Annotated in this window: 106 protein-coding genes, 2 tRNA genes, 3 pseudogenes and 1 other annotated feature (2 of these 112 cut by a window edge); of the genes and pseudogenes, 52 read left to right on the top strand and 59 right to left on the bottom strand. The window is 69.6% G+C overall.

What is annotated here, in order from left to right:
* Positions 1–162, top strand: the 3' portion of a protein-coding gene (locus BEN78_14140) for a hypothetical protein (protein ASR44335.1). 336 nt of this gene lie to the left of the window's left edge; the window shows 162 of its 498 coding nt (coding positions 337–498); its start codon lies off the left edge, out of view; the stop codon is at positions 160–162.
* A 10-nt stretch (positions 163–172) separates the two neighbouring features.
* On the opposite strand, the gene BEN78_14135 is transcribed toward BEN78_14140, so the two are convergent.
* The 3 genes from BEN78_14135 to BEN78_14125 form a co-directional block, all read right to left on the bottom strand.
* Positions 173–262 (bottom strand) — tRNA-Ser (locus tag BEN78_14135).
* A gap of 369 nt (positions 263–631) precedes the next feature.
* A complete protein-coding gene (locus tag BEN78_14130) occupies positions 632–1636 on the bottom strand; it encodes a LysR family transcriptional regulator (GenBank protein ASR44334.1) in 1005 nt (334 codons plus the stop codon).
* A 133-nt stretch (positions 1637–1769) separates the two neighbouring features.
* Positions 1770–3050 carry a serine--tRNA ligase gene (locus BEN78_14125; GenBank protein ASR44333.1) on the bottom strand — a complete coding sequence of 427 codons (1281 nt, stop codon included), beginning with the start codon at positions 3048–3050 and terminating at the stop codon, positions 1770–1772.
* A gap of 74 nt (positions 3051–3124) precedes the next feature.
* Here BEN78_14125 and BEN78_14120 point away from each other — a divergent pair.
* Together BEN78_14120 and BEN78_14115 are read left to right on the top strand one after the other, a co-directional pair.
* Positions 3125–3819, top strand: a pseudogene (locus BEN78_14120) (hypothetical protein).
* 76 nt (positions 3820–3895) lie between these two features.
* Positions 3896–4468 (top strand): hypothetical protein, encoded by a 573-nt coding sequence (locus BEN78_14115; protein ASR44332.1) that lies wholly within the window; start codon positions 3896–3898, stop codon positions 4466–4468.
* 153 nt (positions 4469–4621) lie between these two features.
* Here BEN78_14115 and BEN78_14110 read toward each other — a convergent pair whose 3' ends face one another.
* The 3 genes from BEN78_14110 to BEN78_14100 form a co-directional block, all read right to left on the bottom strand.
* Positions 4622–5944 carry a 3-phosphoshikimate 1-carboxyvinyltransferase gene (locus BEN78_14110; protein ASR44331.1) on the bottom strand — a complete coding sequence of 441 codons (1323 nt, stop codon included), beginning with the start codon at positions 5942–5944 and terminating at the stop codon, positions 4622–4624.
* A complete protein-coding gene (locus BEN78_14105) occupies positions 5941–7062 on the bottom strand; it encodes a chorismate mutase (protein ID ASR44330.1) in 1122 nt (373 codons plus the stop codon). The genes BEN78_14110 and BEN78_14105 overlap by 4 nt, the downstream gene beginning before the upstream one ends.
* Before the next feature lie 166 nt (positions 7063–7228).
* Positions 7229–8329, bottom strand: a complete 1101-nt coding sequence (locus BEN78_14100) for a phosphoserine transaminase (GenBank protein ID ASR44329.1) — start codon at positions 8327–8329, stop codon at positions 7229–7231.
* 131 nt (positions 8330–8460) lie between these two features.
* Here BEN78_14100 and BEN78_14095 point away from each other — a divergent pair, with 131 nt between their 5' ends.
* Positions 8461–9426: a mononuclear molybdenum enzyme YedY gene (locus BEN78_14095; protein ID ASR44328.1), complete on the top strand. Its 966-nt coding sequence runs from the start codon at positions 8461–8463 to the stop codon at positions 9424–9426.
* 44 nt (positions 9427–9470) lie between these two features.
* Positions 9471–10076 carry a sulfoxide reductase heme-binding subunit YedZ gene (locus BEN78_14090; GenBank protein ID ASR44327.1) on the top strand — a complete coding sequence of 202 codons (606 nt, stop codon included), beginning with the start codon at positions 9471–9473 and terminating at the stop codon, positions 10074–10076.
* 22 nt (positions 10077–10098) lie between these two features.
* Here BEN78_14090 and BEN78_14085 read toward each other — a convergent pair whose 3' ends face one another.
* Positions 10099–10332, bottom strand: a complete 234-nt coding sequence (locus BEN78_14085) for a hypothetical protein (GenBank protein ID ASR44326.1) — start codon at positions 10330–10332, stop codon at positions 10099–10101.
* A gap of 32 nt (positions 10333–10364) precedes the next feature.
* Positions 10365–11060, bottom strand: a complete 696-nt coding sequence (locus BEN78_14080; protein ASR44325.1) for a hypothetical protein — start codon at positions 11058–11060, stop codon at positions 10365–10367.
* A gap of 211 nt (positions 11061–11271) precedes the next feature.
* Here BEN78_14080 and BEN78_14075 point away from each other — a divergent pair, with 211 nt between their 5' ends.
* The 3 genes from BEN78_14075 to BEN78_14065 all read left to right on the top strand — a co-directional run bounded on the left by BEN78_14075 (position 11272) and on the right by BEN78_14065 (position 12589).
* Positions 11272–11544: a polyhydroxyalkanoic acid synthase gene (locus tag BEN78_14075; GenBank protein ASR44324.1), complete on the top strand. Its 273-nt coding sequence runs from the start codon at positions 11272–11274 to the stop codon at positions 11542–11544.
* A 155-nt stretch (positions 11545–11699) separates the two neighbouring features.
* Positions 11700–11774 (top strand) — tRNA-Val (locus BEN78_14070).
* Positions 11775–11983: 209 nt separating this feature from the next.
* Positions 11984–12589 carry a mechanosensitive ion channel protein MscS gene (locus BEN78_14065; GenBank protein ID ASR45154.1) on the top strand — a complete coding sequence of 202 codons (606 nt, stop codon included), beginning with the start codon at positions 11984–11986 and terminating at the stop codon, positions 12587–12589.
* A gap of 98 nt (positions 12590–12687) precedes the next feature.
* Here the strand turns inward: BEN78_14065 and BEN78_14060 are convergent, their stop codons facing one another.
* Both BEN78_14060 and BEN78_14055 read right to left on the bottom strand, forming a co-directional pair.
* A complete protein-coding gene (locus BEN78_14060; protein ID ASR44323.1) occupies positions 12688–13035 on the bottom strand; it encodes a hypothetical protein in 348 nt (115 codons plus the stop codon).
* Between the two features lie 80 nt (positions 13036–13115).
* Positions 13116–13379 (bottom strand): hypothetical protein, encoded by a 264-nt coding sequence (locus tag BEN78_14055; protein ID ASR44322.1) that lies wholly within the window; start codon positions 13377–13379, stop codon positions 13116–13118.
* 92 nt (positions 13380–13471) lie between these two features.
* Between BEN78_14055 and BEN78_14050 the strand changes: the two genes are divergently transcribed.
* Positions 13472–14725, top strand: a complete 1254-nt coding sequence (locus tag BEN78_14050; GenBank protein ID ASR45153.1) for an NAD(FAD)-utilizing dehydrogenase — start codon at positions 13472–13474, stop codon at positions 14723–14725.
* 18 nt (positions 14726–14743) lie between these two features.
* Here the strand turns inward: BEN78_14050 and BEN78_14045 are convergent, their stop codons facing one another.
* Complete coding sequence (locus tag BEN78_14045; protein ID ASR44321.1) at positions 14744–17623, bottom strand: hypothetical protein; 2880 nt, start codon at positions 17621–17623, stop codon at positions 14744–14746.
* A 193-nt stretch (positions 17624–17816) separates the two neighbouring features.
* Here BEN78_14045 and BEN78_14040 point away from each other — a divergent pair, with 193 nt between their 5' ends.
* From BEN78_14040 to BEN78_14025, 4 genes are read left to right on the top strand one after another with little or no spacing between them, the layout of a single operon-like run.
* Positions 17817–18383 carry an RNA polymerase subunit sigma gene (locus tag BEN78_14040; protein ID ASR44320.1) on the top strand — a complete coding sequence of 189 codons (567 nt, stop codon included), beginning with the start codon at positions 17817–17819 and terminating at the stop codon, positions 18381–18383.
* Positions 18380–19264 carry a hypothetical protein gene (locus BEN78_14035; protein ID ASR44319.1) on the top strand — a complete coding sequence of 295 codons (885 nt, stop codon included), beginning with the start codon at positions 18380–18382 and terminating at the stop codon, positions 19262–19264. Before BEN78_14040 ends, BEN78_14035 begins: the two co-directional genes overlap by 4 nt.
* 7 nt (positions 19265–19271) lie before the next feature.
* Positions 19272–19862 carry an IMPACT family protein gene (locus BEN78_14030; protein ID ASR44318.1) on the top strand — a complete coding sequence of 197 codons (591 nt, stop codon included), beginning with the start codon at positions 19272–19274 and terminating at the stop codon, positions 19860–19862.
* The gene (locus BEN78_14025) at positions 19862–21640 is read left to right on the top strand and encodes an ABC transporter ATP-binding protein (protein ID ASR44317.1); all 1779 of its coding nucleotides are present in this window, start codon (positions 19862–19864) and stop codon (positions 21638–21640) included. Before BEN78_14030 ends, BEN78_14025 begins: the two co-directional genes overlap by 1 nt.
* On the opposite strand, the gene BEN78_14020 is transcribed toward BEN78_14025, so the two are convergent.
* The 6 genes and pseudogenes from BEN78_14020 to BEN78_13995 all read right to left on the bottom strand — a co-directional run bounded on the left by BEN78_14020 (position 21604) and on the right by BEN78_13995 (position 31740).
* Positions 21604–23079, bottom strand: a complete 1476-nt coding sequence (locus tag BEN78_14020; GenBank protein ASR44316.1) for a hypothetical protein — start codon at positions 23077–23079, stop codon at positions 21604–21606. The two genes, BEN78_14025 and BEN78_14020, sit on opposite strands and share 37 nt — an antisense overlap.
* A gap of 26 nt (positions 23080–23105) precedes the next feature.
* Entirely contained in the window at positions 23106–23405 is a 300-nt protein-coding gene (locus BEN78_14015) for a transcriptional regulator (GenBank protein ID ASR44315.1), read from the bottom strand.
* 186 nt (positions 23406–23591) lie between these two features.
* On the bottom strand, positions 23592–25232 hold the full coding sequence (locus tag BEN78_14010) for a DNA alkylation response protein (GenBank protein ID ASR45152.1): 1641 nt from the start codon (positions 25230–25232) through the stop codon (positions 23592–23594).
* A 57-nt stretch (positions 25233–25289) separates the two neighbouring features.
* Complete coding sequence (locus BEN78_14005) at positions 25290–26558, bottom strand: oxidoreductase (protein ASR45151.1); 1269 nt, start codon at positions 26556–26558, stop codon at positions 25290–25292.
* Positions 26559–27309: 751 nt separating this feature from the next.
* Positions 27310–30528: a multidrug efflux RND transporter permease gene (locus BEN78_14000; GenBank protein ID ASR44314.1), complete on the bottom strand. Its 3219-nt coding sequence runs from the start codon at positions 30526–30528 to the stop codon at positions 27310–27312.
* A gap of 4 nt (positions 30529–30532) precedes the next feature.
* Positions 30533–31740 (bottom strand): annotated as a pseudogene (locus BEN78_13995) (efflux transporter periplasmic adaptor subunit).
* A 179-nt stretch (positions 31741–31919) separates the two neighbouring features.
* Between BEN78_13995 and BEN78_13990 the strand changes: the two are divergent.
* The 3 genes from BEN78_13990 (at position 31920) to BEN78_13980 (ending at position 37136) form a co-directional block, all read left to right on the top strand.
* Positions 31920–32693 carry a hypothetical protein gene (locus BEN78_13990; protein ID ASR44313.1) on the top strand — a complete coding sequence of 258 codons (774 nt, stop codon included), beginning with the start codon at positions 31920–31922 and terminating at the stop codon, positions 32691–32693.
* Positions 32694–32704: 11 nt separating this feature from the next.
* Positions 32705–33892 carry a hypothetical protein gene (locus BEN78_13985; protein ASR44312.1) on the top strand — a complete coding sequence of 396 codons (1188 nt, stop codon included), beginning with the start codon at positions 32705–32707 and terminating at the stop codon, positions 33890–33892.
* Positions 33893–33956: 64 nt separating this feature from the next.
* On the top strand, positions 33957–37136 hold the full coding sequence (locus BEN78_13980) for a multidrug efflux protein (protein ID ASR44311.1): 3180 nt from the start codon (positions 33957–33959) through the stop codon (positions 37134–37136).
* 46 nt (positions 37137–37182) lie between these two features.
* On the opposite strand, the gene BEN78_13975 is transcribed toward BEN78_13980, so the two are convergent.
* A complete protein-coding gene (locus BEN78_13975; protein ASR44310.1) occupies positions 37183–37884 on the bottom strand; it encodes a dethiobiotin synthase in 702 nt (233 codons plus the stop codon).
* Positions 37885–37956: 72 nt separating this feature from the next.
* Between BEN78_13975 and BEN78_13970 the strand changes: the two genes are divergently transcribed.
* The 4 genes and pseudogenes from BEN78_13970 (at position 37957) to BEN78_13955 (ending at position 41773) form a co-directional block, all read left to right on the top strand.
* Positions 37957–38439, top strand: a complete 483-nt coding sequence (locus tag BEN78_13970; GenBank protein ID ASR44309.1) for a diguanylate cyclase — start codon at positions 37957–37959, stop codon at positions 38437–38439.
* A complete protein-coding gene (locus BEN78_13965) occupies positions 38436–38792 on the top strand; it encodes a transcriptional regulator (GenBank protein ASR44308.1) in 357 nt (118 codons plus the stop codon). The genes BEN78_13970 and BEN78_13965 overlap by 4 nt, the downstream gene beginning before the upstream one ends.
* 20 nt (positions 38793–38812) lie before the next feature.
* Positions 38813–39032: a binding site (cobalamin riboswitch), on the top strand.
* A gap of 131 nt (positions 39033–39163) precedes the next feature.
* A complete protein-coding gene (locus BEN78_13960) occupies positions 39164–41035 on the top strand; it encodes a TonB-dependent vitamin B12 receptor (GenBank protein ID ASR45150.1) in 1872 nt (623 codons plus the stop codon).
* Between the two features lie 106 nt (positions 41036–41141).
* Positions 41142–41773, top strand: a pseudogene (locus BEN78_13955) (epimerase).
* 54 nt (positions 41774–41827) lie between these two features.
* Here BEN78_13955 and BEN78_13950 read toward each other — a convergent pair.
* On the bottom strand, positions 41828–42616 hold the full coding sequence (locus BEN78_13950; GenBank protein ASR44307.1) for an NAD(P)H dehydrogenase: 789 nt from the start codon (positions 42614–42616) through the stop codon (positions 41828–41830).
* Between the two features lie 85 nt (positions 42617–42701).
* Here BEN78_13950 and BEN78_13945 point away from each other — a divergent pair, with 85 nt between their 5' ends.
* From BEN78_13945 to BEN78_13930, 4 genes are all read left to right on the top strand, one after another.
* Complete coding sequence (locus BEN78_13945; GenBank protein ID ASR44306.1) at positions 42702–43598, top strand: LysR family transcriptional regulator; 897 nt, start codon at positions 42702–42704, stop codon at positions 43596–43598.
* Positions 43599–43962: 364 nt separating this feature from the next.
* Positions 43963–44766, top strand: a complete 804-nt coding sequence (locus BEN78_13940; GenBank protein ID ASR45149.1) for a transcriptional regulator LldR — start codon at positions 43963–43965, stop codon at positions 44764–44766.
* A gap of 11 nt (positions 44767–44777) precedes the next feature.
* On the top strand, positions 44778–45920 hold the full coding sequence (gene lldD, locus BEN78_13935) for an alpha-hydroxy-acid oxidizing enzyme (protein ID ASR44305.1): 1143 nt from the start codon (positions 44778–44780) through the stop codon (positions 45918–45920).
* A complete protein-coding gene (locus BEN78_13930; GenBank protein ID ASR44304.1) occupies positions 45917–47632 on the top strand; it encodes a D-lactate dehydrogenase in 1716 nt (571 codons plus the stop codon). The genes lldD and BEN78_13930 overlap by 4 nt, the downstream gene beginning before the upstream one ends.
* 84 nt (positions 47633–47716) lie before the next feature.
* Here the strand turns inward: BEN78_13930 and BEN78_13925 are convergent, their stop codons facing one another.
* A complete protein-coding gene (locus BEN78_13925; GenBank protein ID ASR44303.1) occupies positions 47717–48460 on the bottom strand; it encodes an oxidoreductase in 744 nt (247 codons plus the stop codon).
* 84 nt (positions 48461–48544) lie between these two features.
* Here BEN78_13925 and BEN78_13920 point away from each other — a divergent pair, with 84 nt between their 5' ends.
* A complete protein-coding gene (locus tag BEN78_13920) occupies positions 48545–49102 on the top strand; it encodes a TetR family transcriptional regulator (protein ID ASR44302.1) in 558 nt (185 codons plus the stop codon).
* 92 nt (positions 49103–49194) lie between these two features.
* Here BEN78_13920 and BEN78_13915 read toward each other — a convergent pair whose 3' ends face one another.
* The 9 genes from BEN78_13915 to BEN78_13875 form a co-directional block, all read right to left on the bottom strand.
* Complete coding sequence (locus tag BEN78_13915; protein ASR44301.1) at positions 49195–49401, bottom strand: cold-shock protein; 207 nt, start codon at positions 49399–49401, stop codon at positions 49195–49197.
* A 93-nt stretch (positions 49402–49494) separates the two neighbouring features.
* Positions 49495–50250, bottom strand: coding sequence for a 5'-methylthioadenosine phosphorylase (locus BEN78_13910; protein ID ASR44300.1), 756 nt, complete (start codon positions 50248–50250; stop codon positions 49495–49497).
* A gap of 111 nt (positions 50251–50361) precedes the next feature.
* Positions 50362–50922 (bottom strand): hypoxanthine-guanine phosphoribosyltransferase, encoded by a 561-nt coding sequence (locus tag BEN78_13905; GenBank protein ASR44299.1) that lies wholly within the window; start codon positions 50920–50922, stop codon positions 50362–50364.
* Positions 50919–51896 (bottom strand): beta-N-acetylhexosaminidase, encoded by a 978-nt coding sequence (locus tag BEN78_13900; GenBank protein ID ASR44298.1) that lies wholly within the window; start codon positions 51894–51896, stop codon positions 50919–50921. The genes BEN78_13905 and BEN78_13900 overlap by 4 nt, the downstream gene beginning before the upstream one ends.
* 88 nt (positions 51897–51984) lie before the next feature.
* Positions 51985–52668 (bottom strand): polyketide synthase, encoded by a 684-nt coding sequence (locus BEN78_13895; GenBank protein ASR44297.1) that lies wholly within the window; start codon positions 52666–52668, stop codon positions 51985–51987.
* 38 nt (positions 52669–52706) lie between these two features.
* A complete protein-coding gene (locus tag BEN78_13890) occupies positions 52707–53210 on the bottom strand; it encodes a CYTH domain protein (protein ASR44296.1) in 504 nt (167 codons plus the stop codon).
* Between the two features lie 4 nt (positions 53211–53214).
* A complete protein-coding gene (locus BEN78_13885; GenBank protein ASR44295.1) occupies positions 53215–54552 on the bottom strand; it encodes a 23S rRNA (uracil(1939)-C(5))-methyltransferase in 1338 nt (445 codons plus the stop codon).
* 521 nt (positions 54553–55073) lie between these two features.
* Positions 55074–55673, bottom strand: a complete 600-nt coding sequence (locus tag BEN78_13880; protein ID ASR44294.1) for a hypothetical protein — start codon at positions 55671–55673, stop codon at positions 55074–55076.
* A 35-nt stretch (positions 55674–55708) separates the two neighbouring features.
* The gene (locus BEN78_13875; GenBank protein ID ASR44293.1) at positions 55709–57745 is read right to left on the bottom strand and encodes a hypothetical protein; all 2037 of its coding nucleotides are present in this window, start codon (positions 57743–57745) and stop codon (positions 55709–55711) included.
* 22 nt (positions 57746–57767) lie between these two features.
* Between BEN78_13875 and BEN78_13870 the strand changes: the two genes are divergently transcribed.
* Positions 57768–58514, top strand: a complete 747-nt coding sequence (locus BEN78_13870) for a hypothetical protein (GenBank protein ASR44292.1) — start codon at positions 57768–57770, stop codon at positions 58512–58514.
* Between the two features lie 12 nt (positions 58515–58526).
* Here the strand turns inward: BEN78_13870 and BEN78_13865 are convergent, their stop codons facing one another.
* The 10 genes from BEN78_13865 to BEN78_13820 all read right to left on the bottom strand — a co-directional run bounded on the left by BEN78_13865 (position 58527) and on the right by BEN78_13820 (position 67837).
* On the bottom strand, positions 58527–59267 hold the full coding sequence (locus BEN78_13865) for a DNA repair protein RecO (GenBank protein ID ASR44291.1): 741 nt from the start codon (positions 59265–59267) through the stop codon (positions 58527–58529).
* Between the two features lie 17 nt (positions 59268–59284).
* Positions 59285–59692 carry a hypothetical protein gene (locus BEN78_13860; protein ID ASR45148.1) on the bottom strand — a complete coding sequence of 136 codons (408 nt, stop codon included), beginning with the start codon at positions 59690–59692 and terminating at the stop codon, positions 59285–59287.
* 41 nt (positions 59693–59733) lie between these two features.
* The gene (locus tag BEN78_13855; GenBank protein ID ASR44290.1) at positions 59734–60639 is read right to left on the bottom strand and encodes a GTPase Era; all 906 of its coding nucleotides are present in this window, start codon (positions 60637–60639) and stop codon (positions 59734–59736) included.
* A gap of 54 nt (positions 60640–60693) precedes the next feature.
* Complete coding sequence (locus tag BEN78_13850; protein ID ASR44289.1) at positions 60694–61377, bottom strand: ribonuclease III; 684 nt, start codon at positions 61375–61377, stop codon at positions 60694–60696.
* Positions 61361–61741 (bottom strand): DUF4845 domain-containing protein, encoded by a 381-nt coding sequence (locus BEN78_13845; protein ID ASR44288.1) that lies wholly within the window; start codon positions 61739–61741, stop codon positions 61361–61363. Before BEN78_13845 ends, BEN78_13850 begins: the two co-directional genes overlap by 17 nt.
* A gap of 29 nt (positions 61742–61770) precedes the next feature.
* Positions 61771–62565, bottom strand: coding sequence for a signal peptidase I (locus BEN78_13840; GenBank protein ID ASR44287.1), 795 nt, complete (start codon positions 62563–62565; stop codon positions 61771–61773).
* Between the two features lie 92 nt (positions 62566–62657).
* Positions 62658–64454 carry an elongation factor 4 gene (locus BEN78_13835; GenBank protein ID ASR45147.1) on the bottom strand — a complete coding sequence of 599 codons (1797 nt, stop codon included), beginning with the start codon at positions 64452–64454 and terminating at the stop codon, positions 62658–62660.
* A gap of 184 nt (positions 64455–64638) precedes the next feature.
* Complete coding sequence (locus BEN78_13830) at positions 64639–66168, bottom strand: peptidase S1 (GenBank protein ID ASR45146.1); 1530 nt, start codon at positions 66166–66168, stop codon at positions 64639–64641.
* Positions 66169–66254: 86 nt separating this feature from the next.
* Positions 66255–67214 (bottom strand): hypothetical protein, encoded by a 960-nt coding sequence (locus BEN78_13825; protein ID ASR44286.1) that lies wholly within the window; start codon positions 67212–67214, stop codon positions 66255–66257.
* A complete protein-coding gene (locus BEN78_13820) occupies positions 67211–67837 on the bottom strand; it encodes an RNA polymerase sigma factor RpoE (GenBank protein ASR44285.1) in 627 nt (208 codons plus the stop codon). Before BEN78_13820 ends, BEN78_13825 begins: the two co-directional genes overlap by 4 nt.
* A 222-nt stretch (positions 67838–68059) precedes the next feature.
* Between BEN78_13820 and BEN78_13815 the strand changes: the two genes are divergently transcribed.
* Positions 68060–70129: a 3-hydroxyacyl-CoA dehydrogenase gene (locus BEN78_13815; protein ID ASR44284.1), complete on the top strand. Its 2070-nt coding sequence runs from the start codon at positions 68060–68062 to the stop codon at positions 70127–70129.
* A 30-nt stretch (positions 70130–70159) separates the two neighbouring features.
* On the opposite strand, the gene BEN78_13810 is transcribed toward BEN78_13815, so the two are convergent.
* On the bottom strand, positions 70160–70738 hold the full coding sequence (locus BEN78_13810) for a hypothetical protein (protein ASR44283.1): 579 nt from the start codon (positions 70736–70738) through the stop codon (positions 70160–70162).
* A 74-nt stretch (positions 70739–70812) separates the two neighbouring features.
* Here BEN78_13810 and BEN78_13805 point away from each other — a divergent pair, with 74 nt between their 5' ends.
* Positions 70813–71073, top strand: coding sequence for a hypothetical protein (locus tag BEN78_13805; protein ID ASR44282.1), 261 nt, complete (start codon positions 70813–70815; stop codon positions 71071–71073).
* Between the two features lie 33 nt (positions 71074–71106).
* On the opposite strand, the gene BEN78_13800 is transcribed toward BEN78_13805, so the two are convergent.
* Genes BEN78_13800 through BEN78_13785 form a run of 4 tightly spaced genes read right to left on the bottom strand, consistent with a single transcriptional unit; the run spans position 71107 to position 74219 of the window.
* Positions 71107–71466: a pilus assembly protein PilZ gene (locus BEN78_13800; GenBank protein ID ASR44281.1), complete on the bottom strand. Its 360-nt coding sequence runs from the start codon at positions 71464–71466 to the stop codon at positions 71107–71109.
* A 22-nt stretch (positions 71467–71488) separates the two neighbouring features.
* Complete coding sequence (locus tag BEN78_13795; GenBank protein ASR44280.1) at positions 71489–72424, bottom strand: DNA polymerase III subunit delta'; 936 nt, start codon at positions 72422–72424, stop codon at positions 71489–71491.
* The gene (locus BEN78_13790) at positions 72421–73062 is read right to left on the bottom strand and encodes a dTMP kinase (GenBank protein ASR44279.1); all 642 of its coding nucleotides are present in this window, start codon (positions 73060–73062) and stop codon (positions 72421–72423) included. The genes BEN78_13795 and BEN78_13790 overlap by 4 nt, the downstream gene beginning before the upstream one ends.
* Complete coding sequence (locus tag BEN78_13785; protein ASR44278.1) at positions 73059–74219, bottom strand: aminodeoxychorismate lyase; 1161 nt, start codon at positions 74217–74219, stop codon at positions 73059–73061. The genes BEN78_13790 and BEN78_13785 overlap by 4 nt, the downstream gene beginning before the upstream one ends.
* A gap of 161 nt (positions 74220–74380) precedes the next feature.
* On the opposite strand from BEN78_13785, the gene BEN78_13780 reads away from it, so the two are divergent.
* A complete protein-coding gene (locus tag BEN78_13780) occupies positions 74381–75943 on the top strand; it encodes a cardiolipin synthase (protein ASR44277.1) in 1563 nt (520 codons plus the stop codon).
* A 286-nt stretch (positions 75944–76229) separates the two neighbouring features.
* Positions 76230–77330: a leucine dehydrogenase gene (locus tag BEN78_13775; protein ID ASR44276.1), complete on the top strand. Its 1101-nt coding sequence runs from the start codon at positions 76230–76232 to the stop codon at positions 77328–77330.
* Between the two features lie 104 nt (positions 77331–77434).
* Here the strand turns inward: BEN78_13775 and BEN78_13770 are convergent, their stop codons facing one another.
* Positions 77435–80245 carry a hypothetical protein gene (locus BEN78_13770; GenBank protein ID ASR45145.1) on the bottom strand — a complete coding sequence of 937 codons (2811 nt, stop codon included), beginning with the start codon at positions 80243–80245 and terminating at the stop codon, positions 77435–77437.
* Between the two features lie 200 nt (positions 80246–80445).
* Between BEN78_13770 and BEN78_13765 the strand changes: the two genes are divergently transcribed.
* The 6 genes from BEN78_13765 to BEN78_13740 all read left to right on the top strand — a co-directional run bounded on the left by BEN78_13765 (position 80446) and on the right by BEN78_13740 (position 84472).
* The gene (locus BEN78_13765; GenBank protein ID ASR44275.1) at positions 80446–81621 is read left to right on the top strand and encodes an acetyl-CoA acetyltransferase; all 1176 of its coding nucleotides are present in this window, start codon (positions 80446–80448) and stop codon (positions 81619–81621) included.
* Between the two features lie 125 nt (positions 81622–81746).
* Positions 81747–82082, top strand: a complete 336-nt coding sequence (locus BEN78_13760; GenBank protein ASR44274.1) for a hypothetical protein — start codon at positions 81747–81749, stop codon at positions 82080–82082.
* Between the two features lie 161 nt (positions 82083–82243).
* The gene (locus tag BEN78_13755) at positions 82244–82603 is read left to right on the top strand and encodes a hypothetical protein (GenBank protein ASR44273.1); all 360 of its coding nucleotides are present in this window, start codon (positions 82244–82246) and stop codon (positions 82601–82603) included.
* A gap of 379 nt (positions 82604–82982) precedes the next feature.
* Positions 82983–83531: a hypothetical protein gene (locus tag BEN78_13750; GenBank protein ASR44272.1), complete on the top strand. Its 549-nt coding sequence runs from the start codon at positions 82983–82985 to the stop codon at positions 83529–83531.
* Position 83532: 1 nt separating this feature from the next.
* Positions 83533–83910 (top strand): hypothetical protein, encoded by a 378-nt coding sequence (locus tag BEN78_13745; protein ID ASR44271.1) that lies wholly within the window; start codon positions 83533–83535, stop codon positions 83908–83910.
* A gap of 25 nt (positions 83911–83935) precedes the next feature.
* Entirely contained in the window at positions 83936–84472 is a 537-nt protein-coding gene (locus BEN78_13740; GenBank protein ID ASR44270.1) for a hypothetical protein, read from the top strand.
* A gap of 33 nt (positions 84473–84505) precedes the next feature.
* Here the strand turns inward: BEN78_13740 and BEN78_13735 are convergent, their stop codons facing one another.
* Genes BEN78_13735 through BEN78_13725 form a run of 3 tightly spaced genes read right to left on the bottom strand, consistent with a single transcriptional unit; the run spans position 84506 to position 86834 of the window.
* The gene (locus BEN78_13735; protein ASR45144.1) at positions 84506–84730 is read right to left on the bottom strand and encodes a hypothetical protein; all 225 of its coding nucleotides are present in this window, start codon (positions 84728–84730) and stop codon (positions 84506–84508) included.
* A gap of 8 nt (positions 84731–84738) precedes the next feature.
* Positions 84739–86592, bottom strand: a complete 1854-nt coding sequence (locus tag BEN78_13730) for a ferrous iron transporter B (protein ID ASR44269.1) — start codon at positions 86590–86592, stop codon at positions 84739–84741.
* Complete coding sequence (locus BEN78_13725) at positions 86589–86834, bottom strand: iron transporter (protein ID ASR44268.1); 246 nt, start codon at positions 86832–86834, stop codon at positions 86589–86591. The genes BEN78_13730 and BEN78_13725 overlap by 4 nt, the downstream gene beginning before the upstream one ends.
* 250 nt (positions 86835–87084) lie before the next feature.
* On the opposite strand from BEN78_13725, the gene BEN78_13720 reads away from it, so the two are divergent.
* The 3 genes from BEN78_13720 to BEN78_13710 are packed head-to-tail and all read left to right on the top strand — an operon-like array spanning position 87085 to position 89014.
* The gene (locus BEN78_13720; protein ASR44267.1) at positions 87085–87855 is read left to right on the top strand and encodes a 3-hydroxy-2-methylbutyryl-CoA dehydrogenase; all 771 of its coding nucleotides are present in this window, start codon (positions 87085–87087) and stop codon (positions 87853–87855) included.
* A 3-nt stretch (positions 87856–87858) separates the two neighbouring features.
* Positions 87859–88431, top strand: coding sequence for a hypothetical protein (locus tag BEN78_13715; protein ID ASR44266.1), 573 nt, complete (start codon positions 87859–87861; stop codon positions 88429–88431).
* 16 nt (positions 88432–88447) lie between these two features.
* The gene (locus BEN78_13710; GenBank protein ASR44265.1) at positions 88448–89014 is read left to right on the top strand and encodes an elongation factor P-like protein YeiP; all 567 of its coding nucleotides are present in this window, start codon (positions 88448–88450) and stop codon (positions 89012–89014) included.
* A gap of 170 nt (positions 89015–89184) precedes the next feature.
* On the opposite strand, the gene BEN78_13705 is transcribed toward BEN78_13710, so the two are convergent.
* From BEN78_13705 to BEN78_13695, 3 genes are all read right to left on the bottom strand, one after another.
* Positions 89185–91035, bottom strand: coding sequence for a hypothetical protein (locus tag BEN78_13705; protein ASR44264.1), 1851 nt, complete (start codon positions 91033–91035; stop codon positions 89185–89187).
* Positions 91036–91040: 5 nt separating this feature from the next.
* Positions 91041–91340, bottom strand: a complete 300-nt coding sequence (locus BEN78_13700) for a hypothetical protein (GenBank protein ASR44263.1) — start codon at positions 91338–91340, stop codon at positions 91041–91043.
* Between the two features lie 75 nt (positions 91341–91415).
* Positions 91416–92804, bottom strand: coding sequence for an FAD-linked oxidase (locus BEN78_13695; GenBank protein ASR44262.1), 1389 nt, complete (start codon positions 92802–92804; stop codon positions 91416–91418).
* 191 nt (positions 92805–92995) lie between these two features.
* Here BEN78_13695 and BEN78_13690 point away from each other — a divergent pair, with 191 nt between their 5' ends.
* Positions 92996–94228: a D-3-phosphoglycerate dehydrogenase gene (locus BEN78_13690; protein ASR44261.1), complete on the top strand. Its 1233-nt coding sequence runs from the start codon at positions 92996–92998 to the stop codon at positions 94226–94228.
* 43 nt (positions 94229–94271) lie between these two features.
* Here the strand turns inward: BEN78_13690 and BEN78_13685 are convergent, their stop codons facing one another.
* Positions 94272–94847, bottom strand: coding sequence for an NUDIX hydrolase (locus BEN78_13685; protein ID ASR44260.1), 576 nt, complete (start codon positions 94845–94847; stop codon positions 94272–94274).
* A 155-nt stretch (positions 94848–95002) separates the two neighbouring features.
* Here BEN78_13685 and BEN78_13680 point away from each other — a divergent pair, with 155 nt between their 5' ends.
* From BEN78_13680 to BEN78_13665, 4 genes are all read left to right on the top strand, one after another.
* A complete protein-coding gene (locus BEN78_13680) occupies positions 95003–95932 on the top strand; it encodes an ArsR family transcriptional regulator (protein ASR44259.1) in 930 nt (309 codons plus the stop codon).
* Positions 95929–97023 (top strand): 5-methyltetrahydrofolate--homocysteine methyltransferase, encoded by a 1095-nt coding sequence (locus BEN78_13675; GenBank protein ASR44258.1) that lies wholly within the window; start codon positions 95929–95931, stop codon positions 97021–97023. The genes BEN78_13680 and BEN78_13675 overlap by 4 nt, the downstream gene beginning before the upstream one ends.
* Entirely contained in the window at positions 97020–99728 is a 2709-nt protein-coding gene (locus BEN78_13670; protein ASR44257.1) for a methionine synthase, read from the top strand. The genes BEN78_13675 and BEN78_13670 overlap by 4 nt, the downstream gene beginning before the upstream one ends.
* 85 nt (positions 99729–99813) lie before the next feature.
* Positions 99814–101223: an amidohydrolase gene (locus BEN78_13665; GenBank protein ID ASR44256.1), complete on the top strand. Its 1410-nt coding sequence runs from the start codon at positions 99814–99816 to the stop codon at positions 101221–101223.
* 109 nt (positions 101224–101332) lie between these two features.
* Here BEN78_13665 and BEN78_13660 read toward each other — a convergent pair whose 3' ends face one another.
* From BEN78_13660 to BEN78_13635, 6 genes are all read right to left on the bottom strand, one after another.
* Positions 101333–101851, bottom strand: a complete 519-nt coding sequence (locus tag BEN78_13660; GenBank protein ASR44255.1) for a hypothetical protein — start codon at positions 101849–101851, stop codon at positions 101333–101335.
* A gap of 226 nt (positions 101852–102077) precedes the next feature.
* Positions 102078–102716 carry a nucleoprotein/polynucleotide-associated enzyme gene (locus tag BEN78_13655; protein ID ASR44254.1) on the bottom strand — a complete coding sequence of 213 codons (639 nt, stop codon included), beginning with the start codon at positions 102714–102716 and terminating at the stop codon, positions 102078–102080.
* Positions 102717–102844: 128 nt separating this feature from the next.
* Entirely contained in the window at positions 102845–103087 is a 243-nt protein-coding gene (locus BEN78_13650; protein ID ASR44253.1) for a hypothetical protein, read from the bottom strand.
* 55 nt (positions 103088–103142) lie between these two features.
* On the bottom strand, positions 103143–103913 hold the full coding sequence (locus BEN78_13645; protein ID ASR44252.1) for a hypothetical protein: 771 nt from the start codon (positions 103911–103913) through the stop codon (positions 103143–103145).
* A 79-nt stretch (positions 103914–103992) separates the two neighbouring features.
* Positions 103993–104907 carry a hypothetical protein gene (locus BEN78_13640; protein ASR44251.1) on the bottom strand — a complete coding sequence of 305 codons (915 nt, stop codon included), beginning with the start codon at positions 104905–104907 and terminating at the stop codon, positions 103993–103995.
* 97 nt (positions 104908–105004) lie between these two features.
* A complete protein-coding gene (locus tag BEN78_13635; GenBank protein ASR44250.1) occupies positions 105005–105595 on the bottom strand; it encodes a glutathione peroxidase in 591 nt (196 codons plus the stop codon).
* Between the two features lie 133 nt (positions 105596–105728).
* Here BEN78_13635 and BEN78_13630 point away from each other — a divergent pair, with 133 nt between their 5' ends.
* The 8 genes from BEN78_13630 to BEN78_13595 all read left to right on the top strand — a co-directional run bounded on the left by BEN78_13630 (position 105729) and on the right by BEN78_13595 (position 111454).
* Positions 105729–106007 carry a hypothetical protein gene (locus tag BEN78_13630; GenBank protein ASR44249.1) on the top strand — a complete coding sequence of 93 codons (279 nt, stop codon included), beginning with the start codon at positions 105729–105731 and terminating at the stop codon, positions 106005–106007.
* 1 nt (position 106008) lies between these two features.
* Entirely contained in the window at positions 106009–106380 is a 372-nt protein-coding gene (locus BEN78_13625; GenBank protein ASR44248.1) for a GntR family transcriptional regulator, read from the top strand.
* Entirely contained in the window at positions 106377–107252 is an 876-nt protein-coding gene (locus BEN78_13620) for a multidrug ABC transporter ATP-binding protein (protein ASR44247.1), read from the top strand. The genes BEN78_13625 and BEN78_13620 overlap by 4 nt, the downstream gene beginning before the upstream one ends.
* A 71-nt stretch (positions 107253–107323) precedes the next feature.
* Positions 107324–108298, top strand: coding sequence for a hypothetical protein (locus tag BEN78_13615; protein ID ASR45143.1), 975 nt, complete (start codon positions 107324–107326; stop codon positions 108296–108298).
* 46 nt (positions 108299–108344) lie between these two features.
* Positions 108345–109007 (top strand): hypothetical protein, encoded by a 663-nt coding sequence (locus BEN78_13610; protein ID ASR44246.1) that lies wholly within the window; start codon positions 108345–108347, stop codon positions 109005–109007.
* Positions 109008–109112: 105 nt separating this feature from the next.
* Positions 109113–109964 (top strand): hypothetical protein, encoded by an 852-nt coding sequence (locus tag BEN78_13605; GenBank protein ID ASR44245.1) that lies wholly within the window; start codon positions 109113–109115, stop codon positions 109962–109964.
* Between the two features lie 34 nt (positions 109965–109998).
* Positions 109999–110733, top strand: coding sequence for a hypothetical protein (locus tag BEN78_13600; protein ID ASR44244.1), 735 nt, complete (start codon positions 109999–110001; stop codon positions 110731–110733).
* A gap of 46 nt (positions 110734–110779) precedes the next feature.
* A complete protein-coding gene (locus tag BEN78_13595; GenBank protein ID ASR44243.1) occupies positions 110780–111454 on the top strand; it encodes a hypothetical protein in 675 nt (224 codons plus the stop codon).
* A gap of 135 nt (positions 111455–111589) precedes the next feature.
* Here the strand turns inward: BEN78_13595 and aspA are convergent, their stop codons facing one another.
* Positions 111590–112873, bottom strand: the 3' portion of a protein-coding gene (gene aspA, locus BEN78_13590; protein ASR44242.1) for an aspartate ammonia-lyase. Its footprint extends 132 nt past the window's final position; 1284 of the gene's 1416 nt are visible here — the last part of the coding sequence; its start codon lies beyond the right edge, outside the window — the gene reads right to left on this strand; the stop codon is at positions 111590–111592.

Raw genomic sequence — 112873 nt, 5'->3', positions numbered from 1 at the left:
CTGCCCGATCCGGTGCGGCGCACGTTCGAGGATGAGATCGAGGCAGGCCGCATCCTGATCGTCATCGACGGCGAAGGCGATGCGTTGGCGCGTGCCGAGGCCGCGCTTCAGGCCGCAGGTGCGCGGCATCTGCCGTATGAGGAGGCGTCAGCGTTGAGTTGAGGCAGGAGATTGGCGGAGAGAGTGGGATTCGAACCCACGGAAGGTTTGACCCTTCGGCGGTTTTCAAGACCGCTGCCTTAAACCACTCGGCCATCTCTCCGTTGTTACTGCGCTCCCACACTACACCGCGCTTCGCGCGGTGCCGGCGGTTTGACCATCGACCTGCGGTCGATGTTTCCTCCGGCCTGCGGCCTCCGGATCAAGACCGCTGCCTTAAACCACTCGGCCATCTCTCCGTTGTTACTGCGCTCCCACACTACACCACGCTTCGCGCGGTGCCGGCGGTTTGACCATCGACTTGCGGTCGATGTTTCCTACGGCCTGCGGCCCCCGGATCAAGACCGCTGCCTTAAACCACCGGTCATCTCTCCGTTGCTACTTCGGCGCGCACATTACACCGTATGTCACCCGATACCGCACGTTGCGCGGTGCGGGTGGATCAGTGCTTGACCTGCGGTCCAGCCCCGCCTCAGGACATTGTCGCACGCGCCGCGCCTTGCGCGATGCGCGGTGCGGGCGCCGGGGCGCAATCGCGGGCTTTGCGGTCGCAATTGCGGCAATCCAGGCTTGAGGCTTCGATCAGTGGGGGCAGCTTCTCGGCCAGGAAGTCGATGAACACGCGGACCGCCGGCAGTAGGCCACGGCGCGAGGCGAATACGGCGTGGGCGATGCCCTGGGGCAGATGCCAGTCGGGCAGCACGACTTCCAGTTCGCCATTGCGCACGGCTTCGGCGCACAGGGTCTCGGGCAGCATCGTGATGCCCAAGCCCTGCTTGGCCAGCGCCATCAGCATCGGGAAGTCGAAGCCGGCGACGCGGGGCTTGAGCTCCACGCGGCGGGTGGTGCCGTCGGCAGCCTGCAGGTCCCAGCGCTGCTTCACCTCGTCCTCGCCCATGCTCATCGTGGTGTGCTGGCTGAGTTCGTCTGGGTCCTTCGGGCGGCCCATGCGGTCGAGATAGCCGGGGCTCGCAACCAGCAATTCCTGGATCTGGCCGAAGCTGCGCATCACGAGGCTGCCGTCGTCATCGAGCTTGGCGCGCACGCGCACGGCAACGTCGAAGCCCTCGTTGATGACGTCCACGCGGCGATTGCTCACGTGCAACTGCACGCGCACCTGCGGGTAGCGGGCCAGGAACTCGGGCAGCATCTGCGGGATCGACTGCTGGGCGATGCTCACCGGCACGCTCACGCGCACCAGACCGCGCGGTTCGGCGCTGAGCCGGTCGACGACCTCGCGCGCGGCGGTGGCCTCGGCCAGCATCGATTGCGCGTGACGGAACACGCTCTGGCCGACGTCGGTGACGGCGAACCGGCGGGTCGAGCGCTGCAGCAGACGCACGCCCAGTTCGGTTTCCAACTGGCTGATGCGCCGGCTCAGCCGGGACTTCGGGATCCCGAGCGCCCGTTCGGCCGCGGCAAAGCCGCCATGCTCGACCACCATGGCGAAGTAATAGAGATCGTTGAGATCCTGCATGGGGAGCCGCCTTGCTATCAGGACAATAGGCGATATTGGACCACTTCTATCCTATTTCCACAACGAATTCCGCCGGGCGGCTTCCCGGCGGTTCATCGCGCCCTGTAGCGGCGGCGCCCTACCCTGATGCCCGTCAGCCCAGGCGGGTCACGCCGCCCATGTACGGGTGCAGCACCTCGGGAACCTCGATCGTGCCGTCGGCGTTCTGGAAGTTCTCCATGACCGCGATCAGCGTGCGGCCCACCGCCAGGCCCGAACCATTGAGCGTGTGCACGAGTTCGGGCTTGCCGGTCTCGGGATTGCGCCAGCGCGCCTGCATGCGGCGGGCCTGGAAGTCGCCGCAGTTCGAGCAGGAAGAGATCTCGCGGTAGGTCTGCTGCGAGGGCAGCCAGACCTCGAGGTCATAGGTGCGACGCGCGGCGAAGCCCATGTCGCCACTGCACAGCAGCATGCGGCGGTACGGCAGCCCGAGGCGCTCGAGCACGGTCTCGGCGCACCGGGTCATGCGTTCGAGTTCGGCGTCGCTGTCGGCCGGGCGCACCACCGAGACCATTTCCACCTTCTCGAACTGGTGCTGGCGGATCATGCCGCGGGTGTCGCGGCCATGGCTGCCGGCCTCAGAGCGGAAGCACAGCGAATGCGCGCTCATGCGCAATGGCAGCCGCTCGGCCTCGACGATCTCGTCGCGGACCAGGTTGGTCAGCGAGATCTCGGAGGTGGAGATCAGATAGCGCTTCTGTTCGCCCAACTCGGTGGCGAACATGTCTTCCTCGAACTTGGGCAGTTGGCCGGTGCCATAGAGGCTGTCGGCGTTGACGATCACCGGCACGCTGGTCTCCTCGTAGCCGTGTTCGCCGGTATGCAGGTCGAGCATGAACTGGGCGAGCGCGCGGTGCAGGCGCGCGAGTTGGCCGCGCAGCACGGTGAAGCGGGCGCCGCTGAGCCTGGCGGCGGCTTCGGCATCGAGCCAGCCATCGCGGGCGCCGAGCTCGACGTGGTCGCGGACCGGGAACTCGAAGCTGCGCGGCGTACCCCAGCGCGCCTGCTCGACGTTATCGGCCTCGTCGCGTCCCACCGGCACGCTGGCGTCGGGCAGGTTCGGCACGCTCAAGGTCAGCGCCTCGAGTTCGGCCTTGATACCGTCCAGGCGCGACTCGCTGGCCTTGAGTTCGTCGCCGAAGCCGGCAACCTCGGCCAGCAGCGGGGCGACGTCCTCGCCGCGCGCCTTGGCCTGGCCGATCGCCTTGCTGCGCGTGTTACGCAGGTTCTGCAGCTCCTGGGTGCGGACCTGGATCTGCTTGCGCTCGGCCTCCAGCGACTCGATGCGCGACACCGGCAGGTCGTACCCGCGGCTGTCGCGCAGGCGCGCGGCGGTGTCGGCGAGGTGTTGGCGCAGCAGGCTGGGATCGAGCATCGGGGCGTCGTCATCGAAAGCGGGAGCGGCATTATCGCCCGGATCGGCGATACGCCGAAGCGACGGCCGCGCGGCGGACGTATGACAGAATCGGGCGCCCTGCCCGCTGGAGCCCGCCGTGTCCGCACCCTCGCCCGCCTCGCGCCCCCGCCACGCGCTTCGGCAGTGGCTGCCGACCCGTCGCGCGTGGCTGATGATCGCGGCAGCCTGCGCGCTGGGCGGCCTGCTGTTCGCCGGGCTGTGGTGGCAGCAGCGCGACACGCGCACGTCGGCCGGCGACATCGCGATCGGTGGTCCGCCGGATGCATCCGATCGAACGGCCACACCGTTGCCGGCCCCGCTGCCGGCCAGTATGGACGGGGCCAGCGGACGCTTCGGCCCCTCTGACAGCGCGCCCCAGGGGCCGCCTGCCACGATCTCGCCGCCGGTTGCGAGCGGACCGGCGCCAGCCCCGGCAGCGCCGCCGCCGGAGGCAACCACGCAGGCTGCCGACAGCACGCCCCGGCCACTGTCCACGCCGCAGCCGCGTTACCCCCGCGCATCGCTGCGGCGGGGCGAGACCGGCGATGTCATGTTGCGGGTGCAGGTCGGGGCCGATGGCCGGGTCGAGGGCATCGATGTGATCGCCAGCAGCGGACACGCGCGCCTGGACCGCGCCGCCGTCAGCGCGGTCCGGCGCTGGCGCTTCGAGCCGGCGATGCGCGCCGGTCAGCCGGTCCCTGGCGAGGTGCGCGTGCCGATCGCATTCTCCCCGGCAGACGATTCCTGAGCCCCGCCCGGCGCTGACAAGGTCTCCACATCGGCGGTGGGAGGCTCGGCGCATCTTCCGGCGTGGAGCTACGACGATGAGCGATCCGATGCGGCGTCCCGACGACGTGCCCCCTCCGGCCGCCCCGCCTCCGGAGCCGCCGCGCAAGGGCTCCAGCCCGCTGATCTGGATCCTGCTGCTGGTGGCGCTGGTGGCGCTGGGCTGGTACTTCCTGAGCAAGCGCGACATGCCGCAGACCGAGCCGCTGCCGCCACCACCGACGATCGGCGACGGGGTCACGCCGCCAGCCGAGCGCGAGCCGGCGCGGACGCCGGAACGGACCACGCGCCCATCGGCGTCCACTGCACCTGCGGACCGTCCGGCCCGCGTCGTGGATCAGCCGCGCCCCGCGTATCCGGCCGCGGCCCTGCGCAATCGCGAAGAGGGCTCGGTCACGCTGCTCGTGCAAGTGGACGCTGCCGGCAAGCCGACCGATATCAGCGTCGAGCAGCGCAGCCGCTCGCGCGATCTCGATCGCGCCGCGATGGATGCGGCGCGGAACTGGACCTTCGAACCGGCGATCCGCAACGGCAAGCCGGAGGCGAGTTCGGTCCGTGTCCCCGTCGACTTCACCCTCGAAGACCAGCCGGGCGCGACCGCGCGCAACTGAGCGCATCGATACGTCGACGTCGTCGCCTGCTCCCCGTCATGGGGAGCAGGCTTCAACATCAGCACTGCGAACGCGTCTGGGGATCGTGGCGCTGCCGCGGGCCTGAAACAGCGGGCGTGGCCTTGCACGACAGCGGAACGCCGCTGAGCCCCCTCAGTCGCCCTGCAGGCCGAACCCAGCCCCGCGTGCCAGCGGCACGAACCCGGGGAACGAGGTCGCGACGTTGGCGGTATCGCAGATCACGACTTCACCGGCCGCGCGCTGGGCAGCCACCGCGAACGCCATCGCGATGCGATGGTCGCCATGACTCTCAACCTCACCATCGCCAAAGACCGCCCCTGCCCCAGGGCAGCCGGGAATCGTCGCGCCATCGGGCGCCTCGTCGATCGCGACACCCAGCGTGCGTAGTCCCGTGGCCATCACTGCGATGCGGTCCGACTCCTTGACCCGCAGTTCGGCGGCGCCGGTCACGCGGGTCGGCCCGTCGGCGCAGGCGGCGGCGACGAACAGCGCCGGGAATTCGTCGATCATGTCCGGCACGTGGATTTCCGGCACCTCGATACCGCGCAGCGGTGCGTGGCGCACGCGCAGGTCGGCCACCGGCTCGCCGCCCTGCTCGCCGGCATTCGAGGCCTCGATGTCCGCGCCCATCAGCCGCAGCACGTGCAGCAGGCCGGTGCGGCGCGGGTTCATGCCGACCCGGCGCAGCAGCAGATCGGAGCCGGGCACGATCGACGCGGCGACCAGGAAGAACGCCGCCGACGAGAAGTCGGCCGGCACGTGCACGTCGGTCGCGCGCAGGCGATGGCCGCCCGACAGCCGTGCGAGCCCCGGTGAGAAGTCGATCGGCCAACCGAACGCGGCGAGCATGCGCTCGGTGTAGTCGCGGGTGGGCCGCGGCTCATGGATCACGGTCTCGCCATCGGCATACAGGCCGGCGAGCAACAGCGCCGATTTGACCTGGGCGCTGGCCAGCGCGTTCTCGTACTCGATGCCGGCCAGGCGCTGCCGGCCATGCACGCGCAGCGGCGGCACGCCCCCCTCACCGGTGTCGATGCGGGCGCCCATGCGCGCCAAGGGCTCGGTGACGCGCCGCATCGGCCGCTTGGACAGCGACGTATCGCCGACCAGTTCGCTGTCGAACGCCTGGCCGGCGAGCAAGCCCGCCAGCAGGCGCATGCCGGTGCCGGCGTTGCCACAGTCGAGCGGGCCGTCGGCGGCGCGCAGACCATCGATGCCGACGCCGCGGACGACGCGCTCGCCGGTTGCGGGTGTCTCGATGGACACGCCCATACGGCGGAAGATCGCCTCGGTGGCGCGGGCATCCTCGCCCTCGAGAAAGCCGGCGATGCGCGAGGTACCGTCGGCCAGCGAGGCGAGCATGATCGCCCGGTGCGAGACCGACTTGTCGCCCGGCACGTCGAGTTCGCCGCGCAGCGGCGCGCCGGCAGTGGCGATCCAGCGTGCGGCGCTCATGGCACGGCCACCGGGTAGGAGCCCAGCACACGGACATCGCCGGCGAAGGCGTCGATCTCGTCGAGCGCGTCCTTGAGCGGGGACTCGTCGACATGACCGGCGACGTCGATGAAGAAGGCGTACTGCCACAGCGCGCCATGCGCGGGCCGCGATTCGATCCGGTTCATGCTGATGCCACGCCGCGCAAGCGGCTCGAGGATGCGGTAGAGCGCGCCGGGCTGGTCGCGGATGAACACCATCAACGAGGTGCGGTCGTTGCCCGAGGGCGGGAAGGCGCCGCGACCGATGACCAGAAAGCGCGTGGTGTTGTCGCTCCGGTCCTCGATCGGCCCGGCAATGACCTTCATGCCGTAGACGTGTGCGGCATTCTCGCCGGCAATCGCCGCGGCGTCGTCGGATTTCTGCGCCCGGCGCACGCCTTCGGCGTTGCTGACTACCGCGTGCTTCTCGGCCTGGGGCAGGTTCTGGCGCAGCCAGCCCTTGCACTGCGCAAGCGACAATCCATGCGAATACACCCGCTCGATCTCGTCGAGCCGGCCGGTGCGCGAGAGCAGGTACTGGTGCACGCGCAGCTCGACCTCGCCGCAGATGCGCAGGGGCGAGGTCAGAAACAGGTCGAGCGTGGACTGGATCGTGCCCTGCCCGGAGTTTTCGACCGGCACCACGCCGAAATCGGCATGGCCGGCAGCGACTTCGTCGAACACCTCCTCGATGCTCGCCAGCGGCAGACCCATCGCCGAGTGACCGAACTGCTTGTGCACCGCCTGCTGGGAAAACGTGCCTTCCGGCCCCAGGTAGCCGATCTTCAGCGGCTCCTGCTGGGCCAGACACGCCGACATGATCTCGCGGAACAGCCGCACCAGCTCGGTGTCCGACAGCGGGCCGTCATTGCGGTCGACCACACGCCGCAGCACCTGGGCCTCGCGCTCGGGCCGGTAATAGTCGACGGCGGCGGCGAGCTTGCCCTTGGCCTTGCCGACCTGGCGCGCGAACTGCGCACGTTCGGCGATCAGGGTCTGGATCTGGTGGTCGATGCCGTCGATCTGTGCGCGCACCGCGGCCAGGTCGGGCGGCGGTGCGGCTTTGTCGGCGGTTTTCTTCTTCGGCTTGGCGGCCATCAATGGTCTCTCAGAATCGATGCTGGGTTACGGTCGCACAACGCTGGCGCTGACACACCGACGCCATCCCAGACGCCGCAATGTCGGAGGCTCGGGCCCCTGCCCGGCCCTCCATCGCCGGCCTCGCGGTCACTGCCGATGCTCGACGGCATCTGGGGCGGGCCGCTCATCCCCGCCGTTGCTGGAAATCCTGCATGTAGGCGACGAGCGCGCGGACGCCCTCGACCGGCATCGCGTTGTAGATCGACGCGCGCATGCCGCCGAGTACCCGGTGGCCCTTGAGGCCGATCAGCCCCGCCTCGCGCGCGCCGGCCAGGAAGTCGGCGTCGAGCGCAGGGTCGGTGAGGAAGAACGGCACGTTCATGCGCGAGCGCACCTCGCGTGCGACATCGTTGCGGTAGAAGCCGCCCGAGCCATCGATGGCGGCATACAGCAGCCCAGCCTTCTCGTCGCTGCGGCGGTCGAACTCGGCGGTGCCGCCCTGGTCGAGCATCCAGCGGAACACCAGGCCGGCCAGATACCAGTTCCAGGTCGGCGGGGTGTTGAGCATCGAGTCGTTGGCCAGATGCGAGGCGTAGTTGAAGATGTCGGCGCGCGGCTGGCCCGCGCGCTCCAGCAGGTCGCGGCGCACCACGACGACCGAAAGGCCGACCGGTCCCAGGTTCTTCTGAGCGCCGGCGTAGATCAGGCCGTAACGGCTGATGTCGATCGGCTCGGACGCGATGCTGGAGCTGAAATCAGCGAACAACGGGACATCGCCGGTGTCGGGCGCGGGCGCGCCCCAGGCCGGCCGGTACTCGACGCCGTGGATGGTCTCGTTGGCGGTGATGTGCACGTAAGCCGCGCCCGGGGTCAGGCGCCAGGTTTCGCGCGCCGGGATCGTGCGGAAGCCATCGGCCTCGCCGCTGGCAGCAACGTTGACCGCGACCGCCGGGGTGAGCTGACGCAGCGCCGTGCGTCCCCAATGGCCGCTGACGACATAGTCGACGGTGTCGCCGGGCGCCGCGAAGTTCAGCGCAATCAGCGCCTGCTGGGTGGTCGCCCCGCCCTGCAGGAACAGCACCGCGTAATCGTCGGGCACCGCGAGCAGCGTGCGCAGATCGGCTTCAGCGCGCGTGGCCACGGCCATGAACTCCGGTCCGCGGTGGCTCATCTCGACGATCGAGGCACCGGCGTCGCCCCACTCCAGCATGTCGGCCTGGGCCTGTTTCAGCACGCTTTCAGGCAATGCCGCAGGTCCAGGGGCAAAGTTGTAGGCTCGCGCCATCGCTCGACTCCGCTCGTTCGCAGGCCGGCAAGTATGCCGCAGTGCAGCAGCCTTGACGCGCGGCCAATGGTTGCGATGGCAACGTATTCCGCGTTGCCCCATCTACGGCGCGCACGCGCCAGGAGCCAGCGATGTCCTTGCGCGACGCCTTGCGGATCCCCGAGTCCGACATCACCGATGAGGCGGTCTATCGTGACCGCCGTCGCCTGCTCGCCCTGCTGGCCGCGACCCCGGCGCTCAGCCTGGCCGGCTGCGCGGATGCCGAGCCCCCGCCGCCCAGCACGGCCCCGGTCACCCCGGCACAAGCGCGCAGCGGCTTTCGCACCGACGAGCCGCTGACCCGCTACGAGGACATCACCTCGTACAACAACTTCTACGAGTTCGGCACCGGCAAGGCCGACCCCTCGCGCGCGGCCAAGACCCTGCGCACCACGCCCTGGAGCGTGGAGGTGGCCGGCGAATGCGCCAAGCCCGGGCGCATTGCACTCGAAGACCTGCTGCGCGGCATCGCCAGCGAGGAGCGCATCTATCGCCTGCGCTGCGTGGAAGGCTGGTCGATGGTGATCCCGTGGACCGGCGTGCCGCTGGCGGCGGTGCTGCGCCGATTCGAGCCTACGGCCAAGGCCAAGTACGTGGCCTTCACCACGCTGGCCGACCGCGAGCAGATGCCGGGCCTGCGCTTCCGCTCGATCCGCTGGCCATATCGCGAGGGCCTGCGCATCGACGAGGCCATGCACCCGCTCGCGTTCCTGGCCACCGGTCTATACGGCAAGGCCTTGCCGCAGCAGAACGGGGCGCCGCTGCGGCTGGTGGTGCCGTGGAAGTACGGCTTCAAGAGCATCAAGTCGATCGTGCAGATCCGCTTCGTCGAACGCATGCCCAGCACGGCGTGGAACGACCTGCAGCCCTCGGAATATGGGTTCTTCAGCAACGTCAATCCGGCGGTCGACCACCCGCGCTGGAGCCAGAAGACCGAGCGCCGGATCGCCGGCAGCAACCGGCTGCTCGCCAACCGGATCGACACCCGTCCGTTCAACGGCTATGCCGACCAGGTCGCCTCGCTCTACGCCGGCATGGATCTGCGCAAGTGGTATTGAGCCAGGCACGTGCGCCCAGGCGCCGCGCAACGCCGACCGGCACTGTGGTCAGCAAGGCATTGGTGCACGCATTGGCCCTCGCGCCGCTGGCCTGGCTCGGCTGGCGCGTGTGGGGCGTGCTTGGCGGTGGCAACATCGATGCGCTCGGCGCTGAGCCGGTGGTGGCGATCGAGCACGAACTGGGCATCGGCGCCCTGCGCCTGTTGTTGATCACGCTGGCGATCACGCCATTGCGTCAGCTCAGTGGATGGACCGCGCCGCTGCGTTTTCGGCGGATGCTCGGGCTGTACGCCTTTGCCTACGCCAGCCTGCATTTCGCGGCCTGGCTGGCGCTGGACCTGGTGGGCGACGTGTCGCAGGTCGCCACGGAGATCGCGCGCCGGCCCTACATCACCGTGGGCTTTCTGGCCTGGCTGCTGCTGGTGCCGTTGGCCGTGACCTCAACGCTCGGCTGGATGCGCCGGCTGGGTCGCAACTGGGGCCGCCTGCACCGCCTGGTCTACGCGATCGCCGCGCTGGCGGTGCTGCACTTCTGGTGGATCGTGAAATCCGACTGGCGCGAGCCCGCGCTCTATGCCGGGCTGCTGGCGCTGCTGCTGGGCTGGCGGGTGTGGAAGGCGCTGGCGCGACGACGCGCTGCGGTGCGCTGACGGTCATCCGCAGCCGAAGGCGTCAGCGGCCCGATAGCAAGGCGGCACGGCGGCGCGCATGCTCGTCCGCATCGATCGCGCCCTCGCGGTGCAGGCGGTCGAGCGCGGCCACCTGCGCCACCAGCCCCTCATCCAGGCGGGGTGGCGGTTCGCGCTGGCTGCGCACGATCGCCCAGACGACGAGTCCGACCACGCCGGCAAAGATCGCAACCAGGACCAACAGGATGATCAGGTGCCAGATGCTGAGGGTGCCCATCGGATCGCGCCTCCAAAAAACTGCGTATCGGCTCAGCTGGCGCCGAACAGGAACAACGCGCCCAGCGCCGCGGCCAGCAGCACCGCCGCGAGCAACAGCCAGGGCAACCGCAGCCGCCCGGTCGCCGGAACATCGAATGGATCGGGCCCATCGTCGAATTCGTCCGCAGGGCCATGGCCGAACGTGATCATGCCGCCGCGAGACGGCGCTTCGACGACGAAGCGATGGTGGGCGTCGAACACGATCTGGTCGCCGGGCTGCAACAGCGCGTCGCGCACCGTCTGGCCATTGACCACGCTGCCTTCCGCCGAGCCCAGGTCGATCAGCCGCACCCGATCGCCCACCCGCTCCAGGCGCGCATGGCGATCGGCGAAGCCGGGGTCGTCGATGCGGATGTCGGCATCGGACTGACGACCGATCAGTCGCGCGCGGTCGAGCGTGAAGCAGCGCCCGTGGTAGCGACCGCCCAGGCCGCGCAGCACCATGCGCGGATCGGGATCGGCCGCATCGCCCTGCGGCACGTCCTCCGCGGACGGGGGCGCGGGCGGCTGCTGGGGAAGCAGGCGCAGCTCGTGCCCAGCGACGAAGATCGCATCGCCGGTGCGCAGCATCGCCACACGCTGGATGCGTCGCCCGTTGACGTGGACGCCGCCGGCGGCCTCGCCGACCGTCAGCCAGACGCCGCGGCGGTCGACACACACGCGCACGCAGGCGGCCTCGGTCGCCACGGGCGCAAGCCCGGCGCCGTCGGCGCGCAGGCCCAGCCCGAGCTCGCCCGCTTCGAGGGCAGATCATCGGTCGAGGACCCGGGAAAACGCAGCTTGAGCGCAGTCATGCGGCGGAAATCTAGCACGAGCCGCGCCGCGCGCCGCATCCGTCACTTGGTCGATGCGCCGCGGCGCCGCAGAATGAGCGCCCAATCCAGACAAAGCGACCGACATGTCCGGTATCGACATCACCCACCCCCACTCCCTGCCGCAGGCCGAGGCACGCAGCGCCGTCGAAGACGTCGCGCGCCTGCTGGCCGAGCGTTTCGACATGAAGTCCACGTGGAACGGCGACACGCTCAACTTCAACCGCTCCGGCGTCGACGGCGCGATCGCCCTGCTGCCCGACAGCCTGCACGTGACCGCCAAGCTGGGCTTTCTGCTCTCGGCGATGCGCGGCCCGATCGAAGCCGAGATCCGCCGCGTGCTCTCGGAGCGATTCTGAGCGCATTGGCGGTGCCTTCGACACACCTGCACGCATGGCTTGTCGGCGCGTCGATTCGACCGTAGAATGCGCGTCCCGATCGCACCGGCAGCCTTGGGCCCCGGCGATACGGACAGCGGAACGGCCACGTTCCCCAGTCCTGGCGACAGCGTTTCGGGCGGTTAGCTCAGCGGTAGAGCATTGCCTTCACACGGCAAGGGTCGCAGGTTCGAACCCTGCACCGCCCACCAACAGCATCGGACAAGCCGGCCCAGTGCCGGCTTTTTCGTATCCGGCGCACGCGTTGCATCGCCTGTCGATGCCCAGTGCGTCGAGCACGTCGAATTGATGATCGGCAACCGCGACCAGTGCCGTGCCTCGCGTGCGCCGCGGCTTAGCGATGCCGCGCGTAGAATTCCCCAGACGGCGCTGTGGCGCCTTGTGCGAAGTGGGTGTGCGCTTGATCGATCGTCTTCCTCCCTGGCTGCATGAGTGGCTCGACATCGTCGTGCCGGGCGGCCAGATCCTGCTGATCCTGCTCGCGGCCTGGCTGTTGCGTCTGCTCGGGCGGCGCCTGCTCGACCGCGTCGGCCGCCGCTACACGCTGCCGCCCGAGGCGGTGGTCGGCGCTCGCCGGGTCATGACCTTCCTGATTTATGCGGCCGCGCTGCTACTGGCGCTCGAACGCATGGGCGTGTCGGGCACCGTGCTATGGACCGCATTCACGGGCTTTGCAGCGGTGGGCGCAGTGGCGTTCTTCGCGGCCTGGAGCGTGCTGTCGAACATTTTCTGCACGATGTTGATCCTGACCACGCGGCCGTTCCGGCTCTACGACCATGTCGAGCTGCTGGAGAACGGCGAGAAGCCGGGCCTGCGCGGCCAGGTCGTGGACATCAATCTGGTCTACACGACCTTGCGCGAGACCGACGACGGCGACGGCGCGGGCACGGTGCTGCAAGTGCCCAACAGCCTATTCTTCCAGCGTGCGCTGCGGCGCTGGCGCGGCGGTGCGCTGCCCGAGCCCAAGGGCGTGGGCGCCAAGCGGGGCGATCCGCTCGACGTGTGACCGGCGCCCAGACGCAAACCGCGGAAACCGGGGTCAGAGTGCAATTCCGCGAGGTGAAATTGCACTCTGCCCCCGGTTTCCGCCCCGCGTGCCGGGTGTCAGCCGACGACGGCCGAGACGACGATCTCGATCCGCCAGCCCGGGTCGGCCAGCCGTGCCTCGACCGTCGCGCGGGACGGCGCTTGCCCGGCGACCACCCAGCGGTCCCACTCGGCGTTCATGCCGGCAAAATCCGCGATGTCGGCCAGATAGATCTGCGCCTGCAGAATGCGGGTCTTGTCACTGCCGGCCTGCGCCAGCAGCGTGTCGATCGCGGCCAGTACCTCGCGGGTCTGGACGCCGATATCGGCGCCGGCGGTCTCGGGCACCTGCCCCGCACAGTAGACGATGCCGTTGTGGATGCTGGCCTCGGACATGCGCGGGCCGGCGTCGATGCGCTGGATCATGGAGCGTTCCTGACGTGAAGGCCGCCCACGGTAGCGATCGCGGGCGGCTCGCCGCAAGCGCGGCGCATGAGGTATCGCGCTCAGCGCAACTGGCTGTCCTTGCTGCCGCGGCGGTTGTAGCCGGCTGAGGCACGGTCCTCGTCATGCTGCGCCTGGCAATCGACGCACAGCCGCACGCCGGGCACGGCAATGCGACGCGCTTCGGGGATCGGAGCGTCGCATTCCTCGCAATGACGCAGGCCAGGACCGCGGCGCAGCTGGCTGCGCGCGCGCTCGATCGCGTCCTTGACGGTCGCATCGATCTGGTCCTGCACCGCACCGTCGCCTGCCCATCCGGTCGCCATGGCCGACTCCTGCTGTTCGCAACGTCTGCCCAGGAGCCTAGCAGTGCGCCTGTGGCTGGGGGATGAGTGCCGGCGGCCGGCATAATGGCGCGATGTCCGATGCGCCCCGCTCCCCTGCCCCTTCCCGCCTGGCGATCGTCGGCGGCGGTCCTGCGGGACTGTTCGCGGCAGAGGTCGCCCGCGCCGCCGGCGTGGAGGTCGACCTGTTCGATGCCAAGGGCTCGGTCGGGCGCAAGTTCCTGATCGCCGGCAAGGGCGGACTGAACCTGACCCATGCCGAGCCGCGGCCAGCATTCGATGCGCGCTACGGCGCGCGAGCGGACGCGGTCGGACGCTGGCTCGACACCTTCGATGCGCAGGCGCTACGGGATTGGGCGAAGGCACGCGGCGTGCCGACCTTCGTCGGCAGTTCGGGCCGGGTGTTCCCGGAGGACCTGAAAGCCGCGCCGTTGCTACGCGGCTGGGTGCGGCAACTGCGCGAGGACGGCGTGCGCTTCCATGTCCAGCATCGCTGGACCGGCTGGGATGCCGACGATCGCCTGACTTTCGAGACACCGCAGGGGCCGCATACGCACGCGGCCGACGCCGTGCTGCTGGCGCTGGGCGGCGGTAGTTGGCCCGAACTCGGCTCCGATGGTGCCTGGCAGGCTCTGCTCGCCGCGCGCGGCATCGAGGTCGCGCCGCTGGTGCCGGCCAATTGCGGGTTCGACATCGGCTGGAGCGCCCACCTGGCGCAGCGCCATGCCGGCGCACCGCTCAAGCCGGTGATCCTGCACTGGCGCGCAGTCGACGGCACGCCGCAAGCGTTGCAGGGCGAGTGCGTGCTCACGGCGACCGGCATCGAAGGCAGCGCGATCTACGCGATCTCGAGTGCGCTGCGCGACACGATCGCACGCGACGGCCACGCCCTGCTCGAGATCGACCTCGCGCCGGGACGCGATGCCGCGCGTCTGCAGCGCGATCTCGAACGCCCGCGCGGGCGCCGCAGCGTCGGCGAGCACCTGCGCCGCGCGACCGGCCTGGATGCCGCCAAGACCGCGCTGCTGTTCGAACGGCTCGATCGCGATGCGTTCGACGATGCCGCGCGTGTCGCCGCGACGATCAAGCGGCTGCCGCTTATTCTGTGTGCCCCGCGCCCACTGGCCGAGGCCATCTCCAGCGCCGGTGGGATCCGCTTCGAGGCACTCGACGACGCGCTGATGCTGCGCGCATTGCCGGGCACGTTCGTCGCCGGCGAGATGATCGACTGGGAAGCGCCGACCGGTGGCTATCTGCTGACCGCCTGCTTTGCCAGCGGCCGGCGCGCCGCGCTGGGCGCGCTGGACTGGCTGCAGCGCAGGCGCTGAGCGCCTCGCCGGACGGGCTCAGCCGATGCCGGTCGCGCGTTCCGCGGCCGGACGTCCGTAGAGGAACCCCTGGCCGTACTGGCATCCAAGCCCGGCGAGCAGATCGCGCTGCTGCGCGGTCTCGATGCCTTCGGCAATGGTATCGATGCCCAAGGTTGCCGCCAGTGCCAGGATCGCGCGCACCAGCGCCAGGCTCTCGGCATGCATTTCCCCACCCAGCCCGAGCACGAAGCTCTGATCGATCTTCAGTGCCTGGATCGGGAAGCGGTGCAGATACGACAACGCCGAGAACCCGGTCCCGAAGTCGTCGAGCAGCGCCAGCACACCATGATTGCGCAGCACATTGAGCATGCGCAGCGCACGCGGCGCATCGTCGAGCAGCGCGACCTCGGTGATCTCGATCCGCAGCCGGCGCGGGTCGGCGCCGGCCTCGTCGATCAACCGCAACAAACGCTCGACGAAATCCTCGGAGCGGAAGTGCCGCGGCGAGACGTTGATCGAGATGTAGCCGGTGCCGGCATCGGCCGCCATGCGCCGGAACACCTGGCGGTACATCAGCCAGTCGACCTGCTCGATCAGTCCGCTGTCCTCGCCGACGCCGATGAACTCGGCCGGCGACAGCAGCCCGTGCACTTCGTGCCGCCAGCGCAGCAAGGCCTCGTGTCCGACGACCGCGCCATCAGCCAGGCGCACGATCGGCTGAAAGTGCGGCTCGAACGCATCCTGCAGAATCGCCCGGCGCAGGTCGGCCTCCAGGTCCAGCAGGCGCATGGCCTCGGCCCGCATCGCCTCGTCGAAGCGCTCGCTGCGGTCGCGGCCACAGGCCTTGGCCCGGTACATCGCCGCATCCGCGTCGCGCAGCACGCCGTCGCCGTCCACGTACTCGGGATGGGACATCGCGATGCCGATGCTCGCCGACGGGAACAGCTCGCGCCCGGCCACCCAGACCGGCTTGGCCAGAGCCGCCAGCAGCGCGCTCGCCCGGCGGTCGGCGATCGCCGGATCGTCGACACCGCCGAGCAGGATTGCGAACTCGTCGCCGCCCAGCCGCGCGGCGATGTCGTCAGGCCCCAGCCAGGCGGTGATGCGCTGGGCGATCTCGACCAGCATCGCGTCGCCGGCCGCATGGCCGACACTGTCGTTGACCAGCTTGAAGCGGTCCAGATCGAGGAACAGCACCGCGAATGCCGCGCGCCCGCCCTCGCGCAGCGGCGACAGCGCGGCATCCAGGCGTTCGAGCAGTTGCACGCGATTGGGTAAGCCGGTCAACGGGTCGTGGCGCGCCTGGTGGACCAGGCGTTGCTGGGCGCGGATGCGCTCGCCGATCTGCGCGCGCAATTCGCGGTTGGCGCGTTCCAGCTCGCGGGTGCGCGCCTCGACGCGGAACTCCAGTTCCGTGTGCGCGGCCTTGAGCTGTTCCTGCGCGCGCTTGCGGTCCATCGCGCTGTCGATATGGTGGGCGACGAAGGTCAGCAGCGCCTGGTCGTTGGGCGAGAACGCGATCTGCGGATCGTAGCTCTGCACTGCAATCACTCCAACCGGCCGACCATCGCGACCGAGCGGCACACCCAGCCAGCATTGCGCGTGGCTGCCGTGACTGCGCAGCGCCCCGGCCGCTTCCAGCCGCCGGATGTCCTCGTGCATGGCCAACAACGGCGCGCCGGTTGCGATCACATACTCGGTCAGGCCGTCGCCGCGCGGCCGCGCCCGGCGGACCGCATCGCGCTCGTCGATCGAGTACGGAAACTCCAGCCGGGTGCCGTCGGGGCTGAGCATGGCGATGTAGAAATTGCGCGCGTACAGCAGTTCGCCGACGATCGCGTGCAGGTCTGCGTAGAAGCGCTCCAGGCTGCCGGGGGCTGCCGATAATTCGCTGATCCGATACAGCGCACGCTGCAAGGTGCCGGCGCGTTCGCGCTCGACGATCTGCGCCTGCAGTCCGCGGTTGGCGGTCTGCAGTTCCTGCGTGCGCGAGGCGACCCGCCGCTCGAGCTCGGCCTGGGCGCGCTTGCGATCGAGCGCAGTCAGAATGTGCTGGGCGACGAACTCCAGCAGCGCTCGGTCCTCATCGCGGTAGCGGTCGGGCTGGTCGTAACTCTGCACCACGAGCGCCCCACAGATGCGCCCGTCGCGGCGCAGCGGCACGCCGAGCCAATCGGCGCTGTCGGGGCCGTGCAGCGTGTCGCTGTCGGGGAGGCCGTACTGCGCACGCAATGCGGCCGATGGGCCCAGCATCGGCTGTCCCTCGCGCAGCAGCACCGTGGTCAGGCTGTCGGGCATCTGCGCGATGGACAGTTCCTGCTGCGGGTCGGCCTGCCAGGGATCGCGTTCGTCGACGAAGTACAGGAAGCGCAGCGTCTCGCGCAGGTCGTCGTAGAGCACGATGTAGAAGTTCTCGGCCGTGGTCAGCCGGCCGACCACGGCATGGATGCGCGCCAGCACCTCGTCCATGTCCAGTGTGGAACTGGCCAGCTCGGCGATCTCATAAAGCGCCTGCTGCAGCCGCTCGGCCCGGCGCATCGATTCGAGCCGGCGCTCGGCGCGCGCCAACGCCAGCGCACCGGCCACGCCGTGCAGGGCCGCGGGCAACCAGGCCGCGGCGGCAGCGTCATCGCCCGCGGCGACCTGAATCGCGATCGCGAGTCGGCCGTCGTCCTGCACCACTGCGCGAGCGTAACGCCGCAGGCCCGCCGGCGCCGTCGTATCGCCCTCGGTGTCGGCGTGCAGGGTCGCATCCGCCAGTGCAGCCAGGTCGTCGGGCGCATGGTCGGAGGTCAGCACACCGGCGCCGGACGCGTGCGATGCCCAGGTCACGGCCACCGCCGCACCCACGGGCGCCGTCGCGATGACGGCGCGGAGCGGCGCTTCGGCGTCGTCGGCGGCAACGGCCGCGTTCATGCGATGGCAAACAGGCACGGTGCTCGACGATTCAGATCCCGCGGCAGCATACCCAAAAGCGCGACCATTGCCGCGGACGCAACCCCATTGGCCGCCTCCACGCGTTGTCCAGGGCATGGCCGCCCTTGCCCGCCCCTGTCGCACGGCTCGTACGGGCTTCACGCCCGGCGCCGCGCCACGTACTCTGCGATGCATGCACGATGTCGCCAGCCAGCAGGAGCCCCCCGGCGACGACGCCCTGATGCTGGCATGGACCGCGGGCGACGTCGCCGCGTTCGAAACCCTGTACCGGCGCCATCGCGACAAGCTCTACCGCTTCCTGGTGCGCCAGGTGCGCAACCCCGCGCTGGCCGAAGAAATCTTCCAGGATGTCTGGCAGCGGGTCATTGCGGCGCGCGAAGGCTGGCGACCCGATGCGCTGTTCGCCACCTGGCTCTATCGCATCGCCCACAATCGCCTGACCGACCACTGGCGCGCCGCGCAGCATCGCCCGCCGCCGCCCGAAGACGCCGAGCTGCGGACGGCGCGCATCGTCGACCCGGACGATCCGGAGCGGCAGCTCTCGCAGTTCGAGCAACGGCGCGGGTTGCAACTCGCACTCGATGCGCTGCCCGACGAGCAGCGCGAGGTCGTGCTGCTGCGGCTCGAACACGAGCTCACGCTCGAAGAGATCGGCCGGATCACCGGCGTCGGCCGCGAGACGGTGAAATCGCGGCTGCGCTACGCGATGGACAAACTGCGCGCGACGTTGACCTCATGAACAGTCCCGACCGCGAACCGCTGACGCCCGAGGAACAGTGGCTGGCCGACCGGCTGGCCTCGGGCCCGGCTGCGCCGTCCCCGGCGGTCGATGCGGCGATCCTGGCCGCTGCGCGCCACGCGGCGCAGAACGCGACGGGGCCGGCGCACGCCGCGGCCCCCGTCGCGCCCGCACGGACGGCCCAGCGCCGTCGCCGTCGCTGGCCGGTCGCGTTCGGCGCGGCCGCCTCACTGGCGGTCGCCATCGGCGTCGCCTGGCAACTGCGGCCGGTGCCCGAGGCGCCGCATGCCGCCTGGGCCGAGCACCCGGAGGCCATGCACGACGCGGCGCCGACCGCGGTCCACGATGCCCCGGCCCCGGCCGTGGCGCAGCCGCAGGCCCGGATGCAGGCGCCCCAGGCGACAGCCGCCCAGGACGCGCCAGAGCCGATCGCCTCGGCCACCGTCGAGGCGCCCGCCGCCGCTGCGCGTGAAGCACAAGCGCCGGTCGCCGGCCTGCCGCTGCCGGACGCACGCCAGGCCGCAGGCTGGGGCCCGCCGCGCGAGTCCGAACCCGCCGCCACCGCCTACGGCAACCGCGTGACGACCGCGGAGCCGGCCTTGATGGAGCGCGATGCGGCCGCCGAAGCCGACCGGGCGTCGACGGCCCGTCCGATGTCCGCACGGGCGCAGCCCCAGGCCATGGCGATCATCGAGGACCTGCCCGACGACGAGCCGCCGGCATCGGCCGACGCGCCGGAAGTGCGCGAGGCCTGGCTGGCACGCGTGCGCGAACTGCTCGATGCCGGCGACATCGACGCCGCCCGTGCCAGCCTGGCCGAGTTCCATCGTCGCCATCCGCAGGCCGAACTGCCGCCCGACCTGCGCGCGTTGCTGGACTGAGATCGCGATGCCGCTCGACACTCTGGCCGCGACCGTCAGCCATGTCCTCGAGGTCAAGCACAGCCGCTTCGTCGCCCATGCCGCGCCGATCACCGGCGCCGACGATGCAGCGGCGTTTGTGCAGCGGGTGGCCGTGCCCGATGCCACCCACAACTGCTGGGCCTGGCGGCTGGGCGACCAGTACCGCTCCAGCGACGACGGCGAGCCGGCCGGCACCGCCGGACGCCCGATCCTGGCGGCGATCGACGGCCAGGGATTCGACCGGGTGGTCGTGGTCGTAGTGCGCTGGTTCGGCGGCATCAAGCTCGGCGCCGGCGGCCTGGTCCGCGCCTACGGCGGTTGCGCGGCCGAATGCCTGCGGACCGCGGCACGGATGCCGCTGATCGACACCTGCATCCTGCAGTTGCGAGCGCCCTTCGATACCCTGGGCGCGTTGCATGCCGCGCTGCCGGCCGCCGCCGCGCACAAGCTCGACGAGCGTTTCGACGCCGACGGCGCGCTGTTGCGTGTCGAATTGCCCTTGGATCGTGTCGCCGACTTGAAAACCCGGATGCGCGATGCCACCCGAAACCGTATCCGCATCGACGACAATGCCTGATGGCCTTTCGATCCCGATCCACCGTGGCTGAGCCCGGCAAACCGAAGGTGCGCATCGGTGCACTGAAGACCTTGTGGCCGTTCGTCATGCGCCAGCGCGGCCTGTTCGTCGCCTGGCTGATCGCGCTCGCGGCCTCGTCGCTGGCGACGCTGAGCCTGCCGCTGGCGGTGCGACGCATGATCGACCACGGCTTCACCGGCGGCGATCAGATCGACACCGCGTTCGCGCTGCTGCTGGTCGTCGCAGTCGCGCTGGCATTGGCGACCGCGGCGCGGTTCTTCTTCGTCTCGCTGCTGGGCGAGCGCGTCGTCGCCGACCTGCGCAACCGCTTCTACGGGCACCTGCTGGATCTGGACCAGGCGTTCTTCGAGCAGAACCGCAGTGGCGACCTGGTCTCGCGGCTGAGCGCGGACACCGAACTGCTGCGCTCGGTCGTCGGCACGACCATGTCGGTCGCACTGCGCAGCGTGGTGATGGTGCTGGGCAGCCTGACGATGCTGGTGGTCACCAGTCCCCGCCTGGCGGCCTACACGCTGGTGGGCATTCCGCTGTTCGTGCTGCCGCTGGTGCTGGGCGGGCGCAAGCTGGAGAAGGTCTCGCGGCAGAGCCAGGACCGCATCGCCGACGCGAACGCGCTGGCCAACGAAACGCTGGGCGCGATCCGCACCGTGCAGGCGCATGCACGCGAACCCTATGAGCGCGGACGTTTCGGCGATGCCGTGCGCACCTCGGTCGCGACTGCGCGCCGGCGCATCGGCTTGCAGGCGATCATCACCGCGATCGCGATCACCCTGATTTTCGGAGCGGTCACCGTGGTGTTGTGGTCGGGCGCGCACGACGTGGTGGCCGGACGGATGAGCGCCGGCACGCTGGGCCAGTTCGTGCTCTACGCGCTGTTCGGCGCCGGCTCGGTCGGTGCGCTGGCCGAGGTCTGGAACGACCTGCAGCGTGCTGCCGGTGGCATGGGCCGGATCTCCGAGCTGCTCGACGAATCACCGTCGATCCGGGCACCGGCCACGCCCGCCGCGATCGTCCACCCGGCGCGCGGCGCGCTGCGCTTCGACGACGTCACCTTCCATTACCCGAGCCGCCCCGACACGGCGGCCCTCGACGGCTTCACGCTGCACGTCGCGCCGGGCGAGACAGTGGCGCTCGTGGGCCCGTCCGGCGCAGGCAAGAGCACGGTGCTGTCGCTGCTGTTGCGCTTCCACGACCCGGAGACCGGCGCGCTGTCGATCGATGGCGCGGACCTGCGCACACTCGATCCCGCCGCGCTGCGCGAACTGATCGCGATGGTCCCGCAGCACCCGACGATCTTCGCCGCCAGTGCCCGCGACAACATCCGCTACGGCCGGCTCGACGCGACCGACGCCGAGGTCGAGGCGGCGGCGCGCGCGGCCGAGGCGCACGAGTTCATCGTCGACCTGCCGGAAGGCTACGACGCCCAACTGGGCGAGCGTGGCGCGCGGCTGTCCGGCGGCCAGCAACAGCGGATCGCGATCGCCCGCGCACTGCTGCGCGATGCACCGATCCTGCTGCTGGACGAGGCGACCTCGGCGCTCGACGCGCAGAGCGAACATGCGGTGCAACATGCGCTCGCGCGCCTGATGCAGGGCCGTACCACGCTGGTCATCGCGCATCGGCTGGCGACGATCCTCAAGGCCGATCGCATCGTCGTGCTCGACCGCGGGCGCATCGTCGCCCAAGGCACGCACGCCGAACTGCTGGCCCAGGGCGGCCTCTACGCGGAACTGGCCAAACTGCAGTTCATCGACTGAGGCTGCGCGGCGACTGTGCCCGGCCCGCGGGGCCGCGCACTCGCGCCCCCCGCCGCGGCACCGACGCCCAGCGCCCGGACTGCGTGATCGACCGCCAGTTGCAGCATCGCCGGCGCGATGTAGGCCATGTGTACGCGCCGGATCATCGCCAGATAGAAACGCCCGAACCGGTTGCGCGTGCGCACACAGGTCGCCATCGCGCAGCGCAGGCCACCGCCGGGCAATGCCTCGACGCGAATGCAGGTGCGGAACGCGAGGTGGCGGTCGTCGGCACCGAGTACGACCTCCACGCAATCACCGTCGGTGGATGCGCGTTCGGCCAGCACCGGAAAACGCCCGGCGAAGCGGTCCGGCGCCTCGTCCGACAGCAGCGACGACGCCGGGCAGCCGATCGACGAGGTCCGCAGGCCGAACGGACGCACGAGCACGTTGCGCAGCGCCATCAGCCGCGTCACACCGGGCGGCGGATTGGCGACGAATCCTTCGAGCAGCGCAGCCATCGCCGTCGCCGGCCGCGCGCCGGCGCACTCCGCCGCCTCCAGGCGGACCGCCACCGCGTCCTCGTGCCCGGCGCCCGGCAGCTGCGCCTGCAGCAGCGAACCGGGCGGCGGGACGATTCGGTCGACCTGGCGGCGGCCGACGTTCTCGGTCCGGAACCCGTTGGCACTCCGCGCCGGCAGCCGTCGACGCAGGCGGCCCGTCCTCGCCCGGACCCCGGCGCATACACGCGCCGCCAGCGACATCGGCGGCACGTGCAGCGACAACGAGGTCGTCGCGATGCGCGCCGGCGCGCGCAACGCCGCGTCGAGCAGCGCCTGCACGGCCGGCGGCAGCAGTTCGGTCAGCGAGGGAATATCGGCGGCGTTGTCGAGCACGCGCCGGCGCACGTCGGCCGGCAGTTCGCCCGACAGTTCATCGGGATGGCAGGACAGCGCGAACAGCGCCGGGTGCGGCAGCGCCGGACTGCGCGAGACGAACTGGTGCCAGGTGCCGCCGCCGAAGCGCACGGTGAACAGGCAGTCCGGCGGAATGTCGACCAGATGCAACGCACGCACGAACGCGGCCGGATCGGCATCGAGCTGCGCCTGCGATGCGGTTGAGAACCGCAGTTGCGCGCCGGCGCTGCCCGAGACCGCGGTGAACATGCGGTTGCCGGCGTGACGATGGAAGGGATGGCCGCCCGGGCCGACGCTGAAGGTGTAAAGCGAGGACGGATCGCCGCGCGCCAGATCCATCGCGCCGATCCGCGACGAGGGTTCGTCGTGCGCATCGACGAAGCCTGGATGCCCGCGCTGGCGCCGGGCGGCATCGGCGATCAGCGGATCGCCCTGGCCGGGTGCCAACTGCGCGATCAGCGTGACCTCGACCGGCAGGCCGCCGCTGTGCGACGGCAGGCGGACGCCAGGAAACGTCTCGGAGACCTCGGTCGTATGCAGCATCGTCGGGTTCCTGTCGGGTAGATGCGTCAGTCCGCGACCTTGCGGCGCTCGCGCTTGAGCGGACGCGCCACCGGGCACAGCTCCGACGCCCAGGCGAAGACGGTATTGGCCAGGCGCTCGGGCACGAGCCGGAAATGCACGAACTGGCCACGTTTCTCGCGGGCGATCAGTCCGGCCTGCTCCAGGATGCGCAGATGGCCCGACAGCGCGGGCTTGCTGAAGTCGAACCGTTCGGCGATCTCGCCGGCGGTCAGCTCGCCAGCGTGGAGGTAGGCAAGGATCTGTCGGCGCGGCGTCGAGGCCAGTGCTTCGAAGACACGGTCCATGGCGACCTAATCAGTTAATGAATTACTTAATTAATGAAACAATCGACGACTGTCGTCAACCCTGGGGGATGCCCCAGGGTCGCCCGCCCGCGAACACGCCCCACCCCGTCATGGCCGGCGCCACCACGAGGCGCGCGGGGCGCCAGCGCCGCGTCCCCGTTTGATCTTGCCGACGCCCGTCCCGTGTCAGGCCGGCAGCACGCGCGCCAGCGGGGCGTCGAGATCGATCCCGCGTTCGAGCGTGCCGAGCGCCAGCGCATGGGCGCTGGCCAGCCGGCTGGCGCAGAACGTCGGGGCGACTGGACTGTTCGCGCGCAGCAACACCGCCCCCTGCAGAACCAGCGCGGTCGACTCGACCAGCCGCCGTGCCTGCGGCTCGGCGTCCTGCGGCGCACGCGCCGCGTCGGCGAGCAGGTCCGCAAGCCGGTCGGCGGCCGCGTCGAACCCCGCATCCATGCCCCGCGCAGCCTCGATCTGCACCTGCAGCGCCGCAGCCACGCCTGGTTCGCGCGTCAGCGCACGCAGCACGTCCAGGCATTGCAGGTTGCCGCTGCCCTCCCAGATCGAGTTCAGCGGTGCCTGCCGGTACAGGCGCGGCAGGATCGATTCCTCGATGTAGCCCGCACCACCGAGGCATTCCTGCGCCTCGTTGACGAACGCCGGCGCGCGTCGGCACAGCCAGTACTTGCCGATCGCCGTGGCCACACGCGCGAAGGCCGCCTGCACCGGATCGCGGCCTGCGGCATCGACCGCGCCGGCGACACGCAGCGCCAGGGCGACCGCCGCCTCGGCTTCGATCGCGAGATCGGCGAGCACGTTGCGCATCAGCGGCTGCTGGACGAGCGCGCGGCCGAACGCGCGCCGGTGACGGGCATGGTGCAGCGCCTGGGCCAGCGCCATGCGCATCTGCGCAGCGGCGGCGAGCATGCAATCGAGCCGGGTCAGCATCACCATTTCCAGGATCGTCGCCACGCCGCGGCCCTCCTCGCCCACCCGCAGCGCCCAGGCACGATCGAACTCGATCTCGGCCGAGGCGTTGCTCCAATCGCCGAGCTTGTCCTTGAGCCGCATCAGCCGGAAGTCGTTGCGCTCGCCGCCCGGCAGGCATCTGGGCATGAGGAAACAGCTCGGCCCGGCGTCGGCCTGCGCCAGCACCAGAAAGCCGTCGGACATCGGCGCCGAGAAGAACCACTTGTGGCCGCGCAGGGTATACGCGCCCTCGTCGTTCATCGGAGTCGCCCGCGTGGTGTTGCTACGCACATCGCTGCCGCCCTGCTTCTCGGTCATGCCCATGCCCAGCGTGACGCCCGCCTTGTCCTCGATCGGCACATCGCGGGCGTCGTAGCGCATCGTCGCGACCTTGTCGGCCCAGGCGCGCAGGCGTGGCTCGCGGCGCAGCACCGGGACCGCGGCGTGGGTCATCGTCAGCGGGCAACTGGTGCCGGCATCGGCCTGGTGATGCAGATATGCCAGCGCCGCGCGTGCCACGTGCGCGCCGGGTACCGGTTGCGCCCACGACAGGCAGGCGACGCCATGACCGATCGCCGCCTCCATCAGCTGGTGGTACGCGGGGTGGAATTCGACGCGGTCGATGCGCTGACCGAAGCGGTCGTGCGTGCGCAGCCGCGGGCGATCGCGGTTGGCGTCGAAGCCTGCGGCGTAGAGCGCATCGCCGGCGAGCGCGCCGTACCTCGCCAGTCGATCGGCAAAGGCATCGCCACCTTCGCGGGCCACGGCCTCGCGCAGCGCGACATCGTCGTGCCAGAGGTCGCGCGGCGCGAACTCCGGTGGCTGGTTGTCGACCTCGTGGGTGGCGTCTGTGGCCATGGCGCGCGTCTCCATCCTCGGACCTGCGCCGATTCTGGCGCATGCCAGGCGTGCCGGTCAGGCCATCGACGACTCAGCCGCAGCTCCGGCAATCGCGTCAACCGGGCGCTGCAATGCCTCGACGAAGTCCGGCGCCAGCGCAAGCGCGCCGAAGGCGCCGCGCTGGGTGCCGCTGAGCACACGCAGCATGTGCCCACGCCCGCCGGGCATGCGCCCCATCGGCAGGAACGCCACATCGCGCGCCCGCGCGATGAAATCGCGGTCGGACTGGAAGATCGGAGTCAGCCATCGGCTCCAGAACTGGTAGATCCCGACGTGCCGCGCGCGCAGTTGCTGGTAGGCCGGCAGTGCGTCGGCGGGGGCGTGCGAGCGCAGCGCGTCGCGCAGCGCCTCGGCGTCGAGCAGCGCCATGTTCACGCCCTGCCCCAACTGCGGGCTCATCGCATGCGCCGCGTCGCCGAGCAGCACCCAGCGACCCCGGTGCCAGCGTCGCAGTGCGACGTCGCGATAGCTGGCGCGCGCCAGTTGGGCATGCGTTGTGGTCGTATCGAGCAAGGCCGCCGCCTCGGGCCAGATCGCCGCGACCTCGTCGTGCCAACGGTCGAGCGCGCTCGCCTGCCAAGCGTCGAATCCGGCGATCGGCAGGCTCCAGAAGAAACTCAGCCGCGGCTCGGGATCGCCCGGCCTGCCGCCGACCGGCAGCAGGCCGACCATTCGGCGCGCGGCGACGTAGCGCTGGCGCAGTTCGGCGGCGAACGGCCAGTCGCGTGCGGCCAGCAGGCACCACAAGGCGCCCCACGGATAGACCCGGTCGTGACGCACACCGCCGATCCGGGCACGCAGCCGGGACGCCGCGCCGTCGGCGACGACGATCAGGTCGAACGGCCCGTGGCGCTGGCCAGCCTCGTCGACCAGCCAGCGGTCGTCGGCCTCGTCGGGGCCGGCGACCGTGACGCCCGGATGCAAGGCGGTGTGGTCGCCCCAGGCCTGGTCGAGCAACTCGAACAGTGCCCCGCGCTGCATGCCCAAGCCATACAGGCGCGCGTCGAGTCCGGCGTAGCGCATGTCCATGACCGCGCGGCCGCAGGGCGTTTCGCCGAACAGGCGATCCACGCGTGCGCCATGGCCGAGCACCTGCGGCAACAGGCCCATGCGCCAGAGCACCTGCAGGCCGCTGGGCTGCAGCAGGAAGCCGGCGCCCACCGGCCCGGGCGCCGGCGCGCGTTCGTAGACCTCGACCCGGTGGCCGTCGCGCGCGAGCAGCACAGCAGACGCCTGGCCGGCGGTGCCGTAGCCGACGATGGCGATGCGCAGTGGTCGGCGCAGGGACACGGGGATCACGGTCATGACACGAATGGGACGATCGCGGCGCGACAGCATACGACTGATGGGCGCGCAGGCCAGGCGCCCCGTGGGCTGCCTGACGTGAGCGTCCACACGAAGTGCTTGTCTTACAAACCCGGTGGGGCAGCTCGCTTCGGGATGCGCAGCGGCCTGCCGGCCGGAGGCCGCTTTCCTCACGATCAAGGCGGCTTCGTGGTCCGGCCGCGAAGCACGCGTAGCGCCCGCATGGATGCGCGGCCGTGCCGTGCACGCCCGCCCCGTAGAACCGGGGTCAGAGTGCAATTTCGCGAGGCGAAATTGCACTCTGACCCCGGTTTTGATTCTGTCCCGATCTTGCGGACCGCCAGTCCGCTGCTGCAGACATTGGCAGCCCGACTTCGGTTGGATACGGAGTCGCCTGCTTGAAGAAGGCGCGCGCTGTCGGTCTCAGTGCGTCGTGCTGGTCGGGGATTGCGATAGCGGGCCACGGATGGCCCGCGGCGGGGAGTCAACCATGGGTGAGTGCGGGCTGCTCGCGCGGCATGCCGCGCAGCCCACACGAACGCCCGGCGCGCTTCGCCGGGCCGGACCGCGGAGCGGGCTGACCGAGCCGGGGCGCAGTCCACGGCCGGCGTGACGCGCGCGCCGGAGGAAGAGCTGCCTGATAAAGCGAGCAGACGCAAGCTCCCCCGACTTCAAAAAAAAAGGGCCGCCCCGCGAACGGGACGGCCCTTGGGTCATGCTACCGCGCGCCTCAGTGAGCCTGCGGTGTCTCGTTGCGGGCCTGATGCGCGGCGATCGCCTTCGGATCGGGCTCGTCCATCTTGTCGCCCAGCACGCGCCGGACGATCACGAAGAACACCGGGATCAGCAGCAGGCCCAGGAACGTCGCAAACAGCATGCCGCCGATCACACCGGTGCCCAGCGCGTGACGTGCGTTGGAGCCGGCACCGGTCGACAACGCCATCGGCGTCACACCCAGGATGAACGCGAACGAGGTCATCAGGATCGGCCGCAGGCGCAGCCGCGCGGCCTCGACCGTGGCCTCGCGCAGGGTCTTGCCCTCTGCCCGTTGCTGGACCGCGAACTCCACGATCAGGATCGCGTTCTTCGCCGCCAGACCGATCACGGTGATCATGCCGATCTGGAAGAACAGGTCGTTCGACAGCCCCGGACGCAGCATCGTGAACACCACCGCGCCGAGGATGCCCAGCGGCACCACCAGCAGCACCGCCACCGGGATCGACCAGCTCTCGTAGAGCGCGGCCAGACACAGGAACACCACGACCACCGACAGCACCAGCAGCAGCGTCTGCGTGTTGCCGGCGATGATCTCCTGGTAGGACATGCCCGCCCAGTCGAAGCCGAAGCCTGGCGGCAATTCGTCGTTGACGATGCCCTCCATCGCCGCCATCGCCTCACCGGTGCTGCGACCGGGCGCCTGCGCGCCGACGATGTTGACCGCCGAGTAGCCGTTGTAGCGGCTCAGCGACGGCGAGGCAGTGCCCCAGTCGGCCGAGACCACGTTGCTCAGCGGCACCATCGCCGGCTGGCCGTTGGCGGCCGTGCCCGGCGCCGGGGTGTAGAAGCGCTCGAACGACTCCGGCCCCGTGCGGTAAGGCGCGTCGGCGCGGATGTTCACCCGCTTGATGCGTCCTTCCGAGAAGTAGTCGTTGACGTACACCGGCGCGAGCATCAGCTGGATCGCGTTGTAGACGTCCTGTACCGACAGGCCCATCGCCTGCGCCTGGACGCGGTCGACGTGCAGGCCCAACTGCGGCGCGGCCTCGAGCGTGTTCGGACGCACGCCGACCACGGTGTCGGACTTGCCCGCAGCGCTGGCCAGCAGCTTGTTGCGGGCTTCGGTCAGTGCTGCCTGGCCCTGGCCGGTGCGGTCCTGCAGGTACATGTCGAAGCCGCCGAACTGGCCAAGGCCCTGGATCGTCGGCAGGTTGACGACGAAGATCTGCGCTTCAGGCACGGCGCCGTAAAGCATGCCGTTGGCCTGGTTGACGAACTCGTCGATGCTGACATCGCGCTCGTCCCAGTGCTCGAGCTCGACGAACGCCATGCCGACGTTCTCACCCATGCCCACGAAGCTGAAGCCCGAGACCTGCAGGATGTTCTTGAAGCCGGGCACGCCGCCCGTCCGCTCGCCGGTCTCCGGGTTCTCCTGACCGCGGAAGGTCTGGTAGACCCGCTCCATCACCGCCTGCGTACGTTGCAGGCTGGCGCCGGGGGGCAACTGCACGATCACCATCGCGTAGCCCTGGTCCTCCTCGGGCACGAAGCTGCTCGGCAGCCGTGCGTACAGCAGGCCGCAGATCAGCGCCAGCAACACGAACAGCATCATCCAACGCGGCGAATGCTTGACGACGCTGGTGATGTGGCCGACGTAGGTGTCGTTGACACGGTCGTAGTACTTGTTGAAAACCCGGAACACCACGTTCTCGCGCTTGTTGCCGTGCGGCTCGTGCTGCTTGAGGAACGTCGCACACAGCGCCGGGGTGAAGCCCAGGGCGAGAAACGCCGAGAAACCCATCGACACCGCAATGGTGATCGCGAACTGCTTGTAGATTTCGCCCGAGGCGCCGCCCTGCAGCGCGCTGGGGATGAACACCGCGGCCAATACGACAGTGATCGCGACCACCGCGCCGGTGATCTGGCTCATCGCCTTGATCGTCGCCTCGCGCGGCGGCAGGTGCTCCTCGGCCATGATGCGTTCGACGTTCTCGATCACCACGATCGCATCGTCGACCACGATGCCGATCGACAGCACCATCGCGAACAAGGTCAGCTGGTTGACCGTAAAGCCCAGCGCACTCAGGCCCAGGAACGTGCCCAGCAACGCGACCGGAATCACGAGCGTCGGGATGATCGTCGCGCGCAGGTTCTGCAGGAACAGCAGCATCACCAGGAACACCAGGATGACCGCCTCGATCAGCGTCTTGACCACTTCCTTGATCGAGATCGTCACGAACGTGGTGCTGTCGAACGGCTTGAACCATTCGACGCCGGGCGGGAACGTCGCCGACAGTTCGTCTAGCCGCGCGGTCACCGCCTCGGCCACGCCGAGCGCGTTCGCGCCGGGCTGGAGCATGATCGCGACCGCACCGGTCGGCTGGCCGTTGTACTTGGTATCGAAGCCGTAGCTCGACGGGCCGAAGTCGACCCGCGCCACATCGCCCAGGCGCACCACCGCGCCGTTGGCATCGGTGCGCAGGATGATGTTGCGGAACTGCTCGGGCGTACTGAAGCGGCCTTCGCCCGACACCGTCGCGCTGAAGCCCACGCCTTCGGGGGCGGGATCGGAGCCGATCGAGCCGGCCGCGAACTGCACGTTCTGCCCGCGGACCGCCGCCAGCACTTCGGTCGCCGACAGGCCGTAGCCCTGCAGCTTGTCGGGGTTGAGCCAGATGTTCATCGCATACTCGGCACCGAAGTGCTGGGTATTGCCGACGCCCGGCACACGCGCGAGTTGCTCGAGCACGCGGGCTGCGATCAGGTCGTTGATCGCATTGCGGTCCATCGACGGATCGCTCGAACGCAGACCCACGACCATCAGAAAGCCGGTGTTCTCCTTGGCGACGACCACGCCCTGCTGGACCACCTCGCTGGGCAGTCTCGGCGTGGCCAGGGCGACCTTGTTCTGGACCTGGACCTGGGCGATGTCGCTGTCGGTGCCGGTCTCAAACGTCAGCGTGACGCTGGCCCGGCCATTGGCGCTGGACGTGGAACTGAAGTACAGCAGGTTGTCGATACCGGTGAGCTGCTGCTCGATGACCTGGGTCACCGCCTGCTCGGTCGTCTGCGCGTCCGCGCCGGGATAGGTCGCCGAGATGGTCACCTGGGGCGGTGCCACCGATGGATACGACTCGACGCCCATGTTCAGCAGCGCGATCAGGCCGCTGAGCGAGATCAGGATCGAGACGACCCAGGCGAAGACCGGGTGGTTGATGAAAAACTTGGGCATGGGATCAGTCCTGGTCGGCGGCGTCCGCGGCCGGCGCATCGGCGGCCGGCGCCGCTGCAGGCGCCGGGGCCTGCGCGCCCGCCGGCGGCGTGGCGGCGTTGTCCGGCTTGGCCGCAGCGGCCTCGGCCGGCTTCGGGCTCACCGGCGCACCGACCTGGGCGCGCTGCAGGCCCACGGTGATCACCCGGTCGCCCGCCGACAGGCCGGCATCGACGATCCAGTTGCCGCCATCGGCGCGCACCACATTGATGTCCTTGCGTACGACCTTGTCGTCGGGGCCGGCGACCAGCACGAAGGCGCTGGTCGCGTCGCGCTGCACCGCGGCCTGCGGCACCACATAGATGCCGTCCTGGCGGCCCATGTCGGCGATCAGGGTCACATAGGTGCCCGGCAGCAGCCGGCGATCGGGATTGGGCACGGTCGCACGCAGCGCGATCGCGCCGGTGGCCGGATCGACGACATCGGCCGAGAAATCCAGGGTGCCGGTGTGCTCGTAGATCGTGCCGTCCTGCAGACGGACCTGCACCGAGGCCTGGTCGTTGCGATCGACCTGCTTGGCGCGCAGCGCCTGCATGTCCGACACGCTCATCGAGAAGTTCACATACAGCGGGTCGATCTGGTCGACGGTGGTCAGCAGCGTCACATCGCCCTGCCCGACCAGTGCGCCTTCGGTGACCTGCTGCTTGCCGGCGCGGCCGGAGATCGGCGCGCGCACGGTGGCGTAACCGAGATTGATCTGCGCGCTGCGCACCGACGCCCGAGCCGCTTCCAGCGAGGCCTGCGCGCTGCGCTCGGTCGCCAGGGCGTTGTCGAGGTCGGACTTGGAGATGAAGTCCGTGGGCGCGAGCTGGCGGGCGCGGTCGGCGGCGGTCTTGGCATTGGTGTACTGCGCCTGCGCCTGAGCTTCGGCCGCCTGCGCATTGCCGAGCGCGGCCTGCAACTGCGCCGGATCGATCACGAACAGCACGTCGCCTTCCTTCACGTCGCTGCCTTCGGTGTAGACGCGGCGCTCGAGCACGCCGGGCACCCGGGCGCGGACGTCGGCGCTGCGGAACGGCGCGAGTCGGCCGACCAGGTCCTGGCGCAGCGGCTGCGCACCGGGCTGGACGGTCAGCACTTCGACCTCGGGGGCGGCGGAGCGGCCTGCTCCTGTTGATTGCCACAGGCGGAGAGCGCCGCGGCGAGCACGGCAATGGACAGGATTCGGCGCATGGGAAGCCCTGGGGGAGGAGTCGAACGGGATTTACTATACCGACCAGTATAGCTAATTCCATGTCCTGTTCGCACCGTGCAGGAAGTCATTCACCGGGCGATGACCTTCGGCAGATCGTGAACCTTGCTCACGGAATGAACCTGATTCACAATGCGCCGCCACCGCTATTCAGATCCCGATGTCCGTTTCCAGCCCCACCATCGCCCGACGTCAGCGCGAGATTGCCGAGCGCGAGGTTGCGCTGCTCGATGTCGCCCAGGCGCAAATCCAGCGCGACGGGCTGATGTCGTTGCAGATGGCGCGCGTGGCCGAGGAATGCGGCTATGCGATCGGCACGCTGTACCGGCACTTCGCCAGCAAGGAAGACCTGCTGGTGGCGCTGGCCACACGCAACTGCATGAGCCGGGTGGAACTGTTCGAGCGCGCGGCACAGTGGTCCGGCCCCACCCGGGAGCGGATGCTGGCCGTGGTGCTGGCCGACCTTCTGATCATGCGCGAGCAGCCCGAGCATTTCCGCCTGGCGCAGTTCGTCTGGACCGACATGGTCTGGGGCGCGGCCTCGGCCGAAAGCCGACGTCGGGCCCTGGAGGCCTTCGCGCCCCTGAGCGATCTGATCGACGGCATCGCCGCCGAGGCCCGCGCGAATGGTGAATTGCCGGCCTCCGCGCTGCCGATCCCGGCGCTGACGATGGGGCCGTGGATGATGTCGGTCGGCCTGCAGGCGCTGGTCCAGCAGCGCGACCTGGTGGACCCGGCCGTGATCGGCCATCCCTACCGGCTGCTGATCCGGCACCTGCAGTATCTGTTCAACGGCTACGGCTGGCAGCCGCTGGTCGACGCCGGCGACGACGCTGCGCTCGACGCACTGATCGACCGGGTCAGCCGCGAGGTCTTTGATACCGACTGGTCCAGCATCGCCCCCGCATTGCCCTGCCCTCCTTCCTACGCCTGACGGAACGCCCCATGTCCAGGACCGAGCCCCGACGCGCCCCGCGTCCCCGCCTCCGCATGTTCGTCGTGCTGCTGATCACCTTGCTGGTGTTCGGTGGCGTCTTCCTCGCCAAGTTCCTGTCGGGACGCGCGGTCAACGCGTTCTTCGACGACATGCCGCAGCCGCCGGTCGCGATCACCACGTTCGATGCCGCCGAGCAGGAATGGACGACGCCGCTCGAAGCGGTCGGCACCCTGGTCGCGATCAACGGCACCGATGTGACCACCGAGGCCGGCGGCGTGGTCCGCCGGCTGTCGTTCGAGCCCGGCCAGCCGGTCAAGTCCGGCACCGTGCTGGTCGAGCTCAACACCGACAACGAACTGGCCGTGCTGCGCTCGAGCGAGGCGGCCGCCAAGCTGGCGGCGGTGCAGCGCGACCGCTGGCGCCAGCTCGGCAGCGAGCAACTGGTCTCGCAGGCGGACGTCGAGCAGCGCAGCACCGAGGCGGCGACTGCGCAGGCCCAGGTCGACGCGCAGCGGGCGTTGATCGCGCAGAAGACCATCCGCGCGCCGTTCGACGGCGTACTGGGCATCCGCAAGGTCAACCTGGGCCAGTATCTGGCACCAGGCGCTGCGATCGTCAGCCTGCAGCAGCTCGATCCGATCTTCCTGAACTTCGCCCTGCCCGAGCAGCAGCTCACGCGCATCCAAGAGGGCGCCACCATCGAGGCGCGCGTCGATGCGCTGCCGGACATGCGCTTTACCGGCACGATCACCGCGATCGAACCGGCGGTCGATCCGAACACGCGCAACTTCCAGGTGCAGGCGACCCTGGCCAATCCGGACGGCCAACTGCGCCCGGGCGCATTCGCCCGTGTCGGCCTGGCGGTCGGCGGTGCGCAGAAGGTGGTCGTGATCCCGCAGACGGCGGTCAGCTTCAACCCCTACGGCAACGCCGTCTACGTGGTGTCGGAGCAACGCGGCGACGCGAAGGCGGACGCGCCCAAGGACGGCGAGCAGGGACCGACGCTGACCGTGCGCCAGCGCTTCGTGACCACCGGCCCCACGCGCGGCGACATGATCGCGGTGACCGAGGGCCTGAAGCCCGGCGAGCGCGTGGCCACCAGCGGCCTGCTGAAGCTGCGCAACGATGCCGTGGTGACGATCAACAACCGCGTCCAGCCGTCCGCCGACGAAGCGCCGACGCCCGAGAACCGCTGACGCCGCGCGGGTCCCGGCCCGCCCCGCTCCCTGGCCCGCGCCGCAACGCGCGGGGGAGACCGAGATGACATTTACCGACATCTTCATCCGCAAACCGGTGCTGGCGATGGTCGTCAGCCTGTTCATCCTGCTGTTCGGCCTGCGCGCGTTCTCCGAACTCAACGTGCGCCAGTATCCGGAGCTGCAGAACGCGGTCGTCAACATCAGCACGACCTACTTCGGTGCCGACGCCGACCTGATCCAGGGCTTCATCACCACGCCGCTCGAGCGCGAGGTCGCCAGCGCCGAGGGCATCGACTACCTCACCTCGACCAGTTCGGCCGGTGTGAGCGTGATCCAGGCCTACATCCGCCTGGACTACGACCCCAACGAAGCGCTCACCCAGATCGCGGCCAAGGTCAACAAGCTGCGCAGCGAACTGCCGGCCGAGTCCGAGGACCCGGTGATCGACCTGCAGCAGGGCCAGCAGGTCGCGGCGATGTATGTCTCGTTCGCCAGCGCCACGCTCAACGACAACCAGATCACCGACTACCTCACCCGTGCAGTCGAGCCGAAGATCGCGACGATCCCAGGCGTGCAGCGCGCCGAGATCATGGGCCCGGGCGCATTCGCGATGCGTGTGTGGCTCAAGCCCGACCGCATGACCGCGCTGGGCGTCACCGCCAGCGACGTGCAGGCCGCGCTGCAAGCCAACAACGTGCTCTCGGCGCTGGGCTCGACCAAGGGTCAGATGGTGGCGGTCGATCTCACCGCGCGCACCGACCTGCGCACGCCCGAGGAGTTCCGAGCGCTGGTGGTGCGCGAGGCCGACGGCGCGATCGTGCGCCTGGGCGACATCGCCGATGTCGCGCTGGGTTCGGAGAACTACGGCTCGTCGGTGCGCATCAATGGTGCCTCGGCAACGTTCATGGGCATCTATGTCTCCCCCGATGCCAATGCACTGGATGTGATCGCCGACGTGCGCCGGGCCTGGGACAACGAGATCGTGCCGCAGTTGCCCGAAGGCATCGAGGCGTCGATCCCGTACGACAGCACCGAGTCGATCCAGGACGGCATCAACGAGGTCATCCGCACGATCATCGAGGCGGTGATCATCGTGATCGTGGTCATCTACCTGTTCCTGGGCTCGCTGCGCAGCGTACTGATCCCGGCGATCACCGTGCCGCTGTCGCTGGTCGGCGCGCTGTTTCTGATGCTGTTGATGGGCTTCACGATCAACCTGCTGACACTGCTGGCGATGGTGCTGGCGATCGGCATCGTGGTCGACGATGCGATCATCGTGCTGGAGAACATCCACCGCCATATCGAGGAAGGCATGACGCCATTCGATGCCTCGATCCGCGGCGCGCGCGAGCTGGCGTGGCCGGTCGTGGCGATGACCACGACGCTGGTGGCGGTGTACCTGCCGATCGGCTTCCAGGGCGGACTGACCGGCGTGCTGTTCACCGAGTTCGCGTTCACGTTGGCCGGCTCGGTACTGCTGTCGGGCGTGATCGCGCTGACGCTCACCCCGATGATGTGCGCCAAGATCCTCAAGCCGCATGGTCAGTCCAGCAAGAGCCGGCTGGAGCAATGGCTCGATCAGCGCTTCGACAAGCTCCAGCACGGTTACCAGCGCCGCCTGCACGGCGCGCTGGAGACCCGCGGGGTGATCCTGGCCTTTGGCGCAGTGGTGCTGGTGTCGTGCGCATTTCTGTATATCGGCGCGCCCAAGGAGCCGGCGCCGATGGAGGACGAAGGCTTCGTGTTCGCGATCGGCAGCGCGGATGCCGCCAGTACGCTGGACTACGTCGAGCGCTACACCGAAGAAATGTCCGACGTGGTGAAGCAGATCCCGGAGATCAACGACTTCTTCCTGTTCAACGGCGGCATGGGCGGCATGGGCGGGAGCAACAGCGCGATGGGCGGCTTCGTGCTCAAGCCCTGGAGCCAGCGCGACCGCTCGACCAACCAGGTGCTGCAGCAGGATCTGCAGCCCAAGCTGGCCGAGATCACCGGTCTGAACATTTTCGCGCTGGTGCCGCCGTCCCTGCCGTCTGCCGGTGGCGATGGCGGCGGCGAGTTCCTGATCGGCGGCATCGGCTCGCTGGCGCAGCTGTCGGAGATCGCCGACGAGGTCGTCGCGCGCGCGCAGGAAAGCCGGCGTTTCATCTTTCTGGACAAGGACCTGAAGATCGACAAGCCGCGGGTGGAAGTGCAGATCGACCGCGACAAGGCGGCGCTGTTGGGCATCGACATGCGGACGCTGGCGGCCGATATGAGCGCATTGCTCGCCGGCGGATACGTCAACCGCTTCGCGATGCAGAACCGCTCCTACCGCGTGATCCCGCAGGTACAGCGCGCCGATCGACTCAATGCCGAACAGCTCGGCAATTACTACACCCGCACCCGCAGCGGCGAGTTGATCCCGCTTTCGACGGTGGTCTCGTTCAAGGAGAGCGCGCAGCCGCAGTCGCTCAAACGCTTCCAGCAGCTCAATGCGGTGGGCATCACCTTCGCGCCGCGTCCGGGCGTGACCAAGGGCGAGGCGCTGCGGGTGCTCGACGAGATCGCCGCCGACGTGCTGCCGCAGGGCTACAGCGTCGACTACGCCGGCGAGTCGCGGCAGTTCAAGCAGGAAGGCACGACGATGCTGATCACGCTGGCGTTCGCGCTGGTGATCATCTTCCTGGTGCTGGCCGCGCAGTTCGAGAGCTTCCGCGACGCGCTGATCATGCTGATCACCGTGCCGATGGCGATCAGCGGCGCGCTGCTGGTGCTCAACGCGCTGGGCCTGGTGTCGGGCATCCTGCAATTTGCCGGCATCGAGGCCTTCCCCGGCATGTCGATCAACATCTACACGCAGGTGGGCCTGGTCACCCTGGTGGGCGTGATCTCCAAGCACGGCATCCTGATCGTGGAGTTCGCCAACAAGCTGCAGATCAACGAGGGCCTGAGCAAGGCCGAGGCGATCGAGCAGGCTGCCGCGATCCGCTTGCGGCCGGTGCTGATGACGACCGCCGCGCTGGTGTTCGCGATGGTGCCGTTGCTGATCGCCAGCGGTCCGGGCGCGGCGGCGCGCTTCTCGATGGGCCTGGTGATCGCTGCCGGCATGTCGATCGGCACCGCGTTCACGCTGTTCGTGCTGCCGGCGTTCTACCTGCTGCTGGCGCGTGACCATAGCCACGACCCGGGCGCAGTGGCCACCACGGACGCCGACGGGCACAACGGCAACCCAGCAGCGCCGGTGCCCCAGGGGCACTGAGCACGTCGGGCATCCGCGGCGCATGCCGCGGATGCCACGCCACCGATCAGGGGCGGCGCGGCAGTGCGTCGATCCAGGCCGGATCGAGCACCAGGGCGCCCATGTCGGGGCCGCCCCCGTCGCCGACGAACGGCAGCACACCCAGACACGGCGCAGGCAATGCGTCGGCGAGCAGCCCCAGATAATCGTCGGCGCGCGAGAACTCCGGATCGATCCGGTTGCCGACCCAGCCCACGAGCCGACAGCCGTCGGCCGCGATGGCGCGTGCGGTCAGGCGGGCATGGCTCAGGCAGCCGAGCCGGAGCCCGACCACCAGCACCACTGCGCCCCCCAGCCACCGCGCCAGGTCCGCATGCTCGAGGTCCTCGGCAAGCGGCGCCGCCCAGCCGCCGGCGCCCTCGACCAGCACCACGTCGGCCGTGGCGGCGAGCCGTGCGTGTGCGGCGTGCAGCGCCTCGGCATCGACGACCACGCTGGCCGCGCGTGCGGCCAGGGTCGGCGCGGTCGCTTCGGGCAGTGCCACCGGGTTGACGTCGGCGTATGCCGGGCGGGGCCGGCTGGCGGCCTGCAGCGCCAGCGCATCCTCATTGCGCCAGCCACCATCCTGCCAATCGCAGCCGCTGGCGACCGGTTTCATCCCGACCGCGCGGCGACCATCGGCACGCAAGGCCTGCAGCAGCGCCACGCTGGCGTGGGTCTTGCCGATGCCGGTATCGGTCCCGGTGACCAGGCACGTGCGCGCGCTCATACCGGTGCGCCTATCGGGACGCCTGCGACGGCGCCGCCGGGCGGGTGCGACCCCGCTGCTACACTGCGCGACATGTTCACTTCCACACCTCTGAGCGGCAGCAAGGCCGACCAGTATGCCGCGCTCGCGGCGCAGGCCCGCGCCCTGCTGCATGGCGAATCCGACCCCATCGCCAATGCCGCGAACCTTTCGGCGCTGGTCTACCACGCACTGCAGGACCTCAACTGGGTCGGCTTCTATTTCTATGACGGGACCGAACTGGTCGTCGGACCGTTCCAGGGTCTGCCCGCCTGTGTGCGCATTCCGCTCGACAAGGGCGTGTGCGGCGCCGCGGCGCGCACCCGGCAGACCCAGCGCATCGACGACGTGCATGCGTTTCCGGGCCACATCGCCTGCGATGCCGCGTCGCGGTCCGAAGTCGTCGTGCCACTGGTCGACGGCGACCGCCTGATCGGCGTCTTCGATCTCGACAGCCCGCTGCCGGCCCGGTTCGACGCCGACGATCAGGCCGGGCTCGAAGCGCTCGCACAGCTGTACGTCGAGCACGCGCGTTGAGCACGCCGAAGCTGCGCAACCTGGGCCCAAGGTCGGCAGCATGGCTGCGGCAGGTGGGGCTGCGCACGCGCGAGGATCTCGAGGCGGCGGGCGCGGTCGAGGCCTTCGTGCGCGTGCGACGGGCTGGCTTTCGGCCCAGCCTCAACCTGCTGTACTCGATCGAGGGCGCGCTGCTGGACTGCCACTGGCAGGAGGTCCCCGAGGCGCGTCGTCTGCAACTGGCCGAGGCCGCCGAAGCGGCGACCGCACAACTGCCCGACCCGCGCGCACGGACCGCGGCCGGCCCGGTCACCACGATCGTGCACGACACCGCCGATCGCGACGACGCGATCCCGGACGACATCAAGCGCTGAGCCGGCGAAGCCCTGGCGTACAATCGCGCCTGCTTCGCGGTGACCCGGCCTGCCCGGGTTGAAACGGGAAGCCGGTGACGGGCGCCGCAAGACGACCCCATTCCGGCACTGCCCCCGCAACGGTAAGCGTGTGCAAGCGTCGCTTCTCGCCACTGTGCCCTGTGCATGGGAAGGCGCGACGCCCGGGCCTGGAGCGCCCACACGCAAGTCCGGAGACCGGCCTCGAAGTTCCACCTGATTGCGATGCGGCGGGCATTGCGACGACGTTCCGGGCACGTCTGCGTCCGGACGGCGGTCTGTGCGCGCCCGTTCCCGCGATCTTCGCCCGCCCGCCCGCCGCGCGCTCGATGCGCGCGCGCAAGGAGACCGCAATGCCGTTCCGCACCCTGACCGTGGCGATCGCCACCGCCCTGCTCGCTCCGTCGGCGCTCGCCGCCCCCGGCGAACTCGACGCCGTGCTCGTCACTGCCAACCGGACCCAGACCGCGCTGGCCAACACCCTCGTGCCGGCACAGGTCATCGACCGCGACGAGATCGAGCGCAGCCAGGCGCGCGACCTGCCCGAATTGCTGCGTGGCCGCGCCGGCATCCAGATCGGCAACAGCGGCGGCCCGGGCAAGCTGAGCTCGATCTTCCTGCGCGGCGCCGAATCCGACCATGTGCTGGTCCTCGTCGACGGTGTGCGCATCGGCAGCGCGACTGCCGGCATGCCGGCGATCCAGGACCTGCCGGTCGACCAGATCGAGCGCGTGGAAATCGTGCGCGGCCCGCGCTCGAGCCTCTACGGCTCGGAGGCGATCGGTGGCGTCATCCAGATCTTCACCCGCCGCCACGACGGCGCGATCTCGCCGCATGCACGGATCGGCGCCGGCAGCCACGGCCTGCGCGAAGCCAGCGCCGGCATCGGCGGCCGCAGCGGCCGGGGCTGGTTCGGCGTCGATGCGGCGTTCCAGCGCACCGACGGCATCGATGCCTGCCGCGGCTCTGCGGCGCTGTTCCAGGGCTGCTTCGTCGATGAGCCCGATCGCGACGGCTACCGCAACCGTTCGCTGAACCTGCGCGCCGGCGTACAGCTCACCGACGCGCTGCGCCTGGAAGGCCACGCCTTGCATGCCGACGCGTTCAATCAGTTCGACGGCAGTCTCTTCGGCGGCAACGAGGCCGACACCGTGCAGCAGGTCGCCGGCGGGACGCTGACCTATGCGCCTTCGGACGTCGTGCGCCTGACCGCGCAGGCCGGCCGCGCCTATGACAAGTCGAGCACCTACTTCCGCGATGCCGACACCGGCACGCGCAGCGATGTCGGCCGCATCGACACCCGCCGCGACACCGCCTCGGTGCAGGCCGACTTCGGCCTGGCGCCGACCCAGGGCCTGAGCCTGGGCTTCGACTGGCAGGCCGACCAAGTCGACAGCGATACCCGCTACGCGGTGACGGCGCGCGACAACTACGCCACGTTCGTCGAGTACCGCGGCCGTTTCGGTGCGCATCGCCTGCAGGCGAGCCTGCGCCACGACGACAACGAGCAGTTCGGCGGCCACGGTACGGGCAGCCTGGGCTGGGGCATGGACCTGGCCCACGGCCTGCGCGTCACCGCCAGCGCCGGGACCGGTTTCAAGGCCCCCACCTTCAACGACCTGTACTACCCCGGCTCGGAAAGCCCGGACCTCAAGCCGGAGCGCGCCAAGAGCGTGAACCTCGGCATCTCGCAGCAGGCGGCCCAGTGGCGCTGGGCGTTCGATGTCTTCGAAAGCCGCATCGACAACCTCATCGTGTTCGTCTATCCGCCGCCGGACTATGTCGGTCGCGGCAGCAACATCGACGAGGCCCGCATCCGTGGCGCCGAGCTGACCTTCGCGACCACCCTCGCCGGTTGGGACCTGTCGACCGAGTTGAGCCACGTCGACCCGCGCGACCGCAGCGAAGGCGCCTACCGCGACCATCTGCTCGCCCGACGCGCGCGCAACAGTGGCCGGCTCGACATCGACCGCAGCTTCGGCGACCTGCGGATCGGCACCACGCTGCGCGGCGCCGGCGGTCGCTACGACAACCCCGCCAACACGCTGCGCGTGGGCGGCTACGGCACCCTCGACCTGCGTGCGGCGTGGGCGTTTGCACCAGCCTGGACGCTCGAGGCGCGGGCGACCAACCTGCTCGACAAGGACTACGAGACCGTAGCGTGGTATCGCCAGCCCGGGCGCGAGTACGGGCTGGCGCTGCGCTGGCAGCCGCTCGCGCGCTGACGCGCCGCCGGTCGCGGTCGGCGCGCATCGACGCCGACCGCGACCTGGCCGCATCGCCCCGGCATCGGCGAGACTGTCGGCCGGCACCATTTTCGCAGGGACAGCAATGCGCGTATTCGTCATGGGCGCGTCGGGCGGCGTGGGCACACGGCTGGTCGTGCAGGCGGTGGCGCGCGGCCACCGGGTCACCGCACAGACGCGCTCGGCGGACCGGCTCACCGCCACGCCGGGCGTCGACATCGCCGTCGGCCGCCCCGACGACGCCCGCTTCCTGGCCGAACGCATGGCCGCGCACGACGCGGTCGTGATGAGCTTGGGCGTCGGCAGCCCCGGGCCGACGACGGTGTTCTCCGACGCGACGCGGGCAGCGATCGCCGCGATGCGCGACACCGGCGTGCGGCGCCTGGTCGCGATCACCGGCGTGGGCGCGGGCGAAACGCGCGGGCATGGCGGCTGGCTGTACAACCGCATCGTCTTTCCGCTGCTCACGCGTCACCGCTATGCCGACAAGGATCGCCAGGAAGCGCTGATCCAGGACTCGGGCTGGACTGGACGCTGGTGCGGCCCGCGCCGTTCACCGCGCGCCCCGGACGCGGCGACTGGCAGGTGGCCCTGTCCGTCCCGCCGTCGCTGCAACTGCGCGCGGTCACCCGGGACGAGGTGGCTGGCTTCGTGATCGATTGCCTCGAATCGGGCGACTTCCTCCACTGCAAGCCATTCATCGGGCGTCCGCGCTGAGCTCAAGGCAGGCGTGCGCGGCGCGCAACGGATCCGCCCACAGCGCGCCGCAGATCAGTGCCCCACCTCGGCGTCCATATCGGCGATATGCGCCATCAGTTCGCTGCGGCCGGGCGCGACCTCGGCGGCCAGCACGTGGCGGTCGGGGTAATCGCCACCGTTCTGCGCGCGGAACGCGATCGGCGCCTGCTCGAACAGCCCGGCCAGCCGCGCCCGCCACGCCTGCGCCGCCGACGCCAGGCCCGTCGCATCGAGAGCGCCCGCACCATAGACGGCGAACGTGGGCAGCACCTGCATGCCCGGAAAGAACAGGGCGCCGTGGGTGATCGGAAACAGCAACTGCTCCAGCGGGCCATTGATGCCACGGGGCGAGTAGTCGATCTCGGGGCCGCCGACCGACACCGCGAGCAGCGCGCGCTTGCCCGCAAACCCGCCCTCGCCGTAGCGGTAGGCGTTACCGGCATCGCGATAGCCGTAGGCCAGCCCGTAGGCCCAGACCCGGTCGATCCAGCCCTTCATGATCGCCGGCATGCCGAACCACCACAGCGGGAAATGCAGGATCACCGCATCGGCCGCCATCAGCTTGCGCTGTTCGGCCACCACGTCCGGGGTCTGACCATCGTGGGCGAAGGCATGGCGCGACTCGGCCACGAACGACAAGCGCTCGGGATCGACGCGATCGGGAAAGTCGTCGGCATCGAACACCGCCTTCCAGTTGGCCGCATACAGATCGGAGTGCATCACCGTGTGACCTTGCGCGGACAGGACGTCGGTCGAGATATCGACCAGGCGACGGGTCGTCGAGGTGGGTTCGGGATGGGCATGGACTAGCAGGACGTGCATCGGCGCGGCTCACAGGGGGAATGCGCGCAAGGTAGCCAGCGACGTCTTATAGTTGAAATGGATTCTCGCCATTCCAGGTATCGTCATGCGCAATACCTTGCAAGGGCTCGACCTCAACCTGCTGCGCACGCTCGACGCGTTGCTGCTCGAGCACAACGTGACCCGCGCGGCGCAGCGGCTGCATCTGGCGCAACCGACCATCAGCGCGCAACTCGCGCGGTTGCGGGAGTTCTTCGACGATCCGCTGCTGCTGCCAGGGCCGCGCGGCATGCGCCCGACCGCCCGTGCCGACGCGCTGCGCGAGCCGCTGCGGCAGGCGCTCGCGGCGCTGGCGCAGGCGGTTGCGCCCGCCCCGCCCTTCGCGCCGGACCTCGCCCGCCAGACCTGGCGCGTCGCCGCCTTCGACTACAGCATGCTGACAGTGTTGCGCCCGGCGCTGGCCACCTTGCGGACCGCCGCGCCCGGCATGCGGCTGGCGGTCGTGCAACGGCCGCCGGGCCAGATGGCCGGCAGTGCGACGCAGGATGAGATCGACCTTGCGTTCCTGACCGATACCGAGGCGCCGCCCACGCTGCGCTGGCGCCGCATCTTCACCGAGCGCTACCTGCTGGCCGGGCGCGCCGGCCATCCCGGATTGAAACGTCGCCCCACGCTGGCGCAGTTCTGCAAGCTCGACCATGCGATCGTCTCGCCGGACGGCGGCGGCTTCGAGGGTGCCACCGACCGCGCGCTCGCTGCGCGGGGCATGGCCCGTCGCGTCGTGCTGTCGGTGCCGCAGTTCCTGGCGATGCCGGCATTGCTGGAGAGCACCGACCTGGTGGCGATGCTGCCGTCGCGCCTGGTCCAGGCGAATCCGGCGCTGCGGGTGGTCGCCCCGCCGATCGACATTCCCGGCTTCGACCTGCTGATGCTCTGGCCCGAACGCGTCCATCGCGACCCGGCGCACCAGTGGCTGCGTGCGCACATCGCCGGCGCGGGCTGACGCTGTTGACGCGGCAGGTCCGCGCTTGGCGGCCCCCTTCGCATGTATGCCACGGCGACTGCCGACCGCCTGTCTGCGTCGCGATCGCCGCGCGTTCGGCGTCAACATCGATGCGCCATTGGTGTAACCAATTGACCTAAACCTTGGTCGTGCTGACGATGAATGCGCAAGAATCGTTAGACTGTTCGCCTGAGATCGACCCTATCCCTTGATTGGTCGCACCAATTTATGGCGCTTGCTCAACGCAGATGGGCCACGTCGTGCGGGCGAGCGCGATCGAACCCTCACGGTTGACTGCAACACCACCGCGACGATGCCCGGCATCGTCATCCGCTGCAGGCGACCTGACATGGAAGAGTCCCGGATGCGCATTCCCCCTCCTGCCACCCGCCCAGACACCATCGGCGCGCGTCGCTTGCGTCTGTCCGACCAGGTCGCAGACCGCGTGCTGGCGCTGATCGACGCGCGCCAGTTACGTCCTGGCGACCGCCTGCCGGCCGAACGCGCACTCGCGCTCGAACTGGGCGTGTCACGGACCGTTCTGCGCGAGGCGATCGCCCGCTTGGCCAGCCAGGGCGTGCTGTATGCGCGCCAGGGCGGCGGCACCTATCTGTGCACGCACGACGCAGACGCATCGCCGCGCATCGCACCGCTGCAGCCGTTCCTCGGCGTGTTCCGCAGCGATCCGGAGTACCGCTACGACGTGCTCGAGATCCGGCACGAACTGGAGGGCATGGCCGCCTGGCACGCCGCGCTGCGCGCGACCGACGACGACCGCACGCGAATCGCCGATGCCTTCGACGCGATGACGGCGCTGCACGGTCGCCACGATCCGGCCGGCGAAGCGCGTGCCGATGCCGCGTTCCATCTATCGATTGCCGAGGCCTCGCACAATCTGGTGCTGGTGCAGGTCATGCGCGGCATGTTCGAGTTGCTGCAGACCAACATTTCGCAGAGCCGGGAAACGCTCTATGTCTCGGCGCGCACCTTCGAGCCGCTGTTGCTGCAGCACCGGGCGATGCGCGACGCCGTGCTGTCGGGCGACCCCGACGGCGCCCGCGCCGCCGCCCACACCCATCTGGCCTTCGTGCACACCTCGCTGCGCGAACTCGACGAGAACGAGGCACGCCGCGCCCGCGCCTCGCGCCTGCCCCCCTCACACGCCTGAAGGCTGCCGCCATGATCATCGCCGCCTCGACCGACTACCGCGCCGCCGCCCAGCGGCGGTTGCCGCCGTTCCTGTTCCACTACATCGACGGTGGCGCCTATGCCGAACAGACGCTGCGCCGCAATGTCGCTGACCTGGAAGGCATCGCGCTGCGCCAGCGTGTGCTACGCGACGTCGCCGAGCTGGACCTGTCGACCGAACTGTTCGGCGAGCGCCTGGCCTTCCCCGCGGCGCTCGCGCCGGTTGGATTGACCGGCATGTATGCACGCCGCGGCGAGGTCCAGGCCGCACGCGCGGCGGCCTCGCGCGGCATCCCGTTCACGCTGTCGACGGTGTCGGTCTGCGCGATCGAGGAGGTCGCGCCGTCGATCGACCGACCGATGTGGTTCCAGTTGTACGTGCTGCGCGACCGCGGCTTCATGCGCGCCGCGCTCGAACGCGCACAGGCCGCCGGTTGCACCACGCTGGTGTTCACCGTCGACATGCCCACGCCCGGCGCGCGCTACCGCGATGCGCACTCGGGCATGAGTGGCCCCAACGCGGCGCTGCGCCGTCTGTGGCAGGCGGCCACACATCCGCGCTGGGCCTGGGACGTGGGCCTGCGTGGACGGCCGCACGATCTGGGCAACATCTCCGCCTACCGCGGCGCCGCGACCGGACTGGCCGACTACATCGGCTGGCTGGGCGCGAACTTCGACCCATCGATCTCGTGGAAGGACCTGGAGTGGATCCGCGCGTTCTGGCGCGGGCCGATGGTCATCAAAGGCATCCTCGACCCGGACGATGCGCGCGACGCGGTCCGCTTCGGTGCCGATGGCATCGTCGTCTCCAACCACGGCGGGCGCCAGCTCGACGGCGTGTTGTCGACCGCGCAGGCACTGCCGGCGATTGCCGACGCGGTCGGCGGGTCGTTGAAGATCCTCGCCGATTCGGGCGTACGCAGCGGGCTGGACATCGTGCGGATGCTGGCGCTGGGCGCCGATGCGGTGTTGCTGGGCCGTGCGTTCGTCTATGCGCTGGCCGCGGCCGGCCAGGCCGGGGTGGCACACCTGCTCGACCTGCTGCAGCAGGAGATGCGCGTGGCGATGACGCTGACCGGCGCGCGCACCGTCGCCGACATCGGCCGCGACACCCTGGTCGCACCGCCACGATGAACCCGCGACTGGCCGCCCCGGAGCTGGTCGAGCGGCTGCGCCGCATCGTCGGCCGCCGTCACGTGCTGACCGGCATGCGTGCGACACGGCGCTACCGCAAGGGCTACCGCTTCGGCGACGGGCCTGTGCTCGCGGTCGTCCGTCCGGACAGTCTGGTGGCGCTGTGGCAGGTGCTGCAGGCGGTCCTCGACGCTGGCGCGATCGTGCTGATGCAGGCGGCCAATACCGGCCTGACCGGCGGGTCGACGCCTGACGGCGACGGTTATGACCGCGGCATCGTGCTGGTCAGCACGCGGCGGCTGCTGGGCATCCAGTTGCTCGACGGCGGCCGGCAGGTAGTCTGCCTGCCCGGGGCGACGCTCGACCGGCTGGAAAAAGCCCTCGCCCTGTTGGATCGCGAGCCGCATTCGGTGATCGGCGCGTCGTGCATCGGCGCCTCGGTGCTCGGCGGCGTGTGCAACAACTCCGGCGGCGCGCTGGTGCGCCGCGGTCCGGCCTACACCGAGTTGGCGCTGTTTGCGCAGCGCGACGCCGACGGCACGCTGCAGCTGGTGAACCACCTGGGCATCGAACTGGGCGACGACCCCGAGACGATGCTTGCGCGACTGGAGGCCGGCGACTATCGCACCTGCGATGTCCGCGATCCGCCAGATCGCGTCGCCTCCGACCACCGCTACGCGCAGGACGTGCGCGACGTCGATGCGCCCACGCCTGCACGCTACAACGCCGACCCCTCGCGACTGCACGAAGCCTCCGGCTCGGCAGGCCGGTTGGCGGTGTTCGCAGTGCGGCTCGACACCTTCCCGCGCGAGCCGGCGACCGTGCTCTACATCGGCAGCAACGAGCCCGACGACCTCACCGCGATCCGCCGTCACCTGTTGAGCGCATCCGACGACTTGCCGATCGCCGGCGAGTACGTGCACCGCGACGCGTTCGACATCGGCGCGCAGTACGGCAAGGACGTGTTCCTGCTGATCGACCGCTTCGGCACCGACAAGGTCCCGGGGGCGTTCGCGCTCAAGAGCCGGATCGATGGTGTGCTCGAGCGTATCGGCCTGCGCGGCGCGAGTGACCGGGCGCTGCAGGCGCTCGTCTCGCTGTTGCCCGACCACCTGCCGCGCCGGTTGCGCGACTTCCGCGAGCGCTATGCGCACCATCTGTTGCTCAAAGTCGGCACTCGGCAGGCGGCCGCGACCGAGGCGTTTCTGGACCGCCATTTCGCCGCAGCCACATCGGGCAGTTGGTTCCGCTGCACCGCCGACGAGGGCCGCAAGGCCTTCCTGCATCGCTTCGCCATCGCCGGCGCGGCGGTCCGCTACCGCGAGGTGCACCGGCGCCAGGTCGCCGACATCGTCGCGCTCGACATCGCGCTGCGCCGCAACGATCGCGACTGGGTCGAGACCCTGCCGCCGTCGATCGCGTCCGCGCTCGCCGGCAGGCTGTACTACGGACACTTCCTGTGCCACGTCTTCCACCAGGACTACATCGTCAAGGCCGGCCACGACCCGCTGGCGATCGAGCATGCGATGTGGGCCCTGCTCGACGCACGTGGCGCCGAGTACCCGGCCGAACACAATGTCGGCCATCTCTATCCCGCCAAGCCGGCGCTGGCCGCGTTCTATCGCGCGCTCGACCCGACCAATAGCTTCAACCCAGGCATCGGCCACACCCCCAAGGGCGCGCACTGGCGCGACGGCGACTGTCCGCGATGATCGGGCGTCCGTCGCGCCGGCGAAACGCCCCGAGCGGTCGGCCGCGCCGGCCGCTTGGCGATCACGCGGCGCAACTGGATGGCGTCAGACGGCAACGTACCCGCCATCCACCAGCAACTCGACGCCTGCGACGTAGCTGCTCTCGGTCGACGCCAGGAACAGCACGGCGCGTGCGATCTCATCGGGTTGCCCCAATCGTCCAAGCGGCACGGCCTGGACCAACTCCTCTTCGAATCCAGGTTGGGCGTCCAGAAAGCCACGTATCAAACGCGTCTCGGTGCCGCCGGGTGCGATGGTGTTGACGCGAATGCCCTGTTCCTTCAAATCGACCGTCCAACTGCGCGCAAGCGAGCGGACTGCCGCCTTGCTCGCGTTGTAGAGCGACTGGCTGGGAATACCCTTGCTGCCAGCGGACGAGCCCATGAGCACGACCGCACCGCCCGCCGCCATCAGCGGCAATGCCTTCTGCACGGTGAAGATCAGACCTTTGAGATTGACGCCGAGCATGCGATCGACATGCGCCTCGTCGATCGTCTCGAGCGGCCTGCTCTCGTGGATGCCCGCATTGGCGAAGACGACATCGACCTTGCCATGATCGTGCCGGATCCGGGCATAGAGCCGATCGAGATCGCCGGGCCTGGCGACATCCCCCTGCACGCCGATGGCCCCGTGGCCGATCGCCTTCACCGCCGCGTCGAGCGGCGCTTGCCGCCGCCCGGTGATGTACACATGCGCACCTTCGGCCGCGAAATGTCGGGCCGTCACCAGACCGATGCCATCGCTGCCACCGGTGATCACCACGACCTTGTGCTCGAAACGCTTGTTCATGTCATCGGCCCTTGCCGTAAGTGGAGGATTCCTCCGATTAAGATATGGAGCTATCCTCCACTTGGCAAGTGGCAGACACATAACATGACCGAACCCTCCCCACTGCGCGCAGACGCGCAACGCAACCGCGAACGCATCCTCGCTGCCGCCGAGGCCGTCTTCCTGGAAAAGGGGGCCAGCGCTTCGCTGGAAGACGTCGCCAAACGCGCCGGTGTCGGCATCGGCACGCTGTATCGCCGCTTCCCGACGCGCGAAGCCCTGTTGGCGGCCGCCTGTAGCGCGCGCTTCGTGTTACTGGCCGAGTCCAGCCGCGCGCGCAGTGCAAAGCTCGATCCCAATGGCGCGCTGCGGGCGTATCTCGAGGATCTGGTCGCGGACACCAACCTCTACCGCGACCTGGCCGCCTCGCTCGGAACGGTGCTCCAGAAAGGCGGCACACCCGGTTGCGATGCCATGACCGAAGAAGGACAGCGCCTGCTCCGGCATGCGCAGGACGCCGGCACGATCCGTCGAGATGTCGGCTTCGATGATCTGGTGTATGTCGCCACCGCGATATCGCTCGCGGCAGAGCAGGACGCGTCATCGAAGTCGCGTACGCCCCACTTGATCGACCTGTTCCTCAACGGCATCGGTGCGCGTTGATCCATGCCCGCAACCTGACCAGGACGCCCTGGAGACCCCACTTCAAAAAAAAGCCCCGCTCGCGCGGGGCTTTCCTGTGGCTGCGCGCGCGCTCAGGCGACCGGCGCAACACCCGAGGCCTGCGCCCCCTTCGGTCCCTGCGTCACCTCGTAGCTCACCCGCTGCCCCTCCTGCAGCGAGCGGAAGCCACTCGAGTTGATCGCCGAGAAATGGACGAATACGTCCGCACTGCCGTCCTCGGGCGCAATGAACCCGAATCCCTTCGCATCGTTGAACCACTTCACTGTGCCGTATTGCATGAACGTCTGACCTCGTCTGGATACGTGATACCGGCCTGCCTGCAAGGGACGGCCGGCGGGACGAGTATGCAAAGCCTGCAACCACCGTGGCAATCAGGCCGCGAGCAGCGCCCGCAGCAGGGCCGGAATGCCGGACGACGCCGCGGCGACGTTGGCGAGCACGTCCTCGAAGGTGATGACCTCATCGACCTCGGGGCCGGCGCCGGCCGCCCAGTTGGCGACGATGGCCAGGCACGCATAGTCCAGGCCAAGCTCACGCGCCAGACCCGCCTCGGGCATGCCGGTCATGCCGACCAGATCGCAGCCGTCGCGGCGCATGCGCGCGATCTCGGCCCGGGTCTCCAGTCGCGGGCCCTGGGTGGCCCCATAGCAGCCGCCGTCGACCAGCGCCACGCCGGCGCGCGCGGCCGCATCGACGACCGCCCGCCGGAGCGTCGGCGTATAGGGATCGCCGAAGTCGACGTGCAGCACCTCGCTGCCCTCTTCCTCGCAGTAGGTCGACACCCGGCCCCAGGTGTAGTCGATCAACTGATCGGGGCAGGCCAGCACGCGCGGTCCGAAACGTTCGGTGATGCCGCCCACGGTGTTGAGCGCGAGCACCCGCGAGGCGCCAAGCGCCTGCAGCGCGGCGAGATTGGCGCGGTAGTTGATCCGGTGCGGCGGCAGCGAATGGCCCTCACCGTGGCGCGCTAGGAACGCGACGCGGCGGCCGTCGAGCGTGCCGATGCGTACAGGACCCGACAGGCCGCCGTAGCGCGTCACCGGCTGGTGCGCCTCGACATCCTGCAGCTCGGCCAGTGCATACAGCCCGGTACCGCCGATCACGGCCAGGTCGATGGATGCGGTCATCGCGAAGTCTCGTCAGGCGCCGGGCGACGCGGGACCGGGATGATAGCGCCTGGCCGCCGTCGTCCCGCTACCGCACAGGCGTGCGGACCCGACCGCGCCAGTCCGACGTGTTCATTCGGCCAGCGCGTAGATCCCCGGCAGGTTGCGTCCCTGCTCGTGGAAATCCATGCCGTAGCCGAACACATAGCGGTCGGGCACCTCGACGCCAACATAGTCGGCTTCCACGCCCTCCACGCAACGATCGTGCACCTTGACCGCGAGCACCGCGACCCGGACCTCGCTCGCCCCCTGGTCCTCGCACCAGTGCCGCACGGCCTTGAGCGTGTGGCCTTCGTCGAGAATGTCGTCGACCAGCAACACCCGCCGGCCCTGCAGCGGGGTGGCCGGACGGTGCAGCCAGGCCAGACCCGATCCGGTGGTTGCGCCGCGGTAGCGGGTGGCGTGCAGATAGTCGAACTGCAGGTCCAGTTCGCGCTCGCCCAGCGCGAATGCCAGCTGCGCGGCAAATGGCATGCCGCCATGCATCACCGTGATGAACAGCGGCGGCACCTCGTCGTCGCCGTAGTCGTCGGCGATGCCGTCGGCCATCGCCTCGATCGCCTCGTCGAGCACATCGCGATCAAACAGCAGGTCCGCGCTGTCGAGCACGTCATCGAGCCGGGGAATGTTCATGCGATGTCTCCGTTGCGCGGGGCGGCTGCGAGTGCGCCGTCCCAGCCGAGGGGGCCGCGACCGATCAGGCCGGTCAACGCCATGGTGTTGAGGGCGCGGCCTTCGACGGCGGCGAGCGATTCGGCGACGAGTTCGGGATGGCAGACCAGCACCACGTCGCAGCCGGCATCGAGGTGCGCATCGATGCGCGCCTTGATGCCGCCAGCCGAGAATGCGGCGGCCATGCCGATGTCGTCGGAGAACACGACACCACGGAAGCCCAGCTCACCGCGCAGGATGGTCTCGATCCAGCGCGGCGAGTAGCCCGCCGGCTCCGGCGCGACCTGCGGATAGGTCACGTGCGCGAGCATCACCGCATCGGCACCGGCCTCGATGCCGGCGACGAACGGCACCAGGTCGTGCGCACGGATCTCCTCGAGGCTGCGGCGATCGACCGCCTGGTCGAAATGCGTGTCCTCGCGGACCGAGCCGTGACCGGGAAAATGTTTGAGCGTGGCCGCCATGCCGGCCTCGTGCATCCCTTCGACGTAAGCGCGGGTCAGCGCGGCGACGATCTGCGGGTCGTCCGAGAACGCCCGGTCGCCGATCGCGAGGTTGCCGTGGCCGACATCGACCACCGGCGCGAAACTCAGGTCGACGCCGCTACCACGCACCTCCTCGGCCATCCGCCGCGCATGCGCGCGCGCCTGGGCGAGCGCCGCATCGGGGTCGCTCAAGTACTGCACGCCGAAACCGGCCAGCGGCGGCAGCGCCGTGTAGCCGTCCACGAAGCGCTGCACGCGGCCGCCCTCCTGATCGACGCAGACCAGTTGCGGGCGCGGCGCGGCCTCGCGGATCGCGGCGGCCAGTTCGGCGATCTGCGCGCGCGAGGCGACGTTGCGCTTGAACAAGATCACGCCGGCGCAGACATCGTGCTGCAGCCAGTCGCGCTCCTGCGCGGTGAGTTCGGTGCCGGCCACGCCGATCACGAGCATTGCGGACATCTCCATCGAGCGCGCCGAACGGCGCAGACGGGCATTGTCGCAGATGCGCGCATCGCGCCGGGCGTGCGCAGCGCGGTGTTCAGGCGCAGCCGTCCGGGCCGCAGATGGCCCCGGCCGCCGACGCAGGCGCAGCGGCAGCCAACGCCTGGCGCAAGATCTCGGCCAGTTGTTCCGGCGGCTGCGCGCCCTGCACCGCCAGTCGCCCGTCGATGACGAAGGTCGGCACCGCGCGGATGCCCATCGCCTGGGCCTGCGCGATCTGCGCCCGCACCTCCGCCTCGCCTTCGTCGCCGGCCAGCAACGCCCGCACGCGCGCCGGGTCGAGCCCGCCCGCTGCGCCCGCCTCCACCAGCACCTCGACATCGGCCAGGTTGCGACCTTGCGCAAAGTGGGCATGGAACAGCGCCTCGCCGACGGCGTCGGGGTCGCCCTCGCGCGCGGCCAGCGCCAGCACCCGGTGCGCCGGCAACGTGGTCACGCGGACCTGCCCGCGGTCGAAATCGAACGGCAGGCCCTCGGCGCGGGCAGTGGACTGGGTCTGCGCCAGCAGCTGCGCGGTGCGCTCGGCGCCGCCGAACTTGCGCGCATAGGCCTCGCGCAGTGGCACCGGTGTGGCGTCTGCGTCGGGGTCGAGCAGGAAAGGATGCCAGTGGATGTCGATCGCCGGCGCCTCGTCGCCGAGCAGCGCGATGGCGCGTTGCAGGCGGCGCTTGCCGATCCAGCACCAGGGACAGACCACGTCGGACCAGATGTCGATTCTCATGCGCGCATCATGCGCCGGTCCCCGGCCGCGCGCGCGCCTCAACCGCGTTCCGCAGCGTCCCAGCGGGAGAACGGATGCGCGGCGAGTGCCAGGTTGTAGTAACGCTTGTGGTCGGTGACCTCCTCGCCCAGCCAGTCGGGACGCGCGAAGGCCTCGTCGGCGTCGTCCAGCTCGATCTCGGCCACGACCAGCCCGGCGTTGTCGCCGAGGAACTCGTCGATCTCCCACAGGTGATCGCCGTGATGCACCAGATGTCGGCGCTTCTCGACCCGGCCGCCGACGCACAGCGTCAGCAGCGCGTATGCATCGGCGATCGGCAGCGGCAGCTCGAACTCCTGTCGGGTATGGCCGATCGCGCGCGACTTGATGTTCACGAACGCCGCCTCGCCCTCGATGCGCACCCGCACCGAGGCCTTCTGTGCCCCACTGTCGAGCGCGGCCATGTCATTGAGGTAGCCCTGCGCCATCGGCACCACCGCGTGCGCGGCATTTCGCCACGCGTCGGACGTTACCAGGAACTTGCGTTCGATTTCGACCGCCATGGCGCTACGTCCTCTCGAACACCGCGATCGATTCCACATGCGCGGTTTGCGGGAACATGTCCATCACCCCGGCGTCGATGAGCCGCCAGCCGCGCTCGTTGACCAGATAGCCGGCATCGCGCGCCAGCGACGCAGGGTGGCAGCTGACATAGACGATGCGGGCGAACCGTTCCAGCGGCAGTTGGCGCAGCACATCGATCGCGCCCGAACGCGGCGGATCGAGCAGCAGCTTGTCGAAGCCCTGGCGCATCCAGGGCGCACCGCGCTGGTCCTGGGTCAGGTCGGCGGCATGGAACTGCGCGTTGTCCAGGCCGTTGTGCGCGGCATTCTCCCGCGCACGCGCGACCAGCCCGGCTTCGCCTTCGACGCCGACGACCTCACGAACCCGGCGCGCCAACGGCAGCGTGAAATTACCCAGACCGCAGAACAGGTCGAGCACGCGGTCGTCGGGTTGCACGTCGAGCAGGTCGAGCGTGCGCGCAATCATCGTGCCGTTGAGGCCCGCATTGACCTGGATGAAATCCAGCGGCCGGAACTTCAGTTCGACATCCCAGGCCTCGAGCCGGAACGACAACGCCGGCGCCTGCGGCCACAGCGGGCGCACGCTGTCGTTGCCGCCCGGCTGCAGGAAGATCGCCATCCGCTGCTGCTGGCCGAACGCGGTCAACGCTGCAAGATCGCGCTCGCTCAGCGGCTGCAGATGGCGAAACACCAGCGCCACACCATCGAACTCAGGGGTCGGGTCGCCTGCGATGAACTCGATCTGCGGAATGTCGCCGCGGCCATCGAGGCCATCGACCAGCGCGCACAGCAACGGGATCGCCGCGCCGATCGGCGGGATCACCGTGTGGCATTCATGCAGGTCAGCGACGAAGCGCGGATCGCGCTCGCGAAAGCCCACCAGCGTCTTGTCCTTCTTCTCCACGCGCCGCACCGAGAAGCGACCCTTGCGGCGGTAGCCCCAAGCGCGGTCGACCAGCGGTGCCATCCAGCGTTCCGGCGTGACGTGACCGATGCGTTCGAAATTCTCGCGCAGCACGCGCTGCTTGGCCTGGATCTGCTGCTCGGCGTCGAGATGCTGCAATACGCAGCCGCCGCAGACGCCGAAATGCGCGCAGCGCGGCGCGATTCGATGCTCCGACGCGCGCAGCACCTCGAGCGTCACCGCCTCGTCGAAGCTGCGCGAGCGCGCGGTGCGCTGGGCGACGACCTGTTCGCCCGGCAGCGACCCGGCGACGAACACGGCCTTGCCGTCGGGCAGCCGCGCAACGCCGCGGCCATCGTGGGTCAGGTCGAGGATGTCGACCTGGAAAGGAGTCTGATCGAGGCGTTTGCGGGCCACGTGGCGAAGGCTGCGGGCGGAAAGGCCGCGTATTGTCGCAGAAGCCGGCACTCTGTCGGACCGGGCCGGTGCAACCTACGATGCGTGATTGGCTTCGGATGGACAACGGCCTGCCGGCCGGAAGCCGCTTTTCCCTCGGCAAGGCATCCTGCCTTGACTCGGGCGCGCGCCATCCATGGCGCGCTCGACGCGGCCACCGACCGCCAGTCCGCTGCCATGGACGATTGCAATCGGACTTCGGGTAGACGCACTAAGCCGCCTTGTTGAAGTAGTTGCATACATCTCGACCTCGGTGCGTCGTGCTGGTCGGGGATTGCGATAGCGCGCCAGGGATGGCGCGCGTCCGAGTCAGGACAGGGTGAGCATGGAGGGCCTGCGCGGCATGCCGCGCCTCCATGCGAACGCCACGCGAGCTACGCGTGGCCGGACCGCGCAGCGGACCTGCCGAGGGAAAAGCGGCTTCCGGCCGGCAGGCCGCTGCCCATCCGAAGTAAAGCCCATTCCCGTCCTCGACAAAGACCCTACTTCTGCGTCCAGCTCCCGCCCTGCTGGTACCACCAGCCCGGACGCGCGCTCTGGATCCACTGGCGCGCGAAAACGTCACGGATCTGCGATTCCCATTCGGGATGACCGTTGGCGACCGCGATCTCGCGGTACACCGCCTGGCGGTCGCGGTTGTCGTCGGCGACCGCGGTGTTGACCGCGACCCGGTCCTTGATCGGCAACTGCGAGGCATCGCGGACCACGATCAGGCCATTGCTGCCGAAGCCGAGCGCGCCGGAATCGAAATGCGGCCGCAGCGTGCCGTTGAAACGCTGCTCCATGCGCGACTGGATCGCCTGGATCGCCGGCGTGCGGATCGTGACGTCCGGGGTCTGGGCCTGGGCGGTGCCGATGCCCAGCAGCATCCAAGGATCGAAGCGCATGTCGCGCTGGGCCATGCCGCCCCCGGGCGTCGTCGACGGCGCAGGCGGCTGCGCGGCCGGGGTATCGCCGATCACATTCTCGACGAACTCGCGCGCCGCTTCCTTGGCCTCGGCGGCGGGAAAATAGACGTTGATCGTCACGCATGCAGTCAGTGCGAGCGCGGCCACGGCCGGCAGTCCCATCCAACGCGCCATAGGGTGTTCTCCTGTCTCGATACGGGGCGTGGCGCTCAGTCGATGACCGGAGCCACGTCGCCGCCAGCGGCGGCAGCCAGGCGCTCGACCAACGTCGGCCAGTCGACGTCGCGGTTGTAACCGACGACGTCCAGCCGCGGCAGGCCCGCGCCGTCGACGATAGTAAAGGCGTTGCCCGCTGAATGCAGGCCGCCCATTCGACAGACTTGGTTGCGCAGCCGGCAGGAGATGCCGATACCGCGATAGCCGAAGTCGTCGAACAGCGCGATCGCCTTGCCCTGCAGGCTGGTGACGAACGAGGCGTCGCCGACGCTGGAGATGTCCTGCACCGCGCGCTGGCTGATGCGCTGATGCACCCCGGGCGTGCGTTCGGTATGCAGTTCGGCATCGAATGCGGTGGCGCCCCAGTCGACCAGGCGCAGCCCGTCGATCCGTCCGTGCAGCCGTCCTTCGATGCTGCCAAAGCCGAACACGCCGGTCAGCGCCTGCAGGTCCAGCCCCTGCAACGCCAAGTCGCTGGTGACCGTCGGCGCGACGCCGAACGGCCGCTCGATCGACAACGACGAGACGTCGACGCGACCGTCGAAGAGCTGCATCGCCAGCCCGCCGTCGAAGTCGATCCGGTTGTCCGCATAGCGCACCGTCGGGATGAGACCGCTCAGGCTGCCTTCGAACGCCGGCCAGTCCAGCGCCTGCGCCAACCGGCCGATGTCCAGGTTGTCGAGCCGCAGTGCAGTGCGCATCCGCAGACCGTCGCCGTCGCGCTCGGCATGCCCTGGCAATTGCAACGCCAGCGCCTCGAACCCGATCTCGCCGCCGAGGAACGACAACGCGACCGGCTCGCGTAACCGCATACGGCCTCCGGCGCTTTCCAGGCTCCAGGCCGCCGCATCGAACGGCATGCCGTACAGCGCCCCGCCGCGCCAGGCGAAGGTGCTGTGCACGGGTGTGGTCGCCGAATAGCGGAGCGCGCCGTCCATCCGGTCGAAGCGGAACCGCGCCTGCGCGTCGCCGACATCCAGGCCGCGCAGGCGCAGGTCCGCAGTGCGCAACACACCGTCGGCCAGCGCCAGCGACACGTCGAAGCTGCCCTGCAGCGACAGTCCCGACAAACCGGCCGGGCCGAGCCAGCCGGAGAGGTAGCGCGCCGGCAGTGCATGGGCGTCCCGACTCGTCGCATCGAGCGACAGGGCCTGCAGCGCGCCGTCGGCCGACAACGCACCGGCGCCTTCGAGCTGCAACGTATCGCCATCGCGCCAGGTCAGGCGCGGCAAGTCCCAGCCGCCGTCGGCGCTGCCTTGGAGGTCGAGGCCGATCCCGATCGGCGCGGGCGGCAAGGCCAGATACGCCGCGCCGAACAGCCACTCGCCCCCATGCAACGTGCCGTCCAGCCGCAGCGCGGGGCCGGCGTCGGGCAGGCGCAGGTCGAGCCGCAAGTCGGCGGCGACACCTTCGGTCGCGATCGCGCCGTCCGCAGTCTCCAGCGCCAGATCGTGCACGGCCAGGTTGCCAGCGACGCGCAGCGGCTGCGCATCCGGCGCATCGATCCGCAGTGCGCCATCCAGCCGCCCCTTGCGCAGCTGCGCGGCCTCCCAAGCGCTTTGCACCAGTGCCTGCACCCAGGCCGCCGGCACGCGTTTGAGGTCGATGGTCGTGCGCTCGGGCGTAGCCGCCCGGCGCGCCAGGGTCAGGGCGCCGCCCTCGCCCGCCAGGCGGGCATCGAGGTCCTGCGCATCGAGCTCGAGCGCCAGCCGCAGCGCAGTCCCCGAGCGGTCGCGGATGGGCCCCTCGCAGTGCCAACGCCCCCGCCCCTCGTTCACGAGCCGTTTCAGCGGGCATCGCCAATCGACATCGCGCAGCCGCCACCCCAGCGCCCCGGCATCGACGTCCGCGGCGCGCAGCCGGAGCCGGCCGTTGGGCGCATCGGCGGGCCAGTCGAGCGTCAGCCGGACCTGGGTCATCGCGGCGACCGGGGTGTCGACATGCGCGATCCGGGCCTCGACCGTCCGCGCCTGCGCGACCGGCACACAGGCCAGCAACAGCGGTAGGATCGGCAACAGGCGGCGAGGCATCGCCGCAGGATACCTTCATCGCATGGAGCGACCGATGCCCAGATTGCTGCTGGTCGAAGACGACCCCACGAGCCGCAGTTTCCTACTCGCCGCAGCGTCGGCACTGCCCGCCGAGGTGGATGTGGCTGGAACGGTCGCCGATGCCCTGACGCTGGCTGCCGCCGATACCCACGATGCCTGGCTGATCGACGCGAATCTGCCCGACGGCAGCGGCATCGAGCTGCTCGCCCGCCTGCGCGCTCAGGGGCTGGACACGCCGGCCCTGGCGCACACCGCCGAGCGCGAACGCGAATCGCTCGATGCCCTGCGCGCGGCCGGCTTTCTGCTCGCGCTGAGCAAGCCGGTGACGGCCGCCAACTGGCGCGCCGCGATTCGCAGCCTGGTCGCTGCACCGGTCGTCGCCCCGTCCCCGCCGCCGCGCCCGACGCCGGCCGACGACGACATCGAGCCCTGTGCGTCCGGGCGCCCGGTGGTCTGGAACACGCGGGCCGCGCTGGCGGCCGTCGGTGGCAACGTCGGCAACGCCGATGCGCTGCGCGGGCTGTTCCTCGGCGAACTGCCGCAAGCACGCGATGGCATCGTGCTCGCGGCGCGGCGCGGCGATGCCCCCGCCATGCGCAGCCTGCTGCACAAGCTGCGGGCCGGCTGCGGCTTCGTCGGCGCCGACCGCCTGTGCGCAGCCGCCGCCAGCCTGCACGCCGCGCCGGAATCGGAGCCGGCGCTGCATCGGTTTCTCGCCGCCATCGACGCGACGCTGGCGGCAGCGTGAGTGCGCGGGCGGCTACCGGTCGCCCGGCGTGCCCTGCCGCGCGAACTGTGACGCGAGCTCCCAGGATTTGAGGCCCCGCGGGCCCAGGTGATGCGCCAGCACGGCACGCAAGGCGCGCCTCAGACTGGCGAGGTCCTCGCTGTCGGGGGGCGCGCCATCGGCGGCCAGCGCGAGCAAGGCACGCCCGGTTGCGGCCGCACTGCGCGAGGCCACGCCGCCGTCGAGGTGCAGTCGGCGCGGGCCGTATTCGGGGTCGAGCAAGTAACGCGCCGCCGGGTCGATCGCGTGGCCGTCGCCATCGGTGTCGAGCGGCAGGCCCACGCCGAGCGCATCGAGCAAGGCGCGCTCGAACCGGCGCAGGCTCCAGGCCAATTCGCCTGGCAACGCCAGGCGCCCACGCACGCAAGCGTAGGCGTCGTACAACTCGGGCAACGGATCCTGGCGCGGCGCCAGGCGCAGCACCAGCTCGTTGAGATAGAAGCCGGCGAGCATCGCATCGCCGAGCAGCCGCGGCGCGGCGTCGAGCGCCTCGGCGCCGCGCAACTGCGCCAGCTCGCCGCGCAGTTGCGCATCCAGCCGCACATGCTGCAGCGGCTGCAGCGCCGCGCGCAGCACGTGCTTCTTCGGGCCCTGCACGCCCCGCGCCACCAGGCCCAGGCGTCCGTGTTCACGGCTCAGGACCTCGACCAGCAGGCTGGTCTCCCGCCATGGCCGGGCATGCAGGACGAACGCGGGCTCGTTCTCGATACGCACCGACGTCGGGCGTCGCCTTAGCCCGCGCCGATGCGGGCAAAGAACGCCTCACCGGTCAGACTTTCGTCCGGGTCGGCGAGGCTGTACCAGTCGGGCTTGGCGTCGATGAAGATCTCGAGTGCGAAATGTGCCTTCGGGATCGCATCGAACACCCCCGCGGCAACGTAATGGTGGCCATCGCCGGTGGTCCGGAAGAACAGGCTGCTGCCGCAGGTCGCACAGAACGCGCGTTCGGCCCAGTCGGAGGACGCGAACCTGCGCACCAGCGCCTCGCCGGCCTCGATGCGCAGCGCGGTGCCCACCGGCAGCAGCAGCGCCGAGCTGCCGTGGAAACGGCGGCAGGCCCCGCAGTGGCAGGCATGTACTTCGCGGGTCTCGGCCGGCACGCTCAGCACCACCCCGCCGCACAGGCAACGGCCTTGCATTCGCGCCGCCTCATCTTGTTGGTGCATGGCCGCGCCCTCGGTCACTCGCCGTAGCCCAGGGCCTTCAGCGCCGCTTCGTCGTCGGACCAGCCCTGGCGCACGCGCACCCAGGTCTCCAGGAACACCTTGGCGTCGAACAAGCGCTCCATCTGCAGGCGCGCCTTGGTGCTGATGTCCTTGAGCCGCGTACCGCCCTTGCCGATGACGATGGCCTTCTGGCCGTCGCGCTCGACCCAGATCACCGCGCCGATACGCAGCATCGCGCCGTCCACGGTGAAGCTCTCGATCTCCACAGTCGTGGCATATGGCAGTTCGGCGCCGAGCTGGCGCATCAACTGCTCGCGCACAAGCTCACCGGCAAGAAAGCGCTGGCTCTTGTCGGTGATCTCGTCCTCGCCATACAGCGCCGGTTGCTCGGGCAGCAGCGGCAGCACCGTCGACACCAGTTGCTGCAGCCCATTGCGCTTGAGCGCCGACAACGGCACCACGCCGGCGAACTCGCGTCCGTCGACGACCTGCTGCAGATACGGCAGCAACGCGGTCTTGTCCTTCATCCGGTCGATCTGGTTGACCACCAGCACAACCGGCACGCCGGCGCCGCGCAGCGCATCGAACGCCAGCGTGTCTTCTTCGTCCCAGCGTCCGGCCACCACGACCAGCAGTGCGACATCCACGCCTTCCAGCGCACCGCGCGCGGCACGGTTCATGACCCGGTTCATCGCGCGCTTCTGCTCGCGATGGATGCCCGGGGTATCGACCAGCAACAACTGGCCCTCGGGCAGAGTCGCGATGCCCAGCAGACGGTGCCGGGTGGTCTGGGGCCGGTTGGAGACGATGCTGACCTTGGCGCCCACGAGCGCGTTGACCAGGGTGGACTTGCCGACGTTGGGTCGACCGATGACGGCAACGAAGCCGGCGCGATGGGGCGCGGAATGGGGATCTGTCATGCCGGCATTCTACGGAAAAACCCCGCATCGCTCGGCGGCGACGGTCCGTCGCGCTCAGGCGCGGGCTTGAAGCAGCGCGACCACGCCCTCTGCAGCCTGTTGTTCGGCCGCTCGGCGGGAACTGCCCTGCCCCTCGGCGGCGATCGGGGCATCGGCCAGCACACAGCGCACGATGAAGGTCCGTGCGTGTTCCTCGCCGGTCTCGGCCAGCAGTTCGTAGACCGGCAGCGCACGCTGCCGCGCCTGCAGCCATTCCTGCAGCCGGGTCTTGGCATCCTTGGCGATCCGCCCGCTGGCCAGCGCCGTCAATGCGCGCTCGAACAGCGGCAACACCACCGCGCGGCAGGTGTCCAGACCGGCATCGAGGTAGACGGCCGCAATCACCGCCTCGAGCGCGTCGGACAGGATCGAGTCGCGACGATGCCCGCCGGACTTCATCTCGCCGGGGCCCAGCACCAGACGCGCCCCCAGATCGAGATCGCGCGCGACCGCGGCGAGCGAGGACTCGCGCACCAGTTCGGCCCGCGCGCGCGTCAGCGTGCCCTCGTCGGCGCCGGGGCAGCGCGCGAACAGCGCCTCGGCGATCAGCGCACCGAGCACCGCGTCGCCGAGGAACTCCAGCCGCTCGTTATGCGGCGCACCGGCGCTGCGGTGGGTCAGCGCCTGCGCCAGCAACTCCGGATCGCGGAACACATGCCCTGCGAACCGGCCCTGCTGGCGGTCAACCGCGCCCGCCATCGCCTGCGAACGTCTGGGTGGCCTGGAAGCGGCCGACCACGTCGAGATTGCCGATCAACGGCTTGCGGGCTTCGTAGTTCACGTCCATCCGCAGACCTTCGGGCACCCGGGTGATCGTCACGTCCTGGGGCTTGACGGTCTCCGCGTAGCTGATCTGCAGGCGACGGAAAAACAGCTCGCGAATCCGCGCGGTGTCCGCACTGGCGATGCCCGGCTCGGCCGCCAGGCCCTTGAGCGCGGAGCGCACGCTGTAATACTCCGAATACATCGGAAACAGCTTCATGCCCACATAGGCGAAGAAGCCGATGAGCGCCAGCACGACGACGAAGCCCAGCAAGGTGATGCCGCGTTGCGTACGTTTCATGGTGTTCCCCTTAGGTCGCGTCCACCGGCTCAGCGGATGCTGCTGCCGATCCGGCCCCAGTCGACCCAGCCCGGCGCCTGCGAATCGACGTTCATCCAGATCAGGAACGCTTTGCCGCGCAGCTGGGTCTCGGGCAGCGTACCCCAGAAGCGGCCGTCGTCGCTGCGGTCGCGATTGTCGCCCATGACGAAGTAATGGCCCTGCGGGACCTCGTAGCGTCCCTCGCCCATATGGAACGGCGCGGCCTCGTCGATGTGCAGAATCTCGTGGCTGCGGCCGGGCATCGTCTCTTCATAGAGCGAGGCACCGGTCATTTCCGCACCGCGCCCCACGCCCTCGTAGGTGCCCAGCCGCTGATAGCCGAACGGGGTGCCATTGACGAAGACCTGATTGTCGCGGAACTCGACCGTGTCGCCCGGCAGGCCGATCACGCGTTTGATCCAATCCTGGTCGGGGTGCTGCGGCGGGCGGAACACCACTACGTCGCCCCGCGCCGGCTCGCCAATGTCGATGACCTTCTTGTTGGTGATCGGCAACCGGATGCCGTAGCTGAACTTGTTGACCAGGATGAAGTCACCGATCAGCAGCGTCGGCATCATCGAACTCGACGGGATGCGGAACGGTTCGGCGACGAAGCTGCGCAGGATCAGCACCACGAACAGGACCGGGAAGAAGGCCTTGGCGTAGTCGACCGCAACCGGCTCCTTCTCCTCGATCAGCCCGCCGCGACGCGCGCGCCGCTTGGCCAGCACCAGCTTGTCCAGCAACCAGATGACGCCGGTCAGCAGCGTCAGGACGACCAATGCAGTCTCAAACCATTTCATGCGAGCTCCTCGGGAGCGGTGATGCCTGATGGGCGATCGATGATCGGGAACAACGCGCGTCGCCGTGACGTACGCCGGTCAACGACCTGCGATCACGAATCACGGCTGTTGCTGAGCACCGCCAGGAATGCTTCCTGCGGAATCTCGACGCGGCCGACCTGCTTCATGCGCTTCTTGCCTTCCTTCTGCTTCTCGAGCAGCTTCTTCTTGCGCGAGATATCGCCGCCGTAGCACTTGGCCAGCACGTTCTTGCGCATCGCCTTGACCGTGGTGCGGGCGATGATCTGCGAGCCCACCGCGGCCTGGATCGCGACATCGAACATCTGCCGCGGAATGAGGTCCTTCATCTTCTCGGTCAGCTCGCGGCCGCGGCGGTCGGCATGCTGGCGATGGACGATCAGCGACAGCGCATCGACCTTGTCGCCGTTGATCAGCGTGTCCACGCGCACGAATGGCCCGGCCTGGAATCGCAGGAAGTGGTAGTCGAGCGAGGCGTAGCCGCGGCTGACCGACTTGAGCTTGTCGAAGAAGTCGAGCACGACCTCGGCCATCGGCAGCTCGTAGCTGATCTGCACCTGGCTGCCCAGGTAGCTGATGCCGATCTGCGTGCCGCGCTTCTCCTCGCACAGCGTGATGACGTTGCCGACGTAGTCGGGCGGGGTCAGCACGTTGGCGCGGATGATCGGCTCGCGGATCTCCTCGATCTGGTTGACCGGCGGCAGCTTGGCCGGGTTGTCGAGGCTGACGATCTCGCCGTCGGTGCGCAGCACCTCGTAGATCACCGTGGGCGCGGTACTGATCAGGTCGAGGTCGTACTCGCGTTCCAGCCGCTCCTGCACGATCTCCATGTGCAGCATGCCCAGGAACCCGCAGCGGAACCCGAAACCCATCGCCTCCGAGCTCTCGGGCTCGAAGCGCAGCGCGGCGTCGTTGAGGCGCAGCTTCTCAAGTGCCTCGCGCAGCGCCGGATAGTCCTCGGCGTCGATCGGGAACAGGCCGGCGAACACGCGCGGCTGCATTTCCTGGAAACCGGGCAGCGGGCTGGGCGCCGGATCGCCGGCCAGGGTCAGGGTGTCGCCGACCGGCGCGCCGTGCACGTCCTTGATCGAGGCGGTGATCCAGCCGACCTCGCCGGCCCGCAGCTGCGGCAACGGCTTGCGCTTGGGCGTGAACACACCGACGTTGTCGACCTGGTGACTGCGCCCGGTCGACATCACCAGCAGCTTGGCGCCGGGCTTGATCTCGCCCTGCATCACGCGCACCAGCGAGACCACGCCCAGGTAGTTGTCGAACCACGAGTCGATGATCAACGCCTGCAGCTTGTCGGTGTCGCGCGGCTTGGGCGGCGGGATCCGGTGCACGATCGCCTCGAGCACCTCCTCGACATTCAGGCCGGTCTTGGCGCTGACCGCGACCGCGTCCTCGGCATCGATGCCGATGACCGCCTCGATCTCGTTCTTCGCCCGCTCGATGTCGGCCGTAGGCAGGTCGATCTTGTTGAGCACCGGCACCACCTCGAGCCCCTGCTCGACCGCGGTGTAGCAGTTGGCGACCGACTGCGCCTCCACGCCCTGGGCCGCATCGACCACCAGCAAGGCGCCTTCGCAGGCGGCCAGCGAGCGGCTGACCTCGTAGCTGAAGTCGACGTGGCCGGGGGTGTCGATGAAGTTCAGATGGTAAGTCTGGCCATCGCGCGCGGTGTACGGCAGCGAGACCGACTGCGCCTTGATCGTAATGCCGCGCTCGCGCTCGATCGGGTTCGAGTCGAGCACCTGCGCCTCCATCTCGCGCGCCTGGAGGCCGCCGCAGAGCTGGATGATGCGGTCGGCCAGGGTCGACTTGCCGTGGTCGACGTGGGCGATGATGGAGAAGTTGCGGATATTCCGCATGGGATCGTGGGTCATGTGCGGCGGCCGGGCCGTCGTCGGGATAACGGGCGATTATCGCATGGCGGCCGCCGCCGCGCCGCGGTCGCCGTGCGACCTGCCGGCGCGATGCCCGGGTGCCCGGATATGCGAAGGCCCGCGGCTGTGGCCGCGGGCCTTGCATGAACACACAGTGCTGGGCACGTGGTCAGGGCGCGTCGGGCACCGAGACTGCGCGGTACTGGGTGGCGCCGCCACGGCCGCGCACCAGCAACATCACCGTATCGCCCGGCTTGACGTCGCGCAGTGCGCGGTCCAGCGCGTCCGCACTGGCCACTGGCGTCCGGCCCACGCGCAGGATCACATCGCCCGCGGCGATGCCCGCAGTCGCCGCGGCGCCGCGGCCGACCCCGGTCACCAGCACGCCCTCGTCGTTCGACAGCCCGTACTGCCGACGCTGCGCAGCGTCGAGGTCACGGCCGGCCAGGCCGAGCGGGTTGCCCTGGGTCGATGGCGTGGTCCCACGGTCGGGCGTGGTGCGTGGCGACCCGGCGGAGGCCTGGCCGTCGAGCTGCATCAGGGTCACGTCGAAGTTGCGGCTGCGACCGTCACGGAAGACTTCGAGCTTCACCCGAGTGCCCGGCGCCTTGCTGCCGACCAGCGGCGGCAGGTCGCTGAAGGTGTTGATCGGCGTGCCATCGACGGCGCGGATCACATCGCCCGGTTCCAGTCCGGCCTTCTCGGCCGGACTGCCCGGCGCCACCACGGTCACCAATGCACCGCGCGCATCGGGCAGTTTGAAGCCGGCGACCTCGTCGGCGCCGACCAGCCCGATCTGCACGCCGAGTTGCCCGCGCTGCACGCTGCCGGTGCGCTTGATCTGGTCGGCGACATTGGACGCGACATCGATCGGGATCGCGAAGCTCACGCCCATGTAGCCGCCGGAGTTGCTGAAGATCTGCGAGTTGATCCCGATCACCTCACCGGCGACGTTGAGCAGCGGGCCACCCGAATTGCCGCGGTTGATCGGCACATCGGTCTGAATGAAGGGCACGTACTGCTGGTTGGCGTAGGGATTGGAGCGCTGCACCGCGCTGACGATGCCGGCCGTCACCGACTGCTCGAAGCCGAACGGCGAGCCGATCGCGACCGCCCACTGCCCGGGCTTGACCGCAGCCGCATTGCCCATGCGCAGCATCGGCAGGCCACTGGCATTGATCTTGAGCACGGCGACATCGGATTCGGGATCGCTGCCGACGACCTCGGCCTGGAACTCGCGCCGGTCCGACAGCCGCACCTTGACCTCGTCGGCACCCTCGATGACGTGATGGTTGGTCAGCAGATAGCCATCGGACGAGATCAGAAAGCCCGTGCCCATCGAGGCGCGCGGCATGCTCTGCCCGGGGCCGCCGGGTCCGCCCGGGAACTCGAAGCCGGGCCCGAAGAAGCGCCGGAAGATCTCCGGGATCTGTGCATCGTCGGGCACTTGCTGGCCACGCGTCTGGCGCGTGCCGGCGGTCGATTCGATGCTGACCACGGCTGGACCCACTCGCTCGACCAGCCGGGTGAAGTCCGGCAGGCCGCTGACCAGCGGCGCCTGGGGCGTAGCGGAGACGGTATTGGCGGTATCGGCGGCCGAGGGCGCGTTCGACTGCGCGGTCGCATTGGGCAGCACGAGCGCCGTGGTCGCCGCCGACAGCACCGCAACCAGGGACACGGCCAACAGGGATTTCTTCATCGAAGTCATGGGGAATCCGAAAGTTCGAGACAGGGAGAGTCGGTCACCGCAGGGCGGCGACACGCCGGGACGGCTGGACCCGGCGCTCAGGGCTGCGCGGTGGACGCTTGGTCGGACGCCTGGCGTGTGTCGCCCGATTCGACCGGGAAGCTCGGCAACACGTCACTGGTCGGCGCGTCGCTGCGGGCCCAGGACGGCGCGTCGAAGCCGCCGCCGTAGCGGACCGAGAATCGGGCATCGGACGCCAGATCGCTCGCCTTGGGCCAGGGCCGCGCGATCGACGGCGCGGCCGGCAACCCAGCGTCGGACGCAGCGGCCGCGAAGGCGGCCTCGACCCCCGACGCGGCGACCGGCGCTGGCACCAGCGCATCCGCCGCGCCCTGCAACGGCGTCGCCGCGGCGGCCATCTGGACCGCCGCCGCGTCGCGCGTCGGGGGCGTCACCGGCGATGCGACCGCGCGATCGCCGCGACTGCGCCTGGGGACTTCGGCGATCGCGATCGCCGCCGCACCCGCGGCTGCGGCCGCCTGCACCGGCGCCGCCGGCTCATGCGCGAAGGCCGATGCATCGGCTGCGGCATCGGTGGCCAGCGGTTCGCTGGTCGCGGCGATGCGTGCGGGCGGCAGCGCGATCGTCTCTTCTTTGCCCGGCGCGCCGCCGGGGCGGCCGACGAACAAGGCAACCAGCGCAACCGAGGCGGCCAGTGCCGCGCCACCCCCACCCCAGCCCAGCAAGCGCGAACGGCGATTGACCGTGGCCGGCGCGACGGCGACGCCGTCGTTGGCGATGCCGCGGGCAACGCGATCAGCGAAATCGGGCGGCAGCAGCGAGACGTGGCGGCCACGCAGCACGTCGCCGCAGACCTGCCAGCGCTCGAAGCACGCCGACAGTTCGGCGTCGTGCTGCAGCCGGCGACGCAGGAAGCGCGCCTGGTCCTGCGGCAGCGCATCGTCGAGCATCGCCGACAGCTGCTGACGGTGGTACAGCTCGAGCTTGTCCGGATCGGGACCGAGCTGCAGGGCATCGATGTCGTCGGAAGGGCTCATCGGGTCACGCGCTCCACTTGTCTCTCGTTGTCCATCAAGGGCCTGAGTTCGCGATCGATCGCATCGCGCGCCCGAAAGATCCGCGAACGCACCGTGCCGATCGGGCAGCCCATGCGCTCGGCGATCTCCTCGTAGCTCAGACCATCGACCTCACGCAGATTGATCGCCACACGCAGCTCCTCAGGCAAGGCTTCGACCGCGCGCACCACCGTTTGTTCCAGTTGCTGACGCATCAGTTCACGTTCCGGCGTATCGCCGTCGCGCAAACGGATCGCCGATTCGAAATGCTCGGCGTCGTCGACGTCTACATCGTCGGTCGGCGGCCGCCGGTTGTGCGCGACCAGATGGTTCTTGGCGGTGTTGACGGCGATGCGGTGCAGCCAGGTGTAGAACTGCGCGTCGCCGCGGAAGCTGGCGATCGCGCGGTAGGCGCGGATGAAGGTCTCCTGGGCGACGTCCTGGCATTCGCTCCAGTCGGCCACGTAACGCCCGATCAGCGCAGCGATACGATGCTGGTACTTGCGCACCAGCAGGTCGAACGCCGCGGTATCGCCGCGCTGTACCCGCTTGACCAGTTCCTCGTCCAGATTTCCGTACTCCGGGCTGTCGCGTTGTTCGGCCATCGGCCGGACCTCCTTCAGGGCCCGGCCTGGCACGGGCAATGAGACAGGCGGTCGCGCGAAAAGTTCCGTCACGACGGGTATGGCATCGTCGCCGCACCAAACAATGCATGTCCTGGGGCCGCGACCGACGTTCCGCAAGCCGGCCACCGCGCGCGATTTGACGGCACGGAAGCGACCTCGGGATCATAGGACCAACCTCCGTACTCTAAAGAATGGTGCCGTATGCTTGCAGGCCTTGACGGGCTTCGCTTCAGCCACTGGCAAGCGCAGTCGCGCGACGACGGTGTCCTGGTGCTCGCGTTCGACCGCGCAGGTGAGTCGGTCAACACCTTCGCCCAGGATGTGCTCATCGAGCTGGACACTCTGCTCGAACGTCTGGCGCTCGACCCGCCCAAGGCGCTGGTGATCCGCTCGGCCAAGGCCAAGGGCTTCATCGCCGGTGCCGACATCCGGGAGTTCCAGGCCTTCGATGCCAAGGGCACGATCGGCGACTCGATCCGTCGCGGCCAGTCCACCTTCCAGCGCCTGGCCGAGCTGCCCTGCCCGACCGTTGCCGCGATCCACGGCTTCTGCATGGGCGGCGGCACCGAGATCGCACTGGCCTGCGACTACCGCGTCGCCAGCAATGATCCTTCGACCAAGATCGGGCTGCCCGAGGTCAAGCTGGGCATCTATCCGGGCTGGGGCGGCAGCGTGCGCCTGCCGCGGTTGATCGGTGCACCGGCCGCGTTCGACATGATGCTCACCGGGCGCGCCTTGCCGGCCAAGGCCGCGCGCGCGATCGGCCTGGTCGACAAGGTCGTCGAGCCGGCACTGCTGGTGGATGCGGCCGCCGCGCTCGCGCTCAAGGGCACGACACGCCCGTTCAAGCAACGCGCACTGGCCCGGTTGACCAACCTGTGGCCGGTGCGCCAGGCGCTGGCCCCGGTGCTGCTCAAGCAGGTCGCACGCAAGGCGAAGAAGGCGCATTACCCGGCGCCGTATGCGCTGATCGAGACCTGGAAGCGCGCGTCCGGCGACACCCGTGCCCTGCTCTCGGCCGAGCGCCGCTCGGTGGTCAAGCTCGCCGGCACCTCGACGGCGCGCAACCTCACGCGCGTGTTCTTCCTGATGGAGCGTCTCAAGGGCCTGGGCGGCAAGGCCGGCGCGCAGCAGGCGCCGATCCGGCGCGTGCATGTGGTCGGTGCCGGCGTGATGGGCGGCGACATCGCCGCGTGGTCGGCCTACAAGGGACTGGAGGTCACGCTGCAGGACCGCGAGCAGGGATTCATCGACAAGGCGCAGGCGCGCGCGGCGAAGCTGTTCGAGAAGAAGGTCCGCGACGAAGCCAAGCGTCCCGAAGTCGCCGCCCGGCTGCGCTCGGATCTGGCTGGCGACGGCATCGCCGAGGCCGACCTGGTCATCGAGGCGATCGTCGAGAACGCCGAGGCCAAGCGCGCCTTGTACGCGACGGTCGAACCCAAGCTCGGCCCCGATGCGCTCCTGACCACCAACACCTCGTCAATCCCGCTCGACGAGCTGCGCGCCCACGTGCAACGCCCGGCGCAGTTCGCCGGCCTGCACTACTTCAACCCGGTGGCATCCATGCCGCTTGTGGAGATCGTCCACCACGATGGTGTCGCCGAGGCGACGATCCAGCGGCTGGCGGCGTTCTGCAAGGCGATCGACAAGTTGCCGGTGCCGGTCGCAGGCACGCCAGGCTTTCTGGTCAACCGGCTGCTATTTCCCTACATGCTCGAGGCCGCGACCGCGTACGCCGAAGGGATCCCGGGGGCGGCAATCGACCGCGCGGCGGTGGCGTTCGGTATGCCGATGGGGCCGATCGAGCTCATCGACACGGTCGGCCTGGACATCGCCTCGGGCGTGGGACAGGAACTGGCGCCGTTCCTCGGCCTGCAGATTCCCGCTTCGCTGGCGACGCCGCCCGAGGCCGGCAAGCGCGGCAAGAAGGACGGCCAGGGCCTGTACACGTGGGAGGACGGCAAGCCGAAGAAGCCGGACCTGCCGAAGGACTATCGCGCGCCCGAAGATCTGCAGGACCGGTTGGTGCTGCCGCTGCTCAACGAGGCGGTCGCCGCGCTGCACGACGGTGTCGTCGCCGATGCCGACCTGCTCGATGCCGGCGTGATCTTCGGCACCGGGTTCGCCCCGTTCCGTGGTGGCCCGATCCAGTACATCCGCGAGACCGGGGTCGATGCAGTGCTCGAACGCTTGCGGACGCTGCAGGCGCGCCACGGCGACCGCTTCGCGCCGCGCCCGGGTTGGGACGCCGCAGCGCTGCGCGAAGGCTGATGCCCATGGCCGGGCGCGATGCCCGGCCCGCTACTCGCCGTCGGCGGTCTTCGCGATCACGGCGGCACGCTCGGCGATCGTCTGCACGATCGTCTCGCGCTCGGACGGCGTGAGGTCGAGCATCTCGAAGGTGTCGCCGAAGAACAGCCCGTCGAAGGCCAGCGTCAGCAGCATGGCCTCCGGAAAATGCGGCCCCAGCTGTCGCAGGTAGGCAACCTGCTCGCTGGCGAAGCGTCGCGGGCCTTCCATCAACTCGGGCGTGTTGACCGCCGCCGCGATGAACGAGCGCATGGCGTGGGGTTCGTGGAAGCCATCCTTGCGTTCGGCGCGATGCGCCTGCACCACCGCCTGCAGATAGCCGCCGGGCGTGGCCGGAAAATCCGCCATCGCGACCCGCAAGGTCTGCCGGTGTTCGTCGAGATGATGCTCGACCATCGCGCGCAGCAACGCATCCTTGCTGGCGAAGTGATACAGCAGCCCGCCCTTGCTGACCCCCGCTTCGGCCGCGACCGCATCGAGTGTGAGATGGGCCGCACCCACCTGCTGGGACACGGCCAAGGCCGCATCGAGAATGCGTTCGCGAGCGTCGCTGCGGGGTTTTCGGGTCATGGCTGCCGGGCTTGACGACGAGCCCATAAGTCTAGACGATACCGTCCAGCCGGTACAGTCAAGGATTCAACGTGATGACCTCCCTTCATCCGCGACCCGCGCTTGTCGACAACGCGAACGTCGCGGCCGCAGATGCCTACGCGGCCCTGTCCTGGGTCGAGCAATTCGTCGAACTCGCCCGCCTGGCGATCGACGAGGACGACGACGAAGCGTTGCGCCGCCGCTACGAGGACGAACTGCTGCGCCGCGCGGTCTATCTGCGTGCCGCCGGCCTGTTCGATGTCATGCAGATCCGCGACCCCGCGTTGCGCGCGATGGTCGCCGACGCGCGCTGAAGGCGGCCACGCCGCACGCCCAGCGCCGTCGCACTACATCGTGTGGGTCGGCTTCTCCGATGTCAGCACGCCGGCCAGCAAGGTCTCGATCCGCCCTTTGAGCGCTTCGCCCTCGGGGGTGTCCGCGAACTGGACGCCGACTCCCGCCGCCCGGTTGCCCTGGGCGCCGGCCGGCGTGACCCACACCACCTTGCCTGCAGTGGGCAGGCGTTCGCTCGATTCGGGCAGCGTCAGCAGCAAGAACACCTCATCGCCGATGAAGTAGCGCTTGGTCGTGGGCACGAACACCCCGCCCTGCTTGAGATAGGACATGTAGGCGTTGTACAGCGCCGCCTTGTCCTTGATGGTCAGCGACAGGATGCCCTGGCGCGCGGCGGCTCCGGTGGCGCTCATCGATTCGGTTCCCCGGTCATGGTCATGGGCGGGCGGCGGCACCGCGCCAGCCCTGGAGCAGTTCGGCGATCGCCAGGTCCGCGCGTACCGTGGTCCTGAGCAGATCGCGCGTGCGGTTGGCCGCGTCGAACCACGCCGCGAGCTTCGCGATTCCCGTCGGGTCGGTCAAGGCGGCCGCGCGCGCGAGCGCAAGATCGGCGGCGTGACGCAGCCGGTCCACGGCCTGCTCGTCGCCGGCCCAGCGCTGCGCGGTCGCAACGGCCGGCAGCTCGCCCTTGGCCAGCCCGGCCAGATCGCGATGGACCTCGCGGCGCAACTGCATGCCACCGCCGGCGAGCCAGTCGGCCGCCAGGCCCGGATGCCCCTTCGCCGCGTCGAGCGCCTCGAGAGCATCGGCCTGTGTGTAGCCCTTGCCCGCCAGCCAGGCCAGCGCCTCCTCGCGCGGCGGCAGGCGGAACTCGATACGCTGGCAGCGGCTGCGGATCGTGGCCGGCAGCCGCGCCGGATTGGCCGCGACCAGCCACAGATGGCGGCCGGGCTGCGGCTCCTCGAGGGTCTTGAGCAGCGCGTTGCAGGCCGCGTGATTGATCGCGTCGGCCGGATCGACGATCGCAACCTGCGCCTGCCCGTACTGCGGCGTCAGCGACAACTTGTCCGACAGGCCCCGGATCTGTTCGATGACGATCTCGGTGCGCAGCTTGGTGCCGTCCTTGGTCGGCACGAACGACACCGGGTGGAAATCCGGATGGCTGCCCGCGGCCAACAATTGCGCCACCCGCGGCTCGCGGTCGGCCCCGAGCACGTGCGCGGCCAGCGCGTCGGCGACCGCGCGCTTGCCCAGCAGCGCAGGCCCGCAGAACAGCAGCGCATGGCCCAGCCGCTGCGCATCGAGCGTGGTGCGCGTGTGCGCATAGATGCGCTGCTGCCAGGGGGCGAAACCGGCCACGTCGGCGCTCATGCCGGCACCTGCAGCGCCTGGAGTGCGCGCACCGCATCGGCGGCGACCGCCTCGGCCGGCCGGGCGGCATCGATCACCCGGAACCTCGCCGGGTGCGCCTGCGCGCGTTGCAGGAACGCCGCACGCACACGCTCGAAGAACGCGTCGTGTTCTGACTCGATGCGATCGGGGGTCGCATCGCGACCGCGCGCGCGCGCGCGGCCCTGTGCCACGCCCAGGTCGAGCAGCAGGGTCAGGGCCGGCTCGATGCCGACATAGTCGCGCTCCAGTGCAGCGATCCGCGCCACATCCAGCCCGCGCCCGCCGCCCTGGTAGGCGTAGCTGGAATCGGTGAATCGGTCGCTGATCACCCAGGCGCCGCGCTCGAGCGCCGGCACGAGGGTCTCGGCCACGTGCTGGGCGCGCGCGGCGAACACCAGCAGCAGTTCGGTATGCGCGCACGCGGGCTCGTGTCCGGGATCGAGCAGCAGGCCGCGGATCATCTCGGCCAGCGGCGTCCCGCCAGGCTCGCGCGTGCAGACGACTTCCCTGCCGTCGGCCGCCAGCGCTGCGCACAGCGCGCGCAGCACCGTGGTCTTGCCGGCCCCTTCGCCGCCTTCGATGGAAACGAAGCGCGGGTACGACCGCAACCCGCTCACGGCGTCCCCTCCTCGCCGGTCGCGGCCTCGACCTCGGCCTCGTTCGGCGGCCGGGTCTCGTCGCCGGCGGCGGCCTGGGCGGCGCTGCCTGCGCTGGCATCGCCGCCGCCAAAGCGCGCGCGATAGCGCCGCACGTACTCGCGGACCGCGGCGTTGTGCTCGGCATAGCTGCGCGAGAACACATGGCGTCCACTGCCGTCACCGACCGCAACGAAGTACAGCGTGTCGCCGGGCGCCGGATGCGTGGCTGCCTCGATCGCGGCCTGGCCGGGCATCGCGATCGGCGTGGGTGGCAGGCCGTCGCGGGTGTAGGTGTTGTAGGGCGTGTCGGTCTGCAGATCGCGGCGCCGGATGTTGCCGGTGTACGCGGTGCCCATGCCGTAGATCACCGTGGGATCAGTCTGCAGGCGCATGCCCTGTTGCAGCCGGCGGTTGAAGACGCCGGAGATCTGCGGGCGCTCCTCGGGCACGCCGGTCTCCTTTTCGATGATCGATGCCAGCACCAGCGCCTGCTCTCGGTTCTCGAGCGCCAGGCCCGGGTCGCGGGTCTCCCAGGCACGGTCGAGCGCAGCCTCGAGCGCGGCATTGGCCCGCGCCAGCACGTCCAGGTCGCTGTCGCCGCGGGTGTAGAGGTAGGTCTCGGGCAGGAAGCGGCCTTCGGGATGCACGCCATCAAAGCCGAGTTCGGCCATCAGGCGCGCGTCGTCCAGCTCGGGCACGCGCTGCTCCAGCAGTTCGGCGCGCGCGAGCGCGGCGCGCAGTTCGCGCATGTTCCAGCCTTCGACGATCGTGAAGCGGTGCAGGATCACTTTGCCGTCGCGCATCCGCAGCAACAGCGTGCGCGGCGTCGTCGTGGCGTCGAGCGGATACTCGCCGACCTGGATCTTGGCGTCGGCGCCGAGCTGGCGCGCAAGCAGGCGCCATTGGAGCGCATGCCCTTCGACCACCCCAGCCTCGCGCAGCCGCGCCAGCACCCGCTGGAACGAATCGCCGCGCTCGACGGTGAAGGTGCGCCCGTCCTCGACGCCCGACAGCGGGGTGTCGGCAAACCCGGTGTAACGGTCGTAGAGCAAGTAGGCGCCGGCACCGGCCAGCAGCGCAGAGAGCACGAACAGCAGGCCGAGGCCGCGCCAGCGGCGTTTCACGGGTGGGGTCATGGGCGGCGGAGGCCGTCGGTTCCGGAACGGGGCGTCAGGATACCGTGGCGCCCCCGTGCAGGGCGTGACCTGCCGCCATCACCGGCGGCGCAAGACCGCCACGGCGCGGCAACGACCCGACTTCTGCGATCCTAGCCGGCCTTCCCCGCCACCGCCCCTCGATGAAGAAGCGCGTCAAGAGAATCCTCGCCTGGAGCGTGTTCACGCTGCTGGTGATGGCGGTGAGCAGCGTGTTCGTCGCCGACCGGTTGATGCTGCCGGCGACCGGGGTGCCGAGCACGACGCTGCCGCTGTCCGAGGATGCGACCGCGCTGGACCGCGAACTGGCGCCGCTGCTCGCCCGACACCCGGGTCAGACCGGCGCGATCATGCTGCCCGACGGCGTCGACGCCTACGCCGCGCGCGCGATCTCCGCGCGCCAGGCCGGCCGCAGCCTCGACCTGCAGTACTACATCTGGCACGACGACCTGACCGGCCGCATGCTCGCCAACGAGGCCTGGGAAGCGGCCGAGCGCGGCGTGCGGGTGCGGATCCTGCTCGACGACGTCGGCGTGGGCGACATGGACGCCACGCTGCTGGCGATGGACGCCCATCCGCGCATCGAGCTGCGCGTGTACAACCCGTTCCGCAACCGCAGCGGACCGCTGCGGGTGCTGGAAATGATCCAGCGCGCCTGGGGCGTGAACCACCGCATGCACAACAAGGCCTGGATCGCCGACGGGCGGGTGGCCGTGGTCGGCGGACGCAATATCGGGGTGGAGTACTTCAGCGCCGCCGAGGCGTTCAACTTCCACGACCTCGACATTGCACTGTTCGGCCCGGCCGTGGCCGAGGCCAGTGCGATCTTCGACGACTTCTGGAACAGCGAGGCCGCAGTGCCGATCGCCGCGCTCAACCGCAAGCCACCGCGCACGCTGCGCGCGGTGCTCGAACGGATCCGCGACGAAGCCGGCAGCCCCGAGGCGCGCCGATTCCTTGATGCGATGGACATCTCGCCCAGCGTGCGGCGCTACTTCTCGCAGGAACTGACGCCGATCTGGAGCGAGCACATCCGCATCCTGTCCGACCCTCCGATCAAGTGGCGCGGCGACGGCCGCGAGAACTGGCTGGTCGAGCACCTGGTCGGCGAGATCGGTGCGGCCGAGCGCAGTGCCTTGTTGATCTCGCCGTATTTCGTTCCCGGCGGCGACGGCACCGAGGGCTTGGTCGCGTTGGCCGGCCGCGGCGTCCACGTGGCGGTGGTCACCAACTCGCTGGCCGCCAACGACGTCGTCGCCGTGCACGGCGGCTACGCGCGCTATCGCAAGCCCTTGCTCGAAGGCGGCGTGCATCTGTTCGAAACCCGCAGCCAGGCCGAGGCCAAGGCCGCCAGCAGCCTGTTCGGCAGCAGCGGTGCGAGCCTGCACACCAAGGCGGTGCTGATCGATGGCCATCGCGGCTTCGTGGGTTCGTTCAACCTCGATCCGCGCTCGGCCAATCTCAATACCGAAATGGGCGTGCTGTTCGACGACCCCGACCTGGGCGCGGCATTGCGCGAGGAGGTCCTGCACCTGACCGACCCGGGCATGAGCTACTGGGTCTATCTCGACAGCAGGGGCCGGCTGCGCTGGCTCGACCGCGCGCGCGATCCGCCAACGGTCCTGGATAGCGAACCCGACGCCACCCGGCGACAGCGTGCGATCGCGGCGGTGGTGCGCTGGTTGCCGATCGAATCGCAGCTGTGAGCGGGTCACGCCGGCCTGTGCGGCAGCGGCGCCAGCCGGTTGAATGTGGTGCAGCGCAACACTTGCAACAGGCCCGATACGCAGACGCAAGCGCTTGATGCCAAAGCGTTTTCCGCTTCGGAGCAGTGGACGCGACCCTTTCCCGGGACGAGGTGCGTAAAATGCCGCGTTCCCGGACAGACGGCCTGCGCCGAACGTCCGCGTAACGACGCACGGGCCCACCTGCTGGCCCCATGCCGCCTCCAGCCAACCATGCGTCGGGCGATCGCCCGCGACGGAGCATTGAATGATTTTCGAGCACCTCGACACCACCGGTCACGAGCAGATCGTGTTCTGCCACAACAAGGACGTCGGCCTGAAGGCGATCATCGCGATCCACAACACGGTGCTGGGCCCGGCGCTGGGCGGTACGCGCATGTGGCCGTACGAATCCGAGCAGGATGCGCTCAACGACGTGCTGCGCCTGTCGCGCGGCATGACCTACAAGAACGCGGTCGCCGGTCTGAACATCGGCGGCGGCAAAGCGGTGATCATCGGCGACCCCGCCACCGACAAGTCCGAGGGGCTATTCCGCGCGTTCGGCCAGTTCGTCGAGTCGCTCGGCGGGCGCTATATCACCGCCGAGGACGTCGGCATCGATGTCAACGACATGGAGTTCGTCTACCGCGAGACCCAGTACGTCACTGGCGTGCACCAGGTCCATGGCGGCTCGGGCGACCCGTCGCCGTTCACCGCCTACGGCACCCTGCAGGGCCTGCTGGCGTCGTTGAACCGCAAGTTCGGCAACGAGGAAGTCGGCAACTACAGCTATGCGGTCCAGGGCCTGGGCCATGTCGGCCTGGAGTTCGTGAAGCTGCTCAAGGAGCGCGGCGCGAAGATCTTTGTCACCGACATCAACAAGGACCGGGTCGAGCGCGCGGTCAGCGAGTACGGTGCCGAGGCTGTAGGTCTGGACGAGATCTACGATGTCGATGCCGATGTCTATTCGCCGTGCGCGCTTGGCGGCACGGTCAACGAGAAGACCCTGCCCCGCCTGAAGGCCAAGATCATCTGCGGCGCGGCGAACAACCAGTTGGCCAACAATGCGATCGGCGACGAGGTCGAGCAGCGCGGCATCCTCTACGCGCCCGACTACGCGGTCAACGCCGGCGGCGTGATGAACGTGTCGCTGGAGATCGACGGCTACAACCGCGAGCGCGCGATGCGCATGATGCGCACGATCTACCACAACCTCACACGCATCTTCGAGATCTCCGAGCGCGACGGCATCCCGACCTATCGGGCCGCCGACCGTCTGGCCGAGGAACGCATCGAGATCATCGGCAAGCTCAAGCTGCCGCTCGGGCGCGCCGCCCCGCGTTTCCAGGGCCGCGTCCGCGGCGCCTGAGGCGATTGAAGTGGAACAAGACGATGGGGCTTCGGCCCCATCGTCGTATCCGGCGATCCGAAACAACGGGGCCGCGTGCAATCACGCGCGCCGCCCCGATCCGATCAGAATCCGTAGGCGTAGCGCAGCGACAGCATGCGGTCGGCGCCGCGCGGGCCGAAGCGCTGGTCCAGGCCCAGCCCCAGCAACAAGCGGCGTGTCGGTCGGCTGTCGAGGCCGATGCCGAACAGGCCACCCGAACGTGCCGGGTCCAGTCCCGCGATCGGCGCCCAGGCCTCGATGCCGGTGAAGCTCGCCTGCAGGTCGAAGCCACTGGCCGATAACGTCTGCTGCCATTCGCCGTAGCCGTGCAGCGAGAATCCGGGGCCGTCCCAGCGTGCACGCACGCCGGCGATTGCCTGGGTGCGCTGCGCCGACCAGCCGGCGCTGCGCAGGCCGAAGCCGTCACCGCCGAGTTCGTCGAAGCCGTCACTGCGCAGCCGCACTTGCTCGGCACCGGCATACGGCCCGACCTCGGCCGCACCGATCCGCCAGTGGCGCCCCGCTTCGATCGCCGCCTGCGTGTAATGACCCGCGTAGCGGGTCGAGACGCCCTGCGGCATCGCGCCGGTGTACAGCGTGCGCTGCAGGTCGCGGTCGAAGCGGCCGCTGCCCAGTTGCACCATCGCGTAACCGGCACCGAGGGTCCGTGCGACGTAGGCCTGCGCCTGCGTCTGACGATCGCGGCTGCGATCGCCGCGACTGCGCGCGATGCCGTCGCCGCGCAGTTCGCCAAACGCGAATCCCGCCACCAGGCCGTGACCGAGCACGTGATCGCGTCCCAGGCTCCAGCCGTCGACGGTGAAGCCGTCGCGGGCGAAGCCGCCGCGGCCGCCCTGCCCCAGGGTGTCCTGCCATACGCCGACGCCGGCCGCATCCGACGCCAGCGCGCCGACGCGTTCGGCGACCAGGCGGCGCGTCATGTCGACATTGTCGAACGTCGCCGACAGTGCCGCGGCATGTTGCGCACCGGACAGGCTGTCGAGCGCGGCGAGCGCGCGCGTCTCGTCCTGCACCTGTTGCAACGCCCCCGCCGCGCGCACGAAGCCGTCAGCGACCGGCGCGCCGGTGGCGGTCTGCGCATCGAGGCCCGAGAACGCGCCTTCGACGCGGACGGCCGCGCCCTGGGCCTGTGCGGTGATGCCGGCCATCGACATCGCTGTTGCGCTGACATCGAGCCGTGCGATGTCGAGCCAGGCCCGGTTGGCGTCGTAGCCAAGCGTGGCGTCGAGGAACACACCTGGGCCGCGGGTCAGGCTGCCGAAGGTGCCGGTCATGCCGTCGATCGCCTCGACCACGGTTTCGCGCGCCGAGTGGACGTAACCGCCGACGATGCCGGTCACCTGCAGCTCGCCGGCCAGCGAGGCGCGGCCGGTCACCTGCAGGGGCGCACCGATCTGCCAAGCCAGCCGCCCGCTCGCGCCTTGCGAGAAATCGCCGACGATTGTCCGGCGGCCGAGATTGCCGGCCACCGCGACCGTGCCGTTGTTGACCAGCGTGCCGCCGACGCGCACGCCGCCGAAGCGCAGCGTCGCGCCGGAAGAGACGGTCGCGGCACCCGGCACCGTACCGGCGAACGACAGCGTGCCGCCCTCGACACGTGTCGCGCCGCGATAGTCCACCAGTGTCTCCAACTGCAGCGTGCCGCTGCCGCGCTTGACCAGGCCGCCGGCACCGGTGATGGCGTTTCGCCAGGTCGAGGTGCCAGTGAAATTCACGGTCACATCGCCCCAGTCGAACTTCGCGGGGCCGCCCACGGCCTTGGCGACATTCAACGCGCCGTAGCCGAACACCGGATCGACACCGGGCGCGCCGATGTCGGTGGCGGTGCCGAGGAGCGTCTGTCGGACCAGATCGTTGTCGAAGTACGGGAAGGCCTCCCAGACCAGCGCCGCGGCCCCCGAGACCAGCGGCGCGGCCAGCGAGGTGCCGCTGTACTTCCAGTACTCGGGGCGGTTGGGCGCATCGTCGGTGCCGGTGACCACGACGGTACCGGGCGCGACCAGGCAGTAGCGCATCGCGATACCGCAGGCGTTGGAGTAATCCGCCAACTGCGTGGTGCTGTTCTCGGCGAGCGCAGATACCGTCAACCAGCCGCGCTCGAGGTCGGCGCCGGGCGTGCTGCCATTGGCGCCGCGCTGGCTCGGCAGTGCGGCGAGATCCGAGGGATCGGCGCGCTTCGAGTTGCCCGAGGCGAAAACCACCAGCCCGCCGTGACCGATCACGAACGAACGGTACTCGCTGGCGATCTCGCGCGCCGCATTGTCACCGCTGATGTACAGCCCGCCCCAGGAGTTGTTCATGACCCGCACATCGCGGCGGATCAGATCGGCATGGATCGCCTCGACGCCGATCTTGCCGGTCACCGGGTTGCCATTGCCCGAACCGTCGTCGACCGGCGGCTTGTCGTTGATGATGCGTGCCGAGACGATCTCTGCATTAGGCGCCACGCCGCCCGGCCAGGCGCCGAAGGGCCGACCCGCCGCGGCCTGGGCGACGGCGGTGCCGTGCCCAGCAACATCGTCGACTCTCAAGTTGTTTGTCTGATCATCGACATACGCGAGATTGGCCACGACCCGATCGCGCAGCGCCGGATGCTTGCTGTTGATGCCGCTGTCGAGAAAGCCGATGCGCACGCCCCGGCCGGTATAGCCGGCGTCGTGCGCGGCCCAGGTACCCGTGGCCGCCAGATGGCCGCTGTAGGCCGGCGCAGGCGGCTCGACGACTGTCGGCGGCGGATTGGGCGAAATGACCGGCGGCGGGTTCGGCAGCAGCAGTCCGCCGCCCGAGCCGCCACCGCCGCCGCAAGCGGCCAGGACGCTCGCCAATGCACAGGCAAGCAGCGAGCGCGACGGATGCGCCCGTCTGAAGTTCATCGAATCGGCCATCGTATTCCCTCTTCCATTGGCGATGCCCGCACCCCGTGGCGCGGCCGGCGTCCCCTGCGCAGTCTTCTATACCTGCAATCGACGACGCGCGCCATCGTGTCCAAGCCACCAACGACCAGGCGGCACGCACCTCGGAGCGATGCGATAATCGGCCGATCGCATGCCGCGCTCACTACGGAGTTTTCACCATGACTGACATCGTCATCGTCGGTGCCAAGCGCACTGCCATCGGATCCATGCTCGGCCAGTTCGCCGGCGTCCCGACGCCGACGCTCGGCGCCACGGCGATCCGAGCCGCGCTCGAGCATGCGGGCCTCGCGCCCGACCAGGTCGACGAGACCGTCGTCGGCTGCGTGCTGCCGGCAGGCCTGGGCCAGGCGCCCGCACGCCAGGCCTCGCGCGCGGCCGGCATTCCCGACAGCGCCGGGTGCGTGACCATCAACAAGGTCTGCGGCTCGGGCATGCAGGCGGTGATGTACGGCCACGACATGATCAAGGCCGGCACCGCGAAGGTGGTGGTCGCCGGCGGCATGGAGTCGATGACCAACGCGCCGCATCTGCTGCCCGGCGCTCGCGCCGGCATCCGCTACGGCAGCGCCGAGTTCCTCGACCACATGGCCTGGGACGGCCTGACCAATCCGTATGACGGCAAGTCGATGGGCGTATTCGGCGACATCGCCAGCGAGAAGTACGGCTTCAGCCGCGAGGACCTCGACGCCTATGCGGTGGAGAGCGCAACCCGCGCCAAGCACGCGATCGCGTCGGGCGCATTCAAGGACGAGATCGTTCCGGTCGTGGTCAACACCCGCAAGGGCGAGGCGAGCTTCGACACCGACGAGCAGCCCGGACGCATCCAGATCGACAAGATCCCGACCCTGCGCGCGGCCTTCGGCAAGGACGGCCGGCTCACCGCGGCGAGCTCGTCGAGCATCTCCGACGGCGCCGCCGCGCTGGTGCTGACCTCGGCCGACGAGGCTGCCGCCCGTGGCCTGACCCCGCTGGCGCGCATCGTCGCCCACGGCCGGCACTCGCAGGCGCCCGAATGGTTCACCACCGCGCCGGTGACCGCGATCCGCAATGTCCTCGACAAGGCGGGCTGGAAGGTCGAAGATGTCGACCTGTTCGAGGTCAACGAGGCGTTCGCCAACGTCGCGATGGCGCCGATGAAGGATCTGGGCATCCCCCACGACCGCCTCAATGTGAATGGGGGCGCACTGGCGCTCGGCCATCCGATCGGCGCGAGCGGTGCGCGATTGATCGTGACGCTGGTCCACGCGCTCAAGGCGCGCGGCCTAAGTCGCGGAGTCGCTTCACTTTGTATCGGTGGCGGCGAAGCGACCGCAATTGCCGTCGAAATGGCGTGAACTTCGGTTAACGTGATTTTTACGAAAAAACCACGAACTCCCGCTTGACAGCCGTTCGCGGCTTGTCATGATGTTGCCGGCGCGCATTTAGCGCGTTGCCCACACTTTCAGACGAGGAAGACACAATGACGATCAACAAGGCTCTGCTTGCCCTGGCTATGGGTTTTGCGCTGGCTGCCTGCAGCAACGCCGATCAGGCCAACAGCTCGGCCGAAGGCGCCGCTGACGCCGCTGCCGACGCGCAGGCCGCTGCCAACGAGACGACCGATCCGGCCGTCGCTGGCACCGCGCAGACCGCCGCTGACGACGCTGCTGCTGCTGCCGACGCCGCTGCCGAAGCCGCTGCCGACGCCGCCGCTGCTGGCACCGACAGCGCTGCCGAGCACGCTGCCGACGCTGCTGACCACGCTGAGACCAAGGCCGAAGACGCCAAGGACGCAGCGCAGGAAGTCGCTCCGTAATTCCGCTCGGTGGCCTTCGCGCCACTGTGTCGAATTGCAGAAGGCCGCCGGGTTTCCCGGCGGCCTTTTTTCATGGGCGGGCCCCTGCCCGGCCTTGCCACTACGCTCACATCGGCGCATTCACGCTTCGTGTCCAGACCCACCCCGACAGGAGACATGCCATGCGCTTCACCGTGATGACCGCCACTGCCGTCGCCGCCCTGGCGCTGGCCGCCTGCAGTAACCACAGCGCCGACGCCGAGCGCGAGCGTGCCGAAGCCTCGGCCGCGGCCGACAACGCTGGCCGCGCGATCTCCGAGGCCGCATCGGCAACCGGCGAGGCCGCGCGCGAAGGTGCCGATGCCGCCGCCGCTGCGTCGTCGGACGCAATGCGCCGGGCCGAAGTCGCCGCCGACGAAGCCGCGGCCCGTTCCGAAGCCGCAGCCCGCGACGCAGCCGCTGCCACGGGCCGCGCCACCCAGCGTGCCGGCGAGGCGATCGAAAACACCGGCGAGCGCATGGAAGAACGCGCCGACCGTTGAGCCTGCTTCCGCGACGCCGCTTTTCGAGCCCGCCGCAAGGCGGGCTTTTTCGTTGGTCGATTCGCCACCCGTTCCAGTCACGCTGTCCAGCTCTGTGAACGGTGCCCAACACAGAACCAGCGACGATCGATGAATGGGCATGTTGCCGGCTCGCGCCCTAGGTGGCTGGCAAAGCGCACCAGGCCCTTTGCGGCGCGGAAAACGGTGCGTCGCGGCCGATCCTCACGCTGGTTTTCCGGCTGAACGCAGGGCCTCCGGCCCCCCGTTGCCCACCCCAAAGTGCGTGCTAGTCTCGGCCTTCCGCGCCGTCCCCCCGGCGGCGCGGACCGGCCCGTTGGGTGCATCGGCGGCCCCGTCCATCTCCGAGGTAACACGCGACATGGCTATTTTTCCAAGTTCCGGTTCCGCCAAGAAGGATTCGCCCGCTCCAGGCAATGAGGCCTCGCTTCCGCCCGCGCCGGTCCGCGACGCAACGCCGCCGACGCAGGCCGTCGCCGACTTCGCGACGCCGACCCCGATGCCGCCGCGCAGTGCGCCGGCGCCCGTTGCGAAGGAATCGATCATCGCGGCCGATCTCACGATCGAGGGCAAGATCGAGGGCTCGGGCGATGTCCGCATCGCCGGCCGTTTCAAGGGCGACGTCAACGTCCAGGGCAGCCTGACGATCGAACACGGCGCCAAGCTCAACGGTGGTGTCCGTGCCAACCAGGTGCTGGTGTCGGGCGAACTCGACGGCAACATCGATTCGGCCTCGCTGGTCGAGTTGCGCGCCTCGGCGGTGATGACCGGCGACCTCAAGGCCGGCTCGCTGACGGTCGCCGCGGGTTCGAAGATCCGCGGGCACGTCGAGTGCGGTTGGGGCGAGAGCAAGGGCGACGAACGCCCGGCCTCCCGTAGCAAGGATGCAGCGGCGTCCGAACGCACCTGATATGGATCCCCGTACCGGTGCGGCAGGCGCGACCCGCGTCTGCCCGCACTGCAAGACCACGATCCTCGAGAGCTCGGCGCGCTGCCCGGCGTGCCGGCACTACCTGCGTTTCGATGCCGATGCATCCACCAGCATCGGCACCCAGGAGGCAACGACCGCGCTGCAGGTCGAGGGCACGATCCGACACCCGTCCGAAGGCGGCGCCTGGGAATACTCAGTGGTGCTGGTGATCCGTGACGAAGCCGGCAAGGAGCTCAACCGTCAGGTCGTCGGCGTGGGCGCGCTGTTCGGCGGCGACGAGCGACACTTCAGCCTCGCCGTCGAGGTGGTACCGACCAACGACATGCGGCGCGGACCCAACCGCCGCGGCCGGCACTGATCCACGCGATCGAGCAGCGCGCCGGATGTCCGAACCGTATTCGCTGTATGCCCGGCTGAGCTTCGCGCCCGGCGCCTTCGAAGCGTTCCTGGCCTCCGCGCCTGCCCAGCCGTCCGCCTTCGGCGACTGGCAGGCCTGGTTCGACCAGCATCGACTGGCCGGCAATGGGTGCTTGCCGGCAGGCCTGCTTGCCGATGTCGATGCCGGCCGGGTCGCGGACATCATTGAGGCCTGGCAGCGTGACCCTGCCCTGGGCATGCCGCCGATCGACTACGACGCCGCGACCGGCGTATGCCGGATCGCGATGCTGAGCGCATCGGAGAACCTCGAAGCGCTGCTGCGCATGCTCACGCCGCTGCGCGGCGCTGCGGCATGGCACCGCGCCGAGGCTGACGACTTCATCGTGGTCGTGGACTTCCTGTGGGGTGGCGAGCAACTCGGCGCGTACGTACCTCTGCGCGATGGTCGCAGCCAGCTCGGGACCACAGTGCCCCCGGCGCATCACGCCGAGGCGATCGACTATCTCGAACACACCCTGGCGGCATTCGAGCAGGGCGCCTGAGCGCGGCCTCGCCAGCGCTTATGGATGCCGGATTCAACCGCAGCCGTCGCAGCCGCCGCAGCCCGCGCCGACGCGCGGCTCGGGCGCGATGCGCCGTCCCAGCGCGCGCATCCAGGCCGGCCGGCCCGGACGCAGCAGCGGCACCGCCAGCGCGATCCGCAGGCGCCGCGCAGTCGCCGGCGCCTGCTTCTTCAGCACGACCCAGCCGCTGACGGCAACCAGCAGCGTGACCGCCGCGTACTGCAGCGCCAGTTGCACGTCCGCGCTCACCCCGCCCCCAGCGCGCGCGCCACCTGGTAGGTCAGCAACGAGGCGAGGTAGGCCAAGGCGAACAGGTAGCCGGCGTTGATCGCCATCAGCCGCCAGGAGCCGGTTTCGCGCCGGATCGTCGCCCAGGTCGAAATACACTGCGGCGCATAGATGAACCACACCAGCAGCGACAGCCCGGTCGCGAGCGACCAGCCATCGGTGATGATCGGGGTCAGCGCCTGGACCGCCGCGTCGTCGTCGACGGCCGACAACGCATAGACGGTCGCCAGCGATGCGACGGCGACTTCGCGCGCGGCCAGGCCGGGGATCAACGCGATGCAGATCTGCCAGTTGAAGCCCAGCGGCGCGAACACCAGCGCCAGCGCATGACCCAGGCGGCCGCCCAGGCTGTACTCGATTGCGGCCCCGGTCGCACCGTCGGGCGGTGCCGGAAACGAGAGCAGCACCCACAACAGCACGGTCAGCGCGAGGATGATGCCGCCCACGCGGCGCAGGAAGATCATCGCGCGCTCCTTCAGCCCGATCGCCAGGTCGCGCGGATGCGGCAGCCGGTAGGACGGCAGCTCCAGCAGCAACGGATGCTCGCTGCGGTCGCGGCGCCATCGCTTCATCACGAACGACACCGCCAGCGCGCTGAGGATGCCGGCCATGTACAGCGCGAACAGCACCAGCCCCTGCAGGTTGAGCGCGCCCCAGACCTGCCGCTGCGGAATGAACGCACCGATCAGCAGCGCATAGACCGGCAGCCGGGCCGAGCAGGTCATCAGCGGCGCGACCATGATCGTCGCCAGCCGGTCGCGCGGGTCCTGGATCGAGCGGGTGGCCATGATCCCGGGAATCGCGCAGGCGAAGCTCGACAGCAATGGGATGAACGACCGCCCCGACAACCCGGCGCCTTTCATCAGTCGGTCGAGCAGAAACGCCGCACGCGGCAGGTAGCCCGATTCCTCCAGCGCCAGGATGAAAAGAAACAGGATCAGGATCTGTGGCAGGAAGACGATCACCCCGCCCAGGCCGGCGATGATGCCGTCAGCGAGCAGACTGGTCAGCGGACCAGATGGCAGCGTCGCCGACACCCAGGCGCCAAGTGCGGAGGTGCCGGCGTCGATCATGTCCATCAGCGGCGTCGCCCAGGCATAGACGGCCTGGAAGATCAGGAACATCACCAGCGCCAGCGCCAGCAGGCCGAACACCGGGTGCAGTAGCCAGCGATCGAAGGCATCGTCGATCCACGCGGTCCGGCGCGGCATGGTCACCGTCGCCGCCAGCAGCGCACGCACTTGGGCGTGCAGGTCGCTGTCGGCGTCGCCGGTTGCGGGCGGCCGCGGTCTTGCGACCGTGTCGGCCAGCCGCTGGCGCAGCGCCTGTGCGCCGTCGCGATGGATGGCGACGGTCTCCACCACCGGCACGCCGAGCGCGGCTTCGAGCGCCGCAACGTCGATGACGATGCCGCGACGCGCCGCGGCATCGGCCATGTTCAATGCCACGACCATCGGCCGGCCCAGCGTCCGCAGTTCCAGCACGAAGCGCAGGTGCAGCCGCAGATTGGTCGCATCGACCACGCAGACCAGCACATCGGGGGCGGGTTCGCCCGGGTAGAAGCCGCGGCACAGGTCGCGGGTGATCTGTTCGTCCAGGCTCGCCGGCTGCAGGCTGTAGGCGCCGGGCAGGTCGAGCAGCGCCCACTGCGCGCCATCCGGGCCGCGCATCCGGCCTTCCTTGCGCTCGACGGTGACGCCGGCGTAGTTGGCGACCTTCTGCCGGCTGCCGGTCAGCAGGTTGAACAGCGCGGTCTTGCCAGCGTTTGGACTGCCAATCAGGGCGAGCCGTGGCATGGCCGCCGTGGTCACGCCGCGTCTCCAGCATGGACCTGGACCCGAGCCGCCTCGCTGCGCCGCAGCGCGAAGCGGGTGAAGCCGATGCGGACCAGCAACGGGTCGCCGCCGAACGGCGCCAGCGCGACCACCTCGACCGGCTCGCCGGGTGCGAAGCCCAGTTCGCCCAGGCGGCGGGCGATCGGATCGTGGCTGCCGACCGCCTCGACGGCGTCGACGAGGCCCGGCGTGCGCGGCGGCAGCTGACAGAGGTTCAAGGCAGGTCCGGTGCGAATGGGAATGGGTCGCGATTTTACTCCCGCTCGACCGCGACGCATGCGCCCAGCCCGCCCGCCGTCATGCCTCGGTCTGTTTCGCCGGCGCAACGCCGTGCCCTGCCCCTGTGCCGACGCCCTTCAACCTGCGACGCGGCATCGTGCTCCCGGCGCATCGCTGTGCTGAGTTCGCGCGACATCGTGCCCGGGCGCAGCGGTTAGACTGCGGGCTTTCGTCTTCGAAGGATCGCGCATGCTTCCCGATTCCGTCCGCGCCATCGTCACCGGTGGAGTCTCCGGCCTCGGCCTGGCCGTCGCTCATCGCATCGTCGCCGATGGCGGCCGGGTCGCGCTGCTGGACGTCAACGACGACAAGGGCGCTGAAGCGGTCGAGGCACTGGGCGCCGATCGCGCGCGCTACCTGCGCACCGATGTCACCGACGAGGCCGGCGTCGCGACCAACCTCGAGGCCGCACGCGCGTTCCTGGGCGGGCTCAATGCGGCGGTCAACTGCGCCGGCATCCTCGGCGCCGGCCGCGTGCTCGGACGCGAGGCCCCGATGCCGCTGGAGACCTTCAGCCGCACGGTGATGGTCAATCTGGTCGGCAGCTTCAACGTCGCCAAGGCCGCGGCCGCGCTCATGCAGCACAACGCGCCCGGTGAGGACGGCGAGCGCGGTGCGATCGTCAACACCGCCAGTGTCGCCGCCTACGAGGGCCAGATCGGCCAGGCCGCGTACGCAGCGTCGAAAGGCGGCGTGGTCGGCATGACGCTGCCGATGGCGCGCGAACTGGCGCGCTTTGGCATCCGCGTCAACACCATCGCACCGGGCATCTTCTGGACACCGATGGTCGACGGCATGCCCGAGGCGGTGCAGCAGTCGCTGTCGGCCTCGATTCCGTTCCCCTCGCGCCTGGGCCGACCGGAAGAATTCGCCGACCTCGTCGCCCACCTCCTGGCCAGCCGCTACCTCAACGGCGAGACCATCCGCCTCGATGGCGCGGTCCGGCTGGCACCCAAGTAAGCGATGCCCGCATCGCCGCCCAGCCTGGCCACAGGCCTGCTGCTCGCACTGCTGTCGCTCTCGCCGGCCCATGCCCGCGACGCGGTGCCGGCCGATGCGAGCGCGCTCGCCGGCCTGCTCGCCGCGCGCGGTTACGACACGATCCCGATGCGCCGCTATGGCGCGGCGCATCTTGCCGTCGAGGTCCGTATCAACGGCGTCGCCGGCACTTTCCTGATCGATACCGGCGCCGGGCGCACTGTCATCGATCGCGCGCGTCAGGCACGCTTTGCCGATGGCCGCCAGGCCGATGCGTCGGGTGGGCTGCAGGCGACCGGCGCCGGTGCCGGCAACCTCGCCATCGAGACCCTGCCGGGCAGCCGACTGGCGATCGGCGATTACCGGGACGACGATTTCACCGCGCACTTCCTCGCGCTCGACCACGTCACCGCCGCCTTCTCGCAACGTGGGCTGCCCACCATCGATGGCGTGCTCGGCGCCGACGTCCTCGACCGCGGCCAGGCGGTGATCGATTACCCGAACCTGCTGCTGCATCTCCGCAATCCCGCCGCACCTGCGGCATCCGTCTCCCACTGAAAACACCCATACACCGATGAAAGCCTACGACGTCAAGAAAGGAAACGTGGTCGAACACAACGGCGGGGTCTACCAGATCCGCGACATCGAGCGCAGCTCGCCGCAAGGGCGCGGCGGCAACGTGCGCTTCCGCTTCACCATGTACAGCGTTCCGGGCGGCAACAAGCTCGATGCGAGTTTCGACGGCGACGACGACCTGCGCGAGGTCGACCTGGCCCGGCGCCAGGCCAGCTTCTCCTACAAGGACGGCGACGCCTTCGTGTTCATGGACGACGAGGACTTCACCCCCTACACGCTCGACGCCGATGTCGTCGGCGACGGTGCGGGCTACATCACCGAAGGCCTGGGCGGCTGCTATGTCCAGGTGATCGACGATGCGCCGGTCGGCCTGCAATTGCCGCAGAGCGTGGTACTCGAAGTCGTCGACACCCCGCCCGAACTCAAGGGCGGCACCGCGACCAAGCGGCCCAAGCCCGCCAAGCTCAGCACCGGTATCGAGATCCAGGTGCCTGAGTACATCGGCAACGGCGAGCGCGTCTGGGTCAACACCACGACCGGCGAGTTCGGCGGCCGCGCGGACTGACCCGCGCCGCGTTTTGCGTCGTCGTTCCCGCGTCGCGGAGATGACGACGTGGCCTTGCCCGCGTACGGTTCGACTCGCGCGAAGCGCCATCGGGCAAGGCCAGGTCCCATGGACAGGCACCACGGCCCCGATCCATCGGGAAGCAGCGCCAATGGCCGGGCCGTCCAGCCTCAGTCGAGTTGCAGGCCGCCCGTCTCCCGGTGCAACTCGCGCAAGCGGGCGCCGAGCGTGGCGAAATTGCGCTCGGTCGCCGCCAGGCGTCGTTGCGCATCCATCGGCAGCGCCGCGCGGCCTTGAATCTCCAGTGCGTCGCGCAGCGCCTGCAGGCGGTGACCGAGCGCATCGGCCTGCACCCGCAGCGCCGCGCGTTCGGCCTGCTGCGGCAGGCCGTAGCCGCGGTCGAGCAGCTGCGCCGGACGGCTGAGGCCGTCGCCGGCAGCGAGCAATGCATGCAGCGTGTCGACCGCGACGCCCTGGTCTGCGGCCGCGAGATACCAGCGGCGCTTGAGCATGTCGCGCAGCCGCAACTCCAACCGCCGCTGCGCGGCGTGCTCGAGCACCAGCAGGGCGGCGCCATCGCGCTGCCCTGCCCTTGCCAGCCACGGCGCGCGCAGGTCGGGATCGAGATCGAGCCAGGTGACGACATCGCCCGTCGGCAATGGCTGCGCCGCCTGGGCGACCGCCAGCAGGGACGCGTACTCGCGGTCCGCGGCCGGGAAGTAATACCCCTCGCGGATGGCGCGATCGGGCACATCCAGCATCGCGACGTCGGCGATGCCGTCGCGTACAAGCCTGCGCAGCAGGCCGTTGGGCGTGATGCTGCGCAGGCGCGCGCCGTCGAGCCTCGGCACGCCGGCATCGAGCAGCTTCCAGGTCTCCACCGCGCAGTTGTTGTCGACGAACCGGTAGCGGCCGTCGTAGCTCCAGTGCACGCTGGCCGCGCGCTCGAGCAAGGTCGCGATCTCGCCAGGCGACAAGCGCAGCGGAATCGACTGCAGGCCGCGCAGCTCGACCCGGGTGTACTCGTCGATCACCTGGTCGAGCGGCAGCACGAACAGCCGCGCCGGATAACGCCCCGTCAGCCCGCGCAGGCTGGAGATCTGCACATCGTCGACGAAGGCACGGAACGACAGCACGCGGTGGTGCGCCAGGTCGTAACGGCAGTCCGGCCCTGGCGCACGGCCGGGCGCACAGATCACCAGCCGCAGCATGCTGTGGCCCCAGCGACTCATCGGCTGCGCGTTACCCTCGGCGAACAGGTACTCGACCGCCCAGACCCGTGCCGGATCGAGTTCCAGCAGCGCGTGGCCATCGTCCTGCGCCTGCGGCTCGGCCTCGACGAACGGCAAACGCTCGGTGCAGTCCGCAGCGGGCGGCGCCCAAGTGAAATGCGCGGCGAAGTACCCATGCAAGGCGGGCCGACGGCAGGCGTACTCGGGATCGAGCAGGAAATGCTCGAGATTGACCGCGACGAACTCCGCCGGCGATGCGGTTTCGTAGGCGTCGGGCCGGCGGTCGGTCATTGCGTTGTGGCGCGCCCGCAGGCCCAGCCGCAGCGGGGGGCGCGGCCAGCCGGCCAGATCGTGCAGCCGCGGGTCGCGTGACAGGCCGCCGTGCGGGCTGCGGTCGTAGCGATGCGCGAGCTCGTGCACGAGCGCGGCGGACGCAGCCTGCATCGCCTGGGCATCCTGGCCGTCCGCGGCCACGGCATCGAGCAGCGCCCTGTGCAGCACGATACGATCGCCGACCGCGCGCCCGTGCACCTGCGGCGGCAGGTCGTCGCGCCAGCTCAGCTGCACGTCGAGCCCCTCGGCGGCGCGCCAGACCGGCGGCAGGCGCGCGAGCACCGCGTCGACCAGCCGGGCCGAGGCGGCCTGCGCGTCGGCATCGAGCGGCGGTGTCGCAGGTGCGGTGTCGATCCGCCAGGCCTGCGCGTGGACAGCGCCAGTGGCGATCAGCAACGCCACGCCCACGGCCAGCAGGCGACGGGCGCACGCCGCGCTGCGACGGCGAACGCGCATCGGCGTTAGAGCGCGAGGATCGCCTGCGCCAGTTGCAGGTCGCTCGCCGCCTGCGCATCGGGCCGCGTCTGCCGCAGGTGGCGCAGTGCGGCCTCAAGACGGACGCCGCGGATCCGACCGTCGCTGGCGACGAACCCGGCGGCGTCTTCGCGCGCCTGCAGCACGATCTTGTCCTTGCCCGAACTGCTGCCCGACGACGCCGAACTGCCAGCGGACGTTGCACCGCCGGTCGTGCCGGCGAAACTGCCGGCGAATGCCGACGTGGACACAACGATCAGCGCACAGGCCAGCAAGGCTCGGGACATCGGGGGCATCTCCATCGGGGAGGCCACACTCTACCCTGCCCTCACGCCACCTTGATGGCAGGTGCCAAGCGGCAGTCAGGCATCGAACAGCTTGCCGGGATTGAGAATGCCGTCGGGATCGAGCGCATGGCGGATGCCGCGCATCACTGCGATCTCGGCCGGGCTGCGGGTCGATGCGAGATAAGGCTTCTTGACCAGCCCGATGCCGTGCTCGGCCGAGATGCTCCCGCCGTGCGCATGCAGGGTGTCGGCCAGCAGCTTGGTCACGCGCTCGCATTGGGCAACAAACACCTCGTTGGCGAGATCGGCCGGCTTGAGCACGTTGATGTGCAGATTACCGTCGCCGATATGGCCGAACCACACCACGTCGAACTGCGGGTACTCGCGCGCCAGCAGCGCTTGCGCCGCCTCGAGGAAGGCCGGCATCGCCGAGATCCGCACCGAGACATCGTTCTTGTAGGGCACGTGTGGTGCCAGGCTTTCGGTGATGCCCTCGCGCAGCCGCCACAGCTGCGCGGCCTGCGCCTCGCTCTGGCCGATCACGCCATCCTCGACCCAGCCCTGCTCGACGCAATGCTCGAACGCCGACAGCATCGCGACCTCGCCGGCGTCGCCCTCGCAGGCGAATTCGGCGACGACGTAGAACGGATGCGAGGCCTCGAACGGCGCCTGCGCGCCGTGCGCGACCACATGATGCAGCGCGCGATCGGTGAAGAACTCGAAGGCCTCCAGAGCCAGCCGCGCGCGCAACGCCTGGAACACCTGCATCAGACCTTCGAAGGACGGCAGCGCCAGCAGCAGGGTCCGCGTGGCCGGTGGCGGCGCGGTCAGCTTCAGGCTGGCCTCGACGATGATGCCCAGCGTGCCTTCCGAGGCGATGGCCAGATGCCGCAGGTCGTAGCCGCTGGAGTTCTTGACCAGCCCGCGGCCGAGATCGAGCAATTCGCCGGTGCCGGTCACCAGTTTGAGGCCGGCGATCCACTCGCGGGTGTTGCCGTAGCGCAGCACCCGGATGCCGCCGGCATTGGTCGCGATGTTGCCGCCGATCGTGCACGAGCCGCGCGCGGCGAAATCGACCGGATACGCCAACCCGTGTCCGCGCGCCGCCTCCTGCACCGCTTCGAGCGCGATGCCCGGCTGCACCGTCAGGATCCGGTCCACCGGGTCGAAGTCCAGCACCCGGTTCATCCGCTGCAGGCTCAGCACCAGTTCGCCGTGGGCGGCGACCGCGCCGCCCGACAGCCCGGTCCGGCCGCCCGAGGGCACGATCGAAACCCCTTCGGCGCGCGCCCAGTGCACCGTCGCTTGGACCTCGGCGATATCGGCCGGCAGCGCCACCGCCAACGGCGCCGGCGTCCAGCGCCGCGTCCAGTCGACGCCGAAATAGGCCAGATCGGCCGGATCGGTCCGCACCTGCAGGGTCGGGACGGCGGCTTGCAAGCGGGCGATGCGGGCATCGGACATGGGATAAGGCGTCGCGGCACGGCGGGCCAGCCTGCCAGCCGCGCCCGCAGGCGTCCAGCGTCCGCGTGGCCTTGGCCCAGAGCCGAATCGGACGCGCATGCCTCCCGGACGCGACGCCGTCTGCTGCGCTGCAACAGCGGCGGCCTTCTGGCACCATGATGCGCTCCTCCCGACCGGCGGCCGCAGCCTCGATGAAGACCTCGTTCCCCCGCGCGGACATCCGCGTCCTGCTGCTCGAAGGCGTCAGCCAGAGCGCCGTCGACACCTTCAAGGCCGCCGGCTACACGCAGATCGAGGTGCATCCTAAGTCGCTGCCCGAGGACCAGTTGCTGGCCAAGATTGCCGATGCGCACATCGTCGGCATCCGCTCGCGCACCCAGCTCAGCGCCGAGGTCATCGCCCACGCGCGCCGGCTGCTCGCGGTCGGCTGCTTCTGCATCGGCACCAATCAGGTCGACCTGGAAGCGGCCGAACTGGCCGGCATTCCGGTGTTCAACGCGCCCTACTCCAACACCCGCAGCGTCGCCGAACTGGTGGTCGCCGAGGCGATCATGTTGCTGCGCGGCATCCCGCAGAAGAACGCGCAATGCCATCGCGGCGGCTGGAGCAAGTCCGCGCTGGGCAGCCACGAGGCACGCGGCAAGACCCTGGGCATCGTCGGCTACGGGCACATTGGCACTCAGGTCGGCGTGCTCGCCGAATCGCTGGGCATGCAGGTGCTGTTCCACGACATCGAGACCAAGCTCTCGCTCGGCAATGCCCGCAGTGCAACCGGCCTGGACGACTTGCTCGCGCGCAGCGACGTGGTGACCCTGCACGTGCCCGAAACCCCGGCGACCAAGCTGATGTTCGGTGCCGCGGAGCTCGCCGCGATGAAGCCCGGCGCGCATCTGATCAATGCCTCGCGCGGTACCGTGGTCGACATCGACGCGCTCGACGCCGCACTGCGCACCGGGCATGTCGGCGGCGCGGCGATCGATGTGTTCCCCATCGAGCCCAAGGGCAACGACGACCTGTTCGAATCGCCGCTGGCCGCGCACGACAACGTGCTGCTGACCCCGCACGTGGGCGGCAGCACGCTCGAGGCGCAGGACAACATCGGCATCGAGGTCGCCGCCAAACTCGTGCGCTACAGCGACAACGGCAGCACCCTGTCGGCGGTCAATTTCCCCGAGGTCACGCTGCCCGAGCACGTCGGCAGCCACCGTATCCTGCACCTGCACCGCAACGTGCCCGGCGTGCTGGTGAAGATCAACGAGGTGTTCTCGCGCGAAGCGATCAACATCGACGGCCAGTACCTGCGCACCACCGCGAACGTGGGCTATGTGGTCATCGACGTCGGCGCGACCCGCGACCAGGCCGAGCACCTGCGCAGCGAACTGTCGAAGATCGACGGCACCCTGCGCACGCGGGTGCTGTACTAGGCCATCGGGATCGAGGCGTCGGGCCGACGGATCGCCGCGATGCTCAGCCGGCGGATGTCCTCTGCCCTGCCAGGCACTTGAGCGCCATGCGGCGCAAGGACGCGTCGTATTCGCTGCCTTCGGCCACGTCCGCAAGTGCGCGCCACGCGAGCGCGTGGGATTCGGCACTGACGGCAAAGCGCTCGTCTGCGCCGGCACGCACGAGATAGCGCACATCGTAATGCCAGTGCGCGGGCACGCCCTTGTGCTCGGGGATCCAGTGCCGGTCGAGATCGAAGATCGCCGGCAGCACCACTACGCCCTGCAGGCCGGTTTCCTCCTCGGTCTCGCGCAGCGCCACGCCCGCCAAGTCGATGTCGCCATCGGCATGGCCGCCCGGCTGCAGCCACAGATTCAGCTTGCGGTGGTGGGTCAGCAAGGTGCGCTGGCCGTCGGCCGAGACCACCAGCGCCGAGGCGGTGAAATGGCCTGCGAGGCGTTCGCGCACGAATGGATCGAGCGGATCGTCGAGCAGCGCAACGAACTCGGCGACGGTGGCGTGTTCATCGGGATGCCGCGCTGCGTAATCGGCGAAGGCGGCGGCCAGCGCCGGCGCGCGCGAAGGGCGGGAATCGGACATGCGGTACGGACCTGGAGCAGCGTGAGGACGCGCAGCATCGGTGCTCGGCCGCGCGGCTGCAAGGTGGCCGGCACCCCAACGCGAGCTGCGCTCGGCTTGACCGCGCCCCGCCCCCGCACCGAAAATTATCTCTGTATCGCGATATGGAGATATTCATGGACCTGGAAGCCTGGTCGGCGCGGCTCAAGACCCTCGCCGACCCGACCCGCGTCCGGCTGCTGGCGCTGCTCGAAGTCGAGGAACTGACGGTGGCCGAGCTGTCGTCGATCACCCGACTGGCGCAGCCGCGCGTCTCCACGCACTTGGCGCGCCTCAAGGAAGCTGGCCTGGTCCGCGATCGCCGCGCTGGCGTGTCGGCCTACTACCGGTTCGACGACGCCGCACTCGACCCGGCGCAGCGCGCCTTGTGGCAGGCGCTGAGCACCGGCAGCGACGATCCGCTGCTGCGCCAGGACGCCGAGCGCATCCCGTCCGTGCTGGCAATGCGCGCCGCCGACCAGAACTGGGCCGACAGTGTGGCCGGCGACATGGAACGGCACTACTCGCCCGGGCGGACCTGGGAAGCGCTGGCGCGTTCGGCGCTGCCGCTGCTCGAGACCGGCGACGTGCTCGACATCGCTTCGGGCGATGGGGTGCTGGCCGAGCTGCTGGCGCCGCACGCCCATCGCTATGTCTGCCTCGATGCGAGTGCGCGCGTGGTCGCCGCGTCGGCCGAACGCCTCAAGCGCTTCCGCAACGTCGAAGTCCGCGAAGGCGACATGCATGCGCTGCCGTTCGAGGACGCCAGCTTCGACCTCGTCGTGCTGATGCACGCGCTGACCTATGCCACGCGGCCCGCACAGGCGGTCACCGAAGCCGCGCGGGTGCTGCGCCCGGGGGGGCGGCTGCTGCTGTCGAGCCTGGACAGGCACGGCCACGAGGCGGTCGTGCAGGCCTACGGCCACGCCAACCTGGGCTTCCCGGACAAGGAACTGCGCCGCTTCGTCACCAAGGCCGGGCTGGAGATCCACAGCGCCGAGACGGTGACGCGCGAGAAGCGGCCGCCGCACTTCCAGGTGATCTCGATCATCGCGAGAAGGCCGTGACCTGGCTGCATCCCGACCGCGTCGCCGCACTCGAGGCCGCGCTCGCGCAGCGCATCCTGGTGCTCGACGGCGGCATGGGCACGATGATCCAGCAGCACGGACTGACCGAGGCCGATTACCGCGGCACGCGCTTTGCCGACGGCTTCGACGCGCTGCACGCCGTTGATGGCCATGGCCACGGCGCCGGTTGCGGCTGCGAGGCTGCCGACCAGCGCGGCAACAACGATCTGCTCACGCTGACCCGCCCCGACCTCATTGGCGGCATCCACGCCGCCTATCTCGAGGCCGGCGCCGACATCGTCGAGACCAATACCTTCAACTCGACCGCGGTGTCGCTGACCGACTACCGCTTGCAGCACCTGGCGCGCGAACTCAATCGTGAGGGCGCCGCGCTCGCGCGCGCGGCCTGCGATGCCGCGCAGGCGCGCACGCCCGGGCAGCCGCGCTTCGTCGCCGGCATCCTCGGCCCGACCAGCCGCACCGCGTCGATCAGCCCCGACGTCAACGATCCGGGCTTCCGCGCGGTGACATTCGAGGACCTGGTACACATCTACCGCGATGCCGCCCACGGCCTGATCGAGGGCGGCGCCGACGTGCTGATGGTCGAGACGGTGTTCGACACCCTCAATGCCAAGGCCGCGCTATTCGCGGTGGAGACGGTGTTCGACGATCTCGGCGGCCGGGTGCCGGTGATGATCTCGGGCACGATCACCGACGCCTCGGGGCGCACGCTGTCGGGACAGACCGCCGAAGCGTTCTGGTACTCGCTGCGCCATGCGCGGCCGCTGTCGATCGGGCTCAACTGCGCGCTTGGCGCCAAGGACCTGCGCCCGCACGTCGACACCCTGGCGCAGATTGCCGAGGTCCATGTGTCCTGCCATCCCAACGCCGGGCTGCCCAATGCCTTCGGCGGTTACGACGAAACGCCCGAGGACATGGCCGCGACGCTGCGCGAATTCGCGACCGCCGGACTGCTCAACATCGTCGGCGGCTGCTGCGGTACCACGCCCGCGCACATCCGCGCGATCGCCGACGCGGTGCGCGATGTCGCGCCGCGCACGCCGGTCGACCATCGGGCCAATGCCGCATGAGCACACCTGCAGGCCAGCCTTCCGCGCCGCGTTTTACCCGTCTGTCGGGCCTCGAGCCGCTGGTGATCACCCCGGAGTTGCTGTTCGTCAACGTCGGCGAACGCACCAACGTCACCGGCTCGGCCGCGTTCCGCAAGCTGATCCGCGAGGACCGCTACGCCGAGGCGGTGGAGGTCGCACGTCAGCAGGTCGAGGGCGGCGCGCAGATCCTCGACGTCAACATGGACGAGGGCATGCTCGATTCGGAACGGGCGATGACCACGTTCCTGAATCTGATCGCTGCCGAACCCGACATCGCACGCATCCCGGTGATGGTCGACTCGTCGAAGTGGAGCGTGATCGAGGCCGGCCTGCGCTGCCTGCAGGGCAAGGGTGTGGTCAACTCGATCTCGCTCAAGGAGGGTGAGGCGACGTTCCTTGACCAGGCGCGCAAGGTGCTGCGCTATGGCGCGGCGGTCGTGGTCATGGCCTTCGACGAGGCCGGTCAGGCCGATACCCGTGCGCGCAAGGTCGAGATCTGCACCCGCGCCTACCGGTTGTTGACCGAGGTCGTGGGCTTTCCGCCCGAGGACATCGTGTTCGATCCGAACATCTTCGCGATCGCCACCGGCATCCCCGAGCACGACAACTACGCGGTCGATTTCATCGAGGCCACGCGCGAGATCCGCGCCACGCTGCCGCATTGCCACGTCTCAGGCGGCGTGTCGAACGTCTCATTCTCGTTCCGCGGCAACGAGGTCGTGCGCCAGGCGATCCACGCGGTGTTCCTGTACCACGCGATCGCGGCCGGCATGGATATGGGCATCGTCAACGCCGGCGCGATGCCGATCGTCGACGAACTCGATCCCGAACTGCGCGCGTGCGTCGAGGATGTCGTGCTCAATCGCCGCCCCGACGCGACCGAGCGGCTGCTCGAGCTGGCCGAGCGCTACAAGGGCCGCAAGGGCGCGGCCAAGACCGAGACGCTGGCCTGGCGCGAAGCACCGGTCCAGCAACGCCTGACCCATGCCTTGGTCCACGGCATCGACCAGTACGTCGACGCCGACACCGAGGAAGCGCGGCTGCAGTTCGCGCGGCCGCTAGAGGTCATCGAAGGACCGCTGATGGCCGGCATGAACGTCGTCGGCGACCTGTTCGGCGCCGGCAAGATGTTCCTGCCGCAGGTGGTCAAGTCCGCCCGCGTGATGAAGAAGGCGGTCGCCTGGCTGCTGCCGCACATCGAGGCCGAGAAGGCGCGCACCGGCGATGCCGGCAAATCCAATGGCCGTATCGTGATCGCGACGGTCAAGGGCGATGTGCACGACATCGGCAAGAACATCGTCGGCGTAGTGCTGGCCTGCAACAACTTCGAGGTCGTCGACCTGGGGGTGATGGTGCCGGCGCAGACGATCCTCGACAAAGCCCGCGAGGTGCAGGCCGACGTCATCGGTCTGTCGGGGCTGATCACCCCGTCGCTGGAAGAGATGAGCCACGTCGCGCGCGAGATGAAGCGTCAGGGCTTTGTGCTTCCGTTGCTGATCGGCGGCGCGACCACCTCGCGCGCGCACACCGCGCTGAAGATTGCGCCGCACTATGGCGCGCCGACCGTCTGGGTCAAGGACGCCTCGCGCGCCGTCGGTGTGGTGCAGTCGCTGATCAGCCCCGAGCTGCGGCCCGCCTTTGTCGCCGCCAACGATGCCGACTACGCCGAGATCCGCGCGCGCCATGCCAATCGCGGCGACGCCAAACGGCTGGTCGCACTGGACAAGGCGCGTGCCCAGGCCTTCGACGGCGGCTGGGAGACCTATGTGCCGCCAACGCCGCGCCGGCCCGGGCTGCACGTGTTCGACGACTACCCGCTCGACGACCTGCTGCCGGTCATCGACTGGACCCCCTTCTTCAATGCCTGGGAGTTGTTCGGCAAGTACCCGGCGATTTTGACCGACGACGTCGTCGGCGCGCAGGCCAGCGAGCTGTTCGGCGATGCGCAGGCGATGCTGCGCCGGATCGTCGAGGAGAAATGGCTCACCGCCAAGGCGGTGTTCGGGCTGTGGCCGGCGACCCGTGTCGGCGACGATGTCGACGTTGTCGTTTCCGAGCGCGAGCGCGTCCGCCTGCACTTCCTGCGCCAGCAGGTCGACAAGCCGGTCGAGCGGCCGGACTTCTGCCTGGCCGACTTCATCGCGCCGGCCGACAGCGGCGTGCAGGACTGGATCGGAGCGTTCGCGGTCACGGCCGGCATCGGGATCGAACCGCACGTCGCGCGCTTCGAGGCCGCACACGACGACTACAACGCGATTCTGCTCAAGGCGCTGGCCGACCGTCTGGCCGAAGCGCTGGCCGAACGCCTGCACCAGCGTGTGCGCACCGAGTACTGGGGCTACGTGGCCGACGAAGCGCTCGACAACGAGGCGCTGATTGGCGAGCAGTACCGTGGCATCCGCCCTGCCCCCGGCTACCCGGCCTGCCCCGAGCACAGCGAGAAGCGCACGTTGTTCGACCTGCTCGGCGCAGAAGCCAACGCCGGCATGACGCTGACCGAGAGCTTCGCGATGCTGCCCACCGCGGCGGTGTCGGGCTACTACTTCAGCCATCCCCGCAGCCAGTACTTCGTCGTCGGCCGGGTCTCGAAGGAACAGGTGCAGGACTACGCCAAACGCAAGGGCGTGCCGCTGGCGCAGGCCGAACGCTGGCTGGCCTCGAACCTGGACTACGACCCCGAGTGAGCCCTCGGATTGCGCGGGCGGCTGCGCATGACCGTCACGAATGCCCCGCTATCCTCGGCGCCTGCTTCGCGCTGAGGATCCCACCATGCTTCGACGCCGCGCCGCCGGCGCCCTGATGCTGGCCGCGATCGCTGGCCTGACCGCCGCCTGCAGCCCCGCCACCGGCCCATCTGCGACCACGCAGGCCGATGCGCCGCCCTCGCCCCCGCCGATCATCATCGAGCATGCCCGGGTATTCGACGGCGAGCGCGACCTGGGCGAAGTCACCCTGGTGATCCGCGATGGCCTGATCGCGCGCGTCGCGCAGCCTGGGGCCGACGACCTGCCCGCCGAGGCCGAGCGCATCGACTACCGCGGCCGCTTCATCGTGCCGGGCCTGGTCAACGCGCACGCGCATGTCGGCAACACCGAGGGCACCGCCCACGGCGACCGCTTCTACACCCGCGCGCACGTCGTGCGCGACCTGCGCCAGTTCCAGGCCTACGGGGTCACCACGGTGATGTCGCTGGGCATGAACGGCGCGGCCTTTGGCGACATCCGCAGTGCCGTGACCGGTGATCCGTCGCTGGGCGCGCAACTGCTGGGCGCCGGCGGCGGCATCGGTGCGCCCGGCGGCGCGCCGCCCGCTGCGAACATGGGCCTGGCACACGATCCAGTGGCGCGCCCGGCGACCGCCGACGCGGCCCGCGCCGCGGTCCGCGCGCAGGCGGAATCCGGCGTCGACATCGTTAAGCTGTGGGTCGATGCCCTCGGCGGTCAGGCGCCGCCGATGGCGCCCGAGGTCTATCGCGCCACCATCGACGAGGCCCATCGCCAGAAGCTGCTCGCAGCGGCGCATATCCACGATCTCGCACCAGCCACCGACCTCGTGGCCAGCGGCCTGGACATCGTCGCCCACGGCGTGCGCGACCGGCCGGTCGACCCGGCGTTCGTCGCCGCGCTGCGCACCTCGAATGCCGGCTACATCGCGACGCTGCAGATCGACGAGGCGAACTACATCTACGCCGAGCACCCCGAGTGGCTGGAGACACCCTTCCTGCGCAACGCGCTGCCCGAGGCGGTCCGCGCGCAGTGGTCCGACCCGCAGTGGCGCGCCGACACGCTGCGCGATCCGCAGACCACGAAGGCCCGCGCCGCGCTCGCCACCAACCTGCGCAATCTGTCGACGCTGCGCGAGGCCGGCGTCCGGATCGGCTTCGGCACCGATGCCGGCGCACTGCCGCGCCGCGTACCGGGCTTCGCCGAGCATCGCGAACTCGAACTGATGATGCAGGCCGGCTTCAGCCCGCAGCAGGCGCTGACCGTGGCCACCCGTGATTCGGCGCACCTGCTGCGTCTGGACGACCGCGGTCTGTTGCAGCCGGGCCGGCGTGCGGACTTCATCGTGGTCGCCGCCGACCCGCTGACAGACATCCGCAATCTGCGCACGATTGAAGCGGTCTGGCAGGCCGGGCGCAGGGTCGCGGGCCCGGTTGCCGAGTACCGCGCGCCTTGAGCCACGCCAGAACCGGGGTCAGAGTCGGGTCTTCACGCAGAATCTTCGTGTGGCACCGTGCGCTCGATCGCTGTGGGCACCACGTAGTCGACCGCCCCGTCCCGCGCCGTCAGCGGAACCCGACCGCCACGCCGAAGCCGCCCTGCCAGTCGGGCGCATCCCCACCGACGCCGCGTAACAGCGACAGGTCGAACTGCACCTGGGGCTGCGGACGCCACGTCAGGCCACTGCCGACCACCGTGCCGGCCTGCGACCCACCGCCGACGCCGGCCTCGACATAGCCGGCGATCGTGCCGGCCTCGAACAGGTCCAGGCTCGGCGCGACCTGCCAGCCGCTGCCGTCGTCGTCGTGCTGATAGCCGGCAAACAGCGCGTAGCCGCGCCCGCCTTCGGTCTCGCCCTCAACCGACGCGCCGAGGCTGCGCAGGTGGGTGTCAGGACGCAGCCCACGCGATCCGGTCGCCAGGCCGTAACGCGCCAGCAGCGCCCAATCGAGCGCGCCGGCGCTGGGCAATGCCCACTTCAGGCCGACACTACTGTCGCCCGCACCCTCGGCCACCTGCCGTGCGCCACCGGCATCGCGCGTCGACGTGCGCTGCCACGGCGTCGCCGACAGCTGCACTTCCAAAGATGCCCCAGGCCCACGCGCAACGCACTGCCCGCGGTCGCCTCAAGGGTGCGCACGCCGTTGTCGCGATTGCGCTCGAAGTCGGGCAAGCCCTGTTCCCAAGCCACCTGCCCGGGCGCGAGCACGGATGCGGAGAACCCGATCCCCGGCCGGTCGAATGCGATCTCCTGCGCACAAGCGGCGCCGACCGGCAGCACAGCGAGGCACAGCCCGAGAGCGCGCATGGTCACCAGACCAAGTCGTCGGGGACTTGGTACTGGGGATCGCTGTAGGGGTCGTCGCCCGCCGGTGCGGACGGGTCCACTTTCAGCGCGACCGCCTGTGCGAAGATCGTCTCGGCCTCGGCCAGCACCGCTGCGGTGACCAGCAGGTACCGGCCGTTGACCTGCACCACACCGAGCTCGCCGGCATTGAGCGCGCGCAGTTGTTCGGCATCGACATGGATGCGCTTGATCTTGCCGCCGTACTCGAAATGCCGGGCGATGTCGGCATCGGCGCGGTTGAGCGCCTTGTCCTTGACGAACGCTTCCAGCTTGGCGCGTGCCTCGCGGCGCAGCCGCGCCTCTTCCTGCCGCTGGCGTTCGGCCTCGATACGCTCGTCCTTCTCGCGCTGGGCGCGGATCGCATAGGCCTTGGCCAGGTCGATGTCCTCGCGCGGCGGGCGCGGCTTGCGCGGGCCTTGCGCATCGCGTCGGCCGGGCGGACGCGACGGTCCGTCCTGGCGCGCGCCGTCGGCGCGCTTGCCGCCACCGCGGCGCTCGTCCGGACGTCCCCGGCGCTCGTCGCGACGCGGTGACGGCTTGGCCGGTTTGGCCGGCGCCTTGAAGCCCAGACCGAGCAACTGGTCGCGCAGGGTATCGCTCATGGAGGAAGGACCTCGCCGGGAACAGGAACAGAAACAGGTACGGTGCACACGCTGGACAACGCAACAGCGGCGGCGGATGCCGACCGGGCAGACAGGCCCGGCACTGGGCTTTCGATCATGCGAACACGTCAGTAATGCGGCGGGGGCGGCTCCTGCCCCGGGTCCGGAAACTGCACCGTGCGCGCCTGGCGCAGGTCGTCCATGACCCGGCGCAGCAGGCCGGTCTGGGCCACGAGCTCGAGCCGTGCAGCGGTCAGCGCGTCGTTGAGCTCGGAGATCGTGTGCTCCTGGAACGCCAGCCGCGTCTCGAGCTCGGTCACCCGCTGCTCGAGCGCCGCATGGGCGTCGGCATCGATGAGGGCAGCGGTCATCGCGCGGCATCCCCACCGTCGCGACGCGGCGATGCGCGCCGCGACGGTGCGTGGATCACTTGACGATGTCCTGCAGCTCGACCTCGAAGACCAGTGCCTGGTTCGGGCCGATCGGGCCGGTGCCCATCTCGCCATAGCCCAGCTTGGCCGGGATCCACAGCTCGTACTTGCTTCCGACCGGCATCAGCTGCAGGCCTTCCTGCCAGCCCGGGACCACTTGGCCGAGCGCGAACTGCGCCGGCTCGCCACGGTCGTAGGAGCTGTCGAAGGTCTCGCCGTTGAGCAGCGTGCCCTTGTAGTGCACGCGCACGGTGTCGTTGGGACCGGGCTTGGCACCGGTGCCCTGGGTGACGACGCGGTACTGCAGACCCGAGGCCGTGGTCTGCACGCCTTCGCGCTTGGCGTTCTCGGCGAAGAACTTCTCGGCCTCGGCGGCGTTGGTCTTGGCCTTCTCCTGCATCTCGGCGAGCTGCTTGGCCTGCATGCGTTCACCGAAGGACTGCATCACCTTCATCGCCTGCTCGTCGCTGATCTCGATGGCCTTGTCGTCGAGCGTCTCGGCGATCGCGCGCTGCAGGGTCTTGAGGTCGATCTCGTCCTTGACCTGCTTGAGCGACTCGCCCATCTGGTTGCCGATGATGTAGCTCACCTGCTCACGCTCGGTCTTGAGGCCGGCGATCTCGGTGCCGCTGGCCGCTTCGCCGCCGGCATCGGCGGTGCCCTGGACCGGTTTGCCGGTCTCCTTGTCGATCGGCTTGCAGGCGATCATCGCCAGCGGCAGCACGGCCACCAGGCCGACGAGGGCGATACGCGATGTGGTCTTCATCTTGGGAAGGACTCCAGGGAAAAAGGATTGCGGAATTGCGCGTGAGCGGCAGCGTGGCGCCGCGGGAATGGAAACGCGATCAGAGAATGTCGATCAGTTCGACGTCGAACACCAGCGTGGCGTTGGGCGGAATGTTGGGCGGGCTGCCCTTGGGACCGTAGGCCAGGTCTCCCGGGATCCAGAACCGGTACTTGCCGCCGATCGGCATCAGCTGCAGACCCTCGGTCCAGCCGGCAATGACCTGGTCCAGGCCGAACACCGCAGGCGCACCGCGTCCATAGGAACTGTCGAACTCGGTACCGTCGAGCAGCGTGCCGCGGTAATGCACGCGGACACGATCGCCCGCGCGCGGGCGCGGCCCCTGTCCTTGCCGCTCGACGCTGTACTGGATGCCCGATGCGGTGGCGAACACACCCGGCTTGCCGCGATTGCCGGCCATGAACTCCGCACCGGCGCGGCGATTGGCCTCGGCGGCGTTGGCGGCCCGCGCCTGGGTGCGGCCGGCCATCGCTTCGCGGATCTGCGCGATACGCGCCTCGTCGAGTGTCGGCGGCTGGCCGGCGATGGTGTCGGCGACCGCACGCACCAGCGGCGCGACCTCGATCTCGCCCTTGAGCGGCGCGAGCGATCGGGCGATATCCACGGCCACCATCTGGCTCACCTTGGTCGTGTCGACCGCAGGCGGCTCGCTGCCCGGCGGCAGGCCCGGTACCGGACGGCCGCTGCGCGCGGCGATGCGCTGCCCCAGCGCCACGCCAAGCTGACGGGTCTCCTCGGGCGACAGCGACGGCGGCTTACCGTCGAGCGCGCTCGCAAGCGCCTGCTCGAAGGCGCGCATGTCCAGATCCGCGCCCACCTGGCCCAACGAGCGGCCGACATCCAGGCCGACCACATAACTGGTCTGCGCGCGATCGGCAGACGGCTCGGCGGCGCCGGCCTGGGCACCGACGGCGATCAGCAGCGCCACGACACCGGCGCGCATCAGATTGGACATCCGTAGGGTCTCCTGCCCGGTTTGGGCGATGCAGCCGATTATTGTCGCGGCCAGCGCGGCGCGGAGCAATCGCGACCGGCCGCGACTTAGATGCGCTTCAGCGCGCGGATGGGCGCGGCGCCTGCAGCGCGCGCTCGATGGCGGCGACGATCTGCGGATCGTCAGGCTTGGTCCGACTGCCCCATTGCGCCAGCACCCGGCCATCGCGCCCGACCAGATACTTGTGGAAGTTCCACTGCGGCGCCTGCCCGGTCGCCGTCGCCAACTGCCGGTACAGCGGCACCGCGTCCGGCCCGACCACGTGCACCTTCTGGAACATCGGGAACTTCACCCCGTAGGTCAGTGTGCAGAACTCCTGGATCGCCTGCTCGTCCTCGAACTCCTGTTCCTTGAAATCGCCCGACGGAAAGCCCAGCACCGCAAACCCCTGCGCGCGATACCGCGCATGCAGGCCTTCGAGCGCCTCGAACTGCGGTGTGAAGCCGCACTTGCTGGCGGTGTTGACGATCAGCAGCACATCGCCGCCGTAGGTTCGCCGCAGGTCGACCGGCTCGCGTCCGGCCAACGGACGGAAGCTGTGACCGAGCACGTCGGACGCGCCCGGCGCCGATTGTGCGATCGCCATCGAGACGGCCAGCAGGCCCGCCGCACAGGTCGCCAGGATCAGGGGCAGGTGGATCTTCCGCATCGCGCACTCCTATGAAGGCGCCGGCCTTCGTATGCCATCAGTTGGGTGGACGTCCGCGCCGCGAGGCATTGACACCCCCTGCCGTGGTGTTATAGTTGCCTACAACACCTACCCACCAGAGCAGGACGGTCCCATGACCCGCAGGCTCCAGATCCCGATCATCGCATGTGGCGTTTCCGCTGCGGCCCTGTGCGCCGCGCTGCTGGCCACCGCCCCCTTGCTGTCGGCTGACCGCGATGCCACCGCCGTCGCAAGCGGACTTCAGGTCGCGACCACGACCGCCGCCCGCGACGTCGCCATCGGCGATGCCGAACCGCAGGACGCGGCGCCGCGCAGCCGCAGCCGGCGTAGCCGCAGCGCGATCGCGATGCCCTACTTCTCATTCGCCCGGGGCGCCGGTGGGAGAGGCTGACATGGCCAATATCGAATGGAGCGACGGCGCCCCGATCTACCGGCAACTCAAGGAGCGGGTGATCGCGATGATGCTCGACGGCGTGCTCAAGCCCGGCGACGCGCTGCCCTCGGTGCGCCAGGTCGCCGCCGAATACCAGCTCAACCCGATCACCGTCTCGCGCGCCTATCAGGAACTGGCCGACGAGGCGCTGGTCGAGAAGCGCCGCGGCCTGGGCATGTTCGTGACCGAGGAAGCCTCCCGCAAGCTGCGCACCAGCGAGCGCGAGCGGTTCCTGCACGAGGAATGGCCGCTGGTCGTGGAACGGATCGAACGCCTGGGGCTGTCGGCCCGGGATCTGCTGCAATCCATCGGCAATGGAGCCAATGCATGAACGCCGTGCTCGACGCCCCGGTCATCTCCGCGCGCAACCTCGACAAGACCTACAAGGGCACACGCGCCCTGGCCGGTGCCACTTTCCAGATTCCCGCCGGCCGCATCGTCGGCCTGATCGGCCCCAACGGTGCCGGCAAGACCACCGCGCTCAAGGCGCTCCTCGGCCTGATCCGCTGTGATGGCGACCTGTCGGTGCTGGGCCGCGACCCGCGCCGCGAGCGCGACGCCCTGATGAACGATGTGTGCTTCATCGCCGACGTCGCGGTGCTGCCGCGCTGGATGCGGGTCCGCGATGCGATCGACTTCGTCGAGGGCGTGCACCCACGTTTTGATCGCGCGCGCTGCGAGCGCTTCCTGGCCAACACGAAACTGCGCCCCAAACAACGCGTGCGCGAAATGTCCAAGGGCATGATCGTGCAGTTGCACTTGGCGCTGGTGATGGCGATCGACGCCCGGCTGCTGGTGCTCGACGAGCCCACACTCGGCCTGGACATCCTCTACCGCAAGCAGTTCTACCAGCGCCTGTTGGAGGACTATTTCGACGAACAGAAGACCATCGTCGTCACCACTCACCAGGTCGAGGAGATCGAACACATCCTCACCGACGTGCTGTTCATCCGCGACGGCCGGATCGTGCTCGACGCGCCGATGGACGATGTCGCCGAACGCTTCGTCGAGGTCCTGGTCGAGGCCGACCAGCTCGAGGCCGCCCGCGCCCATCGCCCGATCGACGAGCGCGCCCTGCCATTCGGCAAGACCGTGATGCTGTTCGACAACGTGCCCGTCGCCGCCCTGGCGGCCTATGGCGAGACCCGCACGCCCGGTCTGGCGGATCTGTTCGTGGCCACGATGAAGGGAGCCTACGCATGAATGCCACCGTCGAAACCGTCACCGCGCCCGCACCTGCGCGCACGCCGCCGCATGCCACGCACCGGTTCCGGCTGCTGCTGCGCCGCGAATACTGGGAGCACCGCGGCGGCATGCTGTGGGCGCCGCTGATCGCAGGCGGCCTGTCGCTGCTGCTGTCGGTGGGTCTGCTGATCACGATGATCTTCGTCGCGCGCCGTCAGATCGCCAACGGCTCGCGGATCGAATACGAGGGCGTCACCATCAACGGACTGGACCTGGGCACACTGGTCAGCCAGCTCAACGGCGACGATCTGCGCGGACTCGCCGATGGCCTCTACGCCACGCTGCTGATGTCGGCCGCTTGGCCGTACATGGTGATGATCTTCGTCGCGTTCTTCTATTGTCTGGGCGCGCTCTACGATGAACGTCGCGACCGCAGCGTGTTGTTCTGGAAGTCGTTGCCGGTGTCGGACACCGCGACCGTGCTGTCGAAGGTCGTGACCGCCGCCTTTGTGATCCCGGCAATCTCGACCGCGATCGCCATCGTCGTGATGCTGCTGTTCCTGACCGCGCTGAGCGTGGCCGCGGCAGCGCATGGCGCCAATCCGCTGCCGCTGCTGTGGGGCAACGGCATGGCCTTCCTGCTTGCCGCGCAGTTGGTCGCCGCGATCCCGGTCTACGCCGCGTGGGCGCTGCCGACCATCGGCTGGCTGCTGCTGTGCTCGGCCTGGGCGCGCAGCAAGCCCTTCCTGTGGGCGGTGCTGCTGCCGCTGGCCGTCGGCGCCGCCGCGTCGATGACCGGGCTGCTGCAGGTGGTGGGCCTGGACCGCCACTGGCTGTGGGGCAACGTGATCGCACGGCTGCTGCTGGGCACCGTCCCGCTGACGGGCGCGGACCTGTCGTATCTGCAGCAAGCCGCGGACGGCGGCGAGCAGATCAGCAACCTGCTGAGCGTGACTGGGGTCTACACGAACTTCGCCACGCCCTCGATGTGGATCGGCATCGTGGCCGGCGTGCTGATGATCGCGCTGGCGATCCGGTTGCGCCGCTGGCGCGAGGAAGGCTGAGCCCGCGCTTCGAAACCCGCCATCACGACCGCAAGGAGCATCCGTTATGAAGTCTGCCGCCTTCTCCATCATCGCCGCGCTCGCCCTGGGCCTGTCGCCGGTCGCCTGGTCGGCACCACCGCAGGAAGGGGTGCGCAACGAAGTGCGCCGCGAACTCGCCGACGCGCGGCAGGAGATCCGCACCGAGCTCGCCAACGCACGCGCCGAACTCGAGACCGAGAACATCGACGTCGGCGACAGCCTCCAGTTCGGTCGCGACGGACGCCGCAAGCGCGACGGCGACGCCAAGCTGCCGCGCGCCGCGATCACGCCGCGCGGCGATTTCCTGGTCGATGGCCACCCCGTGGCCATCGACGCCCACCAACGTCAGCAACTGCTGGCCTACCGCGGCCTGGTCATCGAGGTCGCGCGCACCGGTATCGACATGGGCGAGGTCGCGGCGCTGGCGGCCGTGGACGCCGTGGACCGGGGCGTGTTCGGGCTCATGGTCAGCGCGATGACCGGCAGCCTGGAGCGCCGCATCGAGCGGAACGTACGCCAGATCGTGGAACCGGGCGCACTACAGATCTGCGCGCGCATGCCGGCGCTGCACGCGGCCGAGCAGCAACTGGCGGCCGACCTGCCGGCGTTCCGTCCCTATGCACGGCTGGAGGCCCGCGATACCGACACCTGCCGCGACGAGGTGCGACGCAGCTTCGCATCGCGCTGACCTATCCCTGAGGGACGCCTCGGCGCATGCTGCGACGCCCCCGCCCATCAGAACCGCCCGCGGCGCTCCTCTCACCGGTCCGGGCCAGCCAAAGGATGTTCGATGATGAAGTCGCCTTCGGGTTCCCGCGCGTCCGCCCTCGTCTTTCTCGCGACCATGCTCGCCGCGCCACTGGCCGCGCAGGCCGACGACCCGCCGCAGTGCCGCTACAGCCAGCCGCGCGAGTCGGCGCTGGACTTCAACGGCATCCGCGTGGTCCGCTTCGAGATCGGCAACAGCAAGCTGCGCATCGACGGCGCCAGCAGCCCTGATGCCACCCTGCGCGGCCGTGCCTGTGCCTCGAGCGAGTCGGCGCTGGCGTCGCTGACGCTCGATGCCAGCCGCGCCGGCGAGGTGCTGACGGTGGCGCTTGGACGCGCCTCCACGGGCGGCTTGTTCGGCAACCGCTATGCCTATCTGGACGTCACGGGCCAGGTGCCGGCCAACGTCCTGGTGCAGGTGGTCGTCGGTTCGGGCGATGCGTGGGTGACCGGGGTCGCGGCGGCCAGCGCGGATGTCGGTTCGGGCGACGCCGAACTGCGACGGGTCGCCGGCCGCACGACGGTCAAGGCCGGCTCGGGCGACGTTCTCGTCGAGGACGCAGGCGAGCTGAAGCTGCTGTCGGTGGGCTCTGGCGACATCGTGGCGCGTGGCATCCGCGACAGCGTCGAGGTCGGCAGCGTCGGCTCGGGGGATGTCGAGTTGCATCGGATCGGCGGCGACATCCGCATCGGCAGCATCGGCTCGGGCGACGTCGAGATCCGCGATACGTCGGGCAGTGTGCGCGTGGATTCGATCGGCTCGGGCGACCTGGATGCGCAACGCGTCTCCGGCGACCTGACCGTGTCGTCAAAGGGCAGTGGTGACGTCGTGGTGCGCGAGGTGCGCGGCACGGTCGATCTCCCCCGCACGCGCTGACGCTTTCGCCCTCGTCTATTCCAGGAGCCGGACCATGCCCCGCTTTCTTCACTCGCACGCTCTGCCCGTAGCACTGCTGCTCGCCTGCACCGCGGTACTTCCAGGCTGCGGCCACGATGCCCCCCCCGCGACAGATCAGACCGCGACCGACGCGACCACGCCGGACGCGGCCGACAACGGCTTCATCGCACGCACCACGCGGCGCGCACTCGACACAGCGCGCGCCAAACTGGCTGAGGGCAACATCGGTATCGGCGGCAAGGGCAGCGGGGGCGTCGATATCAACGGGGTCCGCGTCGGCGACAAGGACGGGCGGACCGCGCACCTGCCCAGGGCCGAGATCAGCCCCGCGGGCGACCTGTTGATCGCAGGCAAGCCTGTGGCCATCGACGCGGCCCAGCGCGAACTGCTGCTGGCACACCGCGCACATATCCTGGCGATCGTCGATGCCGGCATCGCGATTGGCATGCAGGGGGCGCGGCTCGGTGCGGACGCCGCCAAGGGCGCCATCACCAGCGTGCTGTCGGGCAATTCCGATGCCTTCGAGGCGCGCATGGAGGCAGAAGGCGCGCGCATCGAGGCCGAGGCACGCAAGCTCTGCGATCTGCTGCCGCCGTTGCTCCAATCCCAGCAGACGCTGGCGATCGCCCTGCCGGCGTTCCAACCCTACGCCACGATGACCGCCGCCGACATCGACGACTGCCGCAAGGACGTCGAAGACCACCACGGCGCGGCGGTGGAGGCCGCAGCCGGCGAGACGACCCCGTAGTAGTTGTGGTTCGGGTCACCGAGCCGATCCAAGGAAGGCGCGTCCCATGCATCCCGATATCCACCACCGCCTCGATGCGATCGAGCATCGCCATCGTCTCGCCGTACTCGGGTTGGGCGCCGTCTGCCTGCTGCTGGCGAGCGCCTGCATCGCGCTCTGGCTGCGGCCATCGATACCCCAGCTTCCGGACCGCTTGCGGCTGCGCGAACTGGTCGTCGTCGATCCGACGGGCGTCGAGCGCGTGCGCGTGTCCGGCGACCTGCCCGACGCCCTGATCGACGGCAAGCGCGTCGATCGCGGTAGCGCCGCGGCCGGCGTCATGCTTTACGACCGCAGCGGCCAGGAACGCGGCGGCTACGTGACCTGGGACGACGGCGATAATGTCGGCCTGACGCTCGACGGCCGCCAACGCCAGAGCGCACTGTTCGTTGCGGGGCCCGACGGCGCCGCCGCGCTACAGATCTGGCACGGCGGCCGGATGCTGGACCTGCGCGCGGATGCCGACGGCGCGCGCTTGAGCCAGTCGGTCGATGGCCGCGTGCAGGTGCAACTGCCGGAGGTCGCTGCATTGTCAGCATCGACCTGCACGCTGTTTCTCGGCGGCCTGGCCGAGGAAGTGCCCGGCGGCCTGCCGCCGGAGCAGGTGCGCAGCATTTGCGAGGGCCGTTTCAGCGAGACGGCCTGCACCGCGTGTCTGGGGCGCGACGACGCCCCCAGGTAGCGCGAACCGCCCCATTGGAAGGCGCGTCTACGACGTGCCCGTGCCCCCACCCGACGCGCTGCACGCGTCGACCTCCCCCGCGTTGCGGGGGAGGTGATCGCCGCCTGCGGGCGAGTGATCGCTGACCGTGCCGGACTACCCGCCGCCGCCCGCGCCCTCGTGGATGCCGCCCCGGGTCAGCGCGGCCGGATCGAGCAAGGCGCGCAGGTCGGCGGCCGACAGCCCGCTGTCCTCCAACGCCACATCGAGCACCGGCCGTTCTTCCTTGTAGGCACGCTTGGCGATCGCCGCCGCCTTCTCGTAGCCGATGATCGGATTGAGCGCGGTGACCAGGATCGGATTGCGCGCCAGCGCGGCATCGACATTGTCGCGGCGGACCTTGAGGCCGGCGATCGCCTGGTCGGCCAGCAGCCGCGACACGTTGGCCAGCAACTGGATGGACTCGAGCAGGTTGGCCGCGATCAGCGGCAGCGCGACGTTGAGCTGGAAGTTGCCGGTCTGCCCAGCGACCGTGATCGCGGTGTGGTGGCCGATGACCTGGGCGGCCGCCATGACCGTCGCCTCGGGAATCACCGGGTTCACCTTTCCTGGCATGATCGAACTGCCCGGCTGCAGTGCAGGCAGCTCGATCTCGCCCAGGCCGCCGAGCGGGCCGGAATTCATCCAGCGCAGGTCGTTGGCGATCTTGATCAGGGCAACGGCCAGCGCATTGAGCTGACCCGACAGTTCCACCGCATCGTCCTGGGCGGCGATGCCCTCGAACTTGTCGTCGGCCGATTCGAACCGGGTCCGGGTCAGGGTCGACAGCGCGCGCGCGACCTTGCGACCGAACTGCGGATGGGCATTGATGCCGGTGCCGATCGCGGTGCCGCCGATCGGCAGCCGGCGCAACCGCTTGAGGGTGTCGTCCAGCCGCGCCTGTGCGGAAGCCAGCTGCGAGGCCCAGGCCCCGAACTCCTGGCCGAAGGTCAGCGGCATCGCGTCCATCAGGTGCGTGCGCCCGGTCTTGACCACCGTCCGCAGCGACTTGGCACGGCGCTCGATCGTGCGTCGCAGGTGCTTGAGCGCCGGTTGCAGGTCCTCGACCACGGCCAGCTGCGCGGAGACGCGGATCGCGGTCGGCACGACATCGTTGGAACTCTGGCCGAGGTTGACGTGGTCGTTGGGGTGCACCGGGCGGCCGCCCCGCGAGGCCAGCGTCGCGATGACCTCGTTGGCGTTCATGTTCGACGAGGTGCCCGACCCGGTCTGATAGATATCGATCGGGAAGTGCGCGTCGTGCGCCCCGTCGGCGACCTCGAGCGCGGCGGCGCGGATCGCCTTGCCCAGCCGGCCCGGCAACAGATCCAGGCCGGTGTTGACGTCGGCGGCGGCGGCTTTGATCAAGCCCAGCGCGCGGATGAAGCCGCGCGGCATCGG

Source organism: Xanthomonas citri pv. mangiferaeindicae (assembly GCA_002240395.1).
In the GTDB taxonomy this organism is placed as follows: Bacteria; Pseudomonadota; Gammaproteobacteria; order Xanthomonadales; family Xanthomonadaceae; genus Luteimonas; species Luteimonas citri_A.
The sequence above is the reverse complement of the archived record's forward strand: the minus strand, read 5'-3'. Positions and strand labels throughout refer to the sequence as shown.

Bases quoted from the DNA above. Each gene is read 5' to 3' on its own strand.
- BEN78_14055 (ASR44322.1), bottom strand. From the start codon at position 13,379: ATGGCGACCGGATGGGCAGGCGACGGTGCGGTGCAGGACCAGATCGAT.
- BEN78_13695 (ASR44262.1), bottom strand. From the start codon at position 92,804: ATGTCCGATGCCCGCATCGCCCGCTTGCAAGCCGCCGTCCCGACCCTG.
- BEN78_13845 (ASR44288.1), bottom strand. From the start codon at position 61,741: ATGAAACGTACGCAACGCGGCATCACCTTGCTGGGCTTCGTCGTCGTG.
- BEN78_13700 (ASR44263.1), bottom strand. From the start codon at position 91,340: ATGTCCCGAGCCTTGCTGGCCTGTGCGCTGATCGTTGTGTCCACGTCG.
- BEN78_13850 (ASR44289.1), bottom strand. From the start codon at position 61,377: ATGGCGGGCGCGGTTGACCGCCAGCAGGGCCGGTTCGCAGGGCATGTG.
- BEN78_13910 (ASR44300.1), bottom strand. From the start codon at position 50,250: ATGACCGCATCCATCGACCTGGCCGTGATCGGCGGTACCGGGCTGTAT.
- BEN78_13685 (ASR44260.1), bottom strand. From the start codon at position 94,847: ATGTCCGATTCCCGCCCTTCGCGCGCGCCGGCGCTGGCCGCCGCCTTC.
- BEN78_13905 (ASR44299.1), bottom strand. From the start codon at position 50,922: ATGAACATTCCCCGGCTCGATGACGTGCTCGACAGCGCGGACCTGCTG.
- BEN78_13765 (ASR44275.1), top strand. From the start codon at position 80,446: ATGACTGACATCGTCATCGTCGGTGCCAAGCGCACTGCCATCGGATCC.
- BEN78_13625 (ASR44248.1), top strand. From the start codon at position 106,009: ATGGCCAATATCGAATGGAGCGACGGCGCCCCGATCTACCGGCAACTC.
- BEN78_13940 (ASR45149.1), top strand. From the start codon at position 43,963: ATGCGCATTCCCCCTCCTGCCACCCGCCCAGACACCATCGGCGCGCGT.
- BEN78_14050 (ASR45153.1), top strand. From the start codon at position 13,472: ATGTCCGATGCGCCCCGCTCCCCTGCCCCTTCCCGCCTGGCGATCGTC.
- BEN78_13795 (ASR44280.1), bottom strand. From the start codon at position 72,424: ATGAGCGCCGACGTGGCCGGTTTCGCCCCCTGGCAGCAGCGCATCTAT.
- BEN78_13855 (ASR44290.1), bottom strand. From the start codon at position 60,639: ATGACAGATCCCCATTCCGCGCCCCATCGCGCCGGCTTCGTTGCCGTC.
- BEN78_13640 (ASR44251.1), bottom strand. From the start codon at position 104,907: ATGTCCAATCTGATGCGCGCCGGTGTCGTGGCGCTGCTGATCGCCGTC.
- BEN78_14115 (ASR44332.1), top strand. From the start codon at position 3,896: ATGAGCGATCCGATGCGGCGTCCCGACGACGTGCCCCCTCCGGCCGCC.
- BEN78_13755 (ASR44273.1), top strand. From the start codon at position 82,244: ATGCGCTTCACCGTGATGACCGCCACTGCCGTCGCCGCCCTGGCGCTG.
- BEN78_13630 (ASR44249.1), top strand. From the start codon at position 105,729: ATGACCCGCAGGCTCCAGATCCCGATCATCGCATGTGGCGTTTCCGCT.
- BEN78_14075 (ASR44324.1), top strand. From the start codon at position 11,272: ATGTCCGGTATCGACATCACCCACCCCCACTCCCTGCCGCAGGCCGAG.
- BEN78_13665 (ASR44256.1), top strand. From the start codon at position 99,814: ATGCTTCGACGCCGCGCCGCCGGCGCCCTGATGCTGGCCGCGATCGCT.
- BEN78_13875 (ASR44293.1), bottom strand. From the start codon at position 57,745: ATGCCTCGCCGCCTGTTGCCGATCCTACCGCTGTTGCTGGCCTGTGTG.
- BEN78_14095 (ASR44328.1), top strand. From the start codon at position 8,461: ATGTCCTTGCGCGACGCCTTGCGGATCCCCGAGTCCGACATCACCGAT.
- BEN78_13810 (ASR44283.1), bottom strand. From the start codon at position 70,738: ATGACCCGAAAACCCCGCAGCGACGCTCGCGAACGCATTCTCGATGCG.
- BEN78_14025 (ASR44317.1), top strand. From the start codon at position 19,862: ATGGCCTTTCGATCCCGATCCACCGTGGCTGAGCCCGGCAAACCGAAG.
- BEN78_14010 (ASR45152.1), bottom strand. From the start codon at position 25,232: ATGGCCACAGACGCCACCCACGAGGTCGACAACCAGCCACCGGAGTTC.
- BEN78_13840 (ASR44287.1), bottom strand. From the start codon at position 62,565: ATGAAATGGTTTGAGACTGCATTGGTCGTCCTGACGCTGCTGACCGGC.
- BEN78_13930 (ASR44304.1), top strand. From the start codon at position 45,917: ATGAACCCGCGACTGGCCGCCCCGGAGCTGGTCGAGCGGCTGCGCCGC.
- BEN78_13975 (ASR44310.1), bottom strand. From the start codon at position 37,884: ATGAGCGCGCGCACGTGCCTGGTCACCGGGACCGATACCGGCATCGGC.
- BEN78_13835 (ASR45147.1), bottom strand. From the start codon at position 64,454: ATGCGGAATATCCGCAACTTCTCCATCATCGCCCACGTCGACCACGGC.
- BEN78_14130 (ASR44334.1), bottom strand. From the start codon at position 1,636: ATGCAGGATCTCAACGATCTCTATTACTTCGCCATGGTGGTCGAGCAT.
- BEN78_13860 (ASR45148.1), bottom strand. From the start codon at position 59,692: ATGCAAGGCCGTTGCCTGTGCGGCGGGGTGGTGCTGAGCGTGCCGGCC.
- BEN78_13705 (ASR44264.1), bottom strand. From the start codon at position 91,035: ATGCGCGTTCGCCGTCGCAGCGCGGCGTGCGCCCGTCGCCTGCTGGCC.
- BEN78_13815 (ASR44284.1), top strand. From the start codon at position 68,060: ATGCTTGCAGGCCTTGACGGGCTTCGCTTCAGCCACTGGCAAGCGCAG.
- BEN78_13635 (ASR44250.1), bottom strand. From the start codon at position 105,595: ATGCGGAAGATCCACCTGCCCCTGATCCTGGCGACCTGTGCGGCGGGC.
- BEN78_13985 (ASR44312.1), top strand. From the start codon at position 32,705: ATGTCCAGGACCGAGCCCCGACGCGCCCCGCGTCCCCGCCTCCGCATG.
- BEN78_13740 (ASR44270.1), top strand. From the start codon at position 83,936: ATGTCCGAACCGTATTCGCTGTATGCCCGGCTGAGCTTCGCGCCCGGC.
- BEN78_13895 (ASR44297.1), bottom strand. From the start codon at position 52,668: ATGAGAATCGACATCTGGTCCGACGTGGTCTGTCCCTGGTGCTGGATC.
- lldD (ASR44305.1), top strand. From the start codon at position 44,778: ATGATCATCGCCGCCTCGACCGACTACCGCGCCGCCGCCCAGCGGCGG.
- BEN78_13800 (ASR44281.1), bottom strand. From the start codon at position 71,466: ATGAGCGCCACCGGAGCCGCCGCGCGCCAGGGCATCCTGTCGCTGACC.
- BEN78_13715 (ASR44266.1), top strand. From the start codon at position 87,859: ATGCCCGCATCGCCGCCCAGCCTGGCCACAGGCCTGCTGCTCGCACTG.
- BEN78_13960 (ASR45150.1), top strand. From the start codon at position 39,164: ATGCCGTTCCGCACCCTGACCGTGGCGATCGCCACCGCCCTGCTCGCT.
- BEN78_13670 (ASR44257.1), top strand. From the start codon at position 97,020: ATGAGCACACCTGCAGGCCAGCCTTCCGCGCCGCGTTTTACCCGTCTG.
- BEN78_14000 (ASR44314.1), bottom strand. From the start codon at position 30,528: ATGCCCAAGTTTTTCATCAACCACCCGGTCTTCGCCTGGGTCGTCTCG.
- BEN78_13600 (ASR44244.1), top strand. From the start codon at position 109,999: ATGCCCCGCTTTCTTCACTCGCACGCTCTGCCCGTAGCACTGCTGCTC.
- BEN78_13750 (ASR44272.1), top strand. From the start codon at position 82,983: ATGGCTATTTTTCCAAGTTCCGGTTCCGCCAAGAAGGATTCGCCCGCT.
- BEN78_14085 (ASR44326.1), bottom strand. From the start codon at position 10,332: ATGGGCACCCTCAGCATCTGGCACCTGATCATCCTGTTGGTCCTGGTT.
- BEN78_13880 (ASR44294.1), bottom strand. From the start codon at position 55,673: ATGGCGCGTTGGATGGGACTGCCGGCCGTGGCCGCGCTCGCACTGACT.
- BEN78_14060 (ASR44323.1), bottom strand. From the start codon at position 13,035: ATGATCCAGCGCATCGACGCCGGCCCGCGCATGTCCGAGGCCAGCATC.
- BEN78_14110 (ASR44331.1), bottom strand. From the start codon at position 5,944: ATGAGCGCCGCACGCTGGATCGCCACTGCCGGCGCGCCGCTGCGCGGC.
- BEN78_13645 (ASR44252.1), bottom strand. From the start codon at position 103,913: ATGAAGACCACATCGCGTATCGCCCTCGTCGGCCTGGTGGCCGTGCTG.
- BEN78_13680 (ASR44259.1), top strand. From the start codon at position 95,003: ATGGACCTGGAAGCCTGGTCGGCGCGGCTCAAGACCCTCGCCGACCCG.
- BEN78_13925 (ASR44303.1), bottom strand. From the start codon at position 48,460: ATGAACAAGCGTTTCGAGCACAAGGTCGTGGTGATCACCGGTGGCAGC.
- BEN78_13770 (ASR45145.1), bottom strand. From the start codon at position 80,245: ATGAACTTCAGACGGGCGCATCCGTCGCGCTCGCTGCTTGCCTGTGCA.
- BEN78_13655 (ASR44254.1), bottom strand. From the start codon at position 102,716: ATGAGCGATACCCTGCGCGACCAGTTGCTCGGTCTGGGCTTCAAGGCG.
- BEN78_14020 (ASR44316.1), bottom strand. From the start codon at position 23,079: ATGCTGCATACGACCGAGGTCTCCGAGACGTTTCCTGGCGTCCGCCTG.
- BEN78_13870 (ASR44292.1), top strand. From the start codon at position 57,768: ATGGAGCGACCGATGCCCAGATTGCTGCTGGTCGAAGACGACCCCACG.
- BEN78_13690 (ASR44261.1), top strand. From the start codon at position 92,996: ATGAAGACCTCGTTCCCCCGCGCGGACATCCGCGTCCTGCTGCTCGAA.
- BEN78_14030 (ASR44318.1), top strand. From the start codon at position 19,272: ATGCCGCTCGACACTCTGGCCGCGACCGTCAGCCATGTCCTCGAGGTC.
- BEN78_13785 (ASR44278.1), bottom strand. From the start codon at position 74,219: ATGACCCCACCCGTGAAACGCCGCTGGCGCGGCCTCGGCCTGCTGTTC.
- BEN78_13775 (ASR44276.1), top strand. From the start codon at position 76,230: ATGATTTTCGAGCACCTCGACACCACCGGTCACGAGCAGATCGTGTTC.
- BEN78_14035 (ASR44319.1), top strand. From the start codon at position 18,380: ATGAACAGTCCCGACCGCGAACCGCTGACGCCCGAGGAACAGTGGCTG.
- BEN78_14100 (ASR44329.1), bottom strand. From the start codon at position 8,329: ATGGCGCGAGCCTACAACTTTGCCCCTGGACCTGCGGCATTGCCTGAA.
- BEN78_13610 (ASR44246.1), top strand. From the start codon at position 108,345: ATGAAGTCTGCCGCCTTCTCCATCATCGCCGCGCTCGCCCTGGGCCTG.
- BEN78_13780 (ASR44277.1), top strand. From the start codon at position 74,381: ATGAAGAAGCGCGTCAAGAGAATCCTCGCCTGGAGCGTGTTCACGCTG.
- BEN78_13710 (ASR44265.1), top strand. From the start codon at position 88,448: ATGAAAGCCTACGACGTCAAGAAAGGAAACGTGGTCGAACACAACGGC.
- BEN78_13945 (ASR44306.1), top strand. From the start codon at position 42,702: ATGCGCAATACCTTGCAAGGGCTCGACCTCAACCTGCTGCGCACGCTC.
- BEN78_14045 (ASR44321.1), bottom strand. From the start codon at position 17,623: ATGAACGCGGCCGTTGCCGCCGACGACGCCGAAGCGCCGCTCCGCGCC.
- BEN78_13980 (ASR44311.1), top strand. From the start codon at position 33,957: ATGACATTTACCGACATCTTCATCCGCAAACCGGTGCTGGCGATGGTC.
- BEN78_13970 (ASR44309.1), top strand. From the start codon at position 37,957: ATGTTCACTTCCACACCTCTGAGCGGCAGCAAGGCCGACCAGTATGCC.
- BEN78_13950 (ASR44307.1), bottom strand. From the start codon at position 42,616: ATGCACGTCCTGCTAGTCCATGCCCATCCCGAACCCACCTCGACGACC.
- BEN78_13620 (ASR44247.1), top strand. From the start codon at position 106,377: ATGAACGCCGTGCTCGACGCCCCGGTCATCTCCGCGCGCAACCTCGAC.
- BEN78_14015 (ASR44315.1), bottom strand. From the start codon at position 23,405: ATGGACCGTGTCTTCGAAGCACTGGCCTCGACGCCGCGCCGACAGATC.
- BEN78_13650 (ASR44253.1), bottom strand. From the start codon at position 103,087: ATGACCGCTGCCCTCATCGATGCCGACGCCCATGCGGCGCTCGAGCAG.
- BEN78_13915 (ASR44301.1), bottom strand. From the start codon at position 49,401: ATGCAATACGGCACAGTGAAGTGGTTCAACGATGCGAAGGGATTCGGG.
- BEN78_13890 (ASR44296.1), bottom strand. From the start codon at position 53,210: ATGGCGGTCGAAATCGAACGCAAGTTCCTGGTAACGTCCGACGCGTGG.
- BEN78_13760 (ASR44274.1), top strand. From the start codon at position 81,747: ATGACGATCAACAAGGCTCTGCTTGCCCTGGCTATGGGTTTTGCGCTG.
- BEN78_13990 (ASR44313.1), top strand. From the start codon at position 31,920: ATGTCCGTTTCCAGCCCCACCATCGCCCGACGTCAGCGCGAGATTGCC.
- BEN78_13820 (ASR44285.1), bottom strand. From the start codon at position 67,837: ATGGCCGAACAACGCGACAGCCCGGAGTACGGAAATCTGGACGAGGAA.
- BEN78_13805 (ASR44282.1), top strand. From the start codon at position 70,813: ATGACCTCCCTTCATCCGCGACCCGCGCTTGTCGACAACGCGAACGTC.
- BEN78_13605 (ASR44245.1), top strand. From the start codon at position 109,113: ATGAAGTCGCCTTCGGGTTCCCGCGCGTCCGCCCTCGTCTTTCTCGCG.
- BEN78_13745 (ASR44271.1), top strand. From the start codon at position 83,533: ATGGATCCCCGTACCGGTGCGGCAGGCGCGACCCGCGTCTGCCCGCAC.
- BEN78_13720 (ASR44267.1), top strand. From the start codon at position 87,085: ATGCTTCCCGATTCCGTCCGCGCCATCGTCACCGGTGGAGTCTCCGGC.
- BEN78_14105 (ASR44330.1), bottom strand. From the start codon at position 7,062: ATGGCCGCCAAGCCGAAGAAGAAAACCGCCGACAAAGCCGCACCGCCG.
- BEN78_13595 (ASR44243.1), top strand. From the start codon at position 110,780: ATGCATCCCGATATCCACCACCGCCTCGATGCGATCGAGCATCGCCAT.
- BEN78_13900 (ASR44298.1), bottom strand. From the start codon at position 51,896: ATGCTCGTGATCGGCGTGGCCGGCACCGAACTCACCGCGCAGGAGCGC.
- BEN78_13920 (ASR44302.1), top strand. From the start codon at position 48,545: ATGACCGAACCCTCCCCACTGCGCGCAGACGCGCAACGCAACCGCGAA.
- BEN78_13830 (ASR45146.1), bottom strand. From the start codon at position 66,168: ATGAAGAAATCCCTGTTGGCCGTGTCCCTGGTTGCGGTGCTGTCGGCG.
- BEN78_13825 (ASR44286.1), bottom strand. From the start codon at position 67,214: ATGAGCCCTTCCGACGACATCGATGCCCTGCAGCTCGGTCCCGATCCG.
- BEN78_14040 (ASR44320.1), top strand. From the start codon at position 17,817: ATGCACGATGTCGCCAGCCAGCAGGAGCCCCCCGGCGACGACGCCCTG.
- BEN78_14125 (ASR44333.1), bottom strand. From the start codon at position 3,050: ATGCTCGATCCCAGCCTGCTGCGCCAACACCTCGCCGACACCGCCGCG.